The 114,855-nt window shown below is 43.2% G+C and carries 101 protein-coding genes and 1 tRNA gene; 57 read left to right on the top strand and 45 right to left on the bottom strand.

Annotation, left to right across the window (positions count from 1 at the left end):
* Positions 1-127: 127 nt before the first annotated feature.
* Complete coding sequence (locus JMX97_RS04435; RefSeq protein WP_201555721.1) at positions 128-613, bottom strand: winged helix-turn-helix domain-containing protein; 486 nt, start codon at positions 611-613, stop codon at positions 128-130.
* Positions 614-1,122: 509 nt separating this feature from the next.
* Here JMX97_RS04435 and JMX97_RS04430 point away from each other — a divergent pair.
* The 6 genes from JMX97_RS04430 to JMX97_RS04405 all read left to right on the top strand — a co-directional run bounded on the left by JMX97_RS04430 (position 1,123) and on the right by JMX97_RS04405 (position 9,459).
* A complete protein-coding gene (locus JMX97_RS04430; protein ID WP_201555720.1) occupies positions 1,123-2,601 on the top strand; it encodes an AAA family ATPase in 1,479 nt (492 codons plus the stop codon).
* On the top strand, positions 2,585-3,217 hold the full coding sequence (locus tag JMX97_RS04425) for a TIGR02646 family protein (protein WP_227671443.1): 633 nt from the start codon (positions 2,585-2,587) through the stop codon (positions 3,215-3,217). Before JMX97_RS04430 ends, JMX97_RS04425 begins: the two co-directional genes overlap by 17 nt.
* On the top strand, positions 3,217-6,615 hold the full coding sequence (locus JMX97_RS04420; protein WP_201555719.1) for a type I restriction endonuclease subunit R: 3,399 nt from the start codon (positions 3,217-3,219) through the stop codon (positions 6,613-6,615). The genes JMX97_RS04425 and JMX97_RS04420 overlap by 1 nt, the downstream gene beginning before the upstream one ends.
* A gap of 6 nt (positions 6,616-6,621) precedes the next feature.
* Positions 6,622-7,488 carry a M48 family metallopeptidase gene (locus JMX97_RS04415; protein ID WP_227671444.1) on the top strand — a complete coding sequence of 289 codons (867 nt, stop codon included), beginning with the start codon at positions 6,622-6,624 and terminating at the stop codon, positions 7,486-7,488.
* 255 nt (positions 7,489-7,743) lie between these two features.
* Positions 7,744-9,009, top strand: a complete 1,266-nt coding sequence (locus JMX97_RS04410; protein WP_201555718.1) for a YbfB/YjiJ family MFS transporter — start codon at positions 7,744-7,746, stop codon at positions 9,007-9,009.
* Positions 9,010-9,045: 36 nt separating this feature from the next.
* Positions 9,046-9,459 (top strand): PaaI family thioesterase, encoded by a 414-nt coding sequence (locus JMX97_RS04405; protein ID WP_201555717.1) that lies wholly within the window; start codon positions 9,046-9,048, stop codon positions 9,457-9,459.
* 325 nt (positions 9,460-9,784) lie between these two features.
* Here JMX97_RS04405 and JMX97_RS04400 read toward each other — a convergent pair.
* Positions 9,785-9,875: transfer RNA gene (locus JMX97_RS04400), tRNA-Ser, on the bottom strand.
* A gap of 225 nt (positions 9,876-10,100) precedes the next feature.
* Between JMX97_RS04400 and JMX97_RS04395 the strand changes: the two genes are divergently transcribed.
* From JMX97_RS04395 to JMX97_RS04385, 3 genes are all read left to right on the top strand, one after another.
* Entirely contained in the window at positions 10,101-11,003 is a 903-nt protein-coding gene (locus JMX97_RS04395; protein ID WP_227671445.1) for a DNA/RNA non-specific endonuclease, read from the top strand.
* 109 nt (positions 11,004-11,112) lie between these two features.
* A complete protein-coding gene (locus JMX97_RS04390; RefSeq protein ID WP_201555715.1) occupies positions 11,113-11,376 on the top strand; it encodes a hypothetical protein in 264 nt (87 codons plus the stop codon).
* Positions 11,377-11,574: 198 nt separating this feature from the next.
* Entirely contained in the window at positions 11,575-11,958 is a 384-nt protein-coding gene (locus JMX97_RS04385) for a DUF2147 domain-containing protein (protein ID WP_201555714.1), read from the top strand.
* A gap of 133 nt (positions 11,959-12,091) precedes the next feature.
* On the opposite strand, the gene JMX97_RS04380 is transcribed toward JMX97_RS04385, so the two are convergent.
* From JMX97_RS04380 to JMX97_RS04365, 4 genes are all read right to left on the bottom strand, one after another.
* On the bottom strand, positions 12,092-13,354 hold the full coding sequence (locus JMX97_RS04380; RefSeq protein ID WP_201555713.1) for an ammonium transporter: 1,263 nt from the start codon (positions 13,352-13,354) through the stop codon (positions 12,092-12,094).
* Positions 13,355-13,450: 96 nt separating this feature from the next.
* Positions 13,451-13,789 (bottom strand): P-II family nitrogen regulator, encoded by a 339-nt coding sequence (locus JMX97_RS04375; protein ID WP_010197981.1) that lies wholly within the window; start codon positions 13,787-13,789, stop codon positions 13,451-13,453.
* A 387-nt stretch (positions 13,790-14,176) separates the two neighbouring features.
* Entirely contained in the window at positions 14,177-15,031 is an 855-nt protein-coding gene (locus JMX97_RS04370) for a universal stress protein (RefSeq protein ID WP_201555712.1), read from the bottom strand.
* Between the two features lie 122 nt (positions 15,032-15,153).
* Positions 15,154-15,414: an STAS domain-containing protein gene (locus JMX97_RS04365; RefSeq protein ID WP_413786391.1), complete on the bottom strand. Its 261-nt coding sequence runs from the start codon at positions 15,412-15,414 to the stop codon at positions 15,154-15,156.
* Positions 15,415-15,789: 375 nt separating this feature from the next.
* Between JMX97_RS04365 and murD the strand changes: the two genes are divergently transcribed.
* Together murD and ftsW are read left to right on the top strand one after the other, a co-directional pair.
* Entirely contained in the window at positions 15,790-17,211 is a 1,422-nt protein-coding gene (murD, locus tag JMX97_RS04360; RefSeq protein ID WP_201555711.1) for a UDP-N-acetylmuramoyl-L-alanine--D-glutamate ligase, read from the top strand.
* Positions 17,212-17,642: 431 nt separating this feature from the next.
* On the top strand, positions 17,643-18,839 hold the full coding sequence (ftsW, locus tag JMX97_RS04355) for a putative lipid II flippase FtsW (protein ID WP_201555710.1): 1,197 nt from the start codon (positions 17,643-17,645) through the stop codon (positions 18,837-18,839).
* Positions 18,840-19,094: 255 nt separating this feature from the next.
* On the opposite strand, the gene gluQRS is transcribed toward ftsW, so the two are convergent.
* From gluQRS to JMX97_RS04325, 6 genes are all read right to left on the bottom strand, one after another.
* Complete coding sequence (gluQRS, locus tag JMX97_RS04350) at positions 19,095-20,111, bottom strand: tRNA glutamyl-Q(34) synthetase GluQRS (RefSeq protein ID WP_227671447.1); 1,017 nt, start codon at positions 20,109-20,111, stop codon at positions 19,095-19,097.
* A 237-nt stretch (positions 20,112-20,348) separates the two neighbouring features.
* Entirely contained in the window at positions 20,349-20,786 is a 438-nt protein-coding gene (gene dksA, locus JMX97_RS04345) for an RNA polymerase-binding protein DksA (protein WP_201555709.1), read from the bottom strand.
* A gap of 566 nt (positions 20,787-21,352) precedes the next feature.
* Positions 21,353-22,204, bottom strand: coding sequence for a metallophosphoesterase (locus JMX97_RS04340; RefSeq protein ID WP_201555708.1), 852 nt, complete (start codon positions 22,202-22,204; stop codon positions 21,353-21,355).
* Between the two features lie 326 nt (positions 22,205-22,530).
* A complete protein-coding gene (locus JMX97_RS04335; protein ID WP_201555707.1) occupies positions 22,531-23,364 on the bottom strand; it encodes a metal ABC transporter permease in 834 nt (277 codons plus the stop codon).
* A gap of 94 nt (positions 23,365-23,458) precedes the next feature.
* Positions 23,459-24,208, bottom strand: coding sequence for a metal ABC transporter ATP-binding protein (locus JMX97_RS04330; RefSeq protein WP_201555728.1), 750 nt, complete (start codon positions 24,206-24,208; stop codon positions 23,459-23,461).
* A gap of 102 nt (positions 24,209-24,310) precedes the next feature.
* Positions 24,311-24,874 carry a transcriptional repressor gene (locus JMX97_RS04325; RefSeq protein WP_227671448.1) on the bottom strand — a complete coding sequence of 188 codons (564 nt, stop codon included), beginning with the start codon at positions 24,872-24,874 and terminating at the stop codon, positions 24,311-24,313.
* Between the two features lie 131 nt (positions 24,875-25,005).
* Between JMX97_RS04325 and JMX97_RS04320 the strand changes: the two genes are divergently transcribed.
* The 14 genes from JMX97_RS04320 to JMX97_RS04255 all read left to right on the top strand — a co-directional run bounded on the left by JMX97_RS04320 (position 25,006) and on the right by JMX97_RS04255 (position 39,185).
* Positions 25,006-25,944 (top strand): metal ABC transporter solute-binding protein, Zn/Mn family, encoded by a 939-nt coding sequence (locus JMX97_RS04320; RefSeq protein ID WP_201555706.1) that lies wholly within the window; start codon positions 25,006-25,008, stop codon positions 25,942-25,944.
* A 350-nt stretch (positions 25,945-26,294) separates the two neighbouring features.
* Positions 26,295-26,693 (top strand): ATP synthase subunit I, encoded by a 399-nt coding sequence (locus JMX97_RS04315; RefSeq protein WP_201555705.1) that lies wholly within the window; start codon positions 26,295-26,297, stop codon positions 26,691-26,693.
* A 632-nt stretch (positions 26,694-27,325) separates the two neighbouring features.
* On the top strand, positions 27,326-28,195 hold the full coding sequence (gene atpB / locus JMX97_RS04310; RefSeq protein ID WP_201555704.1) for a F0F1 ATP synthase subunit A: 870 nt from the start codon (positions 27,326-27,328) through the stop codon (positions 28,193-28,195).
* A gap of 33 nt (positions 28,196-28,228) precedes the next feature.
* Complete coding sequence (gene atpE, locus JMX97_RS04305; protein ID WP_201555703.1) at positions 28,229-28,495, top strand: F0F1 ATP synthase subunit C; 267 nt, start codon at positions 28,229-28,231, stop codon at positions 28,493-28,495.
* Positions 28,496-28,574: 79 nt separating this feature from the next.
* Positions 28,575-29,045 carry a F0F1 ATP synthase subunit B gene (locus JMX97_RS04300; protein WP_201555702.1) on the top strand — a complete coding sequence of 157 codons (471 nt, stop codon included), beginning with the start codon at positions 28,575-28,577 and terminating at the stop codon, positions 29,043-29,045.
* A gap of 13 nt (positions 29,046-29,058) precedes the next feature.
* The gene (locus JMX97_RS04295) at positions 29,059-29,682 is read left to right on the top strand and encodes a F0F1 ATP synthase subunit delta (RefSeq protein WP_201555701.1); all 624 of its coding nucleotides are present in this window, start codon (positions 29,059-29,061) and stop codon (positions 29,680-29,682) included.
* A 121-nt stretch (positions 29,683-29,803) separates the two neighbouring features.
* The gene (atpA, locus tag JMX97_RS04290) at positions 29,804-31,348 is read left to right on the top strand and encodes a F0F1 ATP synthase subunit alpha (protein ID WP_201555700.1); all 1,545 of its coding nucleotides are present in this window, start codon (positions 29,804-29,806) and stop codon (positions 31,346-31,348) included.
* A 266-nt stretch (positions 31,349-31,614) separates the two neighbouring features.
* Positions 31,615-32,496 carry a F0F1 ATP synthase subunit gamma gene (gene atpG / locus JMX97_RS04285; protein WP_201555699.1) on the top strand — a complete coding sequence of 294 codons (882 nt, stop codon included), beginning with the start codon at positions 31,615-31,617 and terminating at the stop codon, positions 32,494-32,496.
* A gap of 40 nt (positions 32,497-32,536) precedes the next feature.
* The gene (atpD, locus tag JMX97_RS04280) at positions 32,537-33,970 is read left to right on the top strand and encodes a F0F1 ATP synthase subunit beta (RefSeq protein ID WP_201555698.1); all 1,434 of its coding nucleotides are present in this window, start codon (positions 32,537-32,539) and stop codon (positions 33,968-33,970) included.
* 111 nt (positions 33,971-34,081) lie between these two features.
* Entirely contained in the window at positions 34,082-34,498 is a 417-nt protein-coding gene (locus JMX97_RS04275) for a F0F1 ATP synthase subunit epsilon (RefSeq protein ID WP_201555697.1), read from the top strand.
* A 196-nt stretch (positions 34,499-34,694) separates the two neighbouring features.
* On the top strand, positions 34,695-35,621 hold the full coding sequence (locus tag JMX97_RS04270) for an IS30 family transposase (RefSeq protein WP_201555696.1): 927 nt from the start codon (positions 34,695-34,697) through the stop codon (positions 35,619-35,621).
* A gap of 501 nt (positions 35,622-36,122) precedes the next feature.
* The gene (locus tag JMX97_RS04265; protein ID WP_201555726.1) at positions 36,123-36,833 is read left to right on the top strand and encodes a response regulator; all 711 of its coding nucleotides are present in this window, start codon (positions 36,123-36,125) and stop codon (positions 36,831-36,833) included.
* Positions 36,834-37,044: 211 nt separating this feature from the next.
* Positions 37,045-38,733 carry an ATP-binding protein gene (locus JMX97_RS04260; protein WP_201555695.1) on the top strand — a complete coding sequence of 563 codons (1,689 nt, stop codon included), beginning with the start codon at positions 37,045-37,047 and terminating at the stop codon, positions 38,731-38,733.
* Positions 38,734-39,005: 272 nt separating this feature from the next.
* Positions 39,006-39,185 (top strand): hypothetical protein, encoded by a 180-nt coding sequence (locus JMX97_RS04255; RefSeq protein WP_201555694.1) that lies wholly within the window; start codon positions 39,006-39,008, stop codon positions 39,183-39,185.
* 127 nt (positions 39,186-39,312) lie between these two features.
* Here JMX97_RS04255 and JMX97_RS04250 read toward each other — a convergent pair whose 3' ends face one another.
* The gene (locus JMX97_RS04250; protein ID WP_227671450.1) at positions 39,313-40,713 is read right to left on the bottom strand and encodes an ATP-binding protein; all 1,401 of its coding nucleotides are present in this window, start codon (positions 40,711-40,713) and stop codon (positions 39,313-39,315) included.
* A gap of 589 nt (positions 40,714-41,302) precedes the next feature.
* On the opposite strand from JMX97_RS04250, the gene rpsP reads away from it, so the two are divergent.
* The 4 genes from rpsP (at position 41,303) to rplS (ending at position 43,807) form a co-directional block, all read left to right on the top strand.
* The gene (gene rpsP, locus JMX97_RS04245; protein ID WP_201555692.1) at positions 41,303-41,572 is read left to right on the top strand and encodes a 30S ribosomal protein S16; all 270 of its coding nucleotides are present in this window, start codon (positions 41,303-41,305) and stop codon (positions 41,570-41,572) included.
* A gap of 200 nt (positions 41,573-41,772) precedes the next feature.
* Complete coding sequence (gene rimM / locus JMX97_RS04240; protein WP_201555691.1) at positions 41,773-42,306, top strand: ribosome maturation factor RimM; 534 nt, start codon at positions 41,773-41,775, stop codon at positions 42,304-42,306.
* 80 nt (positions 42,307-42,386) lie between these two features.
* Positions 42,387-43,151 carry a tRNA (guanosine(37)-N1)-methyltransferase TrmD gene (gene trmD / locus JMX97_RS04235; protein WP_201555690.1) on the top strand — a complete coding sequence of 255 codons (765 nt, stop codon included), beginning with the start codon at positions 42,387-42,389 and terminating at the stop codon, positions 43,149-43,151.
* Positions 43,152-43,375: 224 nt separating this feature from the next.
* A complete protein-coding gene (gene rplS / locus JMX97_RS04230; protein WP_201555689.1) occupies positions 43,376-43,807 on the top strand; it encodes a 50S ribosomal protein L19 in 432 nt (143 codons plus the stop codon).
* A gap of 190 nt (positions 43,808-43,997) precedes the next feature.
* On the opposite strand, the gene JMX97_RS04225 is transcribed toward rplS, so the two are convergent.
* Positions 43,998-44,555, bottom strand: a complete 558-nt coding sequence (locus JMX97_RS04225) for a DUF4442 domain-containing protein (RefSeq protein ID WP_201555688.1) — start codon at positions 44,553-44,555, stop codon at positions 43,998-44,000.
* A gap of 501 nt (positions 44,556-45,056) precedes the next feature.
* Between JMX97_RS04225 and JMX97_RS04220 the strand changes: the two genes are divergently transcribed.
* The 3 genes from JMX97_RS04220 (at position 45,057) to uvrC (ending at position 49,142) form a co-directional block, all read left to right on the top strand.
* Positions 45,057-45,440, top strand: a complete 384-nt coding sequence (locus tag JMX97_RS04220; protein ID WP_201555687.1) for an HNH endonuclease — start codon at positions 45,057-45,059, stop codon at positions 45,438-45,440.
* A 170-nt stretch (positions 45,441-45,610) separates the two neighbouring features.
* Entirely contained in the window at positions 45,611-47,137 is a 1,527-nt protein-coding gene (locus tag JMX97_RS04215; RefSeq protein WP_201555686.1) for a DUF3360 family protein, read from the top strand.
* Between the two features lie 160 nt (positions 47,138-47,297).
* The gene (gene uvrC, locus JMX97_RS04210) at positions 47,298-49,142 is read left to right on the top strand and encodes an excinuclease ABC subunit UvrC (protein WP_201555685.1); all 1,845 of its coding nucleotides are present in this window, start codon (positions 47,298-47,300) and stop codon (positions 49,140-49,142) included.
* 86 nt (positions 49,143-49,228) lie between these two features.
* On the opposite strand, the gene JMX97_RS04205 is transcribed toward uvrC, so the two are convergent.
* The 9 genes from JMX97_RS04205 to urtA all read right to left on the bottom strand — a co-directional run bounded on the left by JMX97_RS04205 (position 49,229) and on the right by urtA (position 58,253).
* Positions 49,229-49,816: a dihydrofolate reductase gene (locus tag JMX97_RS04205; RefSeq protein WP_201555684.1), complete on the bottom strand. Its 588-nt coding sequence runs from the start codon at positions 49,814-49,816 to the stop codon at positions 49,229-49,231.
* 82 nt (positions 49,817-49,898) lie between these two features.
* Positions 49,899-50,759, bottom strand: coding sequence for a thymidylate synthase (locus JMX97_RS04200; RefSeq protein ID WP_201555683.1), 861 nt, complete (start codon positions 50,757-50,759; stop codon positions 49,899-49,901).
* Between the two features lie 102 nt (positions 50,760-50,861).
* Positions 50,862-51,746, bottom strand: a complete 885-nt coding sequence (gene lgt / locus JMX97_RS04195) for a prolipoprotein diacylglyceryl transferase (protein ID WP_201555682.1) — start codon at positions 51,744-51,746, stop codon at positions 50,862-50,864.
* A 103-nt stretch (positions 51,747-51,849) separates the two neighbouring features.
* Positions 51,850-52,035 (bottom strand): hypothetical protein, encoded by a 186-nt coding sequence (locus tag JMX97_RS04190; RefSeq protein ID WP_201555681.1) that lies wholly within the window; start codon positions 52,033-52,035, stop codon positions 51,850-51,852.
* A gap of 2 nt (positions 52,036-52,037) precedes the next feature.
* The gene (urtE, locus tag JMX97_RS04185; protein ID WP_201555680.1) at positions 52,038-52,736 is read right to left on the bottom strand and encodes an urea ABC transporter ATP-binding subunit UrtE; all 699 of its coding nucleotides are present in this window, start codon (positions 52,734-52,736) and stop codon (positions 52,038-52,040) included.
* Between the two features lie 75 nt (positions 52,737-52,811).
* The gene (urtD, locus tag JMX97_RS04180; protein WP_201555679.1) at positions 52,812-53,699 is read right to left on the bottom strand and encodes an urea ABC transporter ATP-binding protein UrtD; all 888 of its coding nucleotides are present in this window, start codon (positions 53,697-53,699) and stop codon (positions 52,812-52,814) included.
* A complete protein-coding gene (gene urtC / locus JMX97_RS04175; protein ID WP_201555678.1) occupies positions 53,699-54,769 on the bottom strand; it encodes an urea ABC transporter permease subunit UrtC in 1,071 nt (356 codons plus the stop codon). The genes urtD and urtC overlap by 1 nt, the downstream gene beginning before the upstream one ends.
* A 10-nt stretch (positions 54,770-54,779) precedes the next feature.
* Positions 54,780-56,558 carry an urea ABC transporter permease subunit UrtB gene (gene urtB, locus JMX97_RS04170; protein ID WP_227671451.1) on the bottom strand — a complete coding sequence of 593 codons (1,779 nt, stop codon included), beginning with the start codon at positions 56,556-56,558 and terminating at the stop codon, positions 54,780-54,782.
* 351 nt (positions 56,559-56,909) lie between these two features.
* Positions 56,910-58,253, bottom strand: coding sequence for an urea ABC transporter substrate-binding protein (gene urtA, locus JMX97_RS04165; protein WP_201555677.1), 1,344 nt, complete (start codon positions 58,251-58,253; stop codon positions 56,910-56,912).
* A gap of 437 nt (positions 58,254-58,690) precedes the next feature.
* Here urtA and JMX97_RS04160 point away from each other — a divergent pair, with 437 nt between their 5' ends.
* Both JMX97_RS04160 and JMX97_RS04155 read left to right on the top strand, forming a co-directional pair.
* Positions 58,691-59,560: an NRDE family protein gene (locus JMX97_RS04160; RefSeq protein ID WP_201555676.1), complete on the top strand. Its 870-nt coding sequence runs from the start codon at positions 58,691-58,693 to the stop codon at positions 59,558-59,560.
* Between the two features lie 214 nt (positions 59,561-59,774).
* Positions 59,775-60,872, top strand: coding sequence for an NAD(P)-dependent alcohol dehydrogenase (locus JMX97_RS04155; RefSeq protein WP_201555675.1), 1,098 nt, complete (start codon positions 59,775-59,777; stop codon positions 60,870-60,872).
* Between the two features lie 119 nt (positions 60,873-60,991).
* Here the strand turns inward: JMX97_RS04155 and JMX97_RS04150 are convergent, their stop codons facing one another.
* A complete protein-coding gene (locus tag JMX97_RS04150; RefSeq protein ID WP_201555674.1) occupies positions 60,992-61,513 on the bottom strand; it encodes an RNA pyrophosphohydrolase in 522 nt (173 codons plus the stop codon).
* Between the two features lie 459 nt (positions 61,514-61,972).
* On the opposite strand from JMX97_RS04150, the gene JMX97_RS04145 reads away from it, so the two are divergent.
* On the top strand, positions 61,973-62,386 hold the full coding sequence (locus tag JMX97_RS04145) for an OsmC family protein (protein ID WP_201555673.1): 414 nt from the start codon (positions 61,973-61,975) through the stop codon (positions 62,384-62,386).
* Between the two features lie 14 nt (positions 62,387-62,400).
* Positions 62,401-62,826 carry an MAPEG family protein gene (locus JMX97_RS04140; protein WP_201555672.1) on the top strand — a complete coding sequence of 142 codons (426 nt, stop codon included), beginning with the start codon at positions 62,401-62,403 and terminating at the stop codon, positions 62,824-62,826.
* A gap of 223 nt (positions 62,827-63,049) precedes the next feature.
* On the opposite strand, the gene JMX97_RS04135 is transcribed toward JMX97_RS04140, so the two are convergent.
* From JMX97_RS04135 to JMX97_RS04105, 7 genes are all read right to left on the bottom strand, one after another.
* Positions 63,050-64,096: a tRNA dihydrouridine synthase gene (locus JMX97_RS04135; protein ID WP_201555671.1), complete on the bottom strand. Its 1,047-nt coding sequence runs from the start codon at positions 64,094-64,096 to the stop codon at positions 63,050-63,052.
* 59 nt (positions 64,097-64,155) lie between these two features.
* Complete coding sequence (locus JMX97_RS04130) at positions 64,156-65,652, bottom strand: UvrD-helicase domain-containing protein (RefSeq protein WP_201555670.1); 1,497 nt, start codon at positions 65,650-65,652, stop codon at positions 64,156-64,158.
* Positions 65,653-65,838: 186 nt separating this feature from the next.
* Positions 65,839-66,729: a twin-arginine translocase subunit TatC gene (gene tatC, locus JMX97_RS04125; RefSeq protein ID WP_201555661.1), complete on the bottom strand. Its 891-nt coding sequence runs from the start codon at positions 66,727-66,729 to the stop codon at positions 65,839-65,841.
* A complete protein-coding gene (tatB, locus tag JMX97_RS04120; RefSeq protein WP_201555724.1) occupies positions 66,729-67,460 on the bottom strand; it encodes a Sec-independent protein translocase protein TatB in 732 nt (243 codons plus the stop codon). Before tatB ends, tatC begins: the two co-directional genes overlap by 1 nt.
* A gap of 65 nt (positions 67,461-67,525) precedes the next feature.
* Complete coding sequence (gene tatA / locus JMX97_RS04115) at positions 67,526-67,810, bottom strand: Sec-independent protein translocase subunit TatA (RefSeq protein ID WP_201555657.1); 285 nt, start codon at positions 67,808-67,810, stop codon at positions 67,526-67,528.
* A gap of 226 nt (positions 67,811-68,036) precedes the next feature.
* The gene (gene hisIE, locus JMX97_RS04110) at positions 68,037-68,909 is read right to left on the bottom strand and encodes a bifunctional phosphoribosyl-AMP cyclohydrolase/phosphoribosyl-ATP diphosphatase HisIE (RefSeq protein WP_201555656.1); all 873 of its coding nucleotides are present in this window, start codon (positions 68,907-68,909) and stop codon (positions 68,037-68,039) included.
* Between the two features lie 151 nt (positions 68,910-69,060).
* Positions 69,061-69,504 carry an acyl-CoA thioesterase gene (locus tag JMX97_RS04105; RefSeq protein ID WP_201555651.1) on the bottom strand — a complete coding sequence of 148 codons (444 nt, stop codon included), beginning with the start codon at positions 69,502-69,504 and terminating at the stop codon, positions 69,061-69,063.
* 346 nt (positions 69,505-69,850) lie between these two features.
* Between JMX97_RS04105 and rpmI the strand changes: the two genes are divergently transcribed.
* From rpmI to JMX97_RS04065, 8 genes are all read left to right on the top strand, one after another.
* Complete coding sequence (gene rpmI / locus JMX97_RS04100) at positions 69,851-70,048, top strand: 50S ribosomal protein L35 (RefSeq protein WP_201555649.1); 198 nt, start codon at positions 69,851-69,853, stop codon at positions 70,046-70,048.
* Positions 70,049-70,160: 112 nt separating this feature from the next.
* The gene (rplT, locus tag JMX97_RS04095; protein ID WP_201555647.1) at positions 70,161-70,517 is read left to right on the top strand and encodes a 50S ribosomal protein L20; all 357 of its coding nucleotides are present in this window, start codon (positions 70,161-70,163) and stop codon (positions 70,515-70,517) included.
* Positions 70,518-70,853: 336 nt separating this feature from the next.
* Complete coding sequence (gene pheS, locus JMX97_RS04090; RefSeq protein WP_201555645.1) at positions 70,854-71,909, top strand: phenylalanine--tRNA ligase subunit alpha; 1,056 nt, start codon at positions 70,854-70,856, stop codon at positions 71,907-71,909.
* Positions 71,910-72,004: 95 nt separating this feature from the next.
* Positions 72,005-74,416, top strand: a complete 2,412-nt coding sequence (gene pheT, locus JMX97_RS04085) for a phenylalanine--tRNA ligase subunit beta (protein WP_201555643.1) — start codon at positions 72,005-72,007, stop codon at positions 74,414-74,416.
* Between the two features lie 239 nt (positions 74,417-74,655).
* Positions 74,656-74,955, top strand: a complete 300-nt coding sequence (locus JMX97_RS04080) for an integration host factor subunit alpha (protein ID WP_201555641.1) — start codon at positions 74,656-74,658, stop codon at positions 74,953-74,955.
* A 520-nt stretch (positions 74,956-75,475) separates the two neighbouring features.
* On the top strand, positions 75,476-76,144 hold the full coding sequence (locus tag JMX97_RS04075; protein WP_201555639.1) for a hypothetical protein: 669 nt from the start codon (positions 75,476-75,478) through the stop codon (positions 76,142-76,144).
* Between the two features lie 74 nt (positions 76,145-76,218).
* Entirely contained in the window at positions 76,219-76,743 is a 525-nt protein-coding gene (locus tag JMX97_RS04070; protein WP_201555637.1) for a BLUF domain-containing protein, read from the top strand.
* Between the two features lie 53 nt (positions 76,744-76,796).
* Positions 76,797-77,225, top strand: coding sequence for a BLUF domain-containing protein (locus JMX97_RS04065; protein ID WP_201555635.1), 429 nt, complete (start codon positions 76,797-76,799; stop codon positions 77,223-77,225).
* A gap of 192 nt (positions 77,226-77,417) precedes the next feature.
* On the opposite strand, the gene JMX97_RS04060 is transcribed toward JMX97_RS04065, so the two are convergent.
* Entirely contained in the window at positions 77,418-77,756 is a 339-nt protein-coding gene (locus JMX97_RS04060; protein ID WP_201555633.1) for a hypothetical protein, read from the bottom strand.
* 511 nt (positions 77,757-78,267) lie between these two features.
* Between JMX97_RS04060 and JMX97_RS04055 the strand changes: the two genes are divergently transcribed.
* Entirely contained in the window at positions 78,268-79,173 is a 906-nt protein-coding gene (locus tag JMX97_RS04055; RefSeq protein WP_201555631.1) for a neutral zinc metallopeptidase, read from the top strand.
* Positions 79,174-79,356: 183 nt separating this feature from the next.
* On the opposite strand, the gene JMX97_RS04050 is transcribed toward JMX97_RS04055, so the two are convergent.
* The 3 genes from JMX97_RS04050 to trxA all read right to left on the bottom strand — a co-directional run bounded on the left by JMX97_RS04050 (position 79,357) and on the right by trxA (position 82,002).
* Positions 79,357-79,596: a hypothetical protein gene (locus JMX97_RS04050; protein ID WP_201555629.1), complete on the bottom strand. Its 240-nt coding sequence runs from the start codon at positions 79,594-79,596 to the stop codon at positions 79,357-79,359.
* A 293-nt stretch (positions 79,597-79,889) separates the two neighbouring features.
* The gene (gene rho / locus JMX97_RS04045) at positions 79,890-81,158 is read right to left on the bottom strand and encodes a transcription termination factor Rho (protein WP_201555628.1); all 1,269 of its coding nucleotides are present in this window, start codon (positions 81,156-81,158) and stop codon (positions 79,890-79,892) included.
* A 517-nt stretch (positions 81,159-81,675) separates the two neighbouring features.
* Positions 81,676-82,002, bottom strand: a complete 327-nt coding sequence (trxA, locus tag JMX97_RS04040) for a thioredoxin (RefSeq protein ID WP_201555626.1) — start codon at positions 82,000-82,002, stop codon at positions 81,676-81,678.
* 396 nt (positions 82,003-82,398) lie between these two features.
* On the opposite strand from trxA, the gene JMX97_RS04035 reads away from it, so the two are divergent.
* Positions 82,399-83,139, top strand: a complete 741-nt coding sequence (locus JMX97_RS04035) for an RluA family pseudouridine synthase (protein ID WP_201555624.1) — start codon at positions 82,399-82,401, stop codon at positions 83,137-83,139.
* Between the two features lie 361 nt (positions 83,140-83,500).
* Positions 83,501-85,060: a flavin-containing monooxygenase gene (locus tag JMX97_RS04030; RefSeq protein ID WP_413786390.1), complete on the top strand. Its 1,560-nt coding sequence runs from the start codon at positions 83,501-83,503 to the stop codon at positions 85,058-85,060.
* Positions 85,061-85,089: 29 nt separating this feature from the next.
* Here the strand turns inward: JMX97_RS04030 and JMX97_RS04025 are convergent, their stop codons facing one another.
* Positions 85,090-86,028, bottom strand: a complete 939-nt coding sequence (locus JMX97_RS04025) for a D-2-hydroxyacid dehydrogenase (RefSeq protein WP_201555621.1) — start codon at positions 86,026-86,028, stop codon at positions 85,090-85,092.
* Positions 86,029-86,434: 406 nt separating this feature from the next.
* Here JMX97_RS04025 and rapA point away from each other — a divergent pair, with 406 nt between their 5' ends.
* Both rapA and JMX97_RS04015 read left to right on the top strand, forming a co-directional pair.
* Positions 86,435-89,353: an RNA polymerase-associated protein RapA gene (gene rapA / locus JMX97_RS04020; protein ID WP_201555620.1), complete on the top strand. Its 2,919-nt coding sequence runs from the start codon at positions 86,435-86,437 to the stop codon at positions 89,351-89,353.
* Positions 89,354-89,763: 410 nt separating this feature from the next.
* Positions 89,764-90,666 (top strand): acyl-CoA thioesterase, encoded by a 903-nt coding sequence (locus JMX97_RS04015; protein ID WP_201555616.1) that lies wholly within the window; start codon positions 89,764-89,766, stop codon positions 90,664-90,666.
* 136 nt (positions 90,667-90,802) lie between these two features.
* Here JMX97_RS04015 and mutY read toward each other — a convergent pair whose 3' ends face one another.
* The 5 genes from mutY to JMX97_RS03990 all read right to left on the bottom strand — a co-directional run bounded on the left by mutY (position 90,803) and on the right by JMX97_RS03990 (position 98,523).
* Positions 90,803-92,077, bottom strand: coding sequence for an A/G-specific adenine glycosylase (gene mutY, locus JMX97_RS04010; RefSeq protein ID WP_201555614.1), 1,275 nt, complete (start codon positions 92,075-92,077; stop codon positions 90,803-90,805).
* Between the two features lie 180 nt (positions 92,078-92,257).
* Positions 92,258-93,190: a GIY-YIG nuclease family protein gene (locus JMX97_RS04005; RefSeq protein WP_201555612.1), complete on the bottom strand. Its 933-nt coding sequence runs from the start codon at positions 93,188-93,190 to the stop codon at positions 92,258-92,260.
* 70 nt (positions 93,191-93,260) lie between these two features.
* Complete coding sequence (ylqF, locus tag JMX97_RS04000; RefSeq protein ID WP_201555610.1) at positions 93,261-94,217, bottom strand: ribosome biogenesis GTPase YlqF; 957 nt, start codon at positions 94,215-94,217, stop codon at positions 93,261-93,263.
* Between the two features lie 149 nt (positions 94,218-94,366).
* Positions 94,367-97,540, bottom strand: coding sequence for a DUF2339 domain-containing protein (locus JMX97_RS03995; RefSeq protein ID WP_227671452.1), 3,174 nt, complete (start codon positions 97,538-97,540; stop codon positions 94,367-94,369).
* A 245-nt stretch (positions 97,541-97,785) separates the two neighbouring features.
* Complete coding sequence (locus JMX97_RS03990; protein WP_201555609.1) at positions 97,786-98,523, bottom strand: dienelactone hydrolase family protein; 738 nt, start codon at positions 98,521-98,523, stop codon at positions 97,786-97,788.
* 251 nt (positions 98,524-98,774) lie between these two features.
* On the opposite strand from JMX97_RS03990, the gene JMX97_RS03985 reads away from it, so the two are divergent.
* On the top strand, positions 98,775-99,278 hold the full coding sequence (locus JMX97_RS03985; protein ID WP_227671453.1) for a YcgN family cysteine cluster protein: 504 nt from the start codon (positions 98,775-98,777) through the stop codon (positions 99,276-99,278).
* A 26-nt stretch (positions 99,279-99,304) separates the two neighbouring features.
* Here the strand turns inward: JMX97_RS03985 and JMX97_RS03980 are convergent, their stop codons facing one another.
* Positions 99,305-100,675 carry a DUF4105 domain-containing protein gene (locus tag JMX97_RS03980; RefSeq protein ID WP_201555607.1) on the bottom strand — a complete coding sequence of 457 codons (1,371 nt, stop codon included), beginning with the start codon at positions 100,673-100,675 and terminating at the stop codon, positions 99,305-99,307.
* 285 nt (positions 100,676-100,960) lie between these two features.
* On the opposite strand from JMX97_RS03980, the gene JMX97_RS03975 reads away from it, so the two are divergent.
* From JMX97_RS03975 to JMX97_RS03955, 5 genes are all read left to right on the top strand, one after another.
* Positions 100,961-101,860, top strand: coding sequence for a CBS domain-containing protein (locus JMX97_RS03975; RefSeq protein WP_201555606.1), 900 nt, complete (start codon positions 100,961-100,963; stop codon positions 101,858-101,860).
* 252 nt (positions 101,861-102,112) lie between these two features.
* Complete coding sequence (gene lnt, locus JMX97_RS03970) at positions 102,113-103,687, top strand: apolipoprotein N-acyltransferase (protein ID WP_201555600.1); 1,575 nt, start codon at positions 102,113-102,115, stop codon at positions 103,685-103,687.
* 140 nt (positions 103,688-103,827) lie between these two features.
* Positions 103,828-104,268: a hypothetical protein gene (locus JMX97_RS03965; protein WP_201555594.1), complete on the top strand. Its 441-nt coding sequence runs from the start codon at positions 103,828-103,830 to the stop codon at positions 104,266-104,268.
* A 281-nt stretch (positions 104,269-104,549) separates the two neighbouring features.
* Positions 104,550-106,112: a peptide MFS transporter gene (locus tag JMX97_RS03960; protein WP_201555593.1), complete on the top strand. Its 1,563-nt coding sequence runs from the start codon at positions 104,550-104,552 to the stop codon at positions 106,110-106,112.
* Between the two features lie 392 nt (positions 106,113-106,504).
* On the top strand, positions 106,505-108,322 hold the full coding sequence (locus JMX97_RS03955; RefSeq protein WP_201555592.1) for an aminopeptidase P family protein: 1,818 nt from the start codon (positions 106,505-106,507) through the stop codon (positions 108,320-108,322).
* Between the two features lie 134 nt (positions 108,323-108,456).
* On the opposite strand, the gene JMX97_RS03950 is transcribed toward JMX97_RS03955, so the two are convergent.
* The 3 genes from JMX97_RS03950 to JMX97_RS03940 form a co-directional block, all read right to left on the bottom strand.
* Complete coding sequence (locus JMX97_RS03950; RefSeq protein WP_227671449.1) at positions 108,457-109,191, bottom strand: hypothetical protein; 735 nt, start codon at positions 109,189-109,191, stop codon at positions 108,457-108,459.
* 127 nt (positions 109,192-109,318) lie between these two features.
* A complete protein-coding gene (gene fabF / locus JMX97_RS03945) occupies positions 109,319-110,695 on the bottom strand; it encodes a beta-ketoacyl-ACP synthase II (protein ID WP_201555590.1) in 1,377 nt (458 codons plus the stop codon).
* A gap of 213 nt (positions 110,696-110,908) precedes the next feature.
* A complete protein-coding gene (locus JMX97_RS03940) occupies positions 110,909-112,258 on the bottom strand; it encodes an anhydro-N-acetylmuramic acid kinase (protein WP_201555587.1) in 1,350 nt (449 codons plus the stop codon).
* A 1,660-nt stretch (positions 112,259-113,918) separates the two neighbouring features.
* Between JMX97_RS03940 and pdxH the strand changes: the two genes are divergently transcribed.
* Both pdxH and JMX97_RS14000 read left to right on the top strand, forming a co-directional pair.
* On the top strand, positions 113,919-114,587 hold the full coding sequence (gene pdxH / locus JMX97_RS03935; protein WP_201555722.1) for a pyridoxamine 5'-phosphate oxidase: 669 nt from the start codon (positions 113,919-113,921) through the stop codon (positions 114,585-114,587).
* Positions 114,588-114,722: 135 nt separating this feature from the next.
* Positions 114,723-114,855 (top strand): helix-turn-helix domain-containing protein (locus JMX97_RS14000; RefSeq protein ID WP_201555421.1); only part of this gene is annotated, 133 nt, incomplete at its 3' end.

Genomic DNA, 114,855 nt, shown 5'->3' with positions numbered 1-114,855 from the left:
CCGCGTTGCCCGCGGTAATGCCAGACTCGAGTCAGTGATCCTTGTTGTCCTATGCGAGTTTCATCTTGAAACCAGATATCGACTTGTTGACAGTCAATACCTTCAGGTAATACCTCTTTGACACGGGTTATAAAGTTTTTTTAAAAGTTTCTTGTACTTCTTCATCTGCTTTTGGGTGCTGACTACGAGCACTTATCCAGCTCATACCGATACGCTTTAACATCTCGTAAATACCGTTAACGGTATAGTGAGCGTTATAGTGTTCTTTGGCTATCTGTTGGATGTCTTGACCGGTTAGACGACCGCCAGCTCGCTTTTCTTGCTCAGATACGATCATGGCTTTGAAGGCCTCTATGTCGGCTTCCGCCAGTTTGCTGTGCCGACCTCGGCGAGGACGGTCATAGATACTGTCAAGTCCACGTTGAAGATAACGTTTCTTGGTCCGTCTGGCAGTTTCAGGGTGTATGTAGAGGTCTTTGGCAATGTCGTTAGTGGCTTTGCCTATGCTATATTGATATAGAATAAGGAGACGTTGGCGAGCTCTGGGGTTACTCTCGGTCTTCGAGAGTTTGCCAAAGTCATGATCTTTTAGGGTATATGTTGGTATAGTCATAGCTGAATTATACTATATATTATGGGTTTGGTATAATAAGTCCTGCCTTTATTAAACTGGGCTTGTCCGATGCCGCCTTATTCGATATATGCCATTTGGATAAATGCGTACTATTAACTGCTGATCTTGATTTATATGGCTTTGCAGCCGGTCATGGGATAGAGGCTATCAACTTTAACCATTTAAGAAGCTATCTTTAAGCCACCTTTGAGCTAATTTTCCACTTTATTAAAAGATATCATCATGGACGAGATTTATTCGACAAAAATCGTAGATATTGACACAAGCGCCAACACCTCGTACACTGAATTTAACATAACCGCCACGCTTAGTGCCCTTTGGGTAACGCGTAACCTTGGCGGTTTTTCTTTGCCTTTTTTATGACAGTGCTAGGCAAAATACAGCTACCTATAGCGATTGTTGACAACTGACTGCTATACTGACTCAATATTGCTTAACCTTTTATCGATAAATCCTACAGATGCAAAGCGCAAATCTTGGACATAAAAATGGAAATAGAAAAGTTAACGCTCCATAACCTAGGGCGCTTTGAGAACCTTGAAGTGGACTTTGCCCCGACTGAAGATAACCGCTCAAACGTCACCGTATTTATCGGCAATAATGGTGCAGGTAAGACTTCAATATTAGAAGCATTAGCCACTTCACTAAGTTGGTTTGTTGCTCGTATGCGCAGTGAGAAGGGCAGCGGTACTGCCATCGATGAGCTGGCTATTATTGATAATGCACCAGCCGCCAGTATTACTTTGCACTTGTCTGACGATATTCAAACCGTTAGTGAAGCAGCGCTTTCATCGTATCAATGGACGCTCGTTAAAGCACGAAAAGGGCGTAAAAGCGACAAGCCTAGTAGTCTTAGTGAATTAACCAAGCTTGCTGACAACTATCGTCAATTACTAACAGATGATGCAAATGCTAGTCTGCCCCTGATCGCGTACTATCCAGTTGAACGCTCAGTACTTGATATTCCCTTAAAAATTATGGGCAAACACAGTTTTAGCCAAATAGAAGGCTACGAGAGCGCCTTGAATCAAGGCGTTGACTTCCGACGCTTTTTTGAATGGTTTCGTGAGCGTGAAGATATCGAGAATGAGGAGCAAAGTAGGAGAGTGGAGCTGTTCTTTGATAAAGACCTAAGTGTCTTTGATAAAATGAAGGTAATGCTTAAAGACTATGCTGATGATAGTTATAAAAGAGAGCAGGATAATATAGAGGTTGTAAAAGGTAATGGTGTAGAAAGTATTGGAATGAATGTCCAAGATGTATTAGATAAAATAGAAAATCTCAAAAGTTCGAAATATAAACACCAAGACAAACAACTAAACGCAGTTAGAGTCGCTATCAGCGCTTTTATGCCCAACCTTAGCAATATTAGAGTGCAGCGCAAACCTCGGCTACATATGGCAGTTGATAAAGACGGTAAATCGCTAAATGTCATGCAACTCTCGCAAGGTGAGAAGTCACTGATGGCATTGGTAGGTGACATCGCCAGACGATTAGCCATGATGAACCCTACGCTAGAAAATCCTTTACATGGAGATGGCATTATCTTGATAGATGAAGTCGATATGCACTTACACCCAAGCTGGCAACGCAATCTCGTACAGCGATTTACCGACACCTTCCCCAATTGCCAAATTATTCTAAGCACCCATTCTCCTTTAGTTATTAGCGATCAAAAAGATATTTTAGTTTATCTGTTAAGTAATGGTGAGATTGACGCATTACCACCTTTATACGGTGAAGACGTGAACACGGTATTGCTAGAAGCGATGGACACCAACATTCGTAACCCTGATATTAATGATCAACTAAGTGACTTGTTAGATGCAATTCATGACGCTGACATAAGCGCCGCTAAAACGCTTTTAGAAACGTTAGAAGCAGAGCTACCATCAGGTAATATGGAGCTTGCCAAAGCAAGGTTGCTACTTCGTAAGAAGGAGCTGCAAATTGCGAAAAATAACTAAAAAAATAGGCTTTGAGCCACAAAGTTTGGCAATTTGGAAAAAGAGAATCAATAATAAGGGCAAGAGTTATATTGATTTAACTACCATTGAAAAAGATGATATCCGCTTTGCCTGTGCAATAGAACAGTTTTATTTATGTGCTTATTGTTGTAAGCCAATCTCTGGAACAATTAAAGATTGTATGAATGAGCACGTTGTTGCTAGAGATATAGCTCCTAATAAAAGCCTCGATTTCGATAATATAGTAGCAAGCTGTATAACGCCTAATCAATGTGATAGTGCACATGGTTCACAGCCATTACCGCTCACGCCTTTCGATACTGAATGTGAAACAGACTTAGAATTTAAGTTAAGTGGTAGAGTTAAAGGTATGACTAGCGAAGCTCAAGAAACTATTCGGGTGTTGAATTTAGGTAATAATAATAAATCCTTGGTAGAGCAAAGAAGACAATTCATTCAAGCATTATTATTGGGTGATGGCATTGACCCCGACGATGTAGTAGACGACAGTGACCTAATAAAGATGGTTATTGATGATCTGTCTAAACCGAAAAACGGTAAACTCGAAGCCTTTGCTCCAATTGCCATAAACGTCCTGAGCCAATGGATAGCTTAATGTCTGAAATAATAAAAACACCAAACTTCCAAGAAGAATTCGCCTCAAAAATTCCAGCCTTAACCTTACTTACTACACTGGGCTATCAGTTTATTCCGCCAAGCCAATGCAACGCTATGCGTAGCAATCAATTGATAGGCGATAAAAATAGTACTGATAAAAAAGCCACTGCTCAAGTCGTTTTATTGCCGATCATGCGTGAGTTCTTAGCCAAGCAAACTTTTCCGTTTGCAGGCAAAGAGCATTATTTATCCAATTCTGCCATTGATAATGTCATGCAAGAGCTAAACCCAGCGATGAACCTAGGGTTAAAGATTGCCAATGAAAAGCTCTATGACGCTATGCTCTATGGTGTGAGTGTCACCGAGTTTATCGACGGCAAGAAAGCCTCACCGACTATCCATTTGATAGACTGGGAGTATATTGAGAACAACGCCTTTCACTGTACTGAAGAGCTGGTGGTACAGAATGCGGAAGGTACAGGCAACGTCATTCCTGATATCGTCTGCTTTGTGAATGGTCTGCCGTTAGTCGTCATCGAAGCCAAACGCCCTGACTCTAGTAGAGAGTGGCAATCGACCAATACCCAAGCCGTCTCTCAGCACATCCGTAACCAAGGTCAAAAACAAATTCCGCATCTATTCGCCTATAGCCAGTTGTTGCTAGCGGTCAACGGTCATGATGGCTTATACGGTACTTGTGGTACGCCCGAGAAGTTCTGGGCAAAATGGACGGAAGAAATTATTCCTGAAGCTGAGTTTGTCCGTCTAAAGAATCAGAAGCTTAGTGAGAATCAACTTGATCGTTTATTTAATCATCGTCCTGTATCCGCTAAGAATGAATACCTGTCGCTGATTAATGCTGGTGATTTGATGGTCACGGATCAAGATAGATTGATTGTCAGTTTATTGCAGCCTGAGCGTCTGCTTGAAATGACCCGCATGTTTACCTTGTTTGATAAAAAGGCTGGCAAAATTGTTGCCCGTTATCAGCAAGTCTTTGGTATCAAAGCACTGGTTGAACGTATCAGTAGCTTTGACGAGAAAGGCGCTCGCGAAGGCGGCGTGATCTGGCATACCACAGGTAGTGGTAAATCATTCACTATGGTATTTTTATCCAAGGCCCTTATTTGGTTAGAAGAGCTGGCGCAATGCCGTGTCATTATCGTCACGGATCGAGTTGACTTAGAAACCCAGCTCAGTCAAACCTTTGCTTCTGGTGGCGTACTCAGCGATAGAGACAAGTCAGACGCGATGGCAACTTCAGGCAGACGCTTAGCGGAACAAATCGGTCATGGCAATGAGCGCGTTGTCTTCTCCATCATTAATAAATTTGGCTCAGCAGTGAAGTACGATGAATGTTATAACGACAGCCCAAACATCATTGTCATGGTCGATGAAGGTCACCGCAGTCAAAACGGTGAGAACAATATTAGAATGGCACAAGCATTGCCAAAAGCGGCCTTCATTGCCTTTACCGGAACGCCTTTGCTCAAAGATGATAAGACCGAAGGTAAATTTGGTAGTATTATTCACTCTTATACCATGCAGCAAGCGGTTGAAGATAAAACTGTCACCCCATTGCTATACGAAGAGCGTGTGCCTGAGCTAAATACCAATGATGCCGCGATTGATAGCTGGTTTGACCGTATCACCCAAAAGTTAACGGACGAGCAAAAGAACGACTTAAAGCGTAAGTTCTCGCAAAAAGGTCAGATATATCAGACTGAAGGCCGTATTGAGCTGATCGCTCATGATATCTCGGATCACTTCCAAAACTTCAAACAGCAACATCTAAAAGGTCAATTGGCTTGTGATTCTAAGGCTTCTGCCATCCGATATAAAATCGCTTTAGATAAGATAGGTAAAGTATCGTCCGTGGTAGCCATGTCACCGCCAGACACTCGTGAGGGCCATGATACCGTTGATCAAGACAGCAAAGACATCGTGCAGAACTGGTGGCAAGCCAATGTAGCACCAACCTACGGTGGCGATGAAAAAGCCTATACCAAAGCCATTATAGAAGCCTTTAGTCAGGACAATATTAATGACGATGTTAATGACAATGTTAATGGCAATGCCCCTGACATTATGATCGTGGTCGATAAACTATTAACCGGTTTTGATGAGCCGAAAAATACCGTCCTGTATATCGACAAGCCTTTAAAAGAGCATAGCCTTATCCAAGCTATTGCTCGGGTTAACCGCTTGCATAAAAACAAGCAATTTGGTTACCTGATTGATTATCGCGGTATTTTAAAAGAGCTGGATATCACTATTGAGAAATACCAAGACTTGGCTGAACGTACGCAAGGTGGCTTTGATGTTGACGATCTCAAAGGCTTATATAACCGTATGGACACCGAGTATAAAAAGCTACCGATGCTACATAGTGGGCTGTGGGCAATCTTCAAAGGGGTCAACAACAAACAAGATGTCGCGGCACTAAGACAAACGCTTGCGCCTAAAGTACAGGAAGTCGATGGCAAATTAGTGGATACCAAACTCAAAGACCGAGACGACTTTTACGAAGCGCTGACGACGTTTGTTAATACCATGAAGGTCGCTTTACAATCTGCTTCATTCTTTGAAGATAAATTCTTTGATAACAAACGCGAGCTGTATAAGCGTGACCTAAAGGCCTTCGTTAACTTACGCAAGCTGGTACGTGAAGATGCCAATGAGACTATTGATTACGGTGAGTATGAAGAAGATATCCGCAGCTTACTGGATAAGCATATTGCAGGTATTGAGGTTAGAGAGCCGAAAGGCGTCTACCTAGTCGGTAACTTAGGTAAAGAGGGCAAGAATGCCCAATCGCAAGACATAAGCGATGATGAGGCGCGTAACCAAACCGATAAGATTACAGGTCGTGTGACCAAAATGATTGAGCAAGATTTGGCGGATGACCCCTATGCGCAAGAGTATTTCTCCAAGCTGCTGAAACAAGCGATTGAGGATGCCAAAGCGATGTTTGATGCCCCTGTAAAGCAATACATTATGTTTGCTGATTTCGAGCAAGCAGTAAAAGATCGTAAGGTTGCTGGCGTACCGAACGAGTTTATCGATGCTGCTGGCAAGCTAAATAAACATGCTCAAGCTTATTTTGGTTTGTTTGAGCACTTATTCGGTCAGGACTTCTTAGCGGATAAGTCATTAGATAACTCGTTAGATGATGAGCAGCTGGTGCAGTACGCCTTTGCTATTGATAAGGCAGTGAACAATGCGGTAGCTGAGTACTCAATCAACCCAGCAGAAATAGAAAACGACATCAGTGTGCAATTATTGCCGATGCTGTTTACTGATTTGGGTCTCGATAATGCGCAAAAGCTCATAGAAGAAGTGCTGAAGATCACCCGTCTTGGTCTTTCAAGAGAGACCAGAAGCACAAGAGGGTAATCAGTAATGAGCAATCTATCTGTGAACAATAAGCCTTGCACCTCAATAGCTGAGCGCGGAATGTTTTCTTACGGTACGGAGGTGATTCACTACGAAATAATCCGCAAACCAGTAAGCAGCAAAGCCCAAGTGAATAAGACACAGCCTCGTAAAGTACTCATAAAAGTTCATCCTGATCAACGTGTGGTAGCAACCGCACCTGATGATGCAACAGATGAGCTGATCCATAAAGCTATGCTTAAACGGGCTCGATGGATTTGGCAAAGCTTGCAAGCATTCGCCAAACAAAAAGACCACGTTTTACCTAAGCGTTACATCAGTGGTGAAACCCAGTTTTACTTGGGACGCCGCTATGTTTTAAAGGTGCTTACTAATTCTGAGATTGCGGCTGATACCAAGGCTAATTCTGTGAAAGCTAACAGTGTAAAACTGAGTCGCGGTAAGCTCAATGTGACTTTAGGGCAGGTCAGTGATCAGCAGGCTTTGAATGATCAAGCATCTGACGTACGAGCCGTTAACGTCAAAGCACTTATTGATAAATGGTATCAAGGTAAGGCTAAAGCTACCTTTAACGAGCGGCTTAATGCTGTGCTACCCAAAGCGACGTGGGTAACAGGAGTTCCATCATTTAGAATCAGGGCCATGAAAAAGCAGTGGGGCAGTTGCTCAACTAAAGGCAACCTAATACTCAACCCGCATTTGGTCAAAGCACCCAAAGAATGCATCGATTACGTTATATTGCACGAGCTATGTCATATTGTGGAACACAATCACAGCGAGCGCTTTTGGCGTTTATTAACTCAAGTCATGCCGAATTGGAAAGCAGTAAAAGCCAAGCTGGATGGTATGGCAGAGTTTTATTTGAATGAGTGAGACTAAGGAGACAGGTTATGATCAGCAGTATGCAAGCCTCTATTAAGAAGTGGCAGCACATATAAATTGACTCAATCGAGAGTAGAAGCTATTGTAAGGCTATTGCCATAACAGTTAAAGGAATGCTAAAAAGATTAGCATAAGAAGGAATAAGCACATGGAAGCTGCTTTTTATCATACATTTCTATCGAAACTTAGCGTGCCGGCCTTTGTTAATCTTATTGAACCCTCTGACAACCAAATTAACAGTGACTTATGATGCCTAATCGGCGCGTCCAAAAGGCTAGCAAGATACACTATGCTTGGATTGTCGCAATCACTGGTGCGGCTGCCATGTTCTGTGGACTGGGTTTGGGACGTTTTGCTTTTGGCATGTTATTACCGTCAATATCAGCATCTCTTGAGCTAAGTTACAGCCAAAGTGGTTTATTAGGGTTTGCTAATTTGATAGGCTATTTAATCGCTGTGGTTTTGAGCCCTATCATCTTGCCTAGGCTTGGTACACGGGTTACCACAACGGTAAGTCTGCTTCTTATTACGACCTCAATGCTTGGTATGGCGTTTACCACAAGCTTTCCATTACTATGTTTGTTCTATACATTGACGGGTATCGGTAGTGGTGGTGTGGTATTGCCTATGATGAGCGTTATGTCGCATTGGTTTTTTCCCTCTCATCGCGGTTTAGCGCTAGGTTTAGTGATGGCCGGTCCTGGTATTGGCATTATTTTCTCAGGCTTCATTGTACCTAAGCTATTGCCGGTTTTTGATTTACTATCTTGGCAAACAGGCTGGCTGATTTTTGCATTTTTGAGTTTTATTATTGCGGGCATAAGCTTTGCGTTGATTCGTAATCATCCAGACGATATTAGCTCAACACCCTTTGGATATGCACCAAATTCACCTGTAAAGCGCAAGACAAAGCTAGAACGTGACAATGTCAAGTTGCTGGTACATTTGGGTGTCATTTTTGCAATCTATGGTGCAACGTACATGACGTATGTCACTTTTATTGTGACTAGCATGGTAGGGCCATATCAATTAAGCGAGACTACTGCGGGCAGACTTTGGGCATGGATAGGGCTACTTAGTGCTTTTTCGGGTATGCTATTTGGATGGATTTCAGATCGAATTGGCAGGCGTCTTGGATTAGCACTGGCCTTTTTTGTTCTTGCCATTGCTTATTTTTTGGTTAGTCTAAGCGATTGGGTGTTAGGGCTTTATCTTTCAATCGCTTTATTTGGTGCCGTTGTTTGGAGTGTTCCAGTCATCATGTCTGCTGCTGCAGGCGATTATTTTGGGCCAGCTGCTGCAGCGAGTGCTCTTGCCGCGTTGACTTTCGCGTTTTCAAGTGGACAGGCTTTAGGACCAATCGCCGCAGGTTATATTGCAGAGATTACTGGAGATTTTAGTATCAGTTATATGGCTTCTGGCATTGGAGCCATAATAGCGATAGGGCTCGCTCTGTTACTGCGTCCGCAACGCTCAAACAACCCAATGTGCCTCAATGAGAATAGTAAGTAGTCAACAATTAAGTATAATTAGACCCCAGGAGTATATATGTCTGCAAGTAAAGAAGAGATAGTTGCCTTTATGGCATTAGAGTTTCCACAAACCAAATGTAGGGTTGAGGCAGTAAGTGATAAGGGGTCGACCTTATCGCATGATATAGGTATAGACGAGCTGCGTCCTGGTGGAACGGTTTCCGGCCCTGTGTTGATGAGCATTGCTGATGTAGCAATCTATATAGCGATACTCGGTAAGATTGGCATTGTACCGTTGACAGTGACGACGAGCCTTACCATCAATTTTTTGCGTAAACCATCAGCAGAAGCACGTATTATTGCTGACTGCACCTTGATGAAAGTAGGGCGCACGCTAATCGTAGGCGAGGTTTCGTTGTACTCAGAAGGCTCTAGCGACTTGGTCGCACATGTTGTTGGCACGTATTCCGTACCGCCCAAGCGTGACTAAGCGACTTGATGAAAAGCTCTGTTGTTCCATTGAGAAGCATACTCTTTATTTTTTCTTAGGTTCTCAATGGAAGGTAGGATCGCATAGATAGGTTTTTTAAGAATATTTATTAACTACCAAAAATAAAGGTCAAAAAGATAAAAACTATAAGAGTCTCTATTTTAATGGAGTAAAGCGGCATTAATTATAATAGGAAAAGAGCTGTTTGGTTTAGATAGGATAATTCAGGACAAATCAAATAAGCGGTAAGCGTTGTGTATAAGGGGTTTCGGGGCAAAGGTAAAACAGAATAGAAAAACAAGAGTTCAACTAGAACCGACAAAATTGGCGATGAAGGAGGGATTCGAACCCTCGATACGCTATGAACGTATACACACTTTCCAGGCGTGCGGTTTCAGCCACTCACCCACTTCACCGTTTTTGACGTTCAGCAGACAGTTATATACGATATCATCAGAAGATGCTAATCGGCTGCCTGATTATTTTAGACGGCCTAGTATAGCGGATAAGATTTAAAATGTCACTGGTAAAAACCCTTTGTCTTGCTCAAAATTTTCAGTAGCGTGATGGCTTATCTTCCTTTATTTGCGGACGCCTGCTAGGATAGCGTATTGTTATGAGCCGGCATAAATGATTAGATGATGATTAAACGTAGAGTGATGGGTTGTGATAGTCTTAAAAGTAGTATGATAACGTTAGTCATAGCTATCATGATTATGCTAGGTATAGTACCCGCACAAGCTGATGATTTGACCCAGTGTAGCGAGTCATTTTATGGTGGCGTGTATCCTGAATTTACTAATATTAAGCTTAGTAAAGATACCCAGTCGTTGTGCTTTGACGGCTTTGCAGTCATGTATTCTGCTGTTTCGCGTACACCACTATGGTCAGCAGAGTATTTGACGCGCCAGCGCTTGCAACAGGCCAGAGAAATCGACCGCGAAGACAGTTTTCATGAAGAAAGTCGACTGCCAGATTCAGATCGAGCTAAATTATCTGATTATTCAGGCTCTGGTTATGACCGTGGGCATCTAGCACCCAATGCTGATATGGCCAATCGCAGCCAACAATACGACAGCTTTAGTCTGGCTAATATAGCGCCACAGTCACCGCGTAATAACCGTTATATTTGGCGTAATATTGAGTCCGCTACTCGCTATTTAACCCAGCAATATGGCGAGGTCTATACCGTCACTGGGGTGGCGTTTACCAATAAAAAAACCACACAGCTTGCCGGTCAGGTATTGGTTCCTAGCCATTTTTTTAAGGCAGTCTATATTCCTGCCATTAATCAAGCTGGCGTGTATTATGCCCCCAACGACGAGTCGGAGCGCATAGACGTCATCAGTGTGGATGAGTTAGCGGAACAGACGGGGATTGATGTGCTGCCGATACTTGACCGTCAGACCAAAGCGCAGGCAATGGCATTACCGTTACAAGCCGGCGATGATATAGAACAACCAGCAACGCCTAATGAAGAGCCGACTTGGATGCTATTTTTATGGGCTATTATTGATTGGTTAAGGGTACAGTTACAAGCTTAATAGCTATTAACTAAACCCATAACTACCCTCATATTGATCCATTATCAACTAAAAATTGATAGGGCATCAGAAAATAAAGCACCACACTGTTAATAAACAGGAGAGCTCAATGATTGAACCCTTTGCTAATAACCATCAAAGTATGCAAATTGGTGAGTTAGTGGTTGAAAATCAAAAAGACAAGGTCATCATCTATGGTGATATTGATCTACAATTTGATGCTTTAGGATATAAGCAAGCGCAGCAATTGCATGAGCTTACGGGAAAAATTTTGCAAGCTTTTGCAAGCGATGGTCAATATAGTAAAAAAGTGCTTGAGTCAAAAGATAATAGTGACCGATCAGATAAAAATATAGACAATCCGTTCTTATAACTATTTGATATAGTTCTGTTTTTATAGAAATAATAAACTATAAAAAAATTACTAGTCAAACCCCTAAATTTGCTTATAATGGGTTAAGACATTACTTATGTTGCTTAAGTTATCAATTCAGTACTGCATAACCTATAGCAAAGGATAAGTTTAGGGACACAACGTTTTTAATAATCATTGTACGAAGGGAGTCGATTTATGAAATTATTCACAAAAACTACGTTAGCAGTTGCCGGTATTAGCTTAGCAAGTCTAGCGTTTGCTGCTGATCCATTAGCCAATACTACTTGGCAGACTTTTGATGATGGCCAGCCAAAAGGTGTGGTTAAAATCACAGAATATAATGGTGTATTAACTGGTAAGCTTATCAGCACTGTTTCACCGAAAGGTCAGAAGCATGTTGGTAGAACTATTATTGCTAATCTTAAGTCTGACGGTGGTGGCAAATATAGTGGTGGTACTATCACTGATCCTGCAAAAGATAAAACCTATCGTATGACTGCGAACTTGAGCGGCAACACTTTAGACCTAAAAGGTTATATCGGTCCATTCTCGCGCAGTCAGACCTGGAAAAAGAAATAAGCTAACGTTATTGTTGTAACAAACATTTTTTATCGAGAAATTTTCTAGATAGAAAATAGTAAAAAAATCCCGCATTACCGAAAGGTTTTGCGGGATTTTTTACATTATAGATTCATTAAATGGCTCAAATAATCTATCTTGTAAACTCAGGGTAAGCTTCCATACCACATTCTGCTATATCTCCGCCTTCGTATTCATCTTCTTCAGAAATGCGCAGACCAATAACTACTTTAATAATTGACCACACGATTAAACTGGCAATAAATACCCAAGCAAAAATTGTGGCAGCACCAACAATCTGACCGATAAAGGTAGATGCCGGGTTGGTAATTGGGACAATCAGTAGACCAAACAGACCAACCACGCCATGAACCGAAATCGCACCAACTGGATCATCAATTTTTATCTTATCTAAGGCGAGGATTGATAACACTACAATCACGCCCGCTATCATACCGAAAATAGTAGCTTGTAGAGCAGAGGGGGTTGAGGGTTCTGCGGTAATCGCAACTAGACCTGCTAATGCACCATTTAAGAGCATCGTTAAGTCAGCTTTTCCGAAGATGAGACGCGCGAGTAACAAGGCGCCAACGGCACCGCCTGCTGCTGCTGCATTGGTATTCAAAAACACTATAGCAACGGCGTTGGCACTGGCAATGTCACCCAGTTTAAGAACTGATCCGCCATTAAAGCCGAACCAACCCATCCATAAGATTAGCGTACCAAGCGCTGCCAGTGGCAGATTAGCACCAGGAATCGCACGTATCTCACCATTAGGACCATACTTACCTTGACGCGCTCCTAGCAGCAATACGCCTGCTAATGCCGCAGCGGCACCTGCCATATGAACGATACCAGAGCCAGCAAAATCAGAGAAGCCCATGTCACCTAAGTTAAACAACCCAAAAACATCGTTGCCGCCCCAAGTCCAACTGCCCTCTAGCGGATAGATGACACCAGTCATAACCACTGTAAATAGTAAAAAAGACCACAGCTTCATACGCTCAGCTACGGCACCTGAGACGATTGACATACAGGTTGCCACAAAGACCACTTGGAAGAAAAAGTCGGATGCTGCAGAGTAGACGGAATCGCCACCGAAGCCATTTTCAGCCGAGGCTGCCAAGGCATCATCTACTAGTGTCTCACCGCCTGCAATCCCGCTCAAAAACAGATCGCCACCATACATAATGGCATAGCCGCATACCATGTACATGATACTGGCGGTTGCAAACAGTGCAATATTTTTAGTCAAGATTTCGACCGTATTTTTTGATCGAACCAATCCGGCCTCTAGCATAGTGAAGCCGGCTGCCATCCACATGACCAGCGCCCCACATATTAAAAAATAAAACGTATCGAGTGCGTACTGGAGCTCAAAAATTTGGCTTTGCATTTAAATTCCCCCTTGAATTGACAATGCAGATATCGGTATGACCGATAGTTAGGCGTACTTTAAGTGATCAACAAGTGATCAAGGCTGTCTGCACCATTAAATAGCGTCAGGACCCGTTTCACCCGTACGAATACGAATGACTTGCTCAAGAGCGGTAACAAATATTTTACCGTCACCAATTTTGCCAGTGCTGGCGATGCGGGTGATAGCCTCGATAGCAGGCTCAACCATCTCATCAATAACGGCTACTTCGACTTTTACTTTAGGTAGAAAATCCACCACGTATTCTGCGCCGCGATACAGCTCGGTATGGCCTTTCTGGCGACCGAAACCTTTTACTTCCGTGACGGTGACACCTTTGACACCAATGTCAGAAAGCGCTTCGCGCACATCGTCGAGCTTGAACGGTTTTAAAATCGCAGTGATTAGCTTCATAAAAAATTTCCTTATATGAGTGATGCCGCAGGTTGATACGTGCATCTTGCTGCATCGTATCGCTACTATGCTTACAGTAAGTCATTCAAGAACTGTGCCAAGATTACTCAAGGGGGCAAGTAAGATTGGACTTAGGCGCTCGTAAATAACCACCGTAACGACAAAATAGAGTACTTATATCGTCATAATAAATATGAGATTTATCAATATAAGTTAAATGCATCAACCTTTAGCGTTAGAGCAAAGAGAACTTTATTATAACCAACTTTTAGAGTTCTTGGGGAGGCTATACGGTGATGATTGGATAAAATATTAGGGAGATAGAGCGTAGGATGGGTAGTTAGGTAGCGGTTGCTGCTTGGCATTTAGTGTAAGCTTACTTTGAGCTTAAGCTTTAGGAAAGAGTAAGTAGGGGGTCTTGGTACTACCGAGTAGCTTTTTAGTGTCGCTACCTTGGAGCAGCTCACGAAGACGTGATTGCCCAAATGCACCGGTCATTAACAGACCGATATCATGCTCATTTTGATAGTAGTTTAAGGCCGCACTGACATCGCGACAGTCTAGTAACGCTTTTTTAGCCTTAATACCGGCTTGTTTAAGGCGAGCATAAGCTTCGCGGAGTGCATCGCAATTTTCAGAGTTGTCTTTACCGATCATGACGATATGAATAGTTAACGTCCGAATGAGCGGCGTTTTACAGAGCCAATTGAGTAATTTATGTGAGGTAGGACAGTTATCAAAAGCAAATAAAGCCGTGGTTGGGGGCAAAAATGGTGCGTGAGTCACCAAAATGGGGCAGTGACTTAAACGTATCAGTTGGCCTAAACTGGCTTTACAAGTGACATGATGACCAATAACGATAAGTTGCGCCTTATCATCGACATAATCAATACTTTCGCTAAGATTTTCGTGTCGATGTAAAGTGTATGTCTTGCGCTTATGCAGATGTTGCTCACAGTAAGTGGCGGCTTGATGAAGTAGCAGCTTACCTTGGGCTTTTAGCTCACCGTTACTCAAATGCTCTTTACTGGTAAATTGATCCAGTAAGGCGCTTTTATCATCGATGTTTAGGCAGCCTGAATAGTTGACTGCTGCTTTTTGCTGTACGCTCGGTACCGAATGCAGCAGGCCGATAGGGGCTTGTAGACGTACCGATGCCCACATACTGGCATTCAATACCGCTTGCACATGGTCAGGGCAGTCTAAACAAGCAATCACACTATCTGGTTTTAAGTTACTCATAAGGCAACCACCTCATGTCAATAATGAAAATATAGTTAAACTTGGGCAAAAGATAAGCTTGGGCAAGAGAAAGGCGGCAGGCACGCCTACGCTCATTCAATAACGTAAACGGCCCGTCCCATTTAATCTAACAAGCCAATATCGCGTCGATCATGGATAGAAAAGCGGTCAATCAACGTACGACTGGCATTATCCAGTCCAGCTACTTTGACATCAATCCCTTCACGTTGCAAGCGCATGACTAACTTGTCTAGAGTGTTAACCGCACTGATATCCAAAAAGTGGGCTTGGCTTACGTCAATAGGAGCGATGTCCAGCGCTTCTTTAGTGTCAAAACTACTCAAAAACTGGGTAGTAAAGGCACTGCTTGCAGTATCGCCAATAGTAAAATTTGGTGAAAAAACCTAAGATAGGGTATGAGTGTCAAATAATAGGAGCGAAAACAGGATTAAGCCCATGCTTGCCATACTGTAATGACGATAATCGTCGCTGAAGAGGCGTGACAATAGCATGATAAAGGTCACAACATGCTAAACTAAAATATCAAGCAAGAAGACCCAATAAAAATACTTGTCAAAGCACAAGTTGTAGCATTAGCGATGCAATACAAAAACATGCGCATAATAGCACAAAGTGATAAACAAGCAGTATCGAAACATGCACGATACCGTTATGATGCTCTCCATCATAGTCATTAACTTTGCTCGTAACGCACGTTTGCTTGATGTAGCTTTGTTCGTTCAACATAAGGAAGAGATATGACCAACCTCGCCGCAACAGAAACCTTACTCCATAAAGGCAGTGGCCTACAAGTGGTGGTCGGCTTAGGACAATCAGGGCTATCAGTAGCGCGCTATCTAGCCGCACAAGGCTACCGTGTGGCAGTCACGGACACACAGTCAGCTCCGGTATTGGCCGATAAATTACCTGAAGCGGTTGATATCAGGCAGTTCGGCGCCATTGATGCTGATTTATTACAACAAGCAGCCCGTATTATTATCAGCCCAGGTATCTCTCTTGATATCGAGGCCGTTGCTGCTGCACGGCAGGCAAATATCCCTGTAGTTAGCGATATTCAGCTGTTTTGTGACGCTTGTGAGGTGCCAATAGTTGCTATCACTGGTTCTAATGCGAAAAGTACCGTGACCACCTTGGTTGGACAAATGGCTGCTGATGCAGGGGTAGATGTCGGTGTTGGTGGTAATATTGGCGTGCCAGCGCTCAACCTCCTTGCTAATACCAACATGCAGTTGGCCGTACTTGAGCTGTCCAGCTTCCAGTTAGAGACAGTGACTAATTTAGGGGCGCAGGTCGCCACTGTGCTTAATATGTCGCCTGATCATTTAGACCGTCATGGCGATATGCTGGGTTACCACCAAGCCAAGCATCGTATCTTTCAAGGTGCAAAGTCCATGGTCATTAACCGTGAAGATGCACTGACCCGACCATTAGTGGCAGACAATTTGCCAAGGCTGAGTGTGGGTATTCATGCTCCTGATAAAGGTCACTATGGTTTAATTACCGATCCTAACGGGCAGATACATCTGGCTCGAGGGACTGATCGGCTATTATCGGCGGATAAACTACTGATTAAAGGTCGGCATAATTTGCTCAATGCCCAAGCTGCTCTTGCGCTTGGTGAGCTCGCTGGTCTACCGCTCGATAGCATGCTTACTACGCTACAGCAATTCACCGGACTTGAGCATCGCTGCCAGTATATGGCAACGGTGGCTGGTATTGACTATTTTAATGATTCCAAGGGCACTAACATCGGCTCAACTATGGCAGCTATCGAAGGGCTAGGCGCAGTATATGCTCCCAAAGATGGCAAGCTGTTATTGATTTTAGGGGGACAAGGCAAAGGCCAGAAATTTGGTGAACTAACTCCTTTTATTAATCAGTATGTCAGTCAGGTACTTTGTATTGGTGAGGACAGTCAGCAAATTGAGCAGCATCTACGCGCCGCCTCACTAAGTGATGAGGTGACATTACATCAATGTAAGACACTGGAAGGCGCTTTTGCGACTATCCACCAAGTGACAGCAAGTAGCTTGTCACAAGTACAAGCGGTCTTATTGTCGCCGGCATGTGCCAGCTTTGATCAGTTTGACGGTTATGCGGCCCGTGGCGAACATTTTAGTCAGTTAGTAGCACAATTAGATACGGCTCCGGTTGGCTGAATACTGGCATGAGTTAACAAGTAGGTGGCAGTATTTATAAATGGCAATTTTTGCTCGATAAATTACGTTTGCTTGATAAATGATTGTTTTGCTTATAAATTACTGCTACTGTCAATAAATAAGCAACCAGTCGGCTACATAACCAGCTTGCTGATATGCTTACGTATTGACAGGGCGGCTAAGCAAGAGCACGTGCTTAATAAGGTGTTATTTGCGGTGCTTATGACCCTTGTATTAAGTTGCTGATTGTTAGTAGTTTATTAAGCCGCTTAGTTTAATGTTGGGTCATGGCGTGTAGACTTATTTATCTAGCACTATTTGTCTCGAACTCACGTTCTGTTATTATCTATCTTGTAAGATCTATCTTATATTTTTTAAACGGTGGCGTTTAATAGACGCCGTGTTTTTCGTTTGTCAGTGTATATAAAATTATGGCGCTCTCCTTTCTTTCTCGTTCTTCTCAAAAGTCGCAGCCAACTACTGGCTCAGATGGTGTTCTCTCCATGCCATCAGCACGCGCCATCTTATTATCTAGTGTTGGCTGTATGCTGGTGCTTAGTTTATTGATGGTTGCTTCTGCTTCTATTCCTTTTGCGCTCAGTCGCGGGATGACCGAGCTGTACTTTTTTGAACATCAGCTGATGTATATGGTTTTTGGCATCTGTATGGCGGCCATTCCTTATTATTTGCTACCCCTACGAACCTTATATAAAACCGAAACGCAGTTTATACTGTTAGCAATTACCGGCGGGTTACTGTTTTTGACCCTACTTGGGACCCCCATTAACGGCTCCAAACGCTGGCTAGAGCTAGGGTTTCTTAATTTTCAGGTGGCGGAACTGGCCAAACTGGTCATGATTGTATTCGTTGCTGACTTTGTCGTACGTCGCTCTTTTGAGGTACGTAATGGCTGGGACGGTTTTTTAAGGATCTTTTTAGTCGTTGGTATGATAACGATGTTCTTGTTGTTACAGCCCGACTTTGGCTCGTTGGTGGTAATTGTAGGAACAGTATTTGCTATGTTCTATATAGCGGGCGCGCCTTATAAGCAGTTTTTAGCCTTGGGCGTGCTGGTTGTTGGTCTAGCTGTGCTAGCAGTGACGCTGGTACAGTATCGATTGATACGTGTGTTGTCGTTTTTAGATCCCTTTGATGACGTTCAGGATACGGATTATCAGCTGGCTCGCAGCTTAATTGCTTTTGGTCGCGGGGAGTTTACGGGTGTTGGTTATGGCGAAAGTGTCCAAAAGCTATCGCATCTACCAGAGGCTCATACGGATTTTTTATTAGCGATTACGGGTGAAGAGCTGGGCTTTGTGGGAGTAACTATGGTGTTACTGCTTGAAGCACTAATCATTGGTAGCGCTATGCGTATCAGCTACAACGCGCTAAAGCGTCGGCAGATGCGTATGAGTTATACGGCTTTCGGTATTGGCATTGTCTTTATTGCGCAGACTATCATTAATGCAGCGATGAATATGGGCGCGATACCAACCAAAGGTCTCACCATGCCATTTTTTAGTTATGGTGGCTCATCAATGCTAATAAGCTTGGTTATGGTAGCGCTACTACTAAAAATTTATAAAGAGAGCCCTGAAATAGAAAAAAGTCAGGGCCGTTATTATTGAAGCATGGTTTACGAGCCGCTGTGTTATCACCGAAAAAAGCACTGAATATAACAGGTAAGAGTGTGGATATAGCCAGTCCACAATAAAAAAGAGTCGTTTATAGCAACGTGCCACTGGTATAAATTTTTCTGGCGTGCTGTTCGCAAGCGTGACAGAGGCTGTAAAACGTTTGTTACAGTAGCATTCCAGTAGCACTGTATCGTTTTTAAATCGAATCGACTATAAAGCGTCGCAAGCAGCGGCGCTTTTTGCTTTTTATAGAGTGGGTATGTTTAGATGAGTTTGGCTTTGCAGAGGGGTGTTATCCCATTGAGTAATCGCTTGCTCGAGCATGCGCACTGGCGTGTCCATATCAACAGGTGGTTGTTGTAACATTTGTAGGGCAGTTGCGATCAGCTCACTTGGATTACCAGTATCGATAGGCTGGGCAAGATTTTGCTTAGAGAGCTTTTGTCCTTCAGCGTTGCATATTAAGGGCAGATGATACCAATGGTTGATAGCAGGTAGGTTAGCGGCCTGCATGATGCTAATTTGCGCAGTGGTTAGCGGTAGAATATCCAAGCCGCGCATGATATGGGTGACTTGTTGTAAGCCGTCATCAATACTGGCTGCCAAAATATAATTAATCATGCCGTTTTGACGTCGTACTACCATATCTCCTAAGGTTTGTTGTGGATTGCTCCATTGCATCCCTTGAATGCCATCCATAAAACCAATCGTACAATCTGGCAGTTGTATACGTAGCTTATGCTGCTGCCGATCCAGATTAGCATTTATACAGCAACGCGGATAACGTTGTTTACGAATCAATGCATCCTTCACGCTTTTAGGGTCTGTGTTATTTACCGTTTTACCTTGTGGCCCATTCTTTTGTTCTAATTCTTGTTGCTCCCAACTCTTTTGTTCCCAATAATACGCTAGACTTTTACGTGAGCATTGACAGCCATAGGTGAGCGGATGTAGCACTGTGGATAAATAATCATTGTAGATATCAATACGCTCAGATTGATAGGTAACATCGCCGTCCCAATACAGGCCTAATCTTTCTAAGTCTATCAGTATTTGCTCAGTAAACTGATTGTCGCAGCGTTCGGTGTCAGTATCTTCAATACGCAGCAGCCATTTTCCACCTATTGATTTAATGTGGCAATAACTGGCAAGTGCCGTGGCCAATGAGCCAAGGTGCAGCTCACCAGTAGGCGAGGGCGCAAAGCGGCCAATAGGAGTTGAGGACGACGGTTGAGTATGGGTATTGTTATTTATGAGTGTCAAAGTAAGCAACTATCGAAAGTAGAAGGATTTGGATAGGATAGAGAAGGTGACTATAAAAAGATATTTATTAAATGCACCTATTTTGTTAGTAAGCATTTGATTTGGTAGCAGGCTCTTAAAGTTAATAGGTATTTAATATTAATAGCTACTTAACAAGCATAAAGCTATTTCGTAAAACGCAACGAGCGACCAATGATAGGGTCGCTCGTTGTTGTAAGCACTTTAATTATATCTAATTTAAGCACCTTGATTCTGACGTTCTTTAATTTCAGATAAAGTCTTACAATCAATGCATTGGGTCGCGGTCGGGCGGGCTTCTAAACGACGTAGGCCAATTTCTACCCCGCAAGTTTCACAAAATCCATAGTCGTCATTTTCAATTTCTGCCATGGACTTGTCGATTTTGCGAATGAGCTTACGTTCACGGTCACGTGTACGTAGAGTTAACGCAAACTCTTCTTCTTGAGTAGCGCGGTCATTAATATCTGGCATAGCGCTTGACTCATCTTGAATATAAGTCTTTGTGCGGTCAGCTTCGCCAATCAGCTGATGCTTCCAATCCAATAAAATAGCCTTAAAATGCTCTAACTGCGCATCAGACATATATTCTTCGTCTTTGGCAGGCACATAAGGGGTAAATTTAACATCACTCGGATTCGTGGTCAGGGTGCTCATATGGGTATCCTAATTTTACAAATTAATTCAACAAAACGACATTTTAAAAGACAAGACGTTGTAAATTTTCCAAACGTTATAAACTGTCCTTTTATAGAACGTTTCACCACTTGGTAACGCAAGTAACACGGCTAATTTTATAGTACATTTATAATGATACGTTTATATCGGTATGCTTATATCACTACTAAAGTTGTCATGTATATTGTTATGCACATTTTTATTTAAACAGTACTGCTAAAATAATGCTATAAATTACTGATTGCGAATGCTTAGCGGGTGGTCAAGGTAGCCATCTTAGTTGTTATAATTGCTATTATAATCTTGCCTAGCATCCAGCCTTAGGCGATAAGGTTTTTATTCTATTTTAGTAATGTCATCGTCTTTCTTATTAATAATGAAACTATTCTTAACTTTGGCAGCCACTTAATAGTGACTAGTATAGTAATGCATGGTACTTCTAATCTTATATGAGTCAAGCATTATCAGATATATATAATGTCACTATCATTTAAGCTAACAGGTTATGCAGCTTAATATTTTATTTAGGCCAGTAAAACTGGCCGTCAAGTATCCAATCTTTTGACCCAGCTTGCAACCTGTCCCTTGTTGGCTAATTGCAACCAGCGGTAACCGGGCCGCGCATTTTTATCAACCGTAAAGTCATCTTCATAAGGTTTAAATTGGTAGCATGTGGACGGTGTGCTGTAGACGGTAACACCTTGGCGATAGCGGACTTGTTCTTGATGAGTATGACCGCTGATAATGACCCTTAGATGCTCAAAAGGTATCATACGTTGCCAAAAATTCTCTGTATTCTCCGCAATGTGGGCATCTATCCAATCGGATTTCATCGGTATCACGTGATGATGTATGGCAATCAAGGCCGGCTTATCGCAAGCTTTTAGTTGATCACATAACCAGTCAATATCAGTATTGGTAACCTCGCCTGCGACTTTGCCGGGAATAGCAGAGTCCAGTAGCAGCAGTTGCCAGTAGTCAGTATCAATTACATGGCGACTGAGCAGACGATTATCAGCAGATTGAGCGATCAGTTCTCGTTGAAAAAATGGCTGTTCAGTAACCGTTTCATCGGTCACGTCATGGTTGCCAGCAATACAGGCAAAAGGAATACTGGTCGCCTCTAATACCTCAAAAATATGATCATAGATAGCGGATTGTACTTGGTTCACTAAGTCGCCGGTGACTAAGATTAAATCACAGCGAATATCTTCGCTTAACGCTTGCTTGAGGGTCGCTTCAAAATGATTCTGACAAATAGAGTCAGTTGGGTCATCGTTGTCAGCAATAAGATTGCCACTGATAGGATAATGAGAAGCTAAATGTAAATCAGTAATCTGCAAGATGTTTACGTGCTCATCTGGCGTGCTGATCTTACGGGCAGGATAGCCTAGCATGGTCAGTCCTTTATCAAACTAAAACAGCGGATGCTGTCGAAGAGCGGGCATAGATAAGCAAGACTTTGATTTTTACTTCTCATTTTTGATGTCATCCATTTCATCCAATCCTAACCCATTGAGGTCTCTATTTAATAACTTATATAACCTAGCAACTCATACCACTAACATATTTAACTGTTTTATACAGCAGTTGTTATAAGGTCTTGCTGATAAAATTCAGGCAAATTTATAACATAAAACTAATGAAATCTCTAGCGATTTTTATAAAAAAAGTCCGATAAAACAAAGTGATAAGCGTTCAGCTAGGAATGAGAGCGACTTATTCAACGGCGTGCCGACCAAAATTTTGAAGGCATTAATTTTGATGTTGTTAATTTAGAAATCATTAGCGCGGCGAAAAACAAAATCGCTAATACCAATACAATAGTCAATCCGGTCTGTATATCCAGCCAGATACTGCCCCAAACCCCTAGGGTAACACCGAGTTGAGCAACGATCAGCGCTATAATCACCATTTGTTTTGGCGACGTTGAATATAGGCGCGCTGTTAATGCTGGTAATACCAGCAAGCCACTGATCAATAAGCTACCAACTGCTTGCAAGGCAATCGCACAGAATCCTGCCAATACGCCCATAAAGAACAGTCGTTGCCGTGTGGGGTTAATCCCTTGAATACGGGCTAAAGCTTCATGAGTTGCCAGTTTGATTTGCGCTGGCCAAATATAAGTGAGTAACCCTAAACCAACCATTACACTGCCGGCCAGTAACGGTAAATCTGCCCAATCAAGCTCAAGTAAGTTACCAAATAAGAATCCCAATACATTGGCTTGCTGATTGGTGAGCTGAGTCAATGCCAATAGTCCCAAACACAGTAAGGATACCGCGACTACAGCCAATACCGCATCGGCGGGAAGCCGCTCATCATCAATTAGCACCAGTCCCAATACCACCATGACGCTAACCATAGCGATACCAATACCCATCGGCAGTTGCCACCAGACCGCTAACGCGACGCCAAGTAACGTCCCATGTGCTAAAGCATCCGCAAAAAATGCCATGCGCCGCCACAGTACGAGACAACCAAGAGGCGCGGATAGCAGGGCCAAAGTACTACCAGCAATCCAAGCAGGGGCAATGATAGCTAACCAAGCGGTCATAAAAAGGTCCGTTAGATTTTATTGATAAGAAACTTAGTAAAAGTAAGTAAGGTAAACAAAAGAATTAATAGCTGATAAATTTAATTAGGTTTGATTATGACAGCTCACTTGGCGCTTGGTGTTCACAAGCGTGCGGCTGATGTACGTAGGGTTGCTCATAATGATGGCCAAATAGTTTTTGAAACTCAGTGCTGATAGCAAGCTCGCTGGGCTGACCTTCGCAACAAATATGCTTATTAAGACAAATCACCCGTCGGCTGCCTTTCATCACCCAATGCAAATCGTGGGAGATTACTAACATGGCGCAGCGTAAAAACTCTGGTAACTCATCAATAAACTGATATAGCCAAACTTCGGTATCAGGGTCAAGCCCTTGCATGGGCTCATCTAAAATTAGTAGATTAGGCTTATCTAACAAGGCGCGTGCTAGCAAGACGCGCTGGGTCTCGCCGCCGGACAAGTGCAACATTTGCCGCGGTAATAGGTGGTTTAAAGACAAGTTATCAAAAATAAATTGCCGTTGCTCATCATTTAAGCGTCTTTTATCTGCTTGCGCTAATAAGTCTTTTACCCGTAGCGGCAAGATTGGTGGCACGGCAAAACGCTGCGGCACATAACCAAGTTGTAACGGTTGATGGGCAGTAATCTGACCCTCAGTAGGAGTAATCAGTCCTAATATAAGCTTCACCAACGTTGACTTGCCAGCACCATTAGGGCCAATGAGGCTCACAGTTTCATTAATCGCCATGTCAATATTAATATGCGATACCAAACGTTGTGGCCCAATATGGTAACTGACATCGCTCAAAGTAAGTAATGGCTTTCCATGCTCTGCGGTAAACATAGGCGTCTGCTTAGATAACGGTTGTTTAGATGGCGATACAGAATGCTTCATGAGTTGGTAGCTACTAGTTTAAAAATTAATAGAAGAACGTGGTGCATGGCCTTATTGGCACCCTTGGCAGCGACCGCTTAGCTCAATGACACTACGGGCAACAGTAAAGCCAATATCTTGCTCAGCGAAGCTCATCATCTCTTGTACTGGTAAGCTACTACATTCTTGTACGCGTTGGCACTGATCACATATTAAGAAGGCTGCTGTATGCTGGGCACGCGGATGACAGCAAGGAACATAAGCATTGATAGAGGTCAGCTGATGAATCAGACCCTCGCTTAACAAGAATTCTAAACTGCGATAAACCGTCGGTGGGGCTACATTTTTTGCGGTATCACTATCACTATCACTGTCTAATAAACGTGCTTGCTGTAATTGAGTGATGAGATCATAAGCGCCAACAGGCTTATTGGCTTGTAACACCAGCGTATATATCTGCTGACGTAAAGGCGTAAAGCGCACGCCACGTGTACGACATTGCTCTTTTGCTGCTTCTAGACGCTCAGTTACATCATGCGGAGTAAAGTCTTGCACATCGTGCACATGATTGTTATGTATGCGGCAGTCATGTGCACGATTATCGTCTAGATTACAAGTTGATGAAATAGTGGACATCGTGCAAGCTCCAAAAAATAAGTTAGCGCTTTTAATTGTTATAGTATAACATAATGAAGCTAATGAAATAAAATTATAATTATGAAACAACGACTGGCAACCCAAAACACACCTTATAGGATAATCACCGCATGTACGCCAATCATCAACGCTGCGCGAAAGCCACCCTTGAAAATAAACGTCCTCAAGTTTTTATTAAAATATTAAGGTCATTGCATCAGCTTAAACGCTGGATAGTAGTATCCCTCATGCTTTTAAGCTCAGTTATGATGATGAGTGCTCAAGCAGCGACGGTTAGTGTCAGTAACTACCCGCTATTTCTGTTAAGTGAGGCAGTGACTGAAGGCGCACCGTCAGCGAAACAGTTATTGCAAGCAGGCGAGGTGGGTCACCACGGTAGTATCAGTCCTGGTGATATTAAGGCCATTCAAGACAGTAAGTTTGTAGTATGGTTTGGCGAGTCTCTAGAGAATAATCTAGCATCAAGTTTAAACACTGCACCCAATGCCATCGCGTTATTTGATTTTAATGCCTTTAATCGTCATTCGCTACGTGATGTAAAAGGCACCCCTATTGCTGGTACGTTAGATCCGCATATTTGGCTTGATCCCGAGAATGCTAAAGCCATTACGCGCGCTCTTGCCGTTATTCACAGTCATGCCAATCCGCAATATAAAAAGCTTTATCACGCCAATGCGCGAAAATTTTCTCAGCGAATGGATAGGGCAGTGGCTAATGAGATGAAAAAGGGAAAAGGGCAAAAATCGCATTCTTATTGGGCTTATCATGATGCCTATCAATATATGGAAGCCTCGCTACAATTACAGTTTATCGGTAGCCTTAGCGCCAATCACAATCTGGCGCCCAAAGCCAGCCAATTACGCTGGCTGAATGCTCAACGGCCATCTAAGCAAATGTGCTTGGTAAGTCCAAGTCAGCCTGCTAAAGGGTTGCTGGCTAAGTTACAACCCGTAAATACTACAGTACAAGCTGAGGACATGAGCGCCAGTAAATACTTTGTTACTGGTTGGAGTAGTATGGCGCAGCAGATTCGTCGTTGTATCTCATAAAGACTTAGCGTTTAATGAAAAAATTATAAAGGGGCTCGCTTACACTCTTCTATCTAAAGGACTCATCATTAGCGTTGAGCGTGTAATAGTTTTACTGACAAATAAGTTACTGGTGTCTTTTGAATTAAATGGTTGACAAACGTCACATTTTACTTGCTTAACGGTCGATCGCTCACTATAATAAGTGGCGTTTTATTGGGCAAAAAGCAATATTTTCAAAGTGGCATCTCTAAAGTAGCATTGCTGAAATGCCATGAGTATAGTGATAAGTCGCTTACCGATAAACTTGTCGTAAATATGCTACCTTATCCCAACGCGGTGGTTATAATACCAATGCTATAGGATAGTTGATGACCAAGCCTGCCAAACGCACGCAAAAAGATCAAATTAGCCTCTATCTCAAGCGCCAAGTATGGGTACTATTCATCCTGATTGTTATTGCTTCGATGTTAGATGTTTTTTGGCTGCACAGTGAGCTAGTCGTAGCAAAGAGTAGCGCTATAGGTTCACTATTAAGCTTTGCCACTCAAGCCGTTTTTGCTGGATTTATTTTTTGGCATACTGGATATCGCGCGCGCCGACATATTGTCAGCCAGTTATATCGAGGTCAAATGGTCAAATGGCTACTGACGGTGCTTGGCTTCGCATTGATTTTTATTATGATACAACCTCTGTCAGCACCTGCGCTGTTCGTCGGTTTTATAGTCATGCAGCTTAGCCACAGTTTGATGTTATCGTACATACGCTAGCCGTATAATGACTGTAAAAACAGTAGTATGAGTCATTGAAATTAGCATAAAGCATAGAAGTATCATGACAGGTAAGACACAGTATGGATATTAATAGTCGCTTATAAACAAAGTCTTACAATTTAATTAATGACGCAAACCTATATTAATAAACGCTAATAGCGATGCTCGACTTGCACAGTCAGTAAAAAACACATATTTGACTTTACACGAATACAACGCTGCATTAAGATAGACGGCTAATTATTCTGCTTATGTGCGCTGTATTGAGCGCCTATCGTAATAGAACGATATAAGCAGACACGAACATGATAATTTTAGGTGCAAGTGCCAAGGGCTGGTAATGAGTAATCACAAGCCCTTTTTTGATAGCCAAAATTTATCAATCGCTAGTGAATAACTACTAGCAAAACAGGCACTTATATTAGATTTATGGGTTGGATGTTGTTGGTTACATGATAGCTTTAGCGTCATAGAATTTGCACACGATAAATAAAGCACAACTTAGGCAATGCGTGCTTAAAGAAGTGGTTATTTAACACTGTGTGGATAGAAACGCTAACCTACTCATCAGATGACAACCGTTTTTTTTGGTAGTTGATTAAATCGTTGATTAATAAGAAGCTTAAATTATGGCAGCCGAGCAACAAACATCATCAGAATATATCTCTCACCACTTAACGAATTGGACGTATGGCTATCTGCCGGGCGAAGGCTGGAAGGTCGCGCATACCGCTGAAGAAGCGGGGCAGATGGGCTTTAATGCCATTCATCTTGACTCTATGCTGTGGTCAATTGGTCTGGGCATTTTATTTTGTGCCGTCTTTTGGAAGGTTGCCAAAAAAGTCACTACAGGCGTGCCGGGTAAGCTACAAACCGCCGTCGAGATGATCGTTGAGTTTGTTGATAACAACGTTCGTGATTCGTATAGTGGTACCTCAAAGTTGATTGCGCCTTTAGCGCTGACCATCTTTGTGTGGATCTTCTTAATGAACTTGATGGATTTGATACCCGTTGACTTCATCCCAAGCATTGCTGGACAAATCGGCGCGGCGATGGGATATGACCCACATCATGTGTTCTTCAAGATCGTTCCAACCACTGATCCTAACGTCACGCTGGGCATGTCATTCTCTGTCTTTGCGCTGATTATCTTTTATAGCATTAAAGAAAAGGGCCTTGGTGGTTTTGTTGGCGAGTTGACGTTACATCCGTTTAGCGCCAAAAATCCTATCGTACAAGCGGTTTTAATCCCCATTAACTTTATCTTAGAGTTTGTTACCTTGATTGCTAAGCCTATCTCATTAGGTTTGCGTCTATTCGGTAACATGTATGCTGGGGAGCTGATTTTTGTATTGATTGCCCTAATGCCGTTTTGGATTCAGTGGGCGTTATCAGTACCGTGGGCTATTTTCCACATTTTGATTATTACACTTCAAGCGTTCGTATTTATGATGTTGACGATAGTTTATATGTCGCTTGCATCATCAACTGAACATTAATTAGACATTCAATAGGTAAATGAGGATACATCAATGGATCCAGTAGTATTAGCGCAAGCAACCTTAGATGGTTACACAGTTATCGCAGTAGCGTTGCTTATCGGTTTAGGCGCACTTGGTACCGGTATTGGTTTTGCTATCTTAGGTGGCAAATTCTTAGAAGGTGTTGCTCGTCAGCCAGAACTTGGCTCACAGTTGCAAACTCGTATGTTCATCGTGGCCGGTCTACTTGATGCCGTACCGATGATTGGTGTTGGTATTGCTATGCTATTGTTATTTGCAAACCCTCTAGGCGCTTAGTCTGAAATCTCAGTTGTAAATGTTTGACTGTCAAACATGGTCAATGAAACTGACTTTTCATTAACAAAGAGGTGATCACGTGAATATCAATTCTACCCTCATCGGTCAAGCCATTGCTTTTGCAATATTTGTGGTTTTTTGCATGAAATTCGTGTGGCCACCACTTATCGGCGCAATTAATGAGCGTCAGCGTAAAATCGCTGACGGTCTAAATGCTGCTGAAAAAGCAAAAGCAGATTTGGCCTCCGCGGAGCAAGAAGTACAGCAGGAGCTTGACATTGCTAAGAGCAAAGCTGCTGCTTTAATTGAGCAAGCGAACAAGAGTGCCAATCAGCTCGTTGAAGATGCCAAATCGCAAGCCCAAGTGGAAGGCGAACGTATCCGTCAACAAGCACAAGCGTCTATCGATCAAGAGATCAATCAAGCACGTGAGTCATTACGTGCCCAAGTCGCAGAGCTTGCGGTACTTGGTGCTGAGAAGATTTTGCAAGAGAAAGTCGATATGCAAAAACATGCCAGCATGTTAGACCAACTGGCGGCGAAGCTGTAATAGTGAGGATATAATGGCTGACTTATCAACCTTAGCACGACCCTACGCTAAAGCCGCGTTTGACTATGCCAATGAGAACGGGGTAGTAAATGAGTGGGAAAACTTCTTGTTTATTGCCAGTACGATTGTCAATGACAAATCGTTTCACACATTGCTAGACAATCCAGCCGTTTCTGCTGAGCATAAGTCAGCCGCTTTGGTCGATCTGTATGATACACAAGTAGCCGGCACTAATGAGTCTGCCTTTAAAGTGTTATTGAATAATACTCAAGGGCATCGTCACGACAGCACTGCCAGCTATCCGAAAGTATCAACAGCGCTTAGCAACTTCGTTCATCAGCTGTCAGCGCAAGAGCGTCTGGCACTGCTTCCTGAAGTTTATGAGCATTATCGTCGTCACAAGGCTCTAAGCTTAAAACAGCTTAACGCTTATGTGACTTCTGCCTATCCATTGACCGACGCGCAGCGTGAGCTGTTCGAAACCCGTCTTGCCGCCTCGCTAAATGCCAGTGTGGTAATTCACGAAACGGTTGATCCTAGTCTTTTGGCAGGCGCTACTATCAAAATTGGTGACAAAATCATCGATGATTCTATGCGCGGCAAGTTACAACAGTTAAAAACACAGCTAACGGCCTAATGTTACTTATCTACTCATCAACGTTTACCAGTTAAGTCAGGTCGGCGTGACAATAGTTTGAGTAATAAGTAGAGCATTTAAGTCAGTGGGCGGGTTATCATAAATTAAAGGAAACCAGGCAATGCAACAATTGAATCCAGCGGAAATCAGTAACCTGATTAAGCAGCGTATTCAAGACCTTGATGCGGGTGCAACTGCAAAGAATGAAGGCACGATTGTCAAAGTATCTGACGGTATCGTGCAGATTCATGGTCTTGAAGACGCCATGTATGGCGAAATGATTGAGTTTGAAGGCGAAATCTACGGAATGGCGCTTAACTTAGAGCGTGATTCTGTCGGTGCGGTAGTACTAGGCGATTATTTAAAACTACAAGAAGGCCAAAAAGCCTATTGTACTGGTCGTATTCTTGAAGTACCCGTAGGTCCTGAGCTGCTAGGCCGTGTTGTTGATGCCTTAGGTAATCCTATTGATGGCAAAGGTCCTATCAATGCTAAAATGACTGACAAAGTCGAAAAAATCGCCCCAGGCGTCATCGAACGTCAGTCAGTAGATCAGCCAGTAATGACCGGTTATAAAGCCGTTGATACCATGATTCCGATTGGCCGTGGCCAGCGTGAGCTTATCATTGGTGACCGTCAGACTGGTAAAACAGCTATGGCTATCGATGCCATTATCGCGCAAAAAACGTCTGGCATTAAGTGTGTGTACGTGGCCATTGGTCAAAAGCGCTCTACTATTGCTAACGTTGTGCGTAAGCTTGAGCAAACCGGCGCGCTTGAATATACCACAGTAGTGGTTGCTTCGGCTTCAGAGCCAGCAGCACTCCAGTATATCGCACCGTACTCAGGTTGTACGATGGGCGAATACTTCCGTGACCGCGGCGAAGATGCACTAATTGTATTTGATGATTTATCAAAACAAGCGGTTGCCTATCGTCAAATTTCACTACTATTACGTCGTCCACCAGGCCGTGAAGCTTATCCTGGTGACGTATTCTATCTTCATTCACGTTTGCTTGAGCGTGCATCACGCGTTAACGCTGAATATGTAGAAAAATTCACTAATGGTGAAGTGGTTGGTAAAACCGGTTCTTTAACCGCGTTACCGATCATCGAAACCCAAGCGGGTGACGTATCAGCATTCGTACCAACCAACGTGATTTCAATCACCGATGGTCAGATTTTCTTAGAATCAAGCCTATTTAACTCAGGTATCCGTCCGGCTGTGAACGCAGGTATTTCGGTATCTCGTGTAGGTGGTGCGGCGCAGACTAAGATTATCAAAAAGCTATCTGGTGGTATCCGTACCGCTCTAGCTCAATATCGTGAATTGGCCGCATTTGCTCAGTTTGCATCTGACCTTGATGATGCCACTCGTGCACAGCTTGATCATGGTGAGCGCGTGACTGAACTGATGAAGCAGAAACAGTATCAGCCGATGTCTATCTCTGAGCAAGCGGCAGTGATTTACGCGTCAAACGAAGGTTTCTTATCAGACGTTCCTATTAATAAAATCGGTTCTTTTGAAGAAAGCTACTTACGTTATATGCATGATGAGCAAGCCGACTTGATGAAAGAGATTGATGACACTGCAAATTATAATGATGATATTGCAGGTCGTTTAAAGTCAGCGGTCGAGACTTTTAAACAAAACCACAGTTATTAATTTAACGGGTTAAGCCGGTTTGGTTGGTTGTAGCTTTAGTGTTATAACTAAAGAGCTATTAATTTAAAGTCTATTTAGTTTAGAGACTTTCTAATTCAAAGCTTGTGAAGCGGCACGGTGTTTTCGAGCAGAATGACAGTCGTGCCGCTTTGCACGTAACCAACGGCATGTGACCGCGTAGTGCTACAAGAAATTAGTACAGTGCTTTATATTAAATATTGTTGCATTCGCCAATGCTTTTTTAACCCTCTTATATTGGAATCATTATGGCAAGCTTAAAAGAAATACGTGCCAAAGTCACCAGTATTAAAAGCACCCAGAAAATTACTCGTGCCATGCAAATGGTGGCCGCGAGTAAGATGCGCCGTGCCCAAGAGCGCATGGTTGTGGGTCGCCCGTATGCTGATAGTATGCGCCGGGTTATTTCACATTTGGTGCATGCTTCATCAGACTATAAACATCCGTATATGGTATCGCGTCCGGTCAATAAAGTAGGCTATATTGTCATCACGTCTGATCGTGGTTTGGCGGGTGGTTTGAATATTAATTTATTCAAAGCTCTAAGCAAAAGTATTAAAAACTACCAAGACCAGTCTGTACAAGCTGAGTTTGCTGTTATTGGCGCAAAAGGTGTTAGTTTCTTCAAGAGTTTTGGTGGTAAAGTCACCTCAGCCGTGACTAACTATGGTGATAAACCGACGTTTGAGCAGCTAAACGCACCGGTTCAAGCCATGCTTGACGATTATGAGAACGGTAAAATAGACCGTATCTACGTGGTGTACAACCAGTTCGTTAATGCGATGACCCAAAAGCCAACCGTCAATCAGCTGGTACCTTTACCAGAAGAAACGTTTGCTGATGAAGACAGTGGCATGCAGACTGAATTAAGCTGGGATTATATCTACGAGCCTGATATCGAGACTTTGATCGATAGTCTGCTAGGGCGCTATATTGAGTCGATTGTCTATCAGGCGGTAATGGAAAACATTGCCTCTGAGCAGTCGTCGCGTATGGTTGCTATGAAAGCGGCAACAGATAATGCTGGCGACCTAATTAACGATTTACAGTTGGTTTACAACAAGCTGCGTCAAGCGGCGATTACCCGAGAAATCTCGGAAATCGTTGGCGGCGCTGCTGCTGTTTCATAATTGACACCACCTATATATATAGAAGTTCAAGGAGAACGCAATGAGTAGCGGTCGTATTGTACAGATTATTGGCGCGGTTCTTGACGTTGAGTTCAGCCGTGACGAAGTACCTCAAATTTATGATGCTTTGCAAGTAGATGGTACTGAAACCACCCTAGAAGTACAGCAACAAATCGGGGATGGTATCGTGCGTACTATCGCCATGGGCTCAACTGAAGGCCTAAAACGTAACCTAACCGTTACTAACACTGGTGCCCCTATCTCTGTGCCGGTAGGTATTGGTACGCTTGGGCGTATCATGGATGTTCTTGGTCGTCCTATCGATGAAGAAGGTCCCGTAATCGCTGATACTAAATGGTCGATTCACCGTGAAGCGCCAAGCTATGCGGACCAATCAAACAGTACTGAATTATTAGAGACCGGTATTAAAGTAATCGATCTACTTTGCCCGTTTGCGAAAGGTGGTAAAGTTGGCCTGTTTGGCGGTGCTGGTGTTGGTAAAACCGTTAACATCATGGAATTGATCAACAACATCGCTCTTAAACATGAAGGCTTGTCAGTATTTGCTGGTGTTGGTGAACGTACGCGTGAAGGGAATGACTTCTATCACGAAATGCAAGAAGCGGGCGTTGTAAATACCGAAGACTTTACTAAGTCTAAAGTAGCGATGATTTATGGTCAGATGAATGAGCCTCCAGGTAACCGTCTACGTGTTGCGCTGTCTGGTCTCACCATGGCCGAGTATTTCCGTGACACCAAAGATCCTGAAACGGGTAAAGGTCGTGACGTTTTATTCTTTGTTGATAACATCTATCGTTATACGCTTGCCGGTACTGAAGTATCCGCTCTGCTAGGCCGTATGCCATCAGCGGTTGGTTATCAGCCAACACTTGCTGAAGAGATGGGTATGCTACAAGAGCGTATTACTTCAACGCAATCAGGTTCAATTACTTCAATACAAGCCGTATATGTACCAGCGGATGATTTGACGGATCCATCACCTGCGACTACCTTTGCTCACTTGGATGCTACGGTCGTACTGAACCGTGATATTGCTTCACAAGGTATCTATCCTGCGGTTGATCCACTCGATTCAACATCACGTCAGCTAGATCCACAAATTATTAGCGAAGAGCATTATAATGTGGCTCGCGGCGTGCAAGAAGTATTGCAGAGCTATAAAGAACTAAAAGACATCATCGCCATTTTGGGCATGGATGAGCTATCAGAAGAAGATAAACTAACCGTTTATCGTGCGCGTAAAATCCAGCGCTTCTTATCACAGCCTTTCCATGTGGCCGAAGTCTTTACTGGCGCCCCTGGTAAATATGTGGCACTACGCGACACTATTGCTGGCTTTAAAGCAATTATCGCCGGTGAGTACGATGATCTACCAGAACAAGCATTCTATATGGCTGGCGGAATTGACGAAGTGGTCGCTAAAGCTGAAAAAATGAAATCTGCTTCAAAGTAAGGTATTTATACCTTCAAGTTGTTTGGCAAATAGGCTAGAAACAGCTTATTTGCTAACAGCAGCGTAGCGCCCAGCAGTTTTTATAGCAGTTATCATAGTAAGGAGAGAGGGATGGCAACGTTTCAATGTCGTGTCGTAAGTGCCCGTGAAGAGTTATACTCAGGCGAAATCAGCATGTTGATCGCTACGGGTAGCGAGGGCGAAGTTGGTGTGCTACTAGGCCACACTCCGCTTATTACTTTGCTAAAACCTGGCGCAATGCGGTTGCAAACACCGGATGGCGAAGAAGAAGTTATCTATGTCTCAGGTGGGGTTCTAGAAGTACAACCGAAAATGGTTACCGTACTAGCAGATACCGCTATGCGTGCGCACAATCTTGACGAAAGTAAAATCGTCGAGGCCCGTAGAAAGGCAGAGCAAATGCTGGTAAACCAGTCTGATACCTTACAAACCAACGCTGCTTTGGCATCGTTGGCAGAATCTGTTGCTCAGCTACAGACTATTCGTAAATACCAAAACCGTGCCTAACAATATCTGCTTCAAATTTTTTGAACGATATGTATTAGCACAATAAAAAAACAGTCCATTATGGGCTGTTTTTTTATTGTTGTTTTTTATTGTCTTAGATTAACAAATGAAGTGCAATTTCAATCAGTAAGTGAAAAAAAGACCTAGATGCGATAGCATCAAAGTCTTTATCCACCGCCAAAGTGAGATTGCAACCATGAACTATACACAACTAAGCCTTAGTGAACGATATCAGATTTCTGCCCTTAAAGGGGCAAAACAGAGTATTAAATTTATAGCAGACCAACTAAACAGAAGCCCAAGCACTATATCAAGAGAGCTTAGTCGCAATGAAAGTCAGCGTGGTTACCGTCCACAGTTTGCAGACAAACAAGCCTCAGCACGTCGGGCAAACAATGCCCTCACAATTGTTATAGACGTTTGGGACTGGGTCAAAGCCAAACTCAAAGAGCGTTGGAGTCCTGAACAGATTGCAGGCGTTCACGGTGGTATCAGCCACACCAGTATCTACCGCTATCTATGGAGCGATAAGAAACAAGGTGGCACCTTATGGCAGTATCTTAGGCGCAAAGCCAAGCCTTATCGACAAAGGCTCACCGACGAGACTCGTGGGCGCATCAATGACAGAGTCTCAATCCATAAGCGTCCCTCTGTAGTAGAGGACAGGTCACGTATTGGCGATTGGGAAGCAGACACTATTATTGGACAACACCATAAGCAAGCCATTGTGACTATAGTAGAACGCAGAACAGGGTTGCTTAGAATGCAACGAGTGACTAAAAAGAGTGCGGATTTAGTAGCTGATGCGATAATAACGTTATTGACACCCATCAGGCGTAACGTTATGACTATTACCTCTGACAATGGCAAAGAGTTTGCTGAGCATATAAAGATTAAAGAGAGGCTTTGCAGCATGTTCTACTTCGCTGACACCTTTGCTTCATGGCAAAGAGGAACAAACGAGAATACTAATGGCTTGATTAGGGAGTACCTGCCTAAAGGCTGTGACTTTAGACAAGTCTCTGATGAGCAAGTACAGGCTATTGAAAATCAGTTGAACGACAGACCAAGAAAACGATTGGCGTTCAAAACGCCTAATCAGGTGTTCTATAATAGAATCTAGCGTTGCACTTGGTGTGTTAATCTAGCTTTTTCAAAAAACAAAGATTAGCAAATTAGCAAACTAGCAGCTAAGAAACGGTGGCTAGCAAAACAATGGCTAGTAAAATACCTAGGTGTTGCTAATATTAAAGCGATAATGGCCAGTCATTATTAAAGTCACTAGCGGTGGTCATAATATTTAGTTATATTGGGGCAACAGTAATGTTTTAGTAAATGGCTGAACGTTTTTTTGCCAGCTCTATAGTCAATAACTAAACAGTACTATCATTTGTCGTTTGAACGGTGTAAAAGAGATGAATTTTGGATGACAACTAAAGTTTTATTATAAGTTGTTTATAGGTTTTGTTAACGACAATAGGCTATAGTATAGGAAGCTGTGCGTTTGATAGTATACTGTGCTACCAAGTTTGTACCATCTATACGGACATGAATTGTTCCACTTTATTGTGCTATTAACTTCCCTGCTATTAATTTTTCTACATTAGAGGATATAACAATGTCAATGACTGAAGAAGACAACACTCCCCGAATTTTGATTGTTGAGGATGATGAGCGTCTGGCTATGTTGACCCAAGACTATTTGGTCAAAAATGGCTTGGAAGTAGCGATTGAAACTGACGGTAATCGTGCTATTCGCCGTATCGTTAATGAACAGCCAGATTTAGTAGTGCTTGATGTTATGCTTCCTGGTAGCGATGGTTTGACGGTGTGCCGTGAAGTTCGCCCGCATTATCAAAACCCTATTTTGATGCTTACCGCACGTACCGAAGATATGGATCAGGTACTCGGCCTTGAGATGGGGGCCGATGATTATGTCGCTAAGCCTGCTCAGCCACGTGTACTGTTAGCGCGTATTCGTGCCTTACTACGCCGCTCGGAAAATGCCCCATCAGAAGATGTACCACAGCGCTTAGAGTTTGGTGACTTAGTCATTGATAATGGCGGGCGTTCAGTGACCTTAAATGATGAATTAGTCGACTTTACCAGTGCTGAATATGATTTGTTGTGGTTACTTGCCTCCAATGCGGGTCGTATCTTATCACGTGAAGACATCTTTGAGCGTCTACGCGGTATCGAGTATGACGGTCAAGATCGTTCTATTGATGTGCGTATCTCACGTATTCGCCCTAAGATTGGCGATGATCCAGAGAATCCAAAACGTATTAAAACTGTACGTAGTAAAGGTTATCTATTCGTAAAAGAAGGCAACTAGTTTTATTAAGCCAGCCTCGATAAATTTATAATCAGTTATAGTAAGACAAAGAACCAGCCTTGTGCTGGTTTTTTTACGGATGAAAGTTAATCTTTTAAACTTAAATAGCATATTATGTGGTTTAATTAAGCGTTAGAATCCACGCTCTAATTTTATGCTCAGGTAGTCATAATTAGTCAACAAATTATTCAATAGGTTGGTCACAGCACGTATGTCATTAGTCTCTTCTTTAAAACACAGTATTTTTGTTCGTATTTATGCTGGACTGTTAATCGTCTGCTTATGTGTGGCATTATTTGCGCAGCTATTAATGGATACTATCAATAAAGAGCGTGTGCAGTCCTACCGCGAAAATATGGCAACAGGCGCTTTTTATTTGGTCAGTGAAGGGATTTCTAATCAAGATGACGAGACCCAGCGCGAATACTGGTTGTCTGATGCTAGTAGCTTATTCGGTTCGAATTTTCGTATTGTGCCTATCAATGAAGTTGACTTTAACGCCAGTGAGTTACGCCGGTTTGATAACGATGGCACGGTAGTACGTTATTTCACTCAGCCTACATATGCCGATGTGTATCATCGTCTGCCAGATAGTAACAATGTCTTAACAGCAAGAATATCGCAAGTCTCAGAACAACAAGTGCGTGCGATGGCCGTGTTTTTGTTAGACGACTTATCTTACTATACTACGCTATCCGCCAAGCGCGATCGTTTAGCAGAGTTAGAAAAAAGGTTTTCTTTTCCTTTAAGCTTTAAAGGAGTGAACACACTAGATTTAGATAATGATCAAATGGCACGCTTGCGTCGTGACGAGGTGGTTATCTTATTAGAAGATACCAACACCAGTCAGGGTAGCTCATCTATCAAAATTATTGTGCCATCCGAGATTAATGACATGGCGATCTTAATGGGCCCTGTGCCATTATTTAATTGGTTTCCGCTTAATTTGATTATCAGCATGGTACTTATCAGCATGTTTTTGATCAGTCTGGGTGTCTATGCGCTGATTTTTCCGCTGGAGCGTAAGTTACAGCTGATCCAAGTAGGGGTTGATGAAGTCAGCAAAGGCAATCTAGACAGTCAAGTACAAGTTCTCGGTCAAGATGAGATTTCCCGTCTGTCGGCTACTTTCAATGCGATGACAGCTCATATTAAACGGTTAATTGAGTCGCAGCGCGAGTTGACTCGCGCAGTTTCACATGAGCTGCGTACGCCCGTTGCGCGTATTCGCTTTGCGGTAGATATGTTAGCAGACACGGACGATGAAGACTCACGCTTCACCCAGCGTGATTATATTGATGAGGATATTGAGTCGCTCAACGGGCTAATTGATGAGATGTTGACTTATGCTAAGCTTGAAGAGGGCTCGCCGAAATTAGACTTAGAGTCGGTAAATCTTAAAGAGCTGGTTGAGCAGATTGAGCGTGAAACCAATGCCTTAGGTAAGCCTATTCAAATTGTCGGTAATCCGCCAAATGCTAAAGTAACGGCGGTAGCGGATAGACGTTACTTGCATCGCGTTATTCAAAACCTTGCCGGTAACGCCTTGCGTTATGCAGAGACCACTATTATTATTAGCGCTGGGGTCAAAAAAGGTAATGCCTTCGTTAGTGTCGAGGACGATGGACAGGGTATTGCAGAGGCTGATCGTGAAAAGGTCTTTATTCCATTTTCACGTTTAGATGATAGCCGTACGCGCGCATCAGGTGGTTATGGGCTGGGCTTGTCTATCGTGTCACGTATTGCATTCTGGTTTAATGGTAGTATGAAAGTAGATGAAAGCCAAGAACTTGGCGGCGCGCGATTTGTGATGACTTGGCCCATCAAGCCTTTGACTCAAACTATCGTTGCCGATGAGCTAACACAAGAAAAAAGTGACCGTGATTTTGATGCTCAATAAGACAGACTTAAATACTTGGGTGGGTAACATTATCCATAATCATTACTAGGGCTTGTTAGGTATTCACAAGTAGTGTTTGTCAGCGCAAGAGTAATAGGTTCAAAACACACTAATTACTCAGGTTGAGCACTTTTTATAATAAGGGCTATAAATAATAACGGATTAGATATTAGTTGGCCAAATAGCAACCGGTTAAACAATAACTGGTTAAACAATAACGAACTAGAGCGATTAACTTTTATTGTAATTTAAAAAGTATAGGAGAACAGAGGATGCCGTATTTATTTGGCGGTTTGGTACTATTGAATGCTATAACGCTTGGTTACTATCTATTTGCTCAGCAGCCGACCATCACTCAGAGCTTACAGACCGCGCAAGCTGAAATAACCCGCCCGCTACCTTTTACCAATAGCGCAAAGCTTCTTGCGCCACCTATCGGCAGTAAAGACTGATACTGACTTATCTATAGTCGTGTGTTAGCCAGTATTTTTTTAATAGAGTCATCTTTTTGATATCATAAGCCTTTTGATAGCAACGTCTTTATGGCTTTTTTTAATGGATTTTTATAATAGCTTCTTTCTAATAGTCTTCACCATTTACCCTATTATTAGGGACAGGTAAGTCCTTCGCCTGAGCTGCTAATGTGTCATCTCCAGCGACTTTAGAAATTAAAGGGATTCTTACACAAACTTGTAATCCGCCATCCGGATGATTAATGGCCTCAACTGTGCCATGGTGCAACCCTGCAATACGGCTAACGATAGCCAGACCCAGCCCGCTACCTTGGGTGGTACGAGCAGTCTCGCCGCGCTCAAATGGCTGCATGATACGCTCTAACTGATCTTCTGCCACCCCGCTACCACAGTCACGTACGCAAATCATTAATTGCTCTTGTGCTTCTTTATTGACCTCACTTTCAGTAACCACGTCAGGATCTTCTACCACGGCTGTTTCTATAAACGTGGGTACCACAGTCGCGGACAAATAAATCGGTGGTTTGCCATAACGATTGGCATTATTGACTAAGTTAATAACCAAGCGCTTAATCGATAGCGGGCGTACCGGCACGGCTTTATCACATTCTGACTGATAAACAAACTTCATGGGTGCAAATTGCACCATAATCTCATTAAAGATAACATCTAGATTGGTTAGGCGTACCGGCTCATCGGAGCCATCTTTCATATATGAGATGAACTGCTCTAAAATAGCGTCCATATCCTCGATATCATAGATGAGACCTTCACGGAAAAAATCATCCGGTAGCATCTCAGCGGTTAAGCGCATGCGGGTAAGGGGCGTGCGCAAGTCATGAGAGATACCTGCGAGCATAATTGTCCGCTCTTTTTGTGCTTGATTAAGTGTCGTAAACAGACGATTAAAGGCCATATTCACTTGACGGATTTCAGTAGGACCTGCACGCGTGGGCAAAATCGTGGCGTGACCGAGGCGAATGTAATTGGTGGCAGCACGCTGTAGATAGCGCAACGGACGGTTTAATTGCCGCGCCAATAAGATAATAGTCAGCAGCGTTAATAACGGCAGCCCGATTAAGAACAATATTAACAATGTCGGACTATATTGCGAGTAATAAACCACCGGTTCGCGAATCCAAAAACTGTCATCACGACTGTCTTGGACCCATAGTTGTGGGGTAGGCTTAAACTTAAAATAAACCTCCACAGGCCGACCTAGCTGAGCACTAATTTCTTGTTGTAGTACATCGGTAAAAACCCCTACAAAGGCTTTGTCTGAAACCTGTGGAAAATCACTGGGGTTATCAACCACTACCACATGCGAATGCCGATAAATCCATTGACGCACCTCTGGATTGTCCTGCCAGTCTTTTTTGGCACTATTCATCAGACGCAGCTCACTGGTTAAGTAACGAGCATGGTTTTTCAGTTCTGGTAAATATAGACTGCGCCAAAAAAACCAAATTGATAAACTAACACTGATAATCACAATAAAAATCACCATCAAGGTGGTCAACCAGCTGTTAGACCAGCTATTGGGATAGTAACGTGCAAACCAGCCTTTACGATGTGATTGTGGAGTGGGGGTGGTCATAAGGATCCAATGTTTTTGTAGTTATTGAATAAGATAAAACAGATGATTAGCAACAATTGAGTAGTCAGCGAATCGAGCAGTTAATAACAGGTTGTACTGCTTACAGTTGAAAGCCATTTTACTTCTTATAAACTTAAAATCAGTAGCATCAAACTTTTATGACACAGCCGCAATTTGTTACAGCATAGCATAACTGAACAATAGCTCTGCTAGGGTTATCACGGATAACTCAATAAAGGATAATGGCCTAGATGAGGGTTGGTTGAGCTATAATAACCTATACTGTTTTGCTTATTAGAATTTAAACAACAAATAATAGAGGTTTATCCTTGATAGTAACCGTTGAGAATTGACGTTCAGCATCGATATTATTTTACACCGAGCAACATTTAAGTTATTGTTATAAAATAATTAAATATGCACAGTTTATGTTTTCAATAAAATAAGACTGTGATATAATTATGCCCTTTTTGGTATACCTGCGAAAGAGAGAATTCACATGGTTGTTATTCGTTTAGCACGGGGCGGTGCCAAGAAACGCCCATTTTATCAAGTTGTTGTTGCTGATCAACGCCGCGCGCGTGACGGTCGCTACATTGAAAACATTGGCTTTTTTAACCCGCTCGCTAAAGAGTCAGAAGAAGCTGTACGCTTAAATATGGACACGTATAACGCGTGGATCGCAAAAGGCGCACAACCTTCAGACCGCGTTGCTTCATTAGCAAAAGCTTACAATAAAGCTGCGGCTAGCACTGAAGCAACTGCTTAATTGCCAGTTGTTAAGTCTAGTCATTGAGCATTGATTGCTCGGCTTTAGAAAACATAGCGTAGCTGGTCTAACCAGTGTACGCGATTAACTGTTTATCGCTGTTTTGATTGATTGTTAAGGTTTTAATTGACCTTTGTTAATTAAAGTCTTAATAATCGCTATTTATCTACTGCTATTTATATCCTGTTAGGTTAGCCGTTATGTCACCAGTACCAGACGCCAGCACCCTTATGAAAATCGGTCAGCTCAAAAAGCCTTATGGCATTAAAGGCTGGCTGTGGGTGTTTAGCGATACCGATGACCACGCGGCGATATTTGATATTAAATCGTGGTGGATGAAAACAGCTACTGGTATGAAGCCATTGACCGTAAAGTCTTGGCGTCAGCAAGGAACAGGGCTTGTGGCTCAGTTTGAGCAAGTTCCCGACCGAAACGTCGCCGAGACTATGAATGGTGTGACCCTTTGGGTTGCTCAAGACATACTACCAGAAACCGCTGAAGACGAATATTACTGGTCGGATTTGGTTGGTCTTCGGGTGATGAATGAGCAAGACGAATATCTTGGCGATATTACTGAGATGTTTGAGACCGGTGCCCATGACCTTATGCGGGTAGCGGCAAACTCAGACAGTTTAGATGCTGAAGAACGCATGATACCGTGGCATAAGCAAACGGTTATGCAGGTCGATATGGCCGGCAAAACCGTGCTTGTGGCATGGCCGAGCGACTACTAATTTAGCGCTTATTAATTTACTTTCAATAGCATTAAGCTAACGTAGTAGTTGTTATGTAGACGTATTTATGTAGGATTCAGATGTATTTTGCCGTGATTAGTATTTTTCCTGAGATGTTTGCGTCGATTCGTGATTTTGGTATCACGGGGCGCGCAGTCACTCAGGAGCAAGTCACGATTGAATGTATTAACCCGCGTGATTACACTACTGACAACTATCGCCGTATTGATGAACGTCCTTATGGTGGAGGTCCTGGCATGGTGATGATGGCCGAGCCATTGTCACAAGCTATTGAGGATGCCCGCCTGCGCGCAAGCCAACACGGTTGCCGTATAGACAAAGCGCACTGTCCGGTGATTTATATGTCACCGCAAGGGCAGACGCTGAGTGAAAGTAGCGTGGTCAGCATGGCTGAGTATGACGGCATGATTTTGTTATGTGGTCGTTACGAAGGTATTGATGAGCGCCTATTATCGCAGTACGTCGATATGGAAGTGTCACTTGGCGACTATGTGTTGAGCGGTGGTGAGCTGCCAGCAATGGTGCTAATGGATAGTGTGATACGTCGTCTGCCCGATATCATGGGCGATGATAAGTCAGCAGAGCAAGACTCGTTTGTCGATGGTTTGCTTGACTGCCCACACTATACCAAGCCGCATGAGTTTGCTGGTATGGCAGTTCCTGAGGTACTACTCTCAGGTCATCATGCCAATATCGCTAAGTGGCGCTTTAGCCAGCAAGTTGAACGTACGCAAACGCGGCGTCTAGACTTATGGCAAGCGTTCACACCAACGGCTCAGCAAGCTAAGTGGTTAAAGGCATTGGCAAAAGCAGATAAAAAGTAGCTTTTATAAAGAGCTTTTTTATAAATAGTGGCTTTGATAGTTAGATAAACAGTTAAGCAATAAAATTTTGAGCAACACTAAACAGGTCATACCATAATGGCCGTTTGCTACCCAATTTACGTTGTGTCGATTTAATACAAAATAGTATTGAAGGGCATGATTACTTATTACAAACAGGTGATATGCGTTAAGCCTCTATTATCTAATGTGAGGAGATAACTCTCATGAGCAACAAGCATCCATTGGTTCAGGTCATTGAAAACGCTCAATTGCTTGAGCGTCCTAGTTTTGCCCCCGGTGATACCATCGTGGTTCAAGTAAAAGTACGTGAAGGTGAGCGTGAGCGTTTACAGGCTTTTGAAGGCGTCGTTATTGCCAAGCGCAACCGCGGTCTAAACTCAGCGTTTACCGTCCGTAAAACTTCAAGCGGTGTTGGCGTTGAGCGTGCATTCCAATTGCATTCACCTATCATTGATAGCATTGTAGTGAAACGTCGCGGTGCTGTTCGCCGTGCGAAACTGTACTACTTACGTGAGCGTTCTGGTAAATCAGCACGTATCCGCGAAAAGCTTGGTGTCCGTCCTGCAAAAAAAGGCGCTCAGAAAAAAACTGACGCTGGCGTACCTGATGCGGTTGAGACTGCACCAGGTATTTAAGCATAAGTATCTAAGCTCAAGCTTGCCGTTTGCCTTAGCGTTTATTAATACGCTAGGGTAAATAGGCAGAAGTAGATACAAGCCCTTATTCATAGGTTTATCATATAAATAAGTGGGCGTACCAAAAAAGACAAAACCCCAATCTGTGCTAAAGCCGGATTGGGGTTTTTGTATGTATGGGTTTTATTTTTTATGACTCTATATTATCGATGCGGCTACTCTGGTTTTTAGATTTACTGTGTTTACGCAAGCGTATGTAAATAGTTTTGGTCACAGTTGCGATGATTTTTTGCTGCTCATCAACGATATCCGTCGTGTATTCGCGAAAGACAGCCTCGCCATCTTTTGCTAGCTCTTGAATGGTAGCAATCTCAGTGCTAGGGATTTTCATCCGTGTTCTGACTTTACTGTTACCCGGTGCAATAAACTCGATGTTTGAACTTTTATCCCAGACCACATAAGTGCTGCCCAGTTGATGCATGAGCATGAGCATATAAAATGGATCGACCATCGAGTATAAGCTACCGCCAAATTGTGTCCCTACGATATTTTTATTGAAGGCATTAAGCTTCATACTGACCACACATAATCCTTGATCCAAATTGATATGTTCGACCTTGATACCCGCACCGATATAAGGGGCGTAGGTATTTATACGCAACTTAAGCAGATGCGGGGTTAGCAGTGGCATGAGATTTTTTTTGGCGTTACGTTTTAAGGTCTCAAAGTTTTTGGGTAATAAGCTCATAAATGTATCCTTTTGCCTGTTGCAATGCTGTTATTCGTTTCTACTTGGCTAAGTGTGTGTCTTAGTGATCAGGCAAACGGAAATTAATAGCAAACAGCGTTGTTAGTGTTAAGAGGTTAATAAGTACAGCATAACGTTTTTAACACTGATCCTCACTATTAACCGTTACTATTAAACAATGGCTGAGTAAAAAGTATCTATCATAATTAAAAACAACCCGTGTCACCAGTCTTAAAGCGTAACGAGTGCCAATCACTGAGTAATATGAGTAAGATATATTTTACAGTTTGGATATAGTCGATGCAAAATAAAAAAGCGTTGTGTATAGCAACGTGCCACTGGTATAAATTGTTCTTGCGTGCGGTTCGCCAGCGTGCTTCGAGCCTGCAAAATGTTTGTGACAGTAGCATCCCAGTAGCATCTCAGTAGCACTGTACCGTTTCTAGATTGGATTAATTATAAGCCAGAAAAAACAGATATAAGATATGCATAGGAGGATACATGCTTATGAAAAATGTGTTCGATAGTGATAATAAAAGGGACAATAAAAGCAGTCATGAGGGTAGTGACGAAGTAGATTTTGAAGATGCAGTTTGCGAGCTTTGCAGTCGCACTGAGCTGAAGTTAACCCGCCATCATCTTATTCCACAGTCGCGCCATAATAAAGCCCGTACCCAGCGTAATTTTAGCCGTGAAGCTATGAAGACTGACGTTGCTATGCTATGCCGACCATGCCATAGTCAAATTCACCGTATTTTTGCCAATCACGAGCTGGCAAGTTATTACCATACCATTGAGCGTTTACAAACTCATAGCGAAGTGCAAAAGTTCATCAACTGGGTTAAAAAACGGCCAGCAGGTCTTAAGATACGAGTCAGACGCTGATAAGCGTGTAATCTTTTAGTCCGCAAAACTACCATGCTGGTCTCGCATTTTAACTCTTGATGACATACAATGGCGGCAAATTTAAGCCTGATAGCTTATTTTTTGTACAATTTTATGCAAATAAGTTATCAAGCACACAACAAGAACCTCAGCCAACATAAGGAGATGTGATGAGCAACACTCAGATCCCCGCTTCAGGATCTAATCTGCAGCCACCAAATCCTTCCGATTACGATCAAGAATTGACAGGCAGTTATGTTGATCTGCATAAGCCAAGTGCCAGTTTTAAGAACCGCGATGCCTATCTTGAGCATGAATTGCAAATCATGAAGCCTAAACGCTGGCGTGCTAACTTGCCGTTTCGTGATTATCGTTTTGAGTATGAAGATACCATTCCGGCGATGGCGGCAACGATTGGTAAAGTAGTGATGGTGGGTGCCATTGCTGCCACATTTGCAGGTCCTCTAGGTTTGGGCGATGCATTTGTGTTAGAGAACGTACGTTATGAGCTGTTGATTGTCTCGGTCTTTATTATTTTATTTTCAGGATTTTTCTTACCCACGGCTAACCTTGCGGGTACCCACGGCCCGCTGATTCCTTTGATTCCGATTGTGGTTGCTGCCGGTGGACATCCGATGGCTTTTGGCTTACTTATCGGTTTTTTTGGTCTCTTACTGGCGATTAGTAAAGGGGGCAGCTTACTGGCGAACTTGACCAGTAAAGGGGTGTGCGGTGGTCTGCTGATATATCTAGGCTTTATCGGGACCACTTCTCAAGTCAAAAACCTCTTTGCTTGGTCAGAAAGCATCGGTATGTCTCATATTGCTTTTATTGTGATTTTACTCACGATCATCCTGTATGCGGTATTAGAGAGTTTCCAAAAGCGCTGGCTTGCGGTGCCTCTTAGCTGCTTGCTTGGTGGCGGTGTTGCTTTTGCATTGGGTGCGCCATTTGAGTTTAAGACTGCGCCCGGCTTACCGCATATGAGTCCGATGTACTGGTGGGGAGAGAATAGTGGCTGGATGCTTGGCTTGCCGACCGTCGAGAGCTTTATTGTGGTGATGCCTTTTGCGGTATTGGCCGTAGCGATGTGGTCACCAGATTTCTTAGGTCATCAAGTGTTCCAAAAGATCAGCTATCCTAAACGTACCGAAAAAGTTTTGATGGATATTGATGACACTATGGTCAGTGCCTCCGTTCGACAGGTGGCAGGCTCGGTACTGGGCGGTGCTAACTTTGCGTCGTCATGGGGCACGTATATTGTCCCTGCGGCAATCGCCAAACGCCCTATTCCTGCTGGTGCAGTGTTGACCGCTGTGTTCTGTGTTATCGCTGGTGTTTGGGGTTATCCGATGGACTTGGCGATCTGGGAGCCAGTATTATGTGTGGCTTTAATTGTCGGGGTCTTTATTCCACTATTAGAAGCAGGAATGGAGATGACGCGTGAAGGTAAAACCACGCAGTCTGCTGCCATTGTGGTCTTTGCCTCTGCATTGGTTAACCCAGCCTTTGGGTGGTCAATTACCTTACTACTTGATAACTTAGGTCTGATTGGCTCAAAAGAGCGTAGTGCTAACTTGTCTAATATGAGTCGCTGGATTATTCCTGGTGTCATGTTTATAGTTCTAACTGGTGTGATGGCTGTGGTTGGTATGTTGCCGGGTATTCCAGCATTATTACCGAACTTTCGCCATTGATATTGAGCGATAAATAGCAGTCGTAACAGTCGCAATTATAAAAGTCAGCCTCGTGCTGGCTGTTTTTATGCACGCTGCTGTGCCGATAACGGTTCTTGTAAAATGGTCAATATCCCCCCATAAATAACTGTATTCAAGCACTTTTAAGGGCAGTATTTTTATGGTCAATGTCTCAGCGTCGACTGTGGTCGATGATAAGAAAGCCCGTCTTAAACACCTCATTAAGCGCCTGCCAAATTTGCCAGGAGTCTATAAAATGCTGGGCAAAAACGGTGATATTCTTTACGTGGGTAAGGCAAAATCGCTTAATAGTCGGGTAAATAGCTATTTTGCTAAAACCATCGACCATCCAAAAACGCGAGCTTTGGTCGCACGCATTCACAATATTGAGACCATTATTACTCGCGGCGAGACTGAGGCGCTACTACTCGAGCAGAATCTAATTAAAGAATACCGTCCGCCTTATAACGTGCTGTTGCGTGATGATAAATCGTATCTGTATGTGTTCATCTCAGCGGATAAGCCTTATCCACGTCTGGCTTATGGTCGGGGTAAAGGCAATCATCAAAAAGGTCGGTTTTTTGGGCCTTTTCCCTCAGCCCATGCGGCAAAAGAAACCTTAGTATTGATGCAAAAAATGTTTCAAATGCGCCAATGTACCAATACTTTTTTCCGTCAGCGTAAACGTCCTTGCTTAGAATATCAGATCAAGCGTTGCCGTGCGCCCTGTGTGGGCCTAGTATCACCGGAAGATTATGCCGAAGATGTGAACAATACCATTCGCTTTTTAAAAGGCGATTCTAGTGATATTCATAATGCATTAATCGTAAAAATGGAAGCCGCCGCTGAGGAATTAGATTTTGAAAAAGCGGTATTTTATCGTGATCAGTTGTCTATGCTGCGCGAAGTACAAGCACGGCAGGCGGTCTATACCGTAGAAGGCGAGGCCGATGTGATTTCGATTGCCAGCCAAGCAGGAATGAGCTGTGTCAACGTGTTGACGGTTCGCGGTGGACGAGTGCTGGGTGGTAAAAACTACTTCCCTGATGTCGATAGTAGTGAGCCGTTAGCGGATAATCTATCGGCTTTTATCACGTCATTTTATTTCCAAGTCACGGATGACTTGCCAGCTGAGATTATCTTAAGTCATGAATTACCGGATCAAATTGCGGTCAGTGAAGCGCTAGCGACCCACTTTGAAAGTAAGGTAGTGATAAAAACCAGCGTACGTGAATATCGGGCAGAATGGCTGGATTTGGCAACACTGAATACTAATAATGCGCTAAAAACTAAATTGGGCGATTATCTGGAGCTGCATGCGCGCTTTGGGGCCCTGAAAGACGTGCTATCGACTGTCACAGATCGCCCTATCGACCGTATTGAATGTTTTGATATCTCCCATACTATGGGTGAGGCGACTATTGGTAGCTGTGTAGTGTTTGATCAAGGTGGCTCGCGTCGGCGTGATTATCGCCAATATGCTATTCACGATATCGTAGGCGGTGATGATTATGCGGCAATGAAGCAAGTACTGACTCGCCGCTATAAAAAGCAGCCGCTACCTGATTTATTACTGATTGATGGCGGTAAAGGTCAGCTAAGTATGGCAAAAGAGGTGCTCGTAGAATTAGGTATTCTCGGGGATACTTTGATGATTGGGGTGGCGAAAGGTGAGGGGCGTAAAGCGGGTCTTGAAGTACTGCATTTCTTAGACCATGAGCCGTTAGATTTACCCATGGACAGCAAGGCGCTGCATTTACTCATGCACATTCGCGACGAGGCGCATCGCTTTGCTATTACTGCGCATCGTAAAAAACGTGATAAGCGTCGGTCATCGTCAGTGTTAGAAGTCATTCCAGGACTTGGTGAGAAGCGCCGCCGCGATATACTTAATCATTTTGGTGGAATGCAGCAGTTATTAGGGGCATCGCAACAAGAGCTGGGCGGAGTGCCAGGTATTGGCCCCGTACTGGCGAAGACAGTTTATAAAGTGTTGCACGAGTAGTATATGGTTTTCTATATGAATACCAATTAACTCATGCAAATATAAAAGCATTAAATTTCTTTGAAAAAGCCGCTACTGTCTTCTACTTAGCGGCTTTCTTTTTGATAGGTCACAAATTTAAAATCCAAGTCGCTTTTATCATCATGCATTTGCTCAGATTCTTGCGCAATATTAAAATCGCTCGGCAGCTCAGGATAAAAAGCATCGCCCTCACTGATTTCAGTATCTACGTGAGTCAACTCAATGCGATCGGTATACATTAGCGCGTCGCTAAAGACCCGCTCACCGCCAATCACCCAAATCGTATCAAGGAGTAAGCCATGTGCCAGACTTGCTGCTTGTGTTAAAGCATCATCCAAGTTATGTACCACATGAGCGTTATCACGTCCTACTAGACTTTTTTGCTCGGCATAGTCCAATTGGCTAGTAATAATAAAGCTAACTCGCTTTGGTAAGGGCTTGCTGCCCATCGACTCAAATGTTTTGCGCCCCATGATGACGATACCTTGCACCGTACTTTCAGTCTGACTGCTTTGCGCATCGCTACGGGTGGTCATTTTTTTAAAATGTTGTAGGTCTGCTGAGATATGCCAAGGTAGCTCATTACCTTTACCGATACAGCGGTTGCTACTGATGGCCGCGATTTGGGCGACTTGGGTATTGGCATAACTCATAGGTGATCCTTTTAATTAATACGAATAACTGATGTCGAAAAAATGCTTACTTATAGAACGGATTATTTATACAAATAGACATTCATACCGCAACCTTAGCTTTGATACCAGGATGCGATTCATAACCCTCAATGCTAATGTCATCATACTCAAACGCGAAAATATCTTTAATATTAGAATTTAGCGTTAAGGTCGGCAACGCATAAGGCGTGCGGGTCAACTGTAATTCAGCTTGTTCACGGTGGTTTTGGTAAATATGACAATCGCCGCCGGTCCAGATAAATTCGCCAACGTCCAACCCACAAACTTGAGCTACCATATGGGTTAAGAGCGCATAACTGGCAATATTGAACGGTACGCCTAAAAACAAATCAGCCGAACGTTGATATAACTGGCATGAGAGTTTGTTGTCCGCCACAAAAAACTGAAACATAGTATGGCAAGGGGGCAGGGCAACTTGCTCGGCTTCGGCGGGATTCCAGCCAGATACGATTAAGCGGCGTGAATTGGGGTTAGTCTTTATTTGCTCAATAACTTGTGTGATTTGATCGACACCATCAGCGTTATAAAGGCCGTCTGCATTTTTGGTTGCGCCATAATTACGCCACTGATGACCATAAACGGGCCCTAAGTCACCAGCAGGTCTATTAAAGCGTGCGGTCTGCTCGGCCGTTGCCCACTCATTCCAAATGCGCACGCCATTTGCTTGCAAATAATCCACGTGGGTACTGCCACTCAAAAACCATAATAGCTCATAAGCGATGGATTTAAAATGGACTTTTTTGGTAGTCAACAGTGGAAATCCTGAGGCTAAGTCAAAACGTAGCTGCGCTCCGAAGTGGCTAAGCGTACCGGTTCCAGTACGATCCCCTTTTTCCGTACCGTTAGTGAGAACGTGATGGAGCAAGTCAAGATAGGCTTGTTCATTGTTGCTGTTGATCATAAATTTGCTCTTTAACTATCAGCGTTGCTGACAAAACGGTTATTAGCAGCGCTGACATTATCAAAATTATTATTAATATAAAGGTAGGTTAAGTACCTCAGCTTAATAAGCTGATTGTTTACCCCAATCATAAATGCTGTTCTTATAAGCATAAATCAGTAGAATGATACCAAGAATAATCATCGGTGCGGACAACATCTGTCCTTTGGTCATCCAACCTAACAAAACGAATCCTTGATCAGCATCTGGCTGACGGAAGAACTCAATAATAAAACGGCTCAATCCATAACCTAATAAGAATACGGCGGTCACGGCCATACGTGGTTGCGGTTTGGATGAGTACCACCATAAAAATAGGAACAATAACAGTCCTTCGGCAAAGGCTTCATACAGCTGAGAGGGATGACGGGGCAGTAAATACTGGCTGTTAACTTCAGTCATCAGCTCTTGCAAGGCTGGGTTGCTTTGTAGCAGCGCCATATCTGATGTGGCGGCTTGTGGGAAATACGTTAGCCAGTTATAGCCACCATCAGAAACCCGCCCCCACAGCTCACCATTGATGTAATTACCTACACGCCCAAAAAACAAACCCATGGGTACACAAGGAACGATGAAATCGAATACTTGAAACGGGGTTTTTTTATACTTACGCGCAAAGAACCACATGCCCAACATGACGCCGATAAAACCGCCATGGAACGACATGCCGCCTTCCCAGACTCTGAATAGATAAGCAGGATTCTGCAGTAACTCGCCGAACTGATAAAACAGCACATAGCCAACACGCCCGCCTAATATCACTCCCAACGCCCCGTAGAACACTAGGTCGGATACCATATCAGTTGACCAATTATCGCGCTTAGTACTGCGATACCATGCCAATCCGTAAGCAGTAGCAAACGCTAGCAAGTACATCAAACCGTACCAATGGACTTCGACAGGCCCAAGTGCTAACGCTACAGGATCATATTGAGGATGAATCATCATAAGGGCATCATAATATTGGTAATAAAATGCTGTACATAATAGCAAATTTCGCTCGTTGAGCATACTGTATTGCTATTATGTCAGTCATGAAGCCATGATAGATTTAGGTATTGAATTTACCATCTGATTTATAATGGGTATGGCGGTAGATAGATTTGGTGGTAATGCTTGCAGGTTTTTGATGGTGACGTTTGGTATTGATAAGTAGCGACACACAAGCAAAGCAATAGTTACAGGACACTGTCGCGATTGAGCTATCACTGTTAAGGACTCTTTTTTGTTGGCTCATAGTTAAATGGCGACCAGCTCTTGCACTTTGTTGTCCACCATTGTATCGCCTGCCCCTTGTGCCAACACTTTACCGCGTGATAATACTGTGTAGTTGTCGGCGAGCTCTTCAGCAAAGTCGTAAAATTGCTCGACCAGTACAATCGCCATATCGCCTTTATCGACTAAGTCCCGAAGGACTCGGCCAATATCCTTAATAATAGACGGTTGAATGCCCTCAGTAGGTTCATCTAGAATTAGCACCGTAGGCTCAGAGGCTAAGGCACGAGCAATGGCCAGTTGCTGCTGCTGACCGCCAGACAGGTCGCCGCCACGTCGATGTTTCATCTCATCGAGTACCGGAAAAATATCATATAAATGCTTAGGTACCTGCTTGGCTTTACTGCGTGAAAATTTGGCCATACCAATCAAAATGTTTTCTTCCACAGTTAAGGTGGAGAAAATATCACGTCCTTGTGGCACATAAGCGAGTCCCGCTCGTACCCGCTGCTCGGATGAGAGTTTACTGATGTCTTTATCGTTAAGTAAAATCTGCCCCGATTTGATCGGCAATATGCCCATTAGACATTTGAGTAAGGTGGTTTTGCCCACGCCATTACGACCGAGCACCACACTGCATTCACCAACGGGCGCTGTGAGCGAGACGTCTCGCAAAATATGACTGCCGCCATAGTATTGGTTGATGACATTAACTTGTAACATGGTTGTCTCCTAGCATTTGAATCATCCCTAACCTATCAATTGTATTACAGTTCATCGGCCTAACTATTTACCGAGTTATCGACCCAAATAGGACTCAATGACCGCCTCATTGGCTTGTACTTCGGCTAAGGTGCCTTCGGCTAGAATCGCCCCCTGTGCCAAGACGGTGACTTTGTCACTAATGGCATCAATAAAGGTCATGTCATGCTCGACCACCACTAAAGTGTGATTTTTTTTGAGGCGCAAACACAGCTCGGCCGTGTGCTCAGTCTCAGCATCGGTCATACCCGCAACGGGCTCATCAAGCAAAATAAGCTTGGGGCTTTGCATCAGTAGCATACCAATCTCTAGCCACTGCTTCTGCCCATGTGATAGCAAACCGGCAGGCTTGTTGATTTGGTCAGTCAAGCGGATTTGCTGTAGGGTGGCGTCAAGCGTATCGCGGGTATCGGCATTGAGGGTGTTAAACAAGCTTTTGACGACGCGCTTATCTTTGGGCGCCGCGAGTAACAAGTTATCCATAACGGTAAAATTTTCAAATACGGTAGGTTTTTGAAATTTGCGCCCAATACCCGCTTCGGCTATCTCTTCAGTAGACATGCTAGCAAGGTTATGGGTTTGTCCAAAAAAAACGCTGCCATTGGTAGGGCGGGTTTTACCAGTAATGACGTCCATTAGTGTGGTTTTACCGGCACCGTTTGGGCCAATAATACAGCGTAGCTCGCCCTCTTCAATGTATAGCGATAGATTATTGAGTGCCCGAAACGACTCAAACCACACGCTCACATCTTCTAAATACAGAGCAATACCGTGGCTAAAATCGACGCCTGGTTTTTTGGGGTGACTGAGACCGTCGCCACCATTATGGCTCCCATATTCATCTATAGCAGGTGTATTTAAAGCGCCACTTTCTGGCAATGTTTTAGTAGGGTGCTTGACAGAGGCTGGTTTTTTATTGAACATTACTGTTTCTCCTTTTTGAAGCGGTCAAACATGCCCATAATGCCATTGGGTAAAAACAGCGTTACTACCACGAACAGTCCGCCCAATATCAATAGCCAAACCTCAGGGTAGGCCACAGTAAAGTAAGTTTTTACTGAATTAACCACGCCAGTGCCCAAAATCGCACCAATTAGTTTGCCTCTGCCACCAGTCGCCACCCAAACAGCCATTTCAATTGAGTTAACGGGGTTCATCTCACTGGGGTTAATAATGCCCACTTGTGGAACATATAGCGCCCCTGCGATACCCGCGATAACGGCGGATAACACCCAAGCGGACAGCTTGTACCAGAGGGTACGGTAGCCTAAATACTGCAAGCGGTTTTCGCTATCACGAATGGCGCCAAGTACCCGTCCATAAGGTTGGTTCATTAAGTAGCGTAAGCCAACATAAGACAATAATAATGCTAAAGCGGTAATAAAGCACAGCATCGAACGGGTTGAGGCCGCGGTAATATCATAGCCCAAAAGAGTCGTAAAGCCGGTGAAGCCGTTGTTGCCGCCAAAGCCGGTTTCATTACGAAAGAATAATAGGGCGGCTGCATAAGTCATGGCTTGGGTGATGATAGAAAAATAAACGCCTTTAATCTTGGAGCGAAAGGCAAAGAAGCCAAAGATAAAAGCAATCAATCCCGGTACCAGTACCACCAGCGCCATCGCCCACCAAAAGTGTTGAGTGCCGGCCCAATACCATGGCATTTCAGTCCAGCTTAAAAAGCGCATAAAGTCGGGTAGCGCATCGCCTGCGGTTTCGCGCGTTAAGTACATACCAAACGCATAACCACCCAAAGCGAAGTACAAGCCGTGCCCCAAACTTAAGATTCCGGCATAGCCCCATACTAGGTCTAGTGCTAATGCTACCATGGCCAGTGCCATGATTTTACCGATGAGGGTAATCCAATAAGCTGAGAGATAAAAAGGGGAGGTCTCTGGCATCAGATGCAGCCAAGGCAATATTAATAAGATTGCAAAGCACAAGCCAATCAAAATGGCACTACGCGGGGTATCGGACAGTAATTTGGTCATTAGCATAGGTATCTCCTTATTCGACAAAGCGGCCTTTGAGTGCAAATAAACCTTGTGGCCGCTTCTGAATAAACAGAATCACAAGAACCAACAACACGATTTTGGCCAATACCGCCCCAATACCAATCTCAAGTACGGTACCGCTGACGCCTAGTCCTAAGGCCGCTAACACCGCGCCCCATACTTGACCGACACCGCCAACGACTACCACTAAAAAGGTATCGATAATATAGGTTTGACCCAAATCTGGACCAACGTTACCCACTTGAGCCAGCGCGCAACCTGCCATGCCGGCAAGCCCAGAGCCCAACCCAAACGCCATCATATCGATACGTGCTGAGGGGATACCGACCGCCCGTGCCATCTGGCGGTTTTGCGTGACTGCCCGTATAAACAAACCAAAGCGTGTTTTATTGAGCAAGTACACCAATAACGCCACAACAATGACGGTAAAGCCGATAATGGCAATGCGGTTATAAGGGAGCACTAGGCTAGATGACACTTGATACGCACCGCTTAACCAAGCCACGTTACTGACTTCAACGTTTTGGGCACCAAAAATCATCCGCACCAATTGCATCAAAATCAGACTCACGCCAAAGGTTGCGAGTAAGGTTTCCAGCTCACGCCCATACAAAGGGCGAATAACAATACGTTCAATAATCATACCGATAATAGCGCTCACCAAAAACGCAGCTGGAATAGCGGCCACCAAATACCAACCGACCATATTTGGCAAGTAGGCTTGAAACATATTTTGGACCATATAAGTGGTATAAGCGCCAATCATAATCAGCTCGCCATGCGCCATATTAATCACGCCAAGCAAGCCAAAGGTAATAGCAAGACCGAGGGCGGCGAGCAGTAAAATGCTGGCGGTACTCATACCAGTGAAAATATGACCCATCCACGTACTTATTTCTATGCGCCGTGACACGCTAGCCTCAGCATCGATAAGCGCTGCTTTGAGTGTGGCATCTAGGTTGTCGTCAGCAAGGGCGGACTCAATATCTACTAAGACTTGCGGGCTATCACTATCAGCGAGAAGCTTGACCGCCGCAATCTTAGTAGGTAGATCACCATTCTTAAAATCAATACGGGCTTGCAGCGCGGCCAATGCTTTTTTAACTTTAGTATTGTCCTCGTTTGCTGCCGCTGCTGTAATAATAGCGGGGTCTACTTGGTCGATATTGTCAGATAAAATATCTACCGCTTGTAGACGCTGTGCTGACTTGTCAGACTCCAGTTTTACTTTAGCCCGCCCAAAAATGAGCGCCGAGCGTAGCGCGTTGGTCAATGTAATTGGCGATAAATCACTGGGCCAATCAGCAGTCTCTTTTTTATCAGGATAAGTAAATAGCTGATCGTCTGCACTGAGCAAGTAAGTTTGACCAACATTACCTTGATATAACTCATCATTGTCAATGAATTCGACCAAAGCATCCAAACTCTCAATCGATCCCGGCCAAGCATTTAACATGGTTTGGCGCTGACCAAAATCACCCGCCACAAATTGCTCAATAGTATCGCCTGTACTTGCGATTGCCGCTACCGAAGTGACTGACTCATTGGTTTGAGTAGCTGTAGGAGTGACTGCAGGAGTGGTCAATGATTGCTGATTTTGGGTTTGTAGTGTGTCACCGGTGGTCGTCACGGCCTCTAAGGTGACAGCAACGGTGTTGACGGGTTTGGCAGCTGGAGTGTCGTGGCTATGAACCACTTGGGTATCATGAGCGTAGGCAATGGTAGCCAGTAGAGTTGTGGCCAATATGGTTGTGGCTAAGGTTAGTGCCATTAATGCAAATAGCCGTCGTGGCACAGCAATTAAAAAAACGGTAATCCTTTTTATCAATCCATCTATCAACCCATCTCTTAATCTATGTATTAACGCATGCTGATAGTGGTTGCTTTCGGGTGATGCTTGCCCTGCAATGGGGCGTGAAGTACGGTGCTGCATTTGCGGCTCCCTATTTTTTGCAGTCAACAAATCCTAAGCCTCTACCGCTTAGTATGTTAAGCCTGTAGAGGAGTTGATAAAGTCTGAAGGTGTCTAAAGTGTTGAGAAATAAATTTAGAAAATAGGCGTAGAGCCTTTCATCTACACGTGTTTAGGCACGCGTAGATATAAATTCATTTATGGATTGGTTTACTTAGGGATGTACTGGCTCCATGGCTGCGCTTGAATGACCTCTGGCGTTTTAAAGATTGTATCAAACTGACCATCTGCACGAATTTGACCAATCATAACCGGCTTCCATAAATGATGGTTTTCCTCATCCATTTTCAGCGTGTAGCCTGACGGCGCATCAAAGGTTTGTCCGCCCATACTAATACGCACTTTATCGACATCAGTGGTGCCCGCTTTTTCAACCGCTTGCTTCCACATATTGATGCCCACATAGGTGGCCTCCATCGGATCATTCGTCACGACCTTTTCAGCATTAGGCAGATTTTTATCTAGAGCATATTGCTTATAGCGTTTGGTAAAGTCGCTATTGGTTGGGTTTTTAATCGACATAAAGTAGTTCCATGCCGCCAAATGACCTTGCAAGAGACTAGTGTCAATACCACGCAATTCTTCCTCGCCCACTGAGAATGCCATCACTGGAATATCTGAGGCTTTAATACCTTGGTTAGCAAGCTCACGATAAAATGGCACGTTCGAGTCACCATTAATGGTTGATATCACTGCTGTCTTTTTACCGGTTGCAAACTTTCTAACGTTGGAGACGATAGTTTGGTAGTTGCTAAATCCAAATGGCGTGTACTCTTCCATAATGTCTGCATCGGCCACGCCTTTTGATTTTAAGAACGCCTTTAAAATCTGGTTGGTGGTACGCGGATAGACATAATCGGTACCGAGCAATACAAAACGCTCTGCACCACCGCCTTCTTCACTCATTAAATATTCCACTGCTGGAATGGCTTGCTGGTTTGGCGCCGCACCTGTGTAAAAAATATTCTCTGATTGCTCTTGTCCCTCATACTGCACCGGATAGAACATCAACCCGTTTAACTCTTCAACCACCGGCAATACCGATTTGCGCGATACCGAGGTCCACCCACCAAAAATCACATCTACTTTATCTTGCGTTAATAGCTGACGGGCCTTTTCAGCAAATAGAGGCCAGTCAGAAGCCGGATCAACCACCACAGGCTCTAACTGCTTACCTAACACCCCGCCATTGTCATTGATCTCATCAATAGTCATCAATGCGACATCTTTTAACGAAGTTTCAGAGATAGCCATAGTGCCAGACAAGGAATGTAGGACGCCGACTTTAATAGTGTCGCCATCAGCGGCAGGAGTCGTCGTTTCTGAGGCGGCTTCTGTCGTCGTCTTTATTGTGGTTTCTACCGGTTTTTGACAGCCGATAAGGCTCAAGCTGCCAACTACCGCAATAGCCAGTAATGAGACGCGTGATTTGAGTTTATTGTTATGGTTTGGCTCAATAAACTGAGGGTTGGCTACAGTCGATAACGAAAACATGGCAATCTCCTAAATAAATACAAAAGATAAAATAATTGTTACTTAACAGTAATTATAGGTTCAAGTTTCATGCCAAGTAAAAATCGCTAGCAAAGAGAAAATAATCACGCAATAGTTGAAAAAAGCATGCAAATGTCGTTAATGTAGTGCACGAGGGTTAATCGAATGCACCATAAAGGGGAAAAAGATAAAGGAGTGCTGCAAAATGAGCGGATAGACAGGACATACTATCGAAATGGCCTAAGAGCGCTGTGGCGTTATCCTCGATGGTTCTATCACGACGCTTAATAAACATAGCAATGACGTCTGTACTCGGACATCTAGCACCACATTTGAGTTGCTGCGCCCAAAAGGACTTCGACTATATAAGTGACCATGTCATAATAATAAGTGATCACGCCATCATAAATAGTCACCACTAAAAAATAGGATAGCTCATGTGTATTGTCGCCATTGCTTGGCAATTATCGGATCAATTACCACTGATATTACTGTCTAATCGCGACGAGTTCTTACAGCGTCCGACTGAGCCGCTACATCAATGGCCGGATAAACCTATCTATGCTGGACGTGACTCTCAAAGTGGCGGCACGTGGCTAGGCATTCACAGTCAAAATAGCAGTCAAAACAGTGTTCAAGAAGACAGTCAATATGAAAGCCATCAACAAAATGGACGCTGGGCGGCGGTGTTGAACTTTCGCGATGGCGTGCAGGCAAGTTCCGATGAGCGTTCTCGCGGTGAGCTAGTAACTGGGTTTTTGACTAGTACCCTGAGTCCAATGGCATTTGCTCGGCAAATTAACCTACAAGACTATGCAGGCTTTAATTTAATTATTGGTGATGCCGAACAAGCAGTCATCGTGAATAATCGCGGTCATGCGCCGATGCCATTATATGCGGGTTTGCACATATTCTCTAATGGACAGCCGGAAGAGGCTTGGTTTAAAACTGAGCGATTGCGCGGAAGGCTACGTCAAGAAGTGCTACCGCTAATAGCTGAGAACAGCGCTCCTGAATATTGGCAGAAGGCTGCTTTTAGCGTCCTATCTGATACCACGCCAGCGCCAGCGGATAAGCTGCCAGATACTGGAGTGCCTATTGAAATCGAACAGGCTTTGTCTTCAATCTATATTGAGCCGATTACTTTGGCCAATCTTGAGACTAAAATGCCAACTTATGGCACGCGTACCCAAAGCATTTTGACTTTAGGTAATAAAAGCAGCACTCATTCGCAGTCTACTAACTCACAAGCAACTCATTATGCTCAATTAGACAGTCGAGAATGTCAACATAATATTAGCGAATAATATATAAGCCTTTCAGCTATTTTTAGTTATGCGCAACTATAGTTAATACTAAAAATTTGAACTCAATGTTCAACACTCAACGATAAATAGCAGTCAATTCCCTAAATAAATTGTGGATTTACTTCAAATTACTAATAATATGGCGTATTATGAATATACAGGGTGTTAAATCTAATGCCAGTGAAGCAAATATTGATAATACAAGGAGTGTGACATGAGTATGATGAAATCACTGATATTTATTAAGCCAGGTAAAATTGAGATTACAGAAAAAAAGATTCCTGATGTAGGTCCCAATGATGCTCTACTAAAAATTACGACAACGACTATTTGTGGTACTGATATTCATATTTATAAAGGTGAGTATCCTGTCGCCAAAGGACTGACTATTGGTCATGAGCCAGTAGGTATTATCGAAAAGCTAGGTTCAGCGGTGCAAGGCTACAAAGAAGGACAACGAGTCATTGCTGGCGCAATTTGCCCAAGCTTTAGCTCATACGCCTGTCAGGACGGCTTTCCATCACAAGATGGGGGCTATATCCAACCAGACGGCGGCACTTGCGCTTGCCATGGCTATAAAGCAACGGGTGGTTGGCGCTTTGGTAATATCATTGATGGCACGCAAGCAGAATACGTTCTAGTGCCAGACGCGCAGGCCAATCTGTGCCCAGTACCTGATGGTCTTACTGACGAACAAGTGCTTATGTGTCCTGATATTATGTCTACAGGATTTAAAGGTGCGGAAAATGCCAATATTAAAATTGGTGATATTGTCGCGGTATTCGCACAAGGACCCATTGGCTTATGTGCTACTGCTGGGGCAAGGCTCAAAGGTGCCTCGACTATCATCGCCGTTGACGGCAATAGTCAGCGATTAGCGATGGCCAAAAAAATGGGCGCTGACATCATCCTTAACTTTAACGAAGTGGATGTGGTCGACGAGATACTGAAACTCACAGGTGGTCGCGGTGTTGATAGCAGTATCGAGGCGCTTGGTTTAAAATCCACCTTTGAGCAGGCGCTTAAGGTATTAAAACCAGGTGGTACACTATCTAGCCTTGGTGTTTATTCTGAAGATTTAACCATTCCAATGTCACACTTCGCCTCTGGTCTTGGTGACCATACGATTCGAACCGCTCTATGCCCAGGCGGTAAAGAGCGTATGCGCCGTTTAATGAATGTCATTGAAACCGGACGTGTCGATTTATCAGAAATGGTAACTCATACTTACGCTTTAGATAACATCGTAGAAGCATATGACTTATTTATGAATCAGCGCGATGGGGTGTTAAAGATTGCAATTAAACCCTAATTCCTGCTAGATAGACTACGCAGAAATTAAATATAAAAAGCGCCTGTATCCTCTTTTGGATACAGGCGCTTTTTATTGTGTTGTATGCTAAAAATAAAAGTACAAAGATATTGAAGAAATCATAATTGAATCAAGTGATTGTCCTGTTCAGGAATAATCAGCTCTTGCTTGAGTGGCAGCTCACGCACCAGCTCTTGTAATGCGCGGCGATATACCCCGCGTTTAAAGTGAATTACTTGTCCGAGTGGGTACCAATAGCTGACCCATTGCCAATGGTCAAACTCAGGCTTACCCTCATCAAAGCGGATATGTTGGGTATTCAGTTCATCTAAGCGTAACAAAAACCATTTCTGTTTTTGCCCAATACACAGCGGATATTGTCCATGACGTACATAACGCTTCGGCAGACGATAGCGCAGCCAGTCTTGCGTGACTGCTAATAAGTCTACATGACGCGGATGTAAGCCGACCTCTTCCCAAAGCTCGCGATACATTGCATCTACTGGCGTCTCCCCTCGGTCGATACCGCCTTGGGGGAACTGCCAAGCATTATGACCAATACGTTTTGCCCACAGAACTTGTCCTTGTGTATTTGCCAAGATGATACCGACATTGGCGCGAAAGCCGTCTGTATCTATCATGACTAAACCTTTTAAATTGCTTAAAAAACAGCTTATTTCAATATGATATAGCGACAGCAATCATAATTATTATTGGGTGACTGGTGTCGATACCATATCAAAATAAGATTCATTGCCATTATTAAACCAAGAATCAGGCAAAATGTGTAACAATATTTTGCTATAAAATGTTTCACGAATTTAAGCTTTTAAAATCAAAGGGTTATGAATTTGGTTTTGTAAACGCTTTGAAACCATCGACTTGGTCAAATATTAGTCCTCTCTGCACAATGTCTTATTCGGTTAGCTGCTAAGATCAAAGACACCCATACATCAAATCAAGGCGGATGACAGTTGCTCTATAAAATCCTGTTTTGGCCTGTGCTACACTAGAGCGTAACGCAAATATCAAGCAATAATACCAATTAATAAAAACCGTTTAACTGGCCTAATCAGTGATATAAAAAAGGATTATTAGTAATGGCAGAATCAAAAGCAAGCGTCACTTGGCAAGAAGATAAAGCCTTTATGGGGGTGTCTCCATCAGGCCATAACGTGCAAATAGATGCCGATAAAGAAAAAGGTGCTAGCCCAATGGAGCTGATCTTGTTAGGGCTTGGTGGCTGTGCCAGCTACGATGTAGTGGCAATTTTACAAAAGTCGCGCCAAGAACTGGTCGACGTGCGTTGTGAGCTAACTGCGCAACGTGCCGAAACTGTCCCAGCGGTATATACCGATATTCATATGCACTTTGTGGTGACCGGTCAAGATATCAAAGACAAACAGGTCGAAAAAGCGATCCACTTATCAGCAGAAAAATACTGTTCAGCCAGCCGGATGTTGGTACAAGGTGGGGTAAATATCACCCATGATTTTGAAATTATTGTAGGGTAGGGGTAGAAATACTGATGAATGCACTATTTGGATTTATCCCTGATACAGCAGCGGCGGCGATATGGGCAATGGTGGTGGCAAGTTTAATGCCGTTAGCGTTTGCACTGTTGGCTAAGATGTTTGGTGGTTTTAATTTAGTAGACAATGCACATCCGCGTAATTTTTTGCAGCAAACGACAGGTAAAGCAGCTCGCGCCAATGCTGCCCAGCAGAACAGCTATGAGACTCTGCCGGTATTTTTAGTGGCGGTAGTGGTTGCCATGCTATTCTTCGTACCGCAAGCCATTATTAATAATCTAGCGTGGCTATACGTGATTATTCGCATTGGTTATGGCGCTGCATACATTACCAATTTAGCGACGTTTCGCTCAATATTATGGGGATTATCGATCGCTTGTTGTCTGATGCTGTTTTATCTAGCCATTCGAGTTAGCGCTTAATAGTTTCTATTTTAAATTTTTTAAAATCGCTATCGAATAAAGTATATAGTTAATTCAATATATAAGAGATATGCTTATAACAACGTGCTACTGGTATAAATTTTTCTGACTTGCTGTTCGCAAGCGTGCTTCGAGCCTGCAAAACGTTTGTTACAGTAGCATCCCAGCAGCACTGCATCATTCTTGAATTGGTTTAACTATATACAACAAAAGCGGCAATTTGTTATTGATGCGTGCTAGTTTGTAGCGCACTAATGATAACGGCTTTATTTTTCTCACGTTTAATCTGATCCCACAAGGTTTGCGCCTCGCTATAGCCTTTAGTCAGCATGCCCAGCCATTGTTTATAACGACCGACTAATACCACGTCAGTTTTGGCTTTCCCTTCTAAGAACTTAATCTGATGTGTTATCAAGTCTTGCCACGATAATTCCTTATCCTCGTTCATAGGATTATTTGCTGAGCTATCTACACTCGCAATCAAATCTGGACGGGTAATCGCCCCTCGTCCTAACATCAAATGCGCAGTACCGGCTTGCTGCATGCAAGAATGGGCTTGCTCTGCGGTCCAAATTTCACCATTAGCAATCACTGGTATCTTGAGCGAATTAAAGGCTTGAATCTTGTCCCAATAAGCAGGTGGTTTATAGCCTTGGGTCTTAGTACGGGCATGAATGGTCAGCCAATCTGCGCCACTATCGGCGATAGCGCCACGAATATCGTCCATCCTACTGGTATCGGTATAACCCAATCGAATCTTTGCTGATACCGGAATATGGGCGGGAACGGCTTGGCGTACTGCACTGATAATGTCATACATAACCGCAGGCTCATCCAACAGTACAGAGCCACCTCGATGACTATTGACGGTCTTAGCAGGACAACCAAAGTTGATATCGATAGCAGGCGCACCAAGCTCAGCAGCATACGCCGCATTTTCTGCCATTAACTGTGCTTCACTACCTAATAGCTGTACATGAATGGGTGTACCGGTATCCGTCTTGGCATCCTGATGTAGCTCAGGGACATATCTATAAAAAACATGCGCCGGTAACACATGCTGGGTGACTCGAATAAATTCACTGACTGACCAATCGTAAGGCCGACCTAAATCTGACGCAATTTGAGTTAATATTTGCCGCATCAAGGGATCGGTCAAGCCTTCCATAGGCGCAAGAAGGCGTACCGGCTGCGCAAATAGTTGCTGTAACTTATTTTGCCGAGTTTCAAGTTGCTGAGAGGGTAGATTAGGTTGTTGAGTACTGTTCATCTGTGGTTAGTCATCATTATAAAATGGCGCAATCAAAAGGATTTAAAAAGAAAATGCGATTAGGCCCCATAAATCACCTTTTTACCCGTTTGCAATCCTGAAATTAAGCTTTGAATATTATTAATATCTAAATTACTTTGGGCGCGAGTACAGGCAACATATAGTAGTCGTAACTCTTCTGGGCTGATTTTTACAGCGTTGGTTGTAACATCATAATAAAAGTCATCATCGAGCTGTACGCGTCCCCATTCAAGGCCTTTGGCTTTATGAGCGGTTGAAATGACATAATCGGCATTCTCAATACTGGTTAGGCTATTAACCGCTTGGCTTAAGACCCTAGTGCCATGATCGTCCACCAGCTTAACCAAGGTTTTAAGATCACTACCTTCAGAGGTTTCAGAGTATTCTTGCACATCCGACCAATTATAAAAATACGCCAGCTCAGGGACGCCATAAGCAGATTTGCCGTTTTTTAAGTTTTCTGCTGCCTGACAGAACTTCAGCATGCGATCAGTATCGGCTTGTAGCGCCACACGGTGACCCAGCTTAAGCCCGGTCAGTAATTGCGACATCGCTGCGGCATTAGTACGGCACAGAATGGCATCTTTTTTACTATGTACCATGCCTTTTTCAGTCGATGAATGCTTATTGGGATTGCCTTTTAACGGCACCTCTTCTTGTAGTGCCTTCAGTAAGGTATTGGCAATCTCTGCAATAGGGTCACCAAAACGAAACGACTGGGTCAATAAGGTTTGCGGTAGTGGCAATTTTTTCATCGCATTGACCGCACCGCGCCATTCATAGATTTGTTGATGAGCGTCACCAACATAAATGACCTGCTTTGATTGCTGGGTCAAAATTCCCATCATTAACGGATCCGCATCTTGCGCTTCATCAAATAAGATAAAGTCAGCGGGAATGCTAGGCTTGGACAATGCCCACAGTTTGAGATAAATATCATGACCAATACCCGCTGGATGACGGGCATCAATCGACTGTAACCAGCGCTGTTCTACGGCAGGATAGAGCATCTCACGCAATTGATCGGCATCAGAGTCATCAAGCCACTTGGGAAATTCGATATGGCGTGGAGCAGGATAGCTGGCATGCGTGCTACAAAAGTTACTCACGGCGTCACTGACGAAGCGCGCCAGTCTAGCGGGGGTCAAGGTAATGTATTTATTTACCCCATCCATCTGCCGACGTACTTGTACCGGTTGCAAGCCTAAGTCATCCCCAAGACGTTTGGGTGAAAATCTTGGTAGTGACAACTTTGCTGTGATATCGCGGGGAACATGCCGATAAGCTAACGAATGAAAAGTACGGCAATCCACATGTGAAGGGAATTTTTGCCGTGCGTCATTGGCAATAGCTTTGTTGAAGGCCAAATATAAACCGCGTCCACGCAGCCTCTCGCCAATAAGTTTTAGTGTTGTCGTTTTACCCGCGCCAGCATAGGCCACCACTTTAAATGACTTTTGATCCATCGCCATATTAAGTGCGTTGAGCTGCTCATCGGTAGGATGGCTCATATAAGCGGGCATAGATGCTGACATAATAACGTTACCTAAAATACAAAAACATGGCTATAAAGTGACGGGGGTAAAAAAAGCCACTGAATAGACAATGGCTGGCTGGTGAACAATGATTGTGACAGTAAGTCATGATAATAGACAGTGAATTAAAAGCCGAGTTGCTAAGTGGATAAGCAATATTAGCGAATAGCTTTACTTGATATGACGCTATTTGTTGTCTGCGACTTCTTTGTCTGATGTTGAAGTGCTGTTACGATCTTCTTTAATTAATATTTTAGCTAATAATAAGCCCAGCTCAAACAATAACCACATTGGAAACGCCAGCATTAACATTGATACGCCATCAGGCGGAGTCACTACCGCTGCAACCGCAAAACAGCCGACAATAATATAACGACGCTTATCTTCTAGAGTCTGAATGGAGACGATGCCGGCCAATATCAACAATAAGGTCACCACGGGAATCTCAAAAGTCAGCCCAAAGACCATAAATAACTTTAAGGAAAAGCTCAAATAACTGTCGATATCAGTCATTGGTAATACGTTCTGCGGGGCGAACATGATAAAAAACTTTAAGACCCCTTTGAGCACGACAAAGTAAGCAAAAGCGACACCCGCATAAAATAGAAAAATAGAAGACAGCAATACTGGGATAGCGACTTTCTTTTCTTTTTTATACAAGCCAGGGGCGACGAAGGACCAGATTTGATACAAAATATAAGGCATCGCAAAAAATGCCGCGACAAATATGGTCAGGCGTATCGGTGCCATAAAGTTGGAAGTGATGTCTGTCGCAATCATGGTCGAATTAGGTGGCAGTTGCGCAACTAATGGGTCGGATAAAAAGTCATACAACTCGCGTGAAAATCCTACTAACGCTAAAAATATAATTAAAACCGCCACACATATTTTGATCAAATGCGACCGCAGCTCAATTAAGTGCTCGGTAATCGGCATATCAGCAAGCGTACTCAATATATCATCAGACTTTTCCGTGTTATCGATATCCGTCTGATTTTTGGCGCTGTCTTTTGATTTACTATCATCCAAGTCTTCTAACTTCTCTTGCCGGCTTTTTTGCCGTTTAAACAGACCCATTAATCCACCTGCTGTTTATTTAAAGAGGTAAGTTTGTCTGGCTGATTGGCTAGAGCCTCTGAATAAACAGTATCTGATAGGTCAGCCTGCGTTTTTTGATCTAAACCAGTATGCAATAAGATATCAGCGTGATAGTTAGGCAGACGTGGCGGCGCGGGTAGGCAACGCGCTTTGTCATAGGCGCTAAGACGAAACCACATATTCTCCCATGGTTTAGTAATTATAGGTTGAACAGTCGGAGCAGGTTTTTTTGCAGCGCTATTCTCACTGCTATTGATCGAATCAACTTCAGATGGCTCAGTCGCTGCCTTTTCGTTATGATTTTGGTCTCGATGATCAGTGTGGTCTTGCCCATAAGAATAATCAAACTCTGCCGGAGTGTCCTGTTTTTTCTCAGCTTGCTCATCAGAAGCAGCAGTCTTCTGTGTTGCTTTTAGACTTTGGTTTTGCGAGGATTCAAACTCTTGCATATTGCCGCGCATTTCTGCTATCTCACGCTTCATGTCTGCTTCAGTCTGGCGAATTTTGGCCAGCTCATTTTGCATTTGTTGCCGCGTCTCAGCCAAGTCGAGCTCCGCTTCTATCTCAGACTGTAGGGTCGAAACCGTACGGCGAATTTTGGCATACCATTTCCCAGCCGTACGTGCGGCCTGCGGCAGTTTTTCTGGGCCTAGGACAATTAAAGCAATAACGCCAAACAGGAATAACTCAGAAAACCCGATATCAAACATAACTTTCAAATATATTCATTAATATGCTATTTAATATCACTATCTACATCTATACGCTGCACGCGTTATACCTTGTGCTTATCGTCAGTAGGGGCAGGACTGATATCAATGTCGTCAATCTTAGAGTCTGTAGGGCTAGTTGTTGAGTGATCAGCGTTACCTGTGCGGGCTTCATGATCCAGAACACGATGTTGCTTGGCGTGTTCTGCATTGTCGTCTTTGACCGCTTCTTTGAAACCTTTCACTGCACCGCCCAAATCTTTACCCGCATTTTTAAGCTTGGCGGTGCCAAATACGATCACCACTACTACTAACAAAATCAACCAATGCGTAATGGAAAAACTGCCCATAATAGGTATCCTTATATCTTGGTGAGGCTAATTTCTATATTAGCACTTTAAGTTTATTAGCCGTATGATAACTGTCGAATGTTAAAGTTTGAAGTCTAACGAATATTAAGACAATTATAATTTTAAAGATGATAAGACTCATTATAACGTGCGCGGTCACTAAAAAGGTGAAAACAACACTAATCACACACGCTACAATTTCTTTGACCTAATAGACAGCTTAAGACTACCGAGCCGCCTTTTCATCAATGCCTGATAGACCAAAGCGCCGTCCCAGCTCATTTAGTACCGCATCTGATTCAATATCGAACCATGCCAATCCCACTAAAGTATGAAACCAGACATCTGCTATTTCATAGATCAGCTCATCGCGCGCAGCATCATACTGTGCTTTGTCTGTTTGCTCATGACTACTCGCAAGATCTTTGGCAGCAATGATACTTTCGGTGGCTTCTTCACCTACTTTTTCTAATATTTTATTAAGACCTTTCGCGTATAAGCTGGCGACATAAGAGCTGTCCGCATCAGCGTGTTTACGCTCAGCTAACACTCGATCAAGCTGTTGTAAAATAGGTGCATTGTCGATTTTAACAGTGCTATCAGCTTTAATATTGATATTATTATCATTATCATCAGTAAGGCTAACATCCTCAATTTTATGGTCAGAATCAGCAGGTTTATTCGAGCTATGGTTATCTAAACTATAAATGTCCGCAGGGTCTTTTAACACCTTATCTGCCGTTTGCCATTCAGGGGTTTGTCCTGACAAATCTAGGCGCTGATAAAAACAAGACTCACGCCCAGTATGACAAGCGATGCCACCCACTTGAGTGACACTAAGTACAATGACATCCGCATCACAGTCTAAACGAATATCATGCACTTGCTGGGTATGGCCGGAGGTTTCTCCTTTATGCCACAGTTTGGCGCGCGAACGCGAAAAATAAACCGCGGTCTGGGTTTGCGCCGTTAACTGTAGCGCTTCAGCATTCATCCATGCCATCATTAAAATACGTCCTGATTGATGATCTTGCGCAATCGCAGGTATCAGTCCATCAGTGTTGAAACTTATCGCAGTCAGCCAAGCAGGTAAAGTCATAATATCTCTGTCATTTTATGAGTTGTGAATGAATAATGTGGTTGCTAATAAGAGCATAGTAACAAAGCCTGTGACGTTAAAGTTTTATAGCATGGATTTCTATAAAATGGTTTTTATAATATTATTATCTATGACAAGCTTTAGGACACAATCAAGGCACAAGCGGATGAGGGTCTAATGCTGTTCTAATAGTGTTGTTAAAGGCCACCACTTTATTTAAGCGAAAGTCGTAATTAATAAAGCGCTGCCGCGCTTTTGCTACTAAAGAGCCATCATACATGCGGGTAATTTTGATCGCAATATCGCCGCTGTCATTAGACAATCGCTCAATGCCCACCTCAAAAAAGAGCTCTTCACGTGCCCGTACACGGCTATTAACGCTCAGCTGTAAATGATCAACGACTAAGCCTTGATAGTCAGCATTAATCTCTTTGACACCTCTAGAGTACAAAAACCGTTCCCGTGCTTCAGCCAATAACGCCGTTAGAGATTCAAGCCTCAAATACTGACCCGCATCGATTTCGGCATTACGCACGCGCATGACGGTCTCAAAGACAAACACCCCATCAACGAAGGTTAATTCCCTATCTGACAATATTATCTCCTACCTTGTTTATACCTAGCGATAATTTTATACCTAGCGATAATATTAATTATACCTTATCTGAGTTTTTATAAAAAAATAAATCTACAAACAGGGGTTGTGAAGTTAGATTAACGCGACATAGATGAAAAGTATTAATAATAAATAACACCATACCGGTTAAAACGGTTATTAAAATTTTGCTTGGCAAAATAGTGCTGTATCTGCTAAAATAGCGCCTCCCACCTCGAGGCAAATAGAGGGTTGGCTATTATTTAGTTAAAATAGATTAGATAAAACATGCCAGCAACACCTATTTGACGACCAGGTTCTAACAAAGATCAAGAGGCAATCACTCATGAAAGTGAAGATGAAAACTAAAAGCGGCGCAGCCAAACGCTTTAAAAGAACAGCGAACGGCTTTAAGCGCAAGCAAGCAAACAAGAGCCATATTTTGACCAAGAAGTCAGCTAAGCGTATTCGCCAGTTGCGCGGTCTTAAGATGGTGGACAAGTCTGACGAATCAGCAGTTCGTCGCATGTGCCCATACATCTAGTCGACTATCGTCACTTAAATTCAGTCATCTGAATTTTATTTGACTTTGCAATCTGACAACTTTGTTTGTCGCTGATTACTTAATATTAATTAAAAGTATCTTGGAGTAAATTATGGCCCGTGTAAAACGTGGTGTACAGGCGAATCGCCGTCACAAAAAAATCTTAAAGCGTGCAAAAGGCTACTACGGTGCCCGTTCACGTGTTTACCGTGTAGCGGTACAAGCAGTGACCAAAGCTGGTCAATATGCATATCGTGACCGTCGCAACAAAAAACGTACTTTCCGTCGTCTTTGGATTGCACGTATTAATGCTGGCGCGCGTTTAAACGGCTTAAGCTACAGCCGCTTTATCAACGGTATGAAACATGCCAACATTACTGTTGACCGTCGCGTACTTGCTGACATCGCTATGAATGATGCAGCAACTTTCAGCGTATTGGTCGAAAAAGCAAAAGCAGCTTTGGCGTAAATATTAAATTCGTTTAAATGCTTTATTAGATTAAAAATAATGAGTGTTTGAACATATGAGTTTACTATTAATTAATAATACGATATTAATAAAAGCTACCGCTGGTCGGTGGCTTTTTTTATATTACCTATTCTAATTACTGCTTAGTATTGTTGACTGGCATGGGTAATTAATTGCTCTTATAGCTGTTTAAAGCAGTTGTCTGAATCAGTCGTCTAAATATTCAAGCCATTGTTCTCATAGTCTTTATTCAAAAAATGACTGAGTAAATAGTTTGCAATATTTAGTCAAATCCTTACAATTAATAGTCTGTTTAAATCAGGAATGATGCGTCTTATGACTACCCCTGCTGCTACGGCCGATTTGTCGGCGCTACCCACCTTATCTACTGAAATTAATGAGCTAAATGAGGTTCAATTAATTGATTTTGCTAACGCTGCTGAGTCCTTAATTAACCAAGCTGCTGATGTGCCTGCACTGCAAAATTTACGTGTGCAACTTACGGGTAAGAAAAGCCCACTAACCGGTTGGTCAAAACAGTTAGGCAAGCTTGATAGCGGTGATAAAAAAACCTATGGTGGCTGGTTGCATCAAGTGCGTAGCCGTATCCAGCAGGCGCTTACCGAGCAGCAGCAGCAGCTAGAAGTTGCCGCTTTAAACGCCAAGCTTGAAGCCGAGAGTATTGACATTACTTTGCCAGCACGCGGTGGTCAAAAAGGCCATCTGCATCCAGTTACTATGATTACCCAGCGTATGCAGCAGTTCTTTGTGCAAGCAGGCTTTAATGTGGCGACTGGCCCTGAGGTCGAAAGCGATTATTATAACTTCGAGGCGCTAAACATTCCGTCGCATCATCCAGCACGTGCCATGCATGATACATTTTATTTTGATGCGCACTATCTATTACGTACTCACACCAGTCCGGTACAAATTCGTACGATGGAACAAACCGCGCCGCCGATTCGTATTATTTGTCCCGGACGCGTTTATCGCAATGACTCAGACCAAACTCATTCGCCGATGTTCCATCAGTTAGAAGGCTTAATGGTTACCGAGTCCAGCACCTTTGCTGAGCTTAAAGGCTTGATTAGCGAGTTTTTACAGGCGTTTTTTGCCAAAGAGCTGACCGTTCGTTTCCGTCCGTCATTTTTCCCGTTCACCGAACCTTCTGCTGAAGTCGATATTTTAGACGAAAACGGCAAATGGTTAGAGGTGATGGGCTGCGGTATGGTACATCCACAGGTATTGACCAACTGCGGTATTGATGCTGATAAATATACTGGCTTCGCCTTTGGTATGGGTATTGAGCGCTTCGCAATGCTATATTACGGTATCGATGATTTGCGTTTATTTTTCCAAAATGACGTGCGCTTCTTAAAGCAATTTGGCTAAATGATTCGAGCAACGAACCCACAGCAATAGGTAAATAACACGGCTGTAACGGCTATTTTATTGCATTTATTTTGACATTTTTATCCGAGATATTTATGAAAATTAGCGAACAATGGCTACGTCAATGGGCAAACCCTGCTAACACCAGTGAGCAGCTGGCCGAACAGCTCACTATGGCGGGACTTGAGATTGATGACCGCTATGCTGTCGCGCGTCCGTTTAGTGGCGTGATAGTCGGTGAAGTAATCAGTGTCGAACCGCATCCTGATGCCGATAAGCTACGTGTTACACAGGTGAATATTGGTAGCGATGAGCCGTTACAGATTGTCTGCGGCGCGCCTAATGTCCGAGTCGGTATGAAAGCGCCGGTTGCGACTGTTGGCGCGGTATTACCAAGCAATGACAGTAAAGGCTTCAAAATCACAGAAAGTGAGCTACGCGGTATCGCCTCAAATGGCATGTTATGCGGCGCTTCTGAAATTGATTTAGTCGATGCGCTAGATGGTTTGCTTGAGCTGCCTGATGATGCGCCTGTTGGCACTGATATCCGTGATTATCTAGGGCTAAACAATCAAATATTTGATATCTCTATCACGCCCAATCGCGGTGACTGCTTTAGCGTACGCGGTATTGCTCGCGAGATATCGGTTATTAATGATTTGCCGTTGCAAACACCAAACATTCCTGCTTCTGATGTAGCGGTTATTGATAATATCGCTGCTACGCCTGCGGTAACGGTAAGCGCAGTAGAAGCTTGTCCGCGCTATTTATTACAGTCTATTAATGATATTGATCGCAGTATTGATAGCCCAAAATGGCTGCAAGAAGTGCTAATTCAATCAGGGTTACGCAGCCATAACTTCTTAGTCGATGTGACCAACTATGTACTGATGGAGCTTGGTCAACCGCTACATGCTTTTGATGCTGATACTATCGTTGGTGACATTGTCGTTCGTCTAGCGCAGCCAAAAGAAACGATTGCCTTACTCAATGATCAAACCATTAGCCTAACTGGTGATGAATTAGTAATCGCTGATGACCAAGGTGTGTTGGCACTAGCCGGTATCATGGGTGGTCAACGCAGTAGTGTGACCGATAGCACCACTAATATTGTGTTAGAGAGCGCATTCTTTAGTCAATTAGCTATCGCTGGACGTGCACGTCGTTTTGGTCTACATACCGATGCCTCGCAACGCTTTGAGCGTGGGGTAGATTTTGAGTTACCGGCATTGGCACTGGCACGTGCTTGTGATTTGATTACTAGTATCACAGGCAGTCAAGCAGGGCAAATAGTCACTGCTGAGCATAGCAACCACTTGCCTGTACGTACGCCGATTACCTTACCGATTTCTAAAGTACGCGATGTCATCGGCATCGAGATTGATCCAGCAATGATGGTGCGCATTTTAACGCAATTAGGTTTTGTGGTAGAACATCAAGGCGCTGAACTAATTTGTACGCCGCCATCGTATCGTTTTGATATGAGTATCAAAGAAGATTTGATCGAAGAGATCGCCCGTATTTATGGCTACGACAATATTCCCAGCACCTTACCGCACTTGCAAGTCAGTATGGATTATGACGATACCGCAGATTTGACTCATGAGATGAAACTGGCTTTGGTTGATACTGGCTACATGGAAGCCATTAGTTTCAGTTTTAGTGATGCAAAATTAGAAGCTCTGATTGATGATGAGGCGCTCGGAGCCGTATTAGCGCTCGCCAATCCGATCTCTAGCGATTTGGCGGTCATGCGCCGTACCCTATTATCAAGCCTGCTGCCTTGTGTACAATATAATCTGAATCGTCAGCAGCCACGTGTGCGATTTTTTGAGACCGGTCTTAGCTTTGTTGGTCATAGCGTCAGCGAGTTGGTGCAAACGCCTAGTATTGCTTTGGTTGCGGTTGGTGATATTTGGGATGAACAAGCCTATCAAAATCGTGTAATAGATTTTTATGATCTTAAACACGACGTTGAGCAGTTACTACCCGTAAAGCTGGATGGCGCGCGTATTCGCTATGAGCGCAGCGAGCTGGACTTCTTACATCCTGGCCAAAGTGCGAAACTGTATATCGATGATCACTATATTGGCTGGCTTGGTCAATTGCATCCCAATACTGCCAAGCAGTTAGATTTACCAGCAACCTGGGTAGCACAATTAGCGTTAGCGCCATTATTGACGTTAGCTCGTGAGCAACATAGCATAACGACACCCAGTAAGTTTCCACAAGTGCGCCGTGATATTGCCATTTTTATAGATAGTGATATTAGCTTACAAACCCTACAGGCAACAATACGTGACGCTGCAGGAGCGCTATTGACGGATCTATGGTTGTTCGATGTCTATCAAGGTGAGCATGTGCCGACCGGTCAACGCTCATTAGCGTTTGCGCTAATATGGCAAGACAGCGCGCAAACCTTATCGGATGAGGCCGTAAAAGTTTCGACTGATAAGGTTATTCAAGCCTTAACTCAGCAGCACAACGCGCAGTTACGTGACAGTTAGCGCTAAGTTACACTATCAAGATATTATGAGTTGCTAGCCCTAGTTTAATCTAAAGATTTATAAATAGTAGGGCCGACCAACTTATATTCTTCGTAAATAAAGCTAACTGGTTATTAATAAAGGTTTTTATTGCAAGCTTTACCAAAAAGCCTCGCAAAAACCTTTATAATAGCTAGAATTAGTCAGCATACCGTTGAACAATAATACCCGACATCACGACATAGCATAGGAGTCGTACTGTGAGCACCTTAACCAAATCTGACATGATTGAGCATTTGATGAGTCACCTTGACTTAACTCGCCAAGAAGGGCGCTGTTTGGTTGAGAATTTTTTTGATGAATTATCAGAAAGTTTAATCGATGGAAAAGAGGTCAAGCTTTCAGGTTTTGGGAATTTTGAGCTTAAAGACAAAAGCAGTCGCCCAGGGCGTAATCCAAAAACAGGTGAGCCTGTTGCGGTCTCTGCGCGCCGTGTAGTAACCTTTAAAACGGGTCAAAAGTTTCGTCAACAAGTTGACGAGCGTTTATTCGATCTGTAATTGTTAGTGATGACAGTTAACAAGCTAGCGAGTTTTTGTCTATCAAAACGTTGCTAGCTCATCCGCATATGTACCCATGCAAGCGGTCAAAAAGCATCGAGAAAGGTCTAACCAACTTGATGCTTTTCTATAAGCATATTCAGACAGAACACTAATAAACAAAGTCGCTAATCGAACTAGTGGCAACCACGCTTTAAAAACCACATCGATACCCGAATCACTCCTAGCTCAAGTGAATAAATTATTCACGTCTTATTCTTACCGTTTGTTCTCTTATACTTACCATTCATTCCATTTTATTTAATATATCTTAATAGTAAAGCAAATTTTTTGCTATAATCAACCCAATTAAATAGATCGTCAAAACTGGAACATTAGTTTTTCGATTTATAATAAGTGCTTCCAAGAAACGCTTAAAAGATCAAGGTTGGGCTATTCTATTGCTCGAACCATAATATTTCATTCGAGTAGCACATCGTTACGGTAGTGCCTGCTCGAGTGTGTGAGTTGGGTTTAGAAAATGAATAATAGTGATATATTTCGAAAAAGTGATTTGGGCCGAGAAGAAATTAAAAATCAAGAAATGGGTGTGTTGCCGCGAGAAGCGAGAACCTTACTCATCTTGATTGATGGTAAAAAAACTTATCAACGTTACTTTGAGTCGCTTGATAAAAGCAAAATGTTCGTCGAGACTGGTGGCATAGTACCGCTTTTTGAGTTGCTCCAAGACCTTCAATACATAGAACTTGTAGAACAAGCACAATCTATTTCTCCAGAACAAAAAACCCCCATGCCTAAGCCGGTAGGCGCAGCGTTGTCTAACGAAGACCCTAAAGCGCCCTTGGTGCAACCTCCTCAACCATCTCCTTCTCAAAAGCTCCCGTCTCAATCAAGTAGTGAGGCTGAATTTGATAATACTTTTAATAGTCAAGAGCCAAATAAAACGACTTCTATAAGCAATTATTTCAAAGGCAAAGAACCCGATAGCGATTATGAAAAAGTAAAGTCGGACTTGGCGACCTACATAGAAAAAAATGCGCCTCCCCAAGACGCTTGGGGCTATTTGCTTAGTTTGGAGCAATGCAAAGATGACTCGCAATTATTGGCTCTAGTACAAAGAATTCAAAAATCCACTAGCGGTGGACTGTCGCGCGGCATGGATAAATTTTCTAAAACGCTTAAGCGTTAACTTGGACACTTTATGCAGTAGCCATCCATCTGGCTAGTAAGGTGTGACTAAAATTTAATTATTCGGAGTATTCTATGCAACCAGCCGAACTATCAGAAAACGATAATGGGAATATGCTACATGGCGAGCATATCATTCTGCGTTTAACTTATATTAGCCGTTATAACACCAACAACCCAAACGGTGAAGTGACGCGTATCCTTGCTCAAGCGCAAGAGAACAATGAGCACAATGGCATTACTGGGGCCTTGGTGTTTAACCATAACTATTTCCTCCAAAGTATCGAGGGCGCAAGACCTATCATCAATGAGTTGTTACGTAAACTAACTAAAGATGATCGGCACTTTGCATTGCAAGTGATTGAGTGTTGCGAGGTTGAACAGCGACGTTGGAATAAGTGGACAATGAAGTATTTAATTCCTAGTGATATGAATAAAGAGCAAGCGCTTAAGTTCTCTACAGGTACTGAGTTTAATCCTTATTTGATGAATACCGCTCAAATCATGATGTTGATTGAGACCCTATCAAAACTTCAAGAACAAGAAGAAGAGGAAGAGCGCACCTCTAAGGTGAAAAAGTCTTGGTTCTCATTCAGCTAATTAGATTTAATAGAATTTATCAGACTCAATAGCACCTATATAAGAGACAAGATATGGCACAGACAATTTCAGACGCCCACATTTTAGTGAGCATGACCTACGCTAGCCGCGCAAACCCAGATGTATCAGCTAAAGACTTCAACGAAATTCTACAGCAAGCCCAAGAGAACAATACCGCCAATGGGATTACCGGCATGCTGACTTTCAATAAAGATTATTTTTTACAAACTATCGAAGGTCCGAGAGCGCAGATTAACCGTTTGTTGTATGCTCTAATTGCGGATCAGCGGCATCATGATTTACAGCTCATTGAAACTCGCGAATTGAAGCATAGAGAGTGGTCTGAATGGTCGATGAATTATGCGTCTCCGACCAAAGAAAATGCAGCGATTTATCTTAAATATTCTACTACTATCAATTTTAATCCCTACTTACTCAGTGCTGAAGCAGCGCGTGGTTTGATGAGTGAACTTAGTAATTAACTAGGATAGTCTCTGTAATAGAGCGGTTATACTGGTGGAACGCTAATATCCTTATAAAGGAAATGGTTACTTATATTTAAAGTCGACGACCCAACTATATTAATAGTAGACACAAAAAAAGAGAGCCTAGGCTCTCTTTTTATATATAGTTTGTCATATTTATTGCATAAACAATAAAAATTACAGAACTGGCTATTCTTCAACAACAACTACTTCGTCAGCTGCGTCAACAGCTACAGGATCAACAACCACAACATCGTCAGTTAAAGGAGTTTCAGCATCCATGTCCATGTCAGTGGTCTCGATAGAAGCTTGAGCGTCAGCTACATCTGCTTCAGCTTCAGCAACAGCAGCTTCAGCATCAGCAGTAGCTACGTCTACATCAGCTTCGTTTAGCTCTTCAGAAGCGTCTTGCACTTCTTCTTGTGCATCAGCTAAATCATCAACAGCTTCTTCTTTGTTGTTATCACAAGCAGTTACGCCCATAGTTGCGGCCATAATACCAGCTAGTGCAAGTAATTTAAGTTTCATACGATATTCTCCGGAAAATGAAATGATTAATAGCCATGGAAAAGACTAGAATTTTCGAGATATTTCGAAAATCAACTAATCTTAGTTACAGCTACTCAGCTTTCACGCATTCTATACCTTTTCTTTTGAAATGAAAATAGGTTGTACAATTAAGTAACAATAAAGTAGTGAATAATATTAATTGATCCTGCTTTGATATAATTTTTACTACATTATTTAAAAGTAATTTGCGTATAATCAACGAATATATAGTGCTAAAACCTAATGATAGCAAGGTTTTGAAGGTATTGATAATTAAATGGTTAAACATGAAACAGGCGGTTGGATAACTAGCATATAGGTAGCAATAATTAGGTAACTTATAAATAAATTTTATAAAATCGTGAAGTGATGTGTTTATTTTTAACTGCTTGATACGCTATGAAAACACCGGCTAAGCGCCAACGAATTCCAGAAGTAAAAAGGGTAAGAAAAAAATAAGCAATGGCCTATATATTTGAGGAGAGTAATTATGAAATGGCAAGGTAGGCGAGGTAGCTCTAATGTTCGAACAAGCAGCGGTGGCGGTAAGATGATTGGTGGCGGTATTGGCGGCATTATCATCGCCGGTATATTATGGCTAGTATTTGGTGTTAATCCGATGACTGCGTTACAAACAGGGCAAGTTGTGGCAGGTGGCGGTACGAATGCATCGACTGAAGTTGCCAATGATGACAGCCGTGATACTAGGTTTGTTAAAGTGGTGCTCGCCGACACTGAAGCAGTTTGGCATCAAATATTTAATGAAGGCGGCAGTACTTATCAAGAGCCCTCATTAATCTTGTTCAATGGTCAAGTCAGTTCAGCCTGTGGTAGCGCTACAGCAGCTACTGGGCCATTTTATTGCCCAGGCGATCAGACTGTTTATTTAGATACGTCTTTTTTTGCAGAAATGCGTCAAAACCTTGGCATCACGGGTGATCAACAAGGCTCAGGCGATGCAGAAAATAGGGGAAAAGCAGGTGATTTTGCTCAAGCCTATGTCATTTCACACGAAGTAGGGCATCACGTACAGACACTATTAGGTATTACTCAACAGGTCAACGAAGCCAGCCGTCAAGTGACGCAGGCGCAGGCTAATAAATTATCAGTATTGCAGGAATTACAGGCGGACTGCTTTGCGGGGGTTTGGGCGAATAGAAATCAGCAGCGCACTCAGTCTATAGTAGAAGGAGGATTTTTAGAAGCGGGTGATGTGGATGAAGCAATTAATGCTGCTGGGCAGATTGGTGACGATCGACTGGCACGCGCTAGTGGTCGCGCTGTAACGCCAGATAGCTTTACTCATGGAACCAGCCAAGAGCGTGTTAGTTGGTTCACTCGCGGTATTGAAAGTGGTAGCGTACAGTCGTGTGATACCTTTAGTGGGGCGTTATAGTTTAGCAATGCACTATAATTAGTTAAGCTCTATAATCAGTGATGTGCGACGTTAACCTTAAAGTTATAAGTACAACGCATTAAAAAAGCCTGCAATATTGATTGCAGGCTTTTTCGTGTTTTAAATAATTATATTTGAATAGCTCTAATCTAAATATAAGTTATCTAGAGATTAGACAGCCATTTAATTATTATCAATGATATAACCGCCTGCACCGCCTACTGCAGCACCCGCTAATGCGCCACGAGCGATGTCTTTGCTATCACCTTTACTTCTAATAAGTGCGCCAGCAGCGGCACCAGCAGCAGCACCTTTAGCAGTATTGCTTACGTTGCCGCCGTATCCACCCATAGAGTTACAGCCAGATAGAATAAGCGCTGAGCTTGTAATGGCAGTCATTGCGATGGTTTTAGCAAATTTCATAGTATCACCTATTAAGTCGTCAAATTTAGAATACGTTGTTGGTTAATAAAGTATATTTATACTGTGTTTTATACTAACCTCTTAACTCAAGCTTAGTCGTAGTAGAATCGCTAAGCTTTGCAAATACTCTGTAAGTGATGTTTCCACAATATATCATTGGTAGGGGTTTAGCTTGTAGTTATTGTATTCGAATCGATAATACGCTAACTGTTTTTTAGGTTTTACGTAAAGCTAAAGCAAAAAAAGACCGCATAGAAGCGGTCTTTTTGTTCAGTCGTATAAACGAGCTTGATTTAGTTTTGTGATTTGCGTTTCATTTGCTCAAAGAACTCATCATTCGTTTTAGCTTCTCTGAGTCGATCAAGTAAGAACTCGGTCGCTTGTACACCATCCATCGGCTGCAGTAGTTTGCGCAAAATCCAAACCTTCCGTAACTTATCTTCATCAAGCAAACGCTCTTCGCGGCGTGTACCTGATTTTTTGATATTGATTGCGGGGAAGACTCGTTTTTCAGCCAAATCACGCTCAAGAGTAATCTCTTGGTTGCCCGTACCTTTGAATTCTTCAAAGATAACGCTGTCCATTTTACTGCCAGTATCAATAAGAGCACTGGCAATAATGGTTAAGCTGCCACCTTCCTCGACGTTACGTGCAGCACCAAAGAAACGCTTCGGACGTTCAAGGGCATTAGAGTCAAGGCCACCGGTCAATACTTTACCTGATGAAGGAATGACCGTATTATAAGCGCGGGCAAGACGAGTAATAGAATCCAGCAAGATAACCACATCTTGTTTGTGTTCAACCAGACGTTTGGCTTTTTCGATAACCATTTCGGCCACTTGTACATGACGTTGCGGTGGTTCATCAAAGGTTGAGGCAACCACTTCACCACGGACCGTACGTACCATTTCGGTGACTTCTTCTGGACGCTCATCGATCAGTAAAACAATCAGATAACATTCAGGATTGTTACGAGTAATGGACTGGGCGATAGTCTGTAGCAGCATCGTCTTACCGGCTTTTGGCGGCGCGACAATAATAGAACGCTGACCTTTACCAATAGGAGCAATTAGGTCAATAATTCGACCCGTCAAATCCTCAGTAGTACCGTTACCAAGCTCCAGTTTAAGCTGCTCAGTAGGAAATAACGGGGTTAAATTCTCAAAGATAAGCTTATGACGTGAGCGGTCTGGCGTATCGAAGTTGATTTCGCCAACCTTTAGTAGAGCAAAATAACGCTCAGAGTCTTTTGGCGGACGAATAGTGCCAGCGATACTGTCGCCTGTCTTGAGGCTAAAGCGGCGAATTTGGCTTGGGCTGACATAAATGTCGTCAGGACCTGCCAAATATGAGCCTTCAGATGAGCGCAAAAAGCCAAAACCATCTGGTAGGACTTCAAGGACGCCATCACCATAGATGGCTTCACCGTTACGGGCATGGGTTTTTAGGATAGCAAAAATAATATCTTGCTTACGGCTACGCGCCATATTATCAAGACCCATTTCTTTTGCGATAGCCAACAGCTCGGCGATTGATTTTTTCTTTAATTCAGTTAAATTCATAGATAGGTCGTTAGCAATTTATCGAGTGAGAACTGCCATTTGCAGCAAAGCCCACGATATTGATTAAAATAACGCTAGTGTAGCGATAGGGTGCGGGCACAGAGTTGAGCGTTATATCACATTGATTTTTATATATCAGATCATTATCAGCTGCTTATATTTGAAGCAGGATAACAAAAAGTGAAAATAAAGAAGATGACATAAGAGTCACAGAAAAGAACTCAGTATCAGTAATTGCGTTTGGTGATTTTGTTTAATAACTGTGTTCAGTAATAGCAATTGTGTTTTGTGTTGATAAACACGAGGAGAATAGCGATAAGATGCTTAGGAAAACAGTTATGTTTATCTAGTCAGCAGACTATACGGTCTTCCCAATAGCGTTGTCAATAATTTTTGCTAAAAAAGTCACCTAATTGGTCTTTTTGATTAAAAAAGCAGCAAAAAAGCCACTATCTTGCCTAGATAATGGCTTTTCTGGTTATTCTATAAAGGAGCTAATGAGCCCAATACTCGATACTTACAAATGCTTATCAAGTACTTTAGCCAGCTCAGCTTTTGGTTGTAAGCCCATTACTGAATCTACTTTTTCGCCATCTTTAAAGACGAATAAGGTTGGGATGTTACGAATACCAAAACGGCTTGCCGCTTGTGGGTTGTTATCGACATCGACTTTGACGATTTTAACTTTGCCTTGGTAGTCCACTGCCAAATCTTCTAGAATAGGAGCGATAGACTTACAAGGACCACACCACGTTGCCCAAAAATCTACCAATACAGGCACATCAGATTGCAGCACATCTTGGTCAAAGTTGGCATCGGTGGTATTAACAATAAGGTCTGACATAGTTTTCTCTCTTGTTTTATCATGTTTGTTGCCACTAATTAGCACGCAAGTTAGTTAATAATTAAACTTTTAATACGCTAACAGCGGATTACTCAGTGGCTAAAAGAACGGCTAAAGAAGGGTTAAGGAGCGGTGAAAATGTGCCATTATATTAACATGTTTGCTAAGCCTTAGCAGATAGAAGGCGGTTAAATTGTTTAACAATTACTATTAGTACAATAAATCGAAACACAACGAAACAGGTTATGTTGTATCTGTAACTTAGGTAGATTTTGGTCACTTTTAGCTGGAATCTAACGGTCATTTTAGCCCTCGTTATCGTTATCATATTCAAAGTCACATTCAAAATCACATTCAAAATTATATTCAAACCAACTAACATAAGTAGTTATTTTTATGCCTTTTCCTGATGAACATATAGCCGCTCTTAATGTACAAGAAACCACCTATCCGCCTGAATTTTTTCAAACATTTGCGAAAGAAGTCACCGTCTATGAAGATGATGATATTTGGGTAGTCGATAAACCGGCAGGGTTATTGAGTGTCGATGGTAAAATATTAAAGGTGAGTTTGCTATCACGGCTTGAGCGGGCAAATCCAGCCGTGAAATTAATTCATCGCCTCGATATGGACACCTCAGGGCTATTGATTTTTGCCAAAAATGCAGCAGCGCAAACCAATATTAGTAAGCAGTTTATTGAGCGCTTACCACAGAAAAAATACCAAGCGCGGGTATTTGGAGAGTGGGAGAGTGTTGGCGCGACTGGCAAGATATCAGCGCCAGTACGCTATGAGCCGACCACTAAGCCACGTCATATCGTGGACCCTGATTGGCATAAACATGCTCTGACATTATATGAAATTCTGGCGCATGAACGTTGTCATGGAGAAGACAGTCAAGATGGACAAGAAGAGCAGATGGTCACGCGGGTAGCACTTAAGCCCGTCACTGGCCGTAGCCATCAGCTGCGGGTACATATGGTGCACTGCGGTCACGTCATCATTGGCGATTCCATTTATGCAGAAGGTCAGGCATTAAATATTGCTCCTCGACTGAATTTGCACGCCCAGCAGCTGCGTCTCAAACATCCCGTGCTGGGTGCGTGGATGGATTGGGAAAGCCCAGTCCCTTTTTAGCCAACGTCTATTTAGATAGCTCAGTTAAAAAAGTAAGTCTCCTTTTGAGGAAATAAGCTACAACAGTAAGTGGGCATATAGTCAATCTAAAAGGATATGAATACAAGGAAACCGAGTGCAGACTATACAAGTAGTACAGCGAACAAGGTTGACGATGTAGTCGTTCTTTTTGGGCAGACTATACTGCCAAAACCCTTTATAGTTGTATAAGTTAAGGGCTGTATATATTAGGGACAATTAAGCATTACAAAAGGACAAGGCTATGGTCGACAACACATCATCTCAGACGCGCAAGAACACCCAAAAGCGGGCGAATAAAAGCATTAAAGGTTTATTCAAACGCGCAAAGCCACAATCCAGTATACCAGCCGATTATGAGGTGCTCATCATTGGGGCAGGTATAGCCGGTATCGGTATGGCTTGCTACTTGCAACAGCAGAAGACTCAATTTTTTGGTCATAAAACCCCTGCTAAGCAAAAGCGCACTATCAAGAAAAAGCAGAAAGATCAGCCGTCGGCGCAGCGATTCGTAGTATTAGAAAAACGTGAGGATCTAGGCGGTACATGGGATCTGTTTGATTACCCCGGTATTCGCTCTGATTCTGATGCGTTGACTTTCGGCTATAGCTTTCGCCCATGGGTGAGTCATAGAATGCTGGCAAGCGGTGGTGATATCAAAAGCTATATTGCCGATACCGCGCGTGAATTCAAGGTCGTAGAACATATTCGCTATCGGCATGAAGTTCAGCAATTATCGTGGTCAAGTAGCCATCAGCAATGGACGGCAATGGTCAAGGATCACGGCAGTGGTGAAGTATTTACTTTGACGGCAAACTTTGTAGTTGGCGCAACGGGCTACTATGATTACAAAGCTGGGTATCGTCCCCATTTTGAAGGGGAAGAGGATTTTAAAGGTCATCTCGTTCATCCACAGCATTGGCAAAACGTGGATTATAATGACAAAAAAGTAGTGATCATAGGTAGTGGGGCAACGGCGATGACGCTAATGCCAGCGCTAGTAGATGAAACGAGTGACCAAAGCGCCCGCCATGTCACTATGTTGCAACGTTCGCCAACTTATGTGGCAAGCGTACCGGGCGACGATTATGCGCTTGACTGGCTATCCGCTAAGTACTCCCCTTTATCCAAACAGCAGGCCTATACGTTGCTACGAGTACGTAATGTGCTACGCCAACAAGGCGTCTATCAAATGGCCATTCATGCCCCTAGTGTTATGAAAGGACTACTAAAGCACTGGGCCAAACAAGAGCTTAAAGGTAGTGGGGTCAAAATCGATCACTTTTTACCAGATTACAATCCATGGGATGAGCGCTTGTGCGCTGTACCTGATAGTGACTTGTTTTTAGCTTTGCATGGGGAGCGTGCAGAGGTGGTCACTGATCATATCAGCCACTTTACTAAGACCGGTGTAATGTTGAAGTCAGGCAAACACCTCGATGCTGATATCATCGTGACGGCAACGGGGCTTAAGCTCCAGATGCTTGGGGGCGCAAAAGTATATGTCGATGGTGAAGTGGTTGATGTGGGCTCGCGCATGACTTATAAAGCAGTAATGATTGAGGGACTGCCCAACATGGCGGTCATGTTTGGCTATACCAATGCATCGTGGACCCTAAAAGTTGATTTGGCCTGTTACTACTTGATTAGACTATTGGGCTATATGAAAAAGCATCGTTATCATACTGTTTTGCCACAAGCAGAGATTGAGAACGAAAAAGCTCAAGCTCAAGCGGATACGATCATGGGATCACTATCAGCTGGTTATATACGTCGGGCCAAAGATGAGTTGCCTAAACAAGGGGACCGCTACCCTTGGAAGGTCACTAGTAACTATTTAAGCGATCGCATTATGCTCAAACATCGCCAAATAAAAGACAAATGGCTACGTTTTAGTCGTTAGAGCAGGAAGTATCAGTATTGATAAAGACTTTATACACAGTCATCAATAAAACCAGCAACTTGTTTACTAAGGATTTTCCATAAGGTTTCTTGTGCGCTTCTACTGCCCCAGGCGTTATGCGGACTAAATATCACGCGCGGATGATCTCCAAGAGTCAATAGGGGGTCATCGGCAGCGATTGGCTCTTGCTCAAATACATCACTGCCATAACCAAGAATCTGCTCACTATGAATGGCATCAGTAAGCGCTTGGCTGTCCACAATACCACCGCGTGCCACATTAACAAGTAGCGGCTGTTTAGCCATTTTGGCTAGCGTGTCTTTATTAATAAGATACTTGGTATCCTCGTTCAATGGACAATGTAGGCTAATCACGTCAGCAGAGGCAAGCACCTCATCAAAGGCCGTATAGTCCTCATTACGTGGCGCGCGCCCTTGATGTTCCGCCCATAGTACGGTCATGCCAAAAGCTTGTGCAATTTCGGTGACCCGCTTACCGATAGTGCCGACTCCGATGATACCCAGCGTTTTACCTTCTAAATCTACCAGTGGAATATCAAGCAGACAAAAATTACCATTAGCTGCCCACGTACCATCGGTTACTTTATTATGATAATAAAGTCCTGCGCGCATAGCGTTAAGCATCAACATAAAAGTGTGCTCAGGAACGCTTTTGACTGCGTATCCAGCGACGTTGTACAAGGTGATATTGTGTTCAGCACAAGCGTCTTGATCGACATTATTCATGCCGGTAGCAGTCAATTGAATGAGCTTAAGCTTGGGTAGCTTGGCAATCACTTCGGCAGTAATTTGGACTTTATTAGTAATAATAATTTCAGCATTTTGACAACGCTCAATGATGAGCTCTTGCGACGTATCGTCATAAAGAATATAGTCACTAACCCCAGTCGGTGCGGGCAGGTTTACGCCATCAGAAAAAGTGCCTTTATCTAAAAATACTGCTTGCATGCGTGCTCCTTATTTATAGGTTGTCTCTAATACTAATTTTATTTTTGATATGAACTTTAGTTGCAGTCGGCTTAATGTAGCACGTTGGCTGAGTTAGTCAAAAGATGGTTATTCGAAAATGGCCAGTAAAAAAGTAGTTATTCAACTGCTTTGTATGACGATCCCATACTTATCATTAGTATGCTTTTGAATGAATCATCCCTTGAAAAGTCAACTTAACGCACGCATCTAGCCGCTAACGCTATATAATAGTTCAGCTTAGTTGCTGCCCAAGTCATTTATTGATTTGGTTAACGTGCTGACATTGCTGCACTAGGCGCCTACCGCCAGCTTAGCGGCTGTTATTGGCTACTATATATTAGTTATCTATTTTTCTTATCATTTGAGTACAAAAAGACATCGCCCTATGACTATCTCTATCGCTTCATTGCACAGTACTGAATTCGCCGTTGGTCAACGCTATTTATCTGATACTGAGTCCGAACTGGGCTTAGGTGTGGTCGTCGATGTAGACGACCGATGTGTGCATATTTTATTCCCGCAAAGTGAAGAGACGCGCGTCTATGCAAAAAACTCCGCGCCTTTATCACGTGTGGTTTTCAAAGTTGGTGATAGCATTAGTGACCAACAAGGTAATAGCTACACGGTCACTGCAGTCGATGAGGTCATGGGGGTACTCAAATACAGTGTCGAAGACAACGAAAAAGGGGCTGTTCCCAAAGGAGCTACTAGTAAAGGGATAATGGAAACTCGCCTTGCCGCGAATATTACCTTGGCAAAACCACTTGAGCGCCTATTAGCAGGGCGTATTGAGCGTGGAGATTGGTATGAGTTGCGCCAAGATATTCTACGGATGCAATCAGCGCTGGCCGGCCATCCGCTAAAAGGGATGATGGGTGCGCGCGTCGATATTATTGAGCATCAGCTTTATATCGCTCATGAAGTCGGCAAACGTATTGCGCCGCGTGTTCTTCTCGCTGATGAGGTTGGGTTGGGAAAAACCATTGAAGCAGGACTGATTATTCATCAGCAACTGTTAACGGGTAAGGCTGAGCGAGTTCTAATTCTAGTTCCTGATAGTCTGCAATACCAGTGGATGATTGAGCTGCGTCGGCGCTTTAATTTGAACTTTGCTCTGTTTGATTTAGTACGTACTGCGGCTATTAAAGAGCATGACCCTGAACAAAACGTATTTTCAACCGAGCAGTGTATTATTGCTGGTATGGATCTATTGCTCGATCATCCTGATTTGTATGATCAAGCGATGGAAGCTGGCTTTGATTTGTTAGTAGTTGACGAAGCGCATCACCTGCATTGGGATGAGGCGCAAGGCGGCAATGATAAATATGATCTGATTGCTGATTTTGCTGAAGAAACTCCAGGCGTAATGCTGCTAACGGCAACCCCTGAGCAGCTTGGCGTGCAAAGCCACTTTGCGCGTTTGCGTTTGCTCGATTCTGACCGTTTTGATGACTTAGATGAGTTTATTGTGGGTCAAGAAGCTTTTGCTGAAACCGCAGCGGTTGCGGGTATGTTAATAGAAGATGAACCTCTAAGTCTCGCGCAAATCTCCGCTTTGACCAGTCTATTAGATGTTAGCCAAGATGAATTGGCTACTATTAATGAGGATGATAAGCTGCGGACTTATGCGCTCAACGAGCTCTTAGATCGGCACGGTACTGGGCGAATTCTGTTCCGCAATACTCGTGAAAGCGTTAAAGGATTTTATGGGCGTAGCAGTCAACCGCATCCATTGCCACTACCGGATGTATGGATAGACAGCTACCAGACCACAGGTAAGTTACGGGAACAGCTATGGGGTGAAGAGAATCAACCCGATGGCGGCTGGCTAGAAGATGATCCGCGCGTACCTTGGCTTATTGATATCTTAAAAGGTGAGCTTAAACATCAGAAAGTGCTATTAATCGCGCGTAGCGGCGCAACGGTTGAAAGCTTGGAAGCGGTATTGCGATTGCATGCTGGGATTAAGACCGCCATTTTTACGGAGCAAATGACCTTACTTGAGCGTGACCAAGCGGCGGCATTTTTTGGTGATAGCGAAGGCGCGCAGATATTATTGTGCTCAGAGATTGGTTCAGAAGGCCGTAACTTCCAGTTTGCCAGCCAGCTGATATTATGGGATTTGCCTGCCAATCCCGATACTTTAGAGCAGCGTATTGGACGCCTAGATCGTATCGGACAAACGCAGCAAATCACCTTGCACGTGCCTTATGTCCAAGGTACGGCGCAAGAGCGTCTCTACCATTGGTATAACAGCGCGCTGAATATGTTTAACCAGATTTCACCGACTGCTCAAAGTGTGCAAGAGCAATATATCCAAACGCTTAAGCCCTTGCTTGAAGGTGCGGATACTGCTGATAATCGTACTATTTTACAGGAAGTTATCGCCGATGCATTGCAAACCCGATTGGGACTTGAGGCGCAACTGCAAGCCGGTCGCGATCGTCTGCTAGAGTATAACTCGTGCCGTCCACGGGTTGCTGGGCGCATTGCTGATGCCATGCGTGACTTTGATAGCCACAATGTATTGCCGCAGTTCGTTGAACGTTTCTTAGCGTCAGCAAATATTGACCACAGCGTCCAGCGTGATGGTTCATGGGTGATTGCGCCGCTAGACAGTACTGAGATTAGTGATTATATCGATGGCTTGCCACTGGGTGACGACGACGGCTTGACCTTAACCTTTGACCGTGATCAAGCGCTCCAGCATGAAGATATTGAGTTCATTACTCATGAACATCCTCTGATGCGCGCTATATATGAGCTTGCCAGCACTAGCACCTTTGGTAATACTACGGTGGGTATGCTAAAGAGTGCTGCCATGCCGCAAGGAACGGTCATGCTGGAGGTTAACTTCCGCGTTGAAGCCATTGCGCCGAAAATACTAAATCTACCTGCGACCTTATCGACACAAAATATTCGTGTCTTTATCAGTGAGCAAGGTAGTGATTTATCAGAGCGCATCAGTAGCGATATGATCATGCCGCACATAGATCGCTTAGATAATAACCGTGCACGGCAAGTAATTAAAGTGCGTGGCGATATCATTGAGCAACGCTATTATGAAGCCGAAGATATTGCCCGTACGCAATTGGCTGATATGGGTGAGCAAGCCAGCAATCGCTTTAGTCAGCAGTGGTCACGTGAAATCAAACGTCTAAAACACCTGCAAACCATTAATCCTAATGTGCGTCCCGCAGAAATTGAGCGCTTAGAGCAGCTGAAAGCGCAAGGTGAGCAAGCGTTAGCCAGTTTATCCCTAGTACCTGATTCTATTCGGGTGCTAGTATCAGTGAAGCCATAAAGCTTACATTTTTTGATTTGTAACACTGTATCGGTACTATATTGGTGCTATAAGCGCTGAATCTGCATAAACAGAAACTTTGTATGATAAAAGCGAGGTGCTAAGTAGTATCTCGTTTTTTCGTTATTAACAGCGGCAACGTTACTTTATTCTAGTCTGAACAGTCAGCTTAATACGAGATGGCTGACAGCCCGCAACTGGTCAAAGACATAAATATTGGGTAAGATGTTTGCCTTTTCATTTATAATTAATACTTAGCAATCCTATTGTTCATCCTAAAATACATTTTGAACGTTATTGTTGGTGATTTCATGTTATTTTAAAGTCAAATCCCAAGCTACTTTGAGCCGTATGGCATTGATATCGTCAGACCGCAGGGGTTATTGATAAAAATAAGGAAACGTATTGTCATGTCCGATTATTCGCAACTGATTGATGAGCTGCTGGCCACAGTGGCGCTTATTGAAGTTAGCCCTGATGTCTTTGAAGGCAAAAGCCATGATTATGTCGGCGCGCGTATCTTTGGCGGACAAGTGCTAGCCCAAGCGATAATAGCGGCTGCCCATACTCTCACCGAAGACAAGCCTTGCCATTCGCTGCACGGGTATTTTTTACGGGGTGGGGATATTACTCAGCCTGTCATCTATCAAGTTCGCCGATTACGTGACGGGCGTAGCCTATCTGCGCGTGAAGTGACTGCTATTCAATATAAGCAAATACGCGGTAAACCACCAGTCGAGCAAGTGATCTTTTCGATGATTGCTTCATTTTCACCGATGGAGGAGGGTTTAGAGTATCAAGAAGATATGCCTGTCTATCCACCGCCAGAAGACTTGCTGGCTGAGCAAGATCTAAAAGAAGATTACGTCGGCAAAGTACCAGATGCTCTCAAATCGCGTTTTATGCGCCGCCGTCATGTAGAGATCAAACCCGTTAAACCGCGTGACCCCATTCATCCGGAGCCGATGAAGCCTAAACAAGCTAACTGGCTACGTATTCGCGAACTGGGCGCACAGCCTATCGCCATTCAGCAAGCGCTATTGGCATTTTCTTCTGACTTTTATTTAGTGGGTACGGGGCTTATGTCACATGGTGTCAGCTTTATGACCAGTGGTTTGCAAGCAGCCAGTATTGACCATTCAATGCATTTCCATCGCACTTTTGATCTCAATAATTGGCTATTATATGACATGTGGAGTGATACGACTTCCAATGCTAAAGGGTTAAATCATGGTCAATTTTGGCAAAATGGCAAGCTGGTTGCGACTGTGCAGCAAGAAGGGCTGATGCGTTTGCGGGTTCCGAAGTCTTAATTTTCTATGGAATTTTGCTAGCTCGTTTCAATAGTATTTTTTGATCGTAAGCTCTGGTAGTAATGAAAGAAAAGCGACCCATAATTATTTATGAGTCGCTTTTTTATTATCTCACTTTAAGTGCTTATATAGGATTCTATTCCAAAATTTTCACCATCGCTCTTGGCAATCCTAGCGTTGCCTGCGCGTCATCACCGTTTAGCCAATTTACATTAATCTCAGCTGCTTGCAAAGCTGTGGTTAATTCTTGCGTTTGCTCGGCACTCAAAGTTAATGATTGCGGCGTCAAATACCAATGGAAGTGGGTCAATGAATGCTTAATGGGTTTAGGAGCATCATCTAATAAACCGCTACTCACTGATTGGGCTATTAGCTGATTCTTACTTATCCACTCATTGATAATTTGCTCAGCGATGGTAAATTCTACTTCGTATACTTTTTCATTACTACGTACATCTAATTGCTTATTATCGGTAGCCGTCTGGTTTTTATCAGTAATTTTTTCGCTCACCTTGCCGTCAATTTTCTCTACAAACTCTAGTGGCAAACTCCACAAGCCACCCCAAATACCGTTATCAGGACGTTGTAACCATAGTATCTCGCCATCTGTATTTTCAATCAGTAACGCATTGCTGAACTTACTTGGTTTGGGCTTCTTCTTGGCTTTGACCGGATATTCTTCTTCGCGACTTTGCGCATGTGCCAAACAATCAGTTTGCAACGGACATAATAGGCAAGCAGGTTTGCGACGCGTACATAAGGTCGCGCCCATATCCATCATGGCTTGGGCAAATAATCCTGAATGTTGCTTAGGAGTCAAGCGTTCCGCCAGTGCCCACAGCTCTTTGGTAGTCGCAGACTTAGTAATATCGCCATCAATTGCCGCCCAGCGTGTCAGCACTCGCTTCACATTGCCATCACATATAACGCCATAATGGTGCAAGCCCATTGCCATGATAGCGCCAGCTGTTGAAGGGCCAACGCCTGATATGGCTTCCCAACCTGTCAGCGTTTGTGGAAAGTCGCCTGTCTCATCAATGGTTGCGACCAGCTGCTTAGCGCCTTTATGCAAATTACGTGCACGCGCATAGTAACCCAGCCCTGCCCAATGTTCTGCTATCTCATCCCATTCCGCTGCTGCTAAATCCTGAACCGTCGGAAATGAAGTCATAAAACGTGCAAAATACGGCAAGACGGTCGTCACTTGCGTTTGCTGCAGCATAACTTCTGATAGCCAAACAATATAAGGATTAGGCGTGTCGGTCTGGTGCTGTTGCCACGGTAAATCATGGCGACCATTGGTTTCGAACCAGTCGAGTAGGCGTGGTGCAAATGAATTTAGGGAAGTAGAAGTGTGACTGATGGTTTTATCTGACAGTGGGGAATTTGGATTAGCGGTAAGCTGAGTCATAGGCTGGTCATATCATTATTAATAATAAAAATTGGCGGGCAAGTAGGCGAGCGATAAAATGAACAGTCATAATCAATTATCATCATATGAAGATTGAGTGAGTAGATATAAAGTGTTGAATCGTCTGTATATACGGAGATGAAAGGTGGTTAATGCTTACCGAATAATCGGAGAATACAACTAGCGGTAAATGCTATTTAAAGTTTGTCCCTTTGCATTTTTCCATTCAATCCAACCATTAGTTGAGCGTCCTGCTACCAGTTGGCTAGCTCCGCTTGGCGTTTTAAACAATTGGTTTTCAGTCAGTTTATAGCTTTTATCATTTACTGCTATTAGTTTCCCACTACTGAGTAAACTTTCTTTCAATTTAGTAGTAAATGGTGATGATGATGGTGTTTGTTTCTGACGTATCAATGAGCCTGCCAATACCACAAAGCCATCATCATCGTAATAGCCTTGTGCGTCTCCATCTTTGAGCTTGTAATAAAATAGCATGGGCTCCGGTTTGGTAGGGGACACTTGAGTAGGCGCTGTCTCAATATTGAGACTGTTTTTGGCATCTGTAATAGGTAAAGGCATATCGCTATGAGCAATACTGTTATTTATACTGAGTGATTCAAAAACAGGCTGCCCTAAAGTCGATAATAATACATCTAAGGTATAAAACAGCTCTTCGCAGTCTGCTTTTAATGGATCAGGAGTATGCGGAAGATTGCCGTTATTACCATTTTGTATTTCGTAGCGACCAACTTCAGTAGCCGTTGCAATCGCCTTATGCTCCATATATAAAGCATGAGTTTGGGTCATGGTATTATTGGTTGAGAGCATGACAAAAGCACGTGTCCAAAAATCTTTATCACCATGCTGATTGAGGCGTCTTTTAAGGTCGCCCGTTTGCCCGACATAAAGTAATGGCTTGGCGGCACCATCAGTATCACCTACCAAAAAATACAAACCAACTTGGTTGGCCTCCGGCATCACAAAAAAGTCATCGATATGGATGCGTGGAATTTCAATTAGGCGCACCGTTCTAGTGGTCATTTCTGCTAAACGTAAACCGCGAGGATTGCCTTTTGGTAAATAGATTTGAATGGTTTTAGCCGATGGAATCATATACAGCCTAGTTAATAATAAATTTGTCTAAAATTTCAGCCGATTCAATTAATTTAAATGAATCCCAAACCTACTTACGATTTTTACGTGTCTTTAAGCGGCGTAAGCGTTTCTCTTCTTCTTTCGCTGTTTTTTTCTCTTCAGCTGCTAGCCGTTGCTCTGCTACTACGGCTTCTTCAGTTTCACGCATCTCAGGGGTTTCCATGCTAATGCGGCCTAGGGTGCCACTACGTAATTCATTGATTAGAATCTCAGACATCCGGTAAGTATCAATTTTATTACCCGCACGCACGCAACCGCGATTGCGACCGGCGACTTCAAAAAATTCCCAATCAGTTTCTGGCAGATCTTTAATTTTATAGCGGGCTTTTAATAGCTCAGGATACGCTTGTATTAAATACTCTGCGGTGTAGCTGGCGACATCAGCGAAGTCAAAGGCCGTATCGCGAATGCCACCTGTAGCCGCCAAACGATAGCCTGAGTTTGCATTTTCAACTTTTGGCCACAGCATACCAGGCGTATCATACAGCATGATGCCGCCCTCTAATTTGATAAGCTGCTGCGACTTAGTCACGGCTGGCTCGTTGCCTGTTTTTGCCACCGTTCGGCCTGCTAGGGTATTAATTAAAGTTGATTTACCAACGTTAGGAATACCCAAAATCATGGCTTTGATTTGGCGTCCTGTCCCGACTTTATTGGGCATGAGCTTTTTACATAGCTCAACGATTCGATGAACGTTATTGGCCTTGTTATCATCAAAAGACAAAGCTTTTACGCCATCTTCTTGCTCAAAATAATCCATCCATGCTTGGGTCATCTCAGGGTCGGCTAAATCAGCTTTGTTTAAAATTTTAATGACTGGTTTGTCACCGCGCAGCGTTGCCACCATTGGGTTCTCGCTACTATAAGGAATGCGCGCATCCAGCACTTCGATAATCACATCCATTTGTGGCATCATTTCTTTGACTTCATTACGGGCTTTATTCATATGCCCGGGGAACCACTGAATATTCGCTCTAGTATCCATTTGCTTTCATAACCTTTTTATTCATAGAATTTAGCGCTAAAAGTAGCCAATACGCTACCTTCAGGTATGGCGTTCAGTTTACTACAGAACGAAAGTACTCACGCTACAATTTCATCCAGACATAATACGAGGTTATTATTGAATCTTTATTAAGCTTTATTCGCTATGCCATCGCGTGCTGGTGGTAACGGTGCCAAATAACCAATGAGTAATATCAAGCTACCCGCGCCAAGGAAGGATACCACTCGCCAAATCGCTTCAGTCTGTGATAAGTCAACCAACACCAGCTTCAGCACGACAATGCCTAATAGACCAATCCCCATAAACCAAAGCGCTCGCTGCCAGTAACGACTGGCAATAATAGTGGCGACCAATGCCAGTAGCGTCCATAGAATTGTCAGACCTGTCTGCACTTGCTCACTGTTCCATGCGCCGCCGTTATTTTCATACAAACCTCCATCCCAAAGCGGTGTGCCAATATAGGAATGTAACGTTCTGACCAGCATGCTGGATATGACCCAAAAGCTGATAAGCCCTAACAGAATGAGCAAAGAGTCACCAGGCTTTACCTGATAGCTAGGTTTCCTATCGACGTTCGACAAAATGCCACTTGATAAGTTATTGGTAGTTTTATTAGCTTGCTGTTGATTAGAGCGCTGTGGGTTAAGGTAATAAGCGCCAAGTCCATATAACAATACCAACCATAAAGCGATATCGTATAAATTAATCAATGGAAAATAGGGCAGTCCCCAAATCACGCCATCATAAGACCAGTTGCTGATAACGACCCAAAACAAAGTCACGGGAACAAAAACTTTAGCACAGCCTAAGAGCGCGCTTTGCCAATTGAACCAGTAACGTGGACGTTGTTTGGTCGTATTTTCGTTTTGAATGCTACGATAACGATGATTGAACCATAATCCTATCAACATCAGAGCGACCGGAACAAGAACGGTTAGGACACCTTGTGAATCTGCTAGACCATAATGAACTGTTGTCGCTATGATTAAGATTCCCGCACCAAGCCAGCTCGATTTATCATATTGTTTTGAATTGAGATGGGCATGCCACGTTCTTAACCACAGTTGGCCAACGACTAGCCAGCCGATTAGCAATGCGGAAAATAACAGCCAATTAAAAGTCGTCCACTGATAACTGAATTCAAATTTTTGTGGCAATTGTAGTACTAGCATCAGATAAAATATTAAAAACAGTCCATGGCTAAACTGTCTGATCTCGCTCCACGAACGGTAATGATTAATCAGCCAATAAATAGTTAGGCTAGATAGGGTGGCCATTGCTATCAGCGTAGTGGTTGCTAACTGCCAGCTGGCAAGCCATTGATCGAAATCGACAACCAATACAAACAGCGACCAACCGGTAGCGGTAAGGGTTGAGAGACGCATGAGTACAGGGCTTTGCCAAGTAACTTTAAAAGCGATACTTCGACTATTAATAGTGGACAGCCATTGTTGAGCGGCCTGTGTGCTAATTCCTAATGATTGGAAATATTTAGATAGGCTGTCCATTGCTATGTTTTGAGATGAGGCTGGCTTGGATTGCTGACTCAAGTCACGGCTTTGATTAATAGGCGAATTGCTGACGCGTAGTATAAAGACGGTAGCTAAGGCACTTATGGCAGAAATAGACAAGGTTAGGGTTGGATAATACTCGATAGATAGCGCTAGTTTGAATACCAAAAGTACTACGCTAACCAACTGCAATAATAGCCCAAATAATACTGACCACGCTCGCAATGAGCGTCTGCCAAACCATACTAGCGCTAAACCTTGCACTGACCAGCCAAACGCAACCCATTCCGCATCCAATGCTAGCGGAATAACCAACGCCAAAAATCCAAAACCCAATGCTAGCATACCTTCGGTAATTAATGCATAACGCTGACTGCGCTGAATAAACAACCAACCTAACCCTAGATAAATGGCCGCTAAGACAATGCTAGTAATCGTCAAAGCGTTTGGGATGTCGTTTAGTAGCGCAGAAAATAAACCAAACGCCAATAGGGGTACTGAAAATAACAGACCAATATCAATAGGGAACAGATACGAGCTATTTGCAGTAGCCGTTTCGCTTGCGCTTTTAGCGTCAGTCTCATTACTAGTTTTATTAAGGCTGTCAGCGCCACTTTCATTACTGTCGTTATAAGCAATTATCTGCTGCGCATAGCGGATGACTACGAATAAATACAGCAGTAAATGTAGCGCTACTAGCAGCACCAACGACCAACGCTGACTTTGAATGGCTGTTGTTAAATTTTCAGTAGCGCCCCAATAGTAAGCCAGCCCAAAAGTCACGCCAACGCCTAATAGATTGAGCACTTTCCAAGGCCGATAATGGGCGATGATAGCAATAGTGACGTTTAATAGCAGATAATAGCCAAACAGTGTCGCCAAGCTACCGGTATCGGTACTGGTTAATATTGGTGCAAAGAAGCCACCAGATAGTGCCAGCAAGGCTAAAGGAAAGGCGTTTTGGCGTACGGCTAAAGCAATGGTTACCGCAGATAATATCCCTAGCGCGATGAAACTGGGCAGACTGGCGATAACCTGATAGACATCAGAGGCAAAAAAGGTGCTTAAATAAGCTATGGCCAATCCGGTACCTTGTAGGGTAATGCCGTATGCAAAGCGTTTTGATACCAGCTTGAGTCCCAGCCCTGCTATTGCCAAGCCTATAATTCCTATTGCTGCCAGTTTTAGACTGATAGGAACTTCTATGTATTCGCTTAATAAACGCAACAACAGCACTACGCCCACCAGTAACACCAACACGCCGACGCGAACAACTAAGTTACCACCCAAAAACCAGTTTTTAATAGAATTGAAAAGCGAGGTAACCATAGGTAGCGAATGCTCATCCGGCTCTACAGGTGCGGTAGGCCTTTCTTTTAATATTTGATGGCTGTTATTGTCCGCGTGTTCAGGGGCAGGGGAGTTTGATACAAGAGTATTTGGTATTGGTGGTGGTAATGATTTTGATGTGGATATTGGTTCAGGTTTTGACGAAGGTAATGCGGATGGTAGAGATGTAGGTATGGATAAGAGAGTGGTTTTAGCACTAGAAACAGCTACAGAGTTAGGCGCAGAATCAGTTAGAGAATGGGGTACAGGTTCGGGAGCAGCATGAGACGATGTTAATGACCGAACGCTATCCTTATGTTGTTGCAGCTCGTCTTGCAGTTGGGCCATATTCTGTCTTAGCTTAGCAAGCTGCTGATGCAACTTGATATATAGCACAATCATAATGATCAGCAAAAAGACAATCACCAACCAGCCTAATGATTCTATTAAAAAATACAGCATCAATGCCACTCAATTAATCCTACAATGAGGGGATAATGACGCTATTTAGTGATAAGCACAAGGGTAGCGATTATGAATTGATATGCAGGTAAAGAGTTTGCTGGAATACTTCTTAATTTTTTTATATTCGTTAATTTTTTGCCATAAAAAAACAGAGCATGACTCGCATACTCTGCTATAGATTCATTACGACCAATCTAAAAATAGTGATTCAAGTTACTGGTTTAAGATACTGATTTAAACTACTAGCCTAAATTGGCTTTCATAAATTCCAGCATGTTATCCCAGCTTTGCTTCGCTGCAGTTTCATTATAGCCGAGATCAACATTATTTTTGGCACCACGCTCATCTGCGTTCGGATTGGTGAAGCCATGTTTGGCATCGTCATAGACATCAATGGTGTAATCAACTTCAGCGGCGTCTAGCTCTTTTTTAAGACCTTCAATCGCCTCCATAGACACCATAGAATCATCGCGACCGTGAGCCACTAGGACCTTCGCTTTGAATTTGTTATCTGCTGGCTGTTTTGGTTCAGGGTTACCATGGAAAGTGGCTACTGCTTTTAATGGCATGCCTTCGCGTGCCATATCGAGGACGATTTTGCCACCAAAGCAAAAACCAATAGCTGCTAAGTTATCGCCATCAACGGCTAGCTGATCACTGAAGTCATTAAGAATTAAACGACAGCGAGCCATGAGCATATCTTGGTCTGCTAATACTTGCTCCATCCACATATTGGCCATAGCTGCATCAGAAGTCAGTTTGCCTTCGCCATATACATCCATTGCAACAGCGGCATAGCCTGCTTTGGCTAAGCGTTCGGTGATGGTTTTTGGATGCTCGACTACGCCCCACCATTCTGGTGCGACCAAAATACCCGCTACTGGATTATCATCTGAGGCGTTTTCTGGCAACGCGACATAGCTGACTAGCTGAACGCCATTTTCAGTGGTACTTATTAATTCAAACGTCTTAATTGACATATTATTGTCCTTTTATATTTTGAGTTTTATAGCATGAATGTTGTTAATGCATTTGTATTTATCAGTATGCAATTTGCTTACCGGTACTACCTTAACGCCCATAACGGTCAAAAACAGCTATAATACTGTAACGCTCTTTATCAAAATGCTACTGCGATCTTATGAAGCTAAATTTATTACATCAATCCGATACCCGCTCAGACTTTCATCCAGATATAAAATTGGATATAAAGTCAGAGACAGCCGTGCCTATGCTCACAGACAGCACGCCAACTGAACCCTTGCGTCCGCAGTTTTGGTCGCGCTATACGCTAAGCGAGCTAAATCATAACGAGTGGGAAGCCTTATGTGATGGCTGCGGCAGTTGTTGCTTGATCAAATATATTGATGAAGACGAGAATGGTGATGTTGACGAAGACCTAGTTGAATATACTGATGTGGCCTGCCAGTTGATGAATTGCGATACCGGTTACTGTCAGCACTATGATACCCGCCAGCAGTATGTGCCTGACTGTATTCAACTGACCGCTGAGAAGATGCCAAATATGATGTGGTTACCGGAACATTGCGCTTATAAGCGAGTGTATAAAGGGCAGGCGCTACCAGATTGGCATCTGCTGTTAACCGAAAATGCAGTGACCACTCAACAGCAAATGCGCGCCGCTAATATTGGGATAGCAGGCCGCTGCGTCACTGAGACTGGTATGTCGGACGAAGAGATGGAAACCCGAGTAGTCAATTGGGTAAATCCTTAGCTGATATTTATTTAGCGGCTGTTGGTTCAATTGGGATTAACCCGTATGGCATGAGAGTCGGCAAGAGGTGGAATAGGGATACCTTGACGAATTTGGCTCGAAAAGTCACTGTTACTGTTAATTTTACCGCCATCGCCATTAGCAGATGATTCATTATTAAAGCCTTTAACTTTTGGATTGATATGCGCCTGTTCATACCACTTGTCCATTGACCATGGCTGACCATCTTGCTCTGGAGCTGCGTCTAGCATGCCTATGTCATATAGATAGTTGGGTAGCCAACCAGAAACCCAAATCCGATAATCCCATGGCAGCCGCTCACCGCTGACGATCCGCGCCATATAAAAGATAATATTGGTACAGTTGCTGGTCAAAGTGTTATACCACGCTGGCTGTGCATTGAGCTCATCGGCGACGGTTAAATAAGACTCAAATAATGACCGTACTTCGCGCTGTTGTAGATGGCTGACAGGGAATAAATAAACTTGTTCGCCACGCACGTTAGTACGAGTATAAATAATATCTCGCTCTTCAGCAGCGATAAGGCTGAGCTCAAAGCGCTTAAAAAATCCACCAAGCGCTGAAAATGATTCGCCATTTTCTTTACGAATCTCTAGCGATAATGACAATGGCCTATCATCTTCGAAGCGAAAGCTGACTAAGGTATGAGCAATCAGTGGTCCCATCCAGTAGGAATTAATCACATCGACGCCGGATAATTTGGACAGATCAACAGTACGGGTATCCCAGCGCTCAACGGTCTTCTTGCTAGTTTTATTGGCACTAGTTTTATTGACACTAGTCTCATCAGTACTATGCCAGTCAAAGTTGCGTACATTGGTAAATGTAATCAAATTAGGATTATTCGCATCGCGCTGATAAGAAAGCCTTTGACTAACATCGGGCTGCCAGTCGCGTTGCTGCTGAGGTGTAATAAAGATAAACCAGCCTGCACCGATTAGCCAAACAGTGGTATACAATACAGCTAGCCATTTAGTAGCGGTAATTTTAGTGGTTGTGCCTTTATTAAAAGCTATGTTATTAGAAGCTGTGTTTTTATCAACATTCCCTTTAGAAACATTGTTTTCAACTGTTTTGTTTTTGGACCGCTTATTATTAAAAATATTGGGAAAATAGCGCAAAGTAAGTAGAGAAGTTAATAAACTCACTATCATTGCTGTCACTAACCAAGATATTGGACTATGCGACCCAAATTGATACCAAATTGCCATTAGTAGCCAAACGGCAGACAATACTAGCGCGGCCACTATAAGAAATTGCACAAGATGATGCCGCCACGTATGAGGTTGATGGCTGCCATTTTCAGTAGGGTTCGATAGATTGGGCTTAGTCTTACGAGACGATAGCAAACGTGAAAAAAAAGAACGAGGCGACATAAGTGTAGACTAAATAAATAGAGGCTTTGACCATAGCAAAATTTATAACACACTGACAATACAATTTGGATAAATTTGTCGTTGAATGTCTGTCAGCCTTGCGATAAAGTGAAGCTAATTTAAACTGGCCTATTAGTCTTTAAGGTTGAGATAATCGGTTTTATTTATCGTTTTAGTCCCCATTTATTGTTTTATGTACTATTTTAATTATCATTAAAACTGCCATTAACTAAATGTCACTAACCAATAAACTGTCATTAACTAAAGAGGTTAACTCACAACACCATGTCTGACGACACTCCCAGCCCGAGTAGTTGGTCGATGCGCGGCTTAAAACGCTGGCTATCGACCGCCCCCGAAACCCGTGATGAATTGATTCTTTTGGTGCAACACTCGCGCCAATTCTTAGAGCCTGACACTGTCGATATGCTAGAGGGTGTGCTGGATCTACCCGCGACTCAAGTACGCGAAATCATGACGCCACGCCCGCAAGTTATCGGTCTGCACGAAAGTACTAGCCTCGCTGAAGTCATGGATATCATCCTTGATACTACCCATTCACGCTATCCTGTATTTGACAGTCAAGATGATGATGCGGTCATCGGGATTTTGTTGGCCAAAGATTTGATTCCTATCTTAGTGCATATGGTGCGGGATCAAGAAGATGAAATTGATAGCAAGCGCCTAAAAGACTTAGTACGCCAGCCGTTATATATCAGTGAGTCGGCGCGTTCTGATACCTTGCTACGCTCTTTACAGCGCACGCAGGTACATATGGCGATTGTGGTTGATGATTTTGGTAGTTTCGCTGGTGTAGTGACCATGGAAGATTTGTTGGAAGAGATCGTCGGTGATATCGTCGATGAGCATGACGACTTCGATGAAGACAGTGATATTAATAATATTGTTGTCCATCCCGAAAAGCCTAATACTTGGCGGGTGCAAGCTTCTACCGTGATTGAAGACTGTAATGATGAGCTTGGCAGTAATTTTGATGACACCGACGTCGATACGATGGGCGGTCTGGTAATGCAAGCGCTTGGCTACGTGGGTGATTTGGAAGGCGAGAGTATAAAAATAGATGACTGGCAAATTACGGTCATAGATGTAGAAGGGCGTTTTATTCATAATTTAGAGGTGACTAAAACTGATCCTGATCAGCAGTTATTGATAGGCAGCCATTAAATTGCCGTTCAGGTAAGTTTTAAAAGTAAGCTCAAACGATAAAAACACGATTGCGGTCGTGTTTTTTTCTGTTTAGCGTTAGCGATATAAAGCACGCAAATTTACCCATTTATCAGTACAGGCTGGTATTATGGGCGGGCTTAATTTAAGGGGCTTAAATGCAAGTCGGCAAGCTTTTCTCAAATTAAACCATGAGCTAAGATTTGAATTTTAAGAGCTGGTATTGAAAGTTGATAATTTTGGATAATTGATATGCGCCTGTCTACGGTTGATTTACAAAAGCGTCTGAACGCTAATAAGTCTAAAGGCTTACCGCTTGGTCTGACTATTTTGCTTGCTTGGCTGGCAGGGGCGATATTTTTATTTGCGCTCGCCCCTTATGGCGTTTGGCCATTGGCAATCGTATCTCCAGCGATTCTGTATGCGCTATTAATGCCAGACATGACTGGTAAGCGTGCCTTTTTCATCGGTCAAGCATACGGTACGGGGCTGTGGTGCGTTGGTGCCTTTTGGTTATATACCTCTATTCATGTTTATGGTGACACGCCGACATGGCTAGCGCTGATTATGATCGCGCTGATGGGCCTAGGCATGGGGTTATTTCATGGCTTTTTGGCGCTGATTTTTAACCGTATGGTCGGCAAACAGCCTTTTTCTTTTGCAGCCCTTTGGATATTACAGGAATGGATGAAAACTTGGCTATTCACGGGTTTTCCATGGCTATTCGTCGGTTATGCGTTTACTGAACAGTATTGGTTGTCTTCCTTAGCACCAGTTGCGGGCGTATTTGCGGTCTCTTTTGTTGCCGTGTTATTGGCAGCCAGTATGGTTGAGCTACTACGTCGCCGCGGCGGTTATATGCTGGTCTCGGTAATAATATTAGTAATTAGCACCTCGTTATGGCTGATCAATCCTCAATGGACCAAGCCCAAAGGTACGCCTGACTTATCAGTATCCTTAATCCAAGGCAATATCCCGCAAGATCTAAAATGGCTCACTGAATTTCAAGTAAAAACACTAGAGATTTATGCGACTTTGACCCGTAGTGAATGGGGGCGCGATGTTGTGGTGTGGCCTGAATCGTCTATTCCTATGTTTCAGACTGAGGCGATTGGCTTTATTAGTGAAATGGTCAAAATGGCCAATGCCACTGATACTACATGGGTCACGGGTATTCCTTATAAAGATGAAGCTGCATTCGACGCCAGTACTGACAAATACCCACCGTTTTATAATAGTGTGATTGCACTGGGTGCAGAAGCCGATGGCCTCTATAAGAAACAGCGTCTGGTACCGTTTGGTGAATATATTCCGTTCGAAGGCGTATTAGATATTTTGCCCAATCTAGCCGGTAGCCAAGACATTATGAGCTATAGTCGCGGTAGTGATCAGCAGTCGCCGCTACGAGTACGCGGACACAATCTAGGCGCTGCCGTTTGTTATGAAGTGGCTTATCCTGATACTACTCGTAAGAATGCCATCGATACGGACTTTTTATTGACTATATCGAATGATGCGTGGTTTGGGACTTCAGCAGGACCGCTACAACATTTGCAAATGGTACAAATGCGTGCCCTTGAGAATGGTCGCTGGTTTATGCGTGCGACTAATACCGGCGTTACCGCTATCATCGATCATAAAGGACGTATCGTTAAGCGCGCACCGCAATTTGAGCGCACCGTCCTACGGGGTAATATTCAAGCACGGGTCGGCAACACCCCTTTCATGCTTATGGGTAGTTATCCCATCCTATTTATCATTGCCCTATTATTATTATTAAGCTATCTTGGCAAGCGTTCAAACACTCGTGCACGCTTAGGTAAATAGACAATAATGATGATAAATGCTTGATGAATAAAATTTTTGCTAATAATTCCTTTAAATCGTTAAGGGTTTTAACAAATCGGTATAAATTGCGATATAATAGGCCAATACATTAAATATTTTTTGCGCAAGGTGGATAAGGTATGTCAGAAGATATCGTTAAAAACAATCCAAAAAAAGAGTTAATGTTTACTCTAGTTGGCATTGCCTTGTTTTTAGGTATTGTCCTACTTATTGGCATTTCAGCCTGGCTGCGTCCAGCTGGTGAGCATATTACCGCTGAGCCTACAGAAGAGTCAGTCGCCGCTGATGAAGCAGTAGTGATTGCTAAAGAAGATGCCGCGCCAGCTGAAGCTGATACGGTAGAAGCTGTTGCTCCAGTTACTGCTGCTGCAACTACTCCAGATACGGCAGCTGATGCGATGGTCACCCCTGCTCCAAGTACTGGCGATGCGATAATTACTGCTGAAGCCGGCACTGCAACCGCTGAAGGGACAGTGAACCAAGCCGCTGTGGGTGACGCTGACTTAACTGCTGAACAAGCTGATGGCGATTTAGATGGTGCTACGGTCGTTGCAGAATAAATAGATTTTTAGGTTATTTTTTTAGGTTATAAAGGGCTATTGGCTCATTATAATTTTTACTTGCTATGCTTCCTACTTGTTATGACTTAAATGAATGTTGTACGCAAACTCGCTTCCAGTAATTGGTAAGCGAGTTTTTTTGTGGGTATTTGTATAATTAATAAACAATTTTTTTCTTTACTTGCAGTCAGTTTAGCTGAACAATAACCCGCACATATGACCGCCTATCAGAATAATTAAGGGTTTGGTCATATAATAATAATCTTTAAAGGAATAAAGTCATGAGTACAGAGTCACAATCAGAATTTAGCGCCGCCGAATTGGCAGCGCTAGAAGATGGGTTTATGGGGCATCCTAAACCGCTACGTCCGTTATTTTTCACAGAGATGTGGGAACGTTTTTCTTATTATAGTATTCGTCCGCTACTGGTCTTATTTATGGTGGCGACCGTCGGTAGCGGCGGTTTTGGTTTTGATGAAGTAACTGCCTCTGCTATCTATGGTATCTTTGCCGGCTCCCTTTATTTGGCAGCCGTGCCTGGTGGTTGGTTGGCTGATAACTGGCTGGGTCAGGAAAGAGCACTCTGGTGGGGCAGTATTATTATTGCCCTTGGTCATTTGTGTATTGCGCTATCTGCTATGTTTGGTATGACGCTATTTTTCGTAGGTCTGATGTGTATTGTTTTGGGTTCAGGCTTATTCAAAACCTGTATCTCAGTGATGGTTGGTGCGTTGTACCCCAAAAGCGATGCGCGCCGTGATGGCGGCTTTACTTTATTTTATATGGGTATCAATATTGGTGCGTTATTAGCCGCGCTTATTGTCGGGGTGTTTAAAGAAAAAGGCATGTGGCATGTGGGCTTTGGTGTCGGTGGTCTGGGCATGCTGGTTTCGTTGCTGATCTATCGTTTTTCAGCTAAGAAAACTTTGAATCGTTATGCCCGTGCCAAAAAAATTACTCCTGAATGGGAACAAACGACTGGCCGTTTCACAAATGTGGGACGCTGGGTAATAGGGTTCCTAGCCTCTTTGGCGTTGCTGACAATTTTGGTCAGTACCGGCATCATGCCATTTGCGCCTGAAATGGTCGCAGAGTATATGACTTATGTCATTGCAGCTGTGGTCATACTGTACTTTGCGGTTATGTTCCTGTCACCGCGACTGGATAAAACAGATAAGCTGCGTTTGTTAATCTGCTTCATCCTGATTGTTGGCTCGACGCTATTTTGGTCAAGCTTTGAGCAGCAACCGACTTCTTTTAACTTGTTCGCCGATAACTATACCGATCTTAATGTCTTAGGTTTTGAGATACCCAGTATTTGGTTTCAGTCACTAAACCCACTGTTTATTTTAATGTTAGCACCCATCGCTAGTATTCTATGGGTCAAGCTTGGCAATCGAGGCCTTGAACCGAGTAGTATGACTAAGTTCGCGCTTGGTATGCTGTTGGCCGCCGCCGGCTTTGCGTTGATGATATTTGCGTCTAAAAGTATCTTGACCAATGAAGGTGGATTGGCGTCACCTTTGTGGTTAGTGGGTAGCCTATTCCTGTTAACCCTCGGTGAGTTAGCGCTCAGTCCTGTTGGCTTGTCGGCAATGACTAAGCTTGCGCCAAAGGGTATGCAAGGCCAGATGATGGGTCTTTTCTTTGCCTCTATAGCGCTGGGTAACTTGGTTGCTGCTTTCTTCGGTGGCCATGTGTCAGCGGATAAGATTGAAGGGTTACCGGGTCTATTTACGACCATGACGATCTTTTTGGTGGTTACCGCCATTATATTATTAGTATTAGCAAAGCCTGTTAATAATATGCTTAAAAAGAGCGAGCGTGCTGATCAGCTTAGCTAATTGATAAGATGTATTAAGATATATTCGTGAATGACAACCGCATAATTTACGTGTGATAGGACGTGTTGCCATAATTGGTAGCACGTTTTTGTTATCTAATTGCTTATATATTTCTATCAGGCTATTGAAAGCCTACTATCTGCCCAAACATCTAATAATACTCTTCGGTAATAGCGTAGTACTTATGCTTATCTGTCTATCTTTTTATATCGTGTAGCAGTTACTCTCGATACTTTTTTTAATAAATTGGTAGTTTTAATAAATTGAACTATATACTTAAATTCAAATAGTGTTTGCCGTTACTAAATATAAGTTCAACTGCTTAAATAAAAAGACTACTTATAGTCGTCTCATGATAGAACCTCTCTAAAAAATGAATAAGGAATAACCCAATGAATAAACAAAATATTCATGATCGTATCGATAACCTGCGTCAAGCATTGGTTGAGCAAGACTTGACGGCCATTATTGTGCCGTCAGCCGATCCGCATTTATCAGAATATTTGCCAGAATATTGGCAAGCGCGTGAATGGCTAACCGGATTTACTGGATCGGTAGGTACCTTAGTCGTGACTGCTGACTTTGCTGGACTGTGGACAGATAGCCGCTATTGGGTACATGCTGCTGATCAATTAGAAGATACTGGTATCAGCTTAGAGAAGATGGCGCCAAAGCAGCCCAATCATATTGATTGGCTTGCTGACCATTTGCAAGAGGGTGATAGCGTGGCGGTTGATGGCAATGTTCTGTCTATCGCTGAGCAAGATAAGCTGTTAAATGCTTTTGATGCCAATGAAGTCACCCTCATTACTGAGCGTGATGTGCTCAACAACGTTTGGCCTGATCGTCCTGCGTTACCAATGGCAAAGTTGTATGCGCATGATGCCCAGTTTGTCGCGCAGTCTGCAGCTTCAAAGCTTGCAGCGGTAAGAGAAGGCATGAAGGAAGCGGGCGCGACTCATCATCTACTATCAAGCTTAGATGATATCGCCTGGCTGACCAATTTGCGCGGTGCTGATGTCGATTATAATCCGATATTCTTATCTCACTTGCTTATCAGTAGCGACAAGGCAACGTTGTTTGTCGATAATAATAAAATCAGTAGCGATATTGAACAAGGTTTAAAAGACAGCGGGTTTACTCTTGCTAGCTATGATGCTGTACAAGACGCATTAGGCGCTTTGACTCCTGAAGACTTATTGTTATTAGACCCAAGTAAAGTTGCCGTTGGCACGCTATCTAAGATGGTCGATGATATTGGCTTTATTGAGCAAATGGCTCCTAGTTCTTTACTCAAATCAGTTAAGTCAGATGCTGATATTGACCATGTACGTGAAGCTATGCGTCAAGACGGCGCCGCGTTATGTGAGTTCTTTGCCGAATTTGAGCAAAAGCTAAATGCTGGCGAGCGCTTAAGCGAGTTAGATGTTGACAGTATGTTGATTGAGAAGCGCAGTCGTCAGCCACATTATGTTTCACCGAGCTTTCCGACGATTGCAGGCTTTAATGAAAACGGCGCGTTGCCACATTATCGTGCAACGCCAGAGAAGTTCAGCTATCTTGATGTTAGCAAGGGCGAGGGCGGCTTATTATTGATTGATTCAGGTGGCCAGTATCAAAATGGCACTACTGATATCACTCGTGTAGTCGGTATTGGGCACGTGAGCGACACGCACAAAAGCGACTTCTCCACCGTGCTTAAAGCCCATGTTGCGCTTGCACGTGCCAACTTCCCTGATGGCATCGCCTCACCATTGATTGATGCGATTTGCCGTGCCCCATTATGGCAAGCGCAGATGGATTATGGTCATGGTACCGGTCATGGCGTCGGTTTCTTCTTAAACGTTCACGAAGGCCCACAAGTGATTGCCTACAGTGCCAGCACGCCTAAAGAGCGCGCGATGAAAGAGGGCATGATTTCAAGTAATGAGCCGGGCTTATATCGTGAAGGTAAATGGGGCATCCGCATCGAAAACTTGATGGTCAATAAGCGCGTTGCTCAGCCTACAGAAACTGAATTCGGTGACTTCCTTAATTTTGAGACGGTGACTTATTGCCCAATCGATACTCGTTTAATCGAAAAGTCATTATTAAGCGATGTAGAAGTAAATTGGTTAAATGACTATCATAAGCAAGTCTATGCTGAGCTAAATGGTCGTGTGAAAGGGGCTGCTCTTGAGTGGCTGACTGAGCGCACAAAGGCAATATAAAACAGCTATTAGAACGTTGTTAAAATACTAAAAGTAACGTAAAAAAGCGCCCAGTAAGTAATTTACTGGGCGCTTTTTTGTTTAGAAATTTAACTAAGTGCTATTCTTATTAGCAGGCTTACTTTTTAACGGTATTATTTCTTATTATTTATATCAACCGATTGTTGTTGTTGGGTCAATTGCTGGGTAAGCTCAGCACGTAGCCAAGATTTCAAATTCTCAGACATTTGCGCCATTTGTTCACTTAAGTAATCATCAACGTGCATCTCTAACTCATGGATTAAGTCTTTATGAGTGTCGCTTAATTTTAGGTCCTTTAAAGATAAATCAATTGCTGGACTTTGGCTTAGCTTATCGGTGATCGTTTGAATACTGCTATCGTTAGCGACGTTGGCTTTATCATCAGCGCTGTGGTTATCGATACTCGTTTTATCAGTATTAATATTGGTGTCAGTATTAATATGAGTATCAGTTATCTTATCGGCTTCTAACGCCGCTACTTTATCCTGTTGTTTTTGCGCAGTTTCTGCTTCTTGTAATAGCCTGGCTTCTTTAGCCTCTTCTTTTGCTTTCTCTTCCGTGTTCTTTTTTTGCTCTTCTTCTAAACGTTGTTGTTCGGCAGCAGCGCGCTGTTGTGTTTGCTTCTCAGCAATGGCTCTGGCCACCGCTTGTTCGGCATTATGATTTTCATAGAGGTCGTTAAGATGAGCATCTAAATCAGGAGAGCTAAAAACGAATTCTTCAAACGGGGTATCCGTTTGTAGTAGGCTGGTAATGTCAGTTAGCTCTTGAATGATCGCTGCGCGTATGGGCTCCGGCGCACGTGTCCAGCGTTGATAGAATTGATGGGAAAATGAATAACTTGACATGATTTCTTCCATAAATGTTCCAAAAATTACCCCTTATCATACGCAGGTACGATAAGGGGCTGCAAGGGGACAAACGTAGCAAATCTGACACCAACGTTACATTGACAGCATCACACGACGCTAGGGGTTAACGATTTTGTGGCCAGCGCGCGAAGATTAAGGAACCATTGGTGCCACCAAAGCCAAAACTATTAGAGACAGCATACTGTAAATTATCAACTTTACGCGATTGGTGAGGGACGTAGTCGAGGTTACAGTGGTCTTCAATATTGTCTAAATTGATGGTCGGGGGTACCTGCTGATGTTGCAGGGCCAGTACGGTAAAGATCGCTTCAATGCCGCCGGCTGCACCTAGCAGATGACCGGTCATCGATTTGGTTGAGCTGACCAAGATGCTGTCTTTAACAGGAGCAAATACGGTCTCAATCGCTATTGATTCAGCGACATCTCCCGCAGGCGTGCTGGTGCCATGCGCGTTAACATAACCGACAGCAGATGGCTCGATACCAGCATCATTAAGCGCATTTCGCATCGCCCGTGCTGCACCACTACCATCTTCAGGGGGCGAGGTAATATGACTGGCATCATCACTCATGCCAAATCCGACCAGCTCAGCAAGTATCGTCGCGCCGCGGGCTTTGGCATGAGCCAAACTCTCTAATACCATTACACCCGAGCCATCACCCAGTACAAAACCATCACGATCTTTATCGAAAGGGCGCGAGGCTTTAGTTGGTTCGTCATTACGAGTAGAGAGCGCGTGCATCGCCGCGAAGCCTGACATACCAAGAGGGCTTGAGCCTTTTTCGCTACCACCAGCAATCATCACATCAGCATCGCCATAAGCAATCAATCGCGCGGCTAATCCAATAGCATGGGTAGCAGTTGTGCATGCAGTTGAAGTGGCAAGATTTGGGCCCTTTAGGGTGTGTTTAATCGCTACAATACCGGCTGCCATGTTAGCGATAGAGCCGGGGATAATAAAAGGTGAGACTTTTTTAGGACCTTTATCATTTAGCATTGCACAGCTGTCTTCAATGGTTTGAATACCGCCAATACCCGACCCTATAATGACGCCAAAACGCTCTTGATCCACGCTTTTTACAGGGGTATCAGCAGCGCTAACCTCATCGATATAGCCGGCATCTTTCAGCGCCATAGTCGTTGCTGCTACCGCATAATGTATAAAGTCATCGTAGCGACGTGCGTCTTTAGCGCTCACGTATTGCTTGGCATCGAAGCCCTTAACCACGCCTGCTATTTGAGCCCGATATTCAGTAGCATCGAAATGTGTTATCTGCGCGATACCACTTTCGCCATTGAGTAGTCTTGTCCATGTGCTTCCGACATCCAGCCCCAGTGGCGTAACGGCACCCATACCCGTGACCACTATTCGCGTCTCATCAGAGCGCTCATAATGGGGTGGCTTTTGTCGCAGTTTTTGTTGCTGCGGTGGAGCACTATTCGTGGCTTGCGAGGTAGATGAACTGCTATGTTGGCTCATGCGATATATCCTATATTTGTTGCGGTCCTAAAAGAATGGTATTTTGCTAATGTGATACGGTTATTGTTATGGAGTTACTAGGCTGTCACGCTATATTGTTTATAGCGTTATATCGGTATTTTAGCAACCATTATAAAACACATTAGTTTACGGCTGTAAACTTAAAGTAACTAACGAGGTCGATAAGGTAAAATAAAAATACTGAATAAAAAGCTAAGCAAAACAAACCTGTCCCAATACTACATTTTTACTAGCACCAGTCACTGCTGGTAGATTTCCCGTTTCTCCCATTAGCGTCTGCCGCGCAAGCCATGCAAAAGCGACCGCTTCCACCCATGTTGGATCTGGTCCTAAGCTTGCGGTGGTCTCTACAGTACAGAGGGGAAGATGTGCTTGCAGGCGGGTCATTAAATAATCATTAAGCGCGCCACCACCGCAAACGTATACTGCGCTTATTACATTATTTGCAGTACCATCATCATCTTTTATAAATTGTTTGATTTGTACGCTGGCGCTTATTGCAGTCAGCTCAGTAAGTGTCGCTTGCACATCGGCTGACGAATAGCGAATATTGGCGGCTGTTTGATCAAATGTCTGTAGCTCGGCTTGTAGCCACGCTAAGTTAAAGTCTTCACGTCCAGTGCTTTTAGGATAAGATTTAGCAAAAAATGGATGTGCTAATAACTGTGTGAGCAGCGGCTCAATAATTTGTCCTGTTTGCGCCCATGCACCGCCAGCATCATAATTTTTGCCCGTATGTAGCGCCGCCCATGCATCCAATAATAAGTTAGCGGGGCCGGTATCATAACCAACAATCTCGCTATCGGTTTGCTGATCATTTTGGTTGCTAGACTGCTCATAAATAGAGGCGGCTGGCAAGACCGTTATATTGGCAATGCCGCCCAAGTTGAGCAGTACGCGAGTGTTATCCGTTGCCGCAAATAATGCCTGATGAAAGGCGGGAACCAAAGGTGCACCTTGCCCACCGACCGCCATATCACGGCGGCGAAAATCACTGATCACACTGATACCCGTGCGCTCAGCGATAATGTTGGCATCGACCAGTTGTAGGCTAAAGCCCATCTGCGGACGATGGCGAACCGTTTGTCCATGACAGCCAATCGCTAATACTGATTCTGTGTCAATATCAGCTTGCTGTAATAAAGTATTAACCACTTCACTGGCAAACTCTCCATACAGGCGACTTGCCCAACCGAACCAATCTAATTCACCACATTTATCATCAGGCTCATCGTCTTGTGAAATTAAGTCTTTTATCCCGTTTGGCTGACATAAAGCCAGTAGCACTTCACGTAAACGCTTGGGAAAGTCTTGGCTGTAAGTGGCCAAGAGTTGCATGGGCATCTCTGCGTTCTCATCAGCACTAACATCGGAATTGAACTGACAGAGCACTGCATCCATGCCATCCAAGCTAGTGCCTGACATCATACCGATATACAAACCGTCATTGAAACTCTCAAACAGTGTATCGTTTAATGTTTTTTCTAAATCATTTAAATTAGTATCAGTTGTATTGGTAGCATCGTTATTTTCTATAGTCATAATAATACTCAGGTTATGATAAGGACGAGATTAATTTGGCTTAGAGTTTTTAGCAGCTTGAATGTTACGCATATATAGTTAGTTTACAATAAAAGAGAATCGTGTACAGCAACGTGCTACTGGTATAAATTTTTCTTGTGTGCTGTTCGCAAGCGGGACAGAGGCTGCAAAAAATGCATCTCAGTAGCACGGTATCGTTTTTAGATTGAATCGACTATAGAGTAATTAGGACTTACGCAGCAACTAATACGTATTGCCAGTACTTGATGGTGAGTCAACTACACTATCACCAACTATGCGGATCATCATCCTAAAAATACCAGCCATGCTCGTATTAACCGTTGTCTTAGAGGTAACAAACTAAGATCTAGTCTAGTATGGGAGCAAGCTAAACAAGATATTGTACCTGACTCTGATGATTACCTAGTCTTTAATGGCACTATATTGGCTAAAAACCATAACCATAAGATAGAACTGGTTAATCGTTATTGTAGTGGTAATGCGGCGCTTTAATCATATTACCTTCTACAAACAACCATTCACTATCATAGTGCGTTATTATCCTGAACATCAGTTGTACCATTGAGCAGTGCCTTACTCTATTGTGGTAAACAATAGGGTAAGGCGCTGCTTATTTTTTTGACACTTGCTCAATTCTATACATCCTCTAATACAATTTCTTCAAAACTGTCCGGATTTATGACGCCACTATAGAAAATAGCTTTTAATCATAGTGATCAAAATACCCATTACGCCAGTTGAAACTCTGAGTTAAACAAGAACTTAGCTGTTTATCTTATACATTCTCAAAATTTTAATTATTAAAACAAAAATCGACTTCATTACTACCTAATAAGTTGTTATATTCGTTAATACGAATATAAAGTAAAATGTCGTATGTCAAATTTTTCTGTTGAGCCTAAAAAAATATCTAAGCTTGAAAATCTCTAACGATGAGATCGAATTATCTAGATATTTATTCACTGAACAAATGAGAGAGGAAAACATGATAAATACGGGCGATAAGCTTATATGTACGAGTGGTAATGATTGTTACGTACAAGGAGAGATTTACACAGTAGGCGAATTCATGAACGACAAATGTTTTAAATTAATGACAGGCTCTAATGACGAGTACTGGTATGCCTCAATAGACAAGGAAGGTGTACACGTCCGCTTCCGCTTCAATTTTATAAAAGACAAATATAGCGATGCACGGTTTGGTAGGATAGAAAACAAGAATTGGGTCTGTTATAAGTTCTAACGATAATAATTTAGGCTATGGCTCTCAACAGACTGCTTCTCAAGCACTTTGACCTGCCCACTCATTTAATAGCTATCCTACCAGTAATGATAAACAAACTATCTCTTCTTCTTTCTTTCGTCCATCAGAGTGCCAGTCACTGGGAAACACACAGCTCGTCGACTGTCAGCATCAAGCGGCGAATGGCGGCCTAAAAAGAGCCGGTATCTACGGTAGCCACAAAAACTTACCTTGTTACTTACAATGAGAGACACAATTTGTCTCTAAGGTTTCTTCAGCATAGCTCAATCTTGTTTGTAAAATGAGTAAATCGGAGAAATATTGTTATACTTGCAAAGAAGGAAACAAACACATCAGAAATTTAGGCTGAGAATCAATCAAGGAATAGTTATGAGCATGGATTTTACCGATCAACGGCTATCGTACGAAAAAGGTGTTCTTGACCAGCAGTCAATTCCTGCATCACCGTTTGAACTATTAAAAGGTTGGATTAGCGATGCGACCGAGCAACAAGTACAAGAGCCTTATGCGATGAGTCTTGCTACTTGTGGCGCAGATAATAAACCCAGTGTGCGTATTGTATTAATGCGTGAGATTACTGAGACTGGCGTTGTGTTTTATACCAACTATGAAAGTGCTAAAGGTCAAGATATTGCTGAGAACCCCAATGCAGAAGTGCTGTTCTTTTGGCACGAGCTTGAGCGTCAAATTCGTATTAGCGGTAGCATTGCAAAAATAGATGCCGACAAATCAGCTATGTACTTTCAAAAGCGTCCACATGATAGCCAAGTAGGTGCCTGGGTTAGCCAACCGCAAAGTGGTGAAGTTGTTAATCGAGAAGTTATGGAACAGACTTTCGACCAGCTACAAACTGATTATCCAGAAAATACTCAAGTGCCAACGCCCGAATTTTGGGGTGGCTATGAGATTACCATCAATGAGATTGAATTTTGGCAAGGTCGTGCTAATCGGATGCATGACCGTATTGTTTATACGCGGAGTACTGATAGTGACAATGGTAGAAATAATGTAGCAAGCTGGAATACCAAGCGTTTATTGCCGTAATTACTATAAGTATTTTTTCATACGAATAGGTCGTGTTGAACATTCGACCATAGCACTGACAGCGACTATTTTTTAGTCGATTCAAAGTCAAAAGTATGTATAGTCAATAAACCAAAAAAGAACTACAATACCTAAATGACCTACTCAAATGATTTTCGACAACTCGTATTAAGCAAGATTGCAGCAGGGCAAACGGTACGCCGCGTTGCCCAAGACTTTAATATTAGCACCAAAACAGTCCAAGACTGGAAAAAGGGTGTTCCAAAGA

Source organism: Psychrobacter sp. 72-O-c (assembly GCF_904846605.1).
Lineage (GTDB): Bacteria > Pseudomonadota > Gammaproteobacteria > Pseudomonadales > Moraxellaceae > Psychrobacter.
Note: the sequence above shows the minus strand (reverse complement) of the source record. Positions and strands in the feature narration are given on the sequence as shown.

What these genes read in the sequence shown, in the direction of transcription:
- JMX97_RS04050 (WP_201555629.1), bottom strand. Translation starts at nt 79,596, where the DNA reads ATGAAATTTGCTAAAACCATCGCAATGACTGCCATTACAAGCTCAGCG.
- ylqF (WP_201555610.1), bottom strand. Translation starts at nt 94,217, where the DNA reads ATGGATACTAGAGCGAATATTCAGTGGTTCCCCGGGCATATGAATAAA.
- JMX97_RS04155 (WP_201555675.1), top strand. Translation starts at nt 59,775, where the DNA reads ATGAGTATGATGAAATCACTGATATTTATTAAGCCAGGTAAAATTGAG.
- JMX97_RS03980 (WP_201555607.1), bottom strand. Translation starts at nt 100,675, where the DNA reads ATGTCGCCTCGTTCTTTTTTTTCACGTTTGCTATCGTCTCGTAAGACT.
- JMX97_RS04395 (WP_227671445.1), top strand. Translation starts at nt 10,101, where the DNA reads ATGATTAAACGTAGAGTGATGGGTTGTGATAGTCTTAAAAGTAGTATG.
- tatB (WP_201555724.1), bottom strand. Translation starts at nt 67,460, where the DNA reads ATGTTTGATATCGGGTTTTCTGAGTTATTCCTGTTTGGCGTTATTGCT.
- rho (WP_201555628.1), bottom strand. Translation starts at nt 81,158, where the DNA reads ATGAATTTAACTGAATTAAAGAAAAAATCAATCGCCGAGCTGTTGGCT.
- JMX97_RS04145 (WP_201555673.1), top strand. Translation starts at nt 61,973, where the DNA reads ATGGCAGAATCAAAAGCAAGCGTCACTTGGCAAGAAGATAAAGCCTTT.
- ftsW (WP_201555710.1), top strand. Translation starts at nt 17,643, where the DNA reads ATGGCGCTCTCCTTTCTTTCTCGTTCTTCTCAAAAGTCGCAGCCAACT.
- tatC (WP_201555661.1), bottom strand. Translation starts at nt 66,729, where the DNA reads ATGGGTCTGTTTAAACGGCAAAAAAGCCGGCAAGAGAAGTTAGAAGAC.
- urtC (WP_201555678.1), bottom strand. Translation starts at nt 54,769, where the DNA reads ATGCTAATGACCAAATTACTGTCCGATACCCCGCGTAGTGCCATTTTG.
- JMX97_RS04205 (WP_201555684.1), bottom strand. Translation starts at nt 49,816, where the DNA reads ATGAGTTATGCCAATACCCAAGTCGCCCAAATCGCGGCCATCAGTAGC.
- JMX97_RS04380 (WP_201555713.1), bottom strand. Translation starts at nt 13,354, where the DNA reads ATGCAAAGCCAAATTTTTGAGCTCCAGTACGCACTCGATACGTTTTAT.
- atpE (WP_201555703.1), top strand. Translation starts at nt 28,229, where the DNA reads ATGGATCCAGTAGTATTAGCGCAAGCAACCTTAGATGGTTACACAGTT.
- JMX97_RS04035 (WP_201555624.1), top strand. Translation starts at nt 82,399, where the DNA reads ATGCCTTTTCCTGATGAACATATAGCCGCTCTTAATGTACAAGAAACC.
- pheS (WP_201555645.1), top strand. Translation starts at nt 70,854, where the DNA reads ATGACTACCCCTGCTGCTACGGCCGATTTGTCGGCGCTACCCACCTTA.
- rpmI (WP_201555649.1), top strand. Translation starts at nt 69,851, where the DNA reads ATGAAAGTGAAGATGAAAACTAAAAGCGGCGCAGCCAAACGCTTTAAA.
- urtA (WP_201555677.1), bottom strand. Translation starts at nt 58,253, where the DNA reads ATGTTTTCGTTATCGACTGTAGCCAACCCTCAGTTTATTGAGCCAAAC.
- JMX97_RS03940 (WP_201555587.1), bottom strand. Translation starts at nt 112,258, where the DNA reads ATGACTATAGAAAATAACGATGCTACCAATACAACTGATACTAATTTA.
- JMX97_RS04415 (WP_227671444.1), top strand. Translation starts at nt 6,622, where the DNA reads ATGAGCAATCTATCTGTGAACAATAAGCCTTGCACCTCAATAGCTGAG.
- JMX97_RS04265 (WP_201555726.1), top strand. Translation starts at nt 36,123, where the DNA reads ATGACTGAAGAAGACAACACTCCCCGAATTTTGATTGTTGAGGATGAT.
- JMX97_RS03960 (WP_201555593.1), top strand. Translation starts at nt 104,550, where the DNA reads ATGAGTACAGAGTCACAATCAGAATTTAGCGCCGCCGAATTGGCAGCG.
- rplT (WP_201555647.1), top strand. Translation starts at nt 70,161, where the DNA reads ATGGCCCGTGTAAAACGTGGTGTACAGGCGAATCGCCGTCACAAAAAA.
- JMX97_RS04220 (WP_201555687.1), top strand. Translation starts at nt 45,057, where the DNA reads ATGCTTATGAAAAATGTGTTCGATAGTGATAATAAAAGGGACAATAAA.
- JMX97_RS03955 (WP_201555592.1), top strand. Translation starts at nt 106,505, where the DNA reads ATGAATAAACAAAATATTCATGATCGTATCGATAACCTGCGTCAAGCA.
- JMX97_RS04410 (WP_201555718.1), top strand. Translation starts at nt 7,744, where the DNA reads ATGATGCCTAATCGGCGCGTCCAAAAGGCTAGCAAGATACACTATGCT.
- JMX97_RS04250 (WP_227671450.1), bottom strand. Translation starts at nt 40,713, where the DNA reads ATGGTGATTTTTATTGTGATTATCAGTGTTAGTTTATCAATTTGGTTT.
- JMX97_RS04340 (WP_201555708.1), bottom strand. Translation starts at nt 22,204, where the DNA reads ATGCTAGGCTATCCTGCCCGTAAGATCAGCACGCCAGATGAGCACGTA.
- JMX97_RS04405 (WP_201555717.1), top strand. Translation starts at nt 9,046, where the DNA reads ATGTCTGCAAGTAAAGAAGAGATAGTTGCCTTTATGGCATTAGAGTTT.
- lnt (WP_201555600.1), top strand. Translation starts at nt 102,113, where the DNA reads ATGCGCCTGTCTACGGTTGATTTACAAAAGCGTCTGAACGCTAATAAG.
- trxA (WP_201555626.1), bottom strand. Translation starts at nt 82,002, where the DNA reads ATGTCAGACCTTATTGTTAATACCACCGATGCCAACTTTGACCAAGAT.
- urtD (WP_201555679.1), bottom strand. Translation starts at nt 53,699, where the DNA reads ATGTTCAATAAAAAACCAGCCTCTGTCAAGCACCCTACTAAAACATTG.
- atpA (WP_201555700.1), top strand. Translation starts at nt 29,804, where the DNA reads ATGCAACAATTGAATCCAGCGGAAATCAGTAACCTGATTAAGCAGCGT.
- JMX97_RS04370 (WP_201555712.1), bottom strand. Translation starts at nt 15,031, where the DNA reads ATGAGTAACTTAAAACCAGATAGTGTGATTGCTTGTTTAGACTGCCCT.
- JMX97_RS03975 (WP_201555606.1), top strand. Translation starts at nt 100,961, where the DNA reads ATGTCTGACGACACTCCCAGCCCGAGTAGTTGGTCGATGCGCGGCTTA.
- murD (WP_201555711.1), top strand. Translation starts at nt 15,790, where the DNA reads ATGACCAACCTCGCCGCAACAGAAACCTTACTCCATAAAGGCAGTGGC.
- JMX97_RS04190 (WP_201555681.1), bottom strand. Translation starts at nt 52,035, where the DNA reads ATGAGCCAACAAAAAAGAGTCCTTAACAGTGATAGCTCAATCGCGACA.
- rplS (WP_201555689.1), top strand. Translation starts at nt 43,376, where the DNA reads ATGAGCAACAAGCATCCATTGGTTCAGGTCATTGAAAACGCTCAATTG.
- JMX97_RS04025 (WP_201555621.1), bottom strand. Translation starts at nt 86,028, where the DNA reads ATGCAAGCAGTATTTTTAGATAAAGGCACTTTTTCTGATGGCGTAAAC.
- JMX97_RS04135 (WP_201555671.1), bottom strand. Translation starts at nt 64,096, where the DNA reads ATGAACAGTACTCAACAACCTAATCTACCCTCTCAGCAACTTGAAACT.
- trmD (WP_201555690.1), top strand. Translation starts at nt 42,387, where the DNA reads ATGTATTTTGCCGTGATTAGTATTTTTCCTGAGATGTTTGCGTCGATT.
- JMX97_RS04160 (WP_201555676.1), top strand. Translation starts at nt 58,691, where the DNA reads ATGTGTATTGTCGCCATTGCTTGGCAATTATCGGATCAATTACCACTG.
- JMX97_RS04140 (WP_201555672.1), top strand. Translation starts at nt 62,401, where the DNA reads ATGAATGCACTATTTGGATTTATCCCTGATACAGCAGCGGCGGCGATA.
- atpG (WP_201555699.1), top strand. Translation starts at nt 31,615, where the DNA reads ATGGCAAGCTTAAAAGAAATACGTGCCAAAGTCACCAGTATTAAAAGC.
- pdxH (WP_201555722.1), top strand. Translation starts at nt 113,919, where the DNA reads ATGGATTTTACCGATCAACGGCTATCGTACGAAAAAGGTGTTCTTGAC.
- JMX97_RS04335 (WP_201555707.1), bottom strand. Translation starts at nt 23,364, where the DNA reads ATGACCGCTTGGTTAGCTATCATTGCCCCTGCTTGGATTGCTGGTAGT.
- JMX97_RS04215 (WP_201555686.1), top strand. Translation starts at nt 45,611, where the DNA reads ATGAGCAACACTCAGATCCCCGCTTCAGGATCTAATCTGCAGCCACCA.
- JMX97_RS04055 (WP_201555631.1), top strand. Translation starts at nt 78,268, where the DNA reads ATGAAATGGCAAGGTAGGCGAGGTAGCTCTAATGTTCGAACAAGCAGC.
- tatA (WP_201555657.1), bottom strand. Translation starts at nt 67,810, where the DNA reads ATGGGCAGTTTTTCCATTACGCATTGGTTGATTTTGTTAGTAGTAGTG.
- JMX97_RS04200 (WP_201555683.1), bottom strand. Translation starts at nt 50,759, where the DNA reads ATGATCAACAGCAACAATGAACAAGCCTATCTTGACTTGCTCCATCAC.
- JMX97_RS04260 (WP_201555695.1), top strand. Translation starts at nt 37,045, where the DNA reads ATGTCATTAGTCTCTTCTTTAAAACACAGTATTTTTGTTCGTATTTAT.
- JMX97_RS04150 (WP_201555674.1), bottom strand. Translation starts at nt 61,513, where the DNA reads ATGATAGATACAGACGGCTTTCGCGCCAATGTCGGTATCATCTTGGCA.
- JMX97_RS04130 (WP_201555670.1), bottom strand. Translation starts at nt 65,652, where the DNA reads ATGTCAGCATCTATGCCCGCTTATATGAGCCATCCTACCGATGAGCAG.
- urtB (WP_227671451.1), bottom strand. Translation starts at nt 56,558, where the DNA reads ATGGCACTAACCTTAGCCACAACCATATTGGCCACAACTCTACTGGCT.
- JMX97_RS04270 (WP_201555696.1), top strand. Translation starts at nt 34,695, where the DNA reads ATGAACTATACACAACTAAGCCTTAGTGAACGATATCAGATTTCTGCC.
- JMX97_RS04070 (WP_201555637.1), top strand. Translation starts at nt 76,219, where the DNA reads ATGCAACCAGCCGAACTATCAGAAAACGATAATGGGAATATGCTACAT.
- mutY (WP_201555614.1), bottom strand. Translation starts at nt 92,077, where the DNA reads ATGACTCAGCTTACCGCTAATCCAAATTCCCCACTGTCAGATAAAACC.
- JMX97_RS04430 (WP_201555720.1), top strand. Translation starts at nt 1,123, where the DNA reads ATGGAAATAGAAAAGTTAACGCTCCATAACCTAGGGCGCTTTGAGAAC.
- JMX97_RS03965 (WP_201555594.1), top strand. Translation starts at nt 103,828, where the DNA reads ATGTCAGAAGATATCGTTAAAAACAATCCAAAAAAAGAGTTAATGTTT.
- JMX97_RS04005 (WP_201555612.1), bottom strand. Translation starts at nt 93,190, where the DNA reads ATGATTCCATCGGCTAAAACCATTCAAATCTATTTACCAAAAGGCAAT.
- JMX97_RS04065 (WP_201555635.1), top strand. Translation starts at nt 76,797, where the DNA reads ATGGCACAGACAATTTCAGACGCCCACATTTTAGTGAGCATGACCTAC.
- JMX97_RS04015 (WP_201555616.1), top strand. Translation starts at nt 89,764, where the DNA reads ATGTCCGATTATTCGCAACTGATTGATGAGCTGCTGGCCACAGTGGCG.
- JMX97_RS04075 (WP_201555639.1), top strand. Translation starts at nt 75,476, where the DNA reads ATGAATAATAGTGATATATTTCGAAAAAGTGATTTGGGCCGAGAAGAA.
- JMX97_RS03985 (WP_227671453.1), top strand. Translation starts at nt 98,775, where the DNA reads ATGCTCACAGACAGCACGCCAACTGAACCCTTGCGTCCGCAGTTTTGG.
- JMX97_RS04325 (WP_227671448.1), bottom strand. Translation starts at nt 24,874, where the DNA reads ATGTCCACTATTTCATCAACTTGTAATCTAGACGATAATCGTGCACAT.
- JMX97_RS04295 (WP_201555701.1), top strand. Translation starts at nt 29,059, where the DNA reads ATGGCTGACTTATCAACCTTAGCACGACCCTACGCTAAAGCCGCGTTT.
- dksA (WP_201555709.1), bottom strand. Translation starts at nt 20,786, where the DNA reads ATGAGCACCCTGACCACGAATCCGAGTGATGTTAAATTTACCCCTTAT.
- JMX97_RS04320 (WP_201555706.1), top strand. Translation starts at nt 25,006, where the DNA reads ATGTACGCCAATCATCAACGCTGCGCGAAAGCCACCCTTGAAAATAAA.
- pheT (WP_201555643.1), top strand. Translation starts at nt 72,005, where the DNA reads ATGAAAATTAGCGAACAATGGCTACGTCAATGGGCAAACCCTGCTAAC.
- atpD (WP_201555698.1), top strand. Translation starts at nt 32,537, where the DNA reads ATGAGTAGCGGTCGTATTGTACAGATTATTGGCGCGGTTCTTGACGTT.
- rapA (WP_201555620.1), top strand. Translation starts at nt 86,435, where the DNA reads ATGACTATCTCTATCGCTTCATTGCACAGTACTGAATTCGCCGTTGGT.
- lgt (WP_201555682.1), bottom strand. Translation starts at nt 51,746, where the DNA reads ATGATGATTCATCCTCAATATGATCCTGTAGCGTTAGCACTTGGGCCT.
- fabF (WP_201555590.1), bottom strand. Translation starts at nt 110,695, where the DNA reads ATGAGCCAACATAGCAGTTCATCTACCTCGCAAGCCACGAATAGTGCT.
- JMX97_RS04435 (WP_201555721.1), bottom strand. Translation starts at nt 613, where the DNA reads ATGACTATACCAACATATACCCTAAAAGATCATGACTTTGGCAAACTC.
- JMX97_RS04330 (WP_201555728.1), bottom strand. Translation starts at nt 24,208, where the DNA reads ATGTTTACCGCAGAGCATGGAAAGCCATTACTTACTTTGAGCGATGTC.
- JMX97_RS04275 (WP_201555697.1), top strand. Translation starts at nt 34,082, where the DNA reads ATGGCAACGTTTCAATGTCGTGTCGTAAGTGCCCGTGAAGAGTTATAC.
- rimM (WP_201555691.1), top strand. Translation starts at nt 41,773, where the DNA reads ATGTCACCAGTACCAGACGCCAGCACCCTTATGAAAATCGGTCAGCTC.
- JMX97_RS03995 (WP_227671452.1), bottom strand. Translation starts at nt 97,540, where the DNA reads ATGCTGTATTTTTTAATAGAATCATTAGGCTGGTTGGTGATTGTCTTT.
- uvrC (WP_201555685.1), top strand. Translation starts at nt 47,298, where the DNA reads ATGGTCAATGTCTCAGCGTCGACTGTGGTCGATGATAAGAAAGCCCGT.
- JMX97_RS04385 (WP_201555714.1), top strand. Translation starts at nt 11,575, where the DNA reads ATGAAATTATTCACAAAAACTACGTTAGCAGTTGCCGGTATTAGCTTA.
- JMX97_RS03950 (WP_227671449.1), bottom strand. Translation starts at nt 109,191, where the DNA reads ATGTCAAGTTATTCATTTTCCCATCAATTCTATCAACGCTGGACACGT.
- hisIE (WP_201555656.1), bottom strand. Translation starts at nt 68,909, where the DNA reads ATGACTTTACCTGCTTGGCTGACTGCGATAAGTTTCAACACTGATGGA.
- JMX97_RS04255 (WP_201555694.1), top strand. Translation starts at nt 39,006, where the DNA reads ATGCCGTATTTATTTGGCGGTTTGGTACTATTGAATGCTATAACGCTT.
- JMX97_RS04315 (WP_201555705.1), top strand. Translation starts at nt 26,295, where the DNA reads ATGACCAAGCCTGCCAAACGCACGCAAAAAGATCAAATTAGCCTCTAT.
- JMX97_RS03990 (WP_201555609.1), bottom strand. Translation starts at nt 98,523, where the DNA reads ATGTCAATTAAGACGTTTGAATTAATAAGTACCACTGAAAATGGCGTT.
- atpB (WP_201555704.1), top strand. Translation starts at nt 27,326, where the DNA reads ATGGCAGCCGAGCAACAAACATCATCAGAATATATCTCTCACCACTTA.
- urtE (WP_201555680.1), bottom strand. Translation starts at nt 52,736, where the DNA reads ATGTTACAAGTTAATGTCATCAACCAATACTATGGCGGCAGTCATATT.
- JMX97_RS04420 (WP_201555719.1), top strand. Translation starts at nt 3,217, where the DNA reads ATGTCTGAAATAATAAAAACACCAAACTTCCAAGAAGAATTCGCCTCA.
- JMX97_RS04060 (WP_201555633.1), bottom strand. Translation starts at nt 77,756, where the DNA reads ATGAAACTTAAATTACTTGCACTAGCTGGTATTATGGCCGCAACTATG.
- JMX97_RS04375 (WP_010197981.1), bottom strand. Translation starts at nt 13,789, where the DNA reads ATGAAGCTAATCACTGCGATTTTAAAACCGTTCAAGCTCGACGATGTG.
- JMX97_RS04225 (WP_201555688.1), bottom strand. Translation starts at nt 44,555, where the DNA reads ATGAGCTTATTACCCAAAAACTTTGAGACCTTAAAACGTAACGCCAAA.
- rpsP (WP_201555692.1), top strand. Translation starts at nt 41,303, where the DNA reads ATGGTTGTTATTCGTTTAGCACGGGGCGGTGCCAAGAAACGCCCATTT.
- JMX97_RS04390 (WP_201555715.1), top strand. Translation starts at nt 11,113, where the DNA reads ATGATTGAACCCTTTGCTAATAACCATCAAAGTATGCAAATTGGTGAG.